The 110,004-nt window shown below is 68.2% G+C and carries 111 protein-coding genes, 1 tRNA gene and 1 riboswitch (2 of these 113 only partly in view); of the genes, 42 read left to right on the top strand and 70 right to left on the bottom strand.

The genetic code is table 11. The annotated features are described in order from the left end of the window. From hypE to K9D25_RS14505, 22 genes are all read right to left on the bottom strand, one after another. A protein-coding gene (hypE, locus tag K9D25_RS14610; RefSeq protein ID WP_244376339.1) for a hydrogenase expression/formation protein HypE crosses the window boundary here: on the bottom strand, positions 1-1,031 show its 5' portion. The gene continues 31 nt to the left of window position 1, outside the view; the window shows 1,031 of its 1,062 coding nt (coding positions 1-1,031); it begins with the start codon at positions 1,029-1,031; its stop codon lies off the left edge, out of view. Beyond that, a complete protein-coding gene (gene hypD / locus K9D25_RS14605) occupies positions 1,028-2,164 on the bottom strand; it encodes a hydrogenase formation protein HypD (protein WP_244376337.1) in 1,137 nt (378 codons plus the stop codon). Before hypD ends, hypE begins: the two co-directional genes overlap by 4 nt. A gap of 13 nt (positions 2,165-2,177) precedes the next feature. Further along, on the bottom strand, positions 2,178-2,492 hold the full coding sequence (gene hypC / locus K9D25_RS14600; protein ID WP_244376335.1) for a HypC/HybG/HupF family hydrogenase formation chaperone: 315 nt from the start codon (positions 2,490-2,492) through the stop codon (positions 2,178-2,180). 12 nt (positions 2,493-2,504) lie between these two features. After that, positions 2,505-3,977 carry a sigma-54-dependent transcriptional regulator gene (locus K9D25_RS14595; RefSeq protein ID WP_244376333.1) on the bottom strand — a complete coding sequence of 491 codons (1,473 nt, stop codon included), beginning with the start codon at positions 3,975-3,977 and terminating at the stop codon, positions 2,505-2,507. Next, the gene (gene hypB / locus K9D25_RS14590) at positions 3,974-4,891 is read right to left on the bottom strand and encodes a hydrogenase nickel incorporation protein HypB (RefSeq protein ID WP_244376331.1); all 918 of its coding nucleotides are present in this window, start codon (positions 4,889-4,891) and stop codon (positions 3,974-3,976) included. The genes K9D25_RS14595 and hypB overlap by 4 nt, the downstream gene beginning before the upstream one ends. After that, positions 4,891-5,232, bottom strand: coding sequence for a hydrogenase maturation nickel metallochaperone HypA (gene hypA / locus K9D25_RS14585; RefSeq protein WP_244376329.1), 342 nt, complete (start codon positions 5,230-5,232; stop codon positions 4,891-4,893). Before hypA ends, hypB begins: the two co-directional genes overlap by 1 nt. After that, the gene (locus K9D25_RS14580) at positions 5,225-6,202 is read right to left on the bottom strand and encodes a hypothetical protein (protein ID WP_244376327.1); all 978 of its coding nucleotides are present in this window, start codon (positions 6,200-6,202) and stop codon (positions 5,225-5,227) included. The genes hypA and K9D25_RS14580 overlap by 8 nt, the downstream gene beginning before the upstream one ends. After that, a complete protein-coding gene (hybE, locus tag K9D25_RS14575) occupies positions 6,199-7,092 on the bottom strand; it encodes a [NiFe]-hydrogenase assembly chaperone HybE (RefSeq protein ID WP_244376325.1) in 894 nt (297 codons plus the stop codon). The genes K9D25_RS14580 and hybE overlap by 4 nt, the downstream gene beginning before the upstream one ends. Before the next feature lie 10 nt (positions 7,093-7,102). Then, entirely contained in the window at positions 7,103-7,975 is an 873-nt protein-coding gene (locus K9D25_RS14570; RefSeq protein ID WP_244376323.1) for a hydrogenase expression/formation protein, read from the bottom strand. Positions 7,976-7,983: 8 nt separating this feature from the next. Further along, positions 7,984-8,382 carry a hydrogenase gene (locus tag K9D25_RS14565; RefSeq protein WP_244376321.1) on the bottom strand — a complete coding sequence of 133 codons (399 nt, stop codon included), beginning with the start codon at positions 8,380-8,382 and terminating at the stop codon, positions 7,984-7,986. Next, positions 8,379-8,708: a HypC/HybG/HupF family hydrogenase formation chaperone gene (locus tag K9D25_RS14560; RefSeq protein WP_244376319.1), complete on the bottom strand. Its 330-nt coding sequence runs from the start codon at positions 8,706-8,708 to the stop codon at positions 8,379-8,381. Before K9D25_RS14560 ends, K9D25_RS14565 begins: the two co-directional genes overlap by 4 nt. A 10-nt stretch (positions 8,709-8,718) precedes the next feature. Continuing rightward, on the bottom strand, positions 8,719-9,330 hold the full coding sequence (locus tag K9D25_RS14555; protein ID WP_244376317.1) for a HyaD/HybD family hydrogenase maturation endopeptidase: 612 nt from the start codon (positions 9,328-9,330) through the stop codon (positions 8,719-8,721). Positions 9,331-9,630: 300 nt separating this feature from the next. After that, positions 9,631-10,377, bottom strand: a complete 747-nt coding sequence (gene cybH / locus K9D25_RS14550; protein WP_244376315.1) for a Ni/Fe-hydrogenase, b-type cytochrome subunit — start codon at positions 10,375-10,377, stop codon at positions 9,631-9,633. A gap of 12 nt (positions 10,378-10,389) precedes the next feature. Next, positions 10,390-12,207 (bottom strand): nickel-dependent hydrogenase large subunit, encoded by a 1,818-nt coding sequence (locus K9D25_RS14545; protein ID WP_244376313.1) that lies wholly within the window; start codon positions 12,205-12,207, stop codon positions 10,390-10,392. Next, positions 12,204-13,319, bottom strand: a complete 1,116-nt coding sequence (locus K9D25_RS14540; protein WP_244376311.1) for a hydrogenase small subunit — start codon at positions 13,317-13,319, stop codon at positions 12,204-12,206. Before K9D25_RS14540 ends, K9D25_RS14545 begins: the two co-directional genes overlap by 4 nt. Before the next feature lie 173 nt (positions 13,320-13,492). Beyond that, positions 13,493-15,790: a carbamoyltransferase HypF gene (hypF, locus tag K9D25_RS14535; protein WP_244376309.1), complete on the bottom strand. Its 2,298-nt coding sequence runs from the start codon at positions 15,788-15,790 to the stop codon at positions 13,493-13,495. Positions 15,791-15,798: 8 nt separating this feature from the next. Continuing rightward, the gene (locus K9D25_RS14530; RefSeq protein ID WP_244376307.1) at positions 15,799-17,271 is read right to left on the bottom strand and encodes a nickel-dependent hydrogenase large subunit; all 1,473 of its coding nucleotides are present in this window, start codon (positions 17,269-17,271) and stop codon (positions 15,799-15,801) included. Next, positions 17,268-18,290 (bottom strand): HupU protein, encoded by a 1,023-nt coding sequence (locus K9D25_RS14525; RefSeq protein ID WP_244376305.1) that lies wholly within the window; start codon positions 18,288-18,290, stop codon positions 17,268-17,270. Before K9D25_RS14525 ends, K9D25_RS14530 begins: the two co-directional genes overlap by 4 nt. Positions 18,291-18,294: 4 nt before the next feature. Continuing rightward, positions 18,295-19,668, bottom strand: coding sequence for a sensor histidine kinase (locus K9D25_RS14520; protein ID WP_244376303.1), 1,374 nt, complete (start codon positions 19,666-19,668; stop codon positions 18,295-18,297). 106 nt (positions 19,669-19,774) lie between these two features. Continuing rightward, entirely contained in the window at positions 19,775-20,557 is a 783-nt protein-coding gene (locus tag K9D25_RS14515; RefSeq protein ID WP_244376301.1) for an ABC transporter ATP-binding protein, read from the bottom strand. Beyond that, positions 20,554-21,591, bottom strand: coding sequence for a FecCD family ABC transporter permease (locus tag K9D25_RS14510; protein ID WP_244376299.1), 1,038 nt, complete (start codon positions 21,589-21,591; stop codon positions 20,554-20,556). Before K9D25_RS14510 ends, K9D25_RS14515 begins: the two co-directional genes overlap by 4 nt. Continuing rightward, the gene (locus K9D25_RS14505; protein WP_244376297.1) at positions 21,588-22,634 is read right to left on the bottom strand and encodes an ABC transporter substrate-binding protein; all 1,047 of its coding nucleotides are present in this window, start codon (positions 22,632-22,634) and stop codon (positions 21,588-21,590) included. Before K9D25_RS14505 ends, K9D25_RS14510 begins: the two co-directional genes overlap by 4 nt. A 107-nt stretch (positions 22,635-22,741) precedes the next feature. Then, positions 22,742-22,962: riboswitch (cobalamin riboswitch) on the bottom strand. A 283-nt stretch (positions 22,963-23,245) separates the two neighbouring features. On the opposite strand from K9D25_RS14505, the gene K9D25_RS14500 reads away from it, so the two are divergent. The 3 genes from K9D25_RS14500 to K9D25_RS14490 all read left to right on the top strand — a co-directional run bounded on the left by K9D25_RS14500 (position 23,246) and on the right by K9D25_RS14490 (position 25,879). Then, a complete protein-coding gene (locus K9D25_RS14500; protein WP_244376295.1) occupies positions 23,246-24,952 on the top strand; it encodes a uracil-xanthine permease family protein in 1,707 nt (568 codons plus the stop codon). A gap of 145 nt (positions 24,953-25,097) precedes the next feature. Further along, the gene (locus K9D25_RS14495; RefSeq protein ID WP_244376293.1) at positions 25,098-25,430 is read left to right on the top strand and encodes an STAS domain-containing protein; all 333 of its coding nucleotides are present in this window, start codon (positions 25,098-25,100) and stop codon (positions 25,428-25,430) included. 32 nt (positions 25,431-25,462) lie between these two features. Continuing rightward, positions 25,463-25,879: an ATP-binding protein gene (locus K9D25_RS14490; RefSeq protein WP_244376291.1), complete on the top strand. Its 417-nt coding sequence runs from the start codon at positions 25,463-25,465 to the stop codon at positions 25,877-25,879. Here the strand turns inward: K9D25_RS14490 and K9D25_RS14485 are convergent. The 4 genes from K9D25_RS14485 to K9D25_RS14470 all read right to left on the bottom strand — a co-directional run bounded on the left by K9D25_RS14485 (position 25,876) and on the right by K9D25_RS14470 (position 31,473). Next, entirely contained in the window at positions 25,876-27,468 is a 1,593-nt protein-coding gene (locus tag K9D25_RS14485; RefSeq protein WP_244376289.1) for a Na+/Picotransporter, read from the bottom strand. The two genes, K9D25_RS14490 and K9D25_RS14485, sit on opposite strands and share 4 nt — an antisense overlap. A gap of 137 nt (positions 27,469-27,605) precedes the next feature. Next, positions 27,606-27,977: a response regulator gene (locus tag K9D25_RS14480; protein ID WP_244376287.1), complete on the bottom strand. Its 372-nt coding sequence runs from the start codon at positions 27,975-27,977 to the stop codon at positions 27,606-27,608. Positions 27,978-27,986: 9 nt separating this feature from the next. Further along, on the bottom strand, positions 27,987-30,278 hold the full coding sequence (locus K9D25_RS14475) for a response regulator (protein ID WP_244376285.1): 2,292 nt from the start codon (positions 30,276-30,278) through the stop codon (positions 27,987-27,989). Positions 30,279-30,294: 16 nt separating this feature from the next. Further along, on the bottom strand, positions 30,295-31,473 hold the full coding sequence (locus tag K9D25_RS14470) for a PP2C family protein-serine/threonine phosphatase (protein ID WP_244376283.1): 1,179 nt from the start codon (positions 31,471-31,473) through the stop codon (positions 30,295-30,297). Positions 31,474-31,820: 347 nt separating this feature from the next. Here K9D25_RS14470 and K9D25_RS14465 point away from each other — a divergent pair, with 347 nt between their 5' ends. After that, positions 31,821-32,015 (top strand): hypothetical protein, encoded by a 195-nt coding sequence (locus K9D25_RS14465; RefSeq protein WP_244376281.1) that lies wholly within the window; start codon positions 31,821-31,823, stop codon positions 32,013-32,015. A gap of 154 nt (positions 32,016-32,169) precedes the next feature. Here the strand turns inward: K9D25_RS14465 and thrS are convergent, their stop codons facing one another. Both thrS and yidD read right to left on the bottom strand, forming a co-directional pair. Then, the gene (gene thrS, locus K9D25_RS14460) at positions 32,170-34,131 is read right to left on the bottom strand and encodes a threonine--tRNA ligase (RefSeq protein ID WP_244376279.1); all 1,962 of its coding nucleotides are present in this window, start codon (positions 34,129-34,131) and stop codon (positions 32,170-32,172) included. Positions 34,132-34,183: 52 nt separating this feature from the next. Further along, positions 34,184-34,525: a membrane protein insertion efficiency factor YidD gene (gene yidD, locus K9D25_RS14455; RefSeq protein WP_432207883.1), complete on the bottom strand. Its 342-nt coding sequence runs from the start codon at positions 34,523-34,525 to the stop codon at positions 34,184-34,186. A 92-nt stretch (positions 34,526-34,617) separates the two neighbouring features. Between yidD and K9D25_RS14450 the strand changes: the two genes are divergently transcribed. Further along, the gene (locus K9D25_RS14450; RefSeq protein ID WP_244376277.1) at positions 34,618-35,043 is read left to right on the top strand and encodes a hypothetical protein; all 426 of its coding nucleotides are present in this window, start codon (positions 34,618-34,620) and stop codon (positions 35,041-35,043) included. Positions 35,044-35,052: 9 nt separating this feature from the next. On the opposite strand, the gene K9D25_RS14445 is transcribed toward K9D25_RS14450, so the two are convergent. Beyond that, on the bottom strand, positions 35,053-35,499 hold the full coding sequence (locus K9D25_RS14445) for an iron-sulfur cluster assembly scaffold protein (protein ID WP_244376275.1): 447 nt from the start codon (positions 35,497-35,499) through the stop codon (positions 35,053-35,055). 254 nt (positions 35,500-35,753) lie between these two features. On the opposite strand from K9D25_RS14445, the gene folE reads away from it, so the two are divergent. Beyond that, the gene (gene folE, locus K9D25_RS14440) at positions 35,754-36,392 is read left to right on the top strand and encodes a GTP cyclohydrolase I FolE (RefSeq protein ID WP_244376273.1); all 639 of its coding nucleotides are present in this window, start codon (positions 35,754-35,756) and stop codon (positions 36,390-36,392) included. Positions 36,393-36,417: 25 nt separating this feature from the next. Next, entirely contained in the window at positions 36,418-36,918 is a 501-nt protein-coding gene (hisI, locus tag K9D25_RS14435) for a phosphoribosyl-AMP cyclohydrolase (RefSeq protein WP_244376271.1), read from the top strand. Positions 36,919-37,055: 137 nt separating this feature from the next. On the opposite strand, the gene K9D25_RS14430 is transcribed toward hisI, so the two are convergent. Both K9D25_RS14430 and K9D25_RS14425 read right to left on the bottom strand, forming a co-directional pair. Next, positions 37,056-37,487 (bottom strand): CBS domain-containing protein, encoded by a 432-nt coding sequence (locus K9D25_RS14430; RefSeq protein WP_244376270.1) that lies wholly within the window; start codon positions 37,485-37,487, stop codon positions 37,056-37,058. A 155-nt stretch (positions 37,488-37,642) separates the two neighbouring features. After that, positions 37,643-38,440, bottom strand: coding sequence for a rhomboid family intramembrane serine protease (locus K9D25_RS14425; protein WP_432207882.1), 798 nt, complete (start codon positions 38,438-38,440; stop codon positions 37,643-37,645). 213 nt (positions 38,441-38,653) lie between these two features. On the opposite strand from K9D25_RS14425, the gene K9D25_RS14420 reads away from it, so the two are divergent. Next, positions 38,654-39,310, top strand: a complete 657-nt coding sequence (locus K9D25_RS14420; RefSeq protein ID WP_244376266.1) for a transglutaminase-like cysteine peptidase — start codon at positions 38,654-38,656, stop codon at positions 39,308-39,310. Here K9D25_RS14420 and K9D25_RS14415 read toward each other — a convergent pair. The 9 genes from K9D25_RS14415 to K9D25_RS14375 form a co-directional block, all read right to left on the bottom strand. After that, on the bottom strand, positions 39,307-39,843 hold the full coding sequence (locus K9D25_RS14415; RefSeq protein ID WP_244376264.1) for a GNAT family N-acetyltransferase: 537 nt from the start codon (positions 39,841-39,843) through the stop codon (positions 39,307-39,309). The genes K9D25_RS14420 and K9D25_RS14415 overlap by 4 nt on opposite strands. 26 nt (positions 39,844-39,869) lie before the next feature. Next, entirely contained in the window at positions 39,870-40,400 is a 531-nt protein-coding gene (locus K9D25_RS14410) for a gamma carbonic anhydrase family protein (RefSeq protein WP_244376262.1), read from the bottom strand. A 5-nt stretch (positions 40,401-40,405) separates the two neighbouring features. Beyond that, positions 40,406-40,618, bottom strand: coding sequence for a DUF3126 family protein (locus K9D25_RS14405; RefSeq protein WP_018391302.1), 213 nt, complete (start codon positions 40,616-40,618; stop codon positions 40,406-40,408). 113 nt (positions 40,619-40,731) lie between these two features. Next, positions 40,732-41,592: a serine O-acetyltransferase gene (gene cysE / locus K9D25_RS14400; protein ID WP_244376260.1), complete on the bottom strand. Its 861-nt coding sequence runs from the start codon at positions 41,590-41,592 to the stop codon at positions 40,732-40,734. A 347-nt stretch (positions 41,593-41,939) separates the two neighbouring features. Then, complete coding sequence (locus tag K9D25_RS14395; protein ID WP_244376258.1) at positions 41,940-42,233, bottom strand: addiction module antidote protein; 294 nt, start codon at positions 42,231-42,233, stop codon at positions 41,940-41,942. Positions 42,234-42,237: 4 nt separating this feature from the next. Then, positions 42,238-42,534, bottom strand: a complete 297-nt coding sequence (locus tag K9D25_RS14390; RefSeq protein ID WP_244376256.1) for a type II toxin-antitoxin system RelE/ParE family toxin — start codon at positions 42,532-42,534, stop codon at positions 42,238-42,240. 44 nt (positions 42,535-42,578) lie between these two features. Continuing rightward, the gene (locus K9D25_RS14385) at positions 42,579-43,331 is read right to left on the bottom strand and encodes an alpha/beta fold hydrolase (RefSeq protein ID WP_244376254.1); all 753 of its coding nucleotides are present in this window, start codon (positions 43,329-43,331) and stop codon (positions 42,579-42,581) included. Between the two features lie 70 nt (positions 43,332-43,401). Then, positions 43,402-43,770, bottom strand: coding sequence for a DUF4087 domain-containing protein (locus K9D25_RS14380; RefSeq protein ID WP_244376252.1), 369 nt, complete (start codon positions 43,768-43,770; stop codon positions 43,402-43,404). 20 nt (positions 43,771-43,790) lie between these two features. After that, positions 43,791-44,777: a hypothetical protein gene (locus tag K9D25_RS14375; RefSeq protein ID WP_244376250.1), complete on the bottom strand. Its 987-nt coding sequence runs from the start codon at positions 44,775-44,777 to the stop codon at positions 43,791-43,793. Positions 44,778-44,943: 166 nt separating this feature from the next. On the opposite strand from K9D25_RS14375, the gene K9D25_RS14370 reads away from it, so the two are divergent. The 3 genes from K9D25_RS14370 (at position 44,944) to K9D25_RS14360 (ending at position 47,436) form a co-directional block, all read left to right on the top strand. Continuing rightward, complete coding sequence (locus K9D25_RS14370) at positions 44,944-45,192, top strand: zinc-finger domain-containing protein (protein ID WP_244376248.1); 249 nt, start codon at positions 44,944-44,946, stop codon at positions 45,190-45,192. A gap of 9 nt (positions 45,193-45,201) precedes the next feature. Next, positions 45,202-46,380 carry an FAD-dependent monooxygenase gene (locus K9D25_RS14365; protein WP_244376246.1) on the top strand — a complete coding sequence of 393 codons (1,179 nt, stop codon included), beginning with the start codon at positions 45,202-45,204 and terminating at the stop codon, positions 46,378-46,380. A 108-nt stretch (positions 46,381-46,488) separates the two neighbouring features. Further along, positions 46,489-47,436 (top strand): DMT family transporter, encoded by a 948-nt coding sequence (locus K9D25_RS14360; RefSeq protein ID WP_244376244.1) that lies wholly within the window; start codon positions 46,489-46,491, stop codon positions 47,434-47,436. A gap of 115 nt (positions 47,437-47,551) precedes the next feature. On the opposite strand, the gene K9D25_RS14355 is transcribed toward K9D25_RS14360, so the two are convergent. Then, a complete protein-coding gene (locus K9D25_RS14355) occupies positions 47,552-48,580 on the bottom strand; it encodes an LLM class flavin-dependent oxidoreductase (RefSeq protein WP_244376242.1) in 1,029 nt (342 codons plus the stop codon). Between the two features lie 200 nt (positions 48,581-48,780). Here K9D25_RS14355 and putA point away from each other — a divergent pair, with 200 nt between their 5' ends. Then, positions 48,781-52,620 carry a trifunctional transcriptional regulator/proline dehydrogenase/L-glutamate gamma-semialdehyde dehydrogenase gene (gene putA / locus K9D25_RS14350; RefSeq protein ID WP_244376240.1) on the top strand — a complete coding sequence of 1,280 codons (3,840 nt, stop codon included), beginning with the start codon at positions 48,781-48,783 and terminating at the stop codon, positions 52,618-52,620. A 45-nt stretch (positions 52,621-52,665) separates the two neighbouring features. Here putA and K9D25_RS14345 read toward each other — a convergent pair whose 3' ends face one another. From K9D25_RS14345 to K9D25_RS14325, 5 genes are all read right to left on the bottom strand, one after another. After that, entirely contained in the window at positions 52,666-53,994 is a 1,329-nt protein-coding gene (locus K9D25_RS14345; RefSeq protein ID WP_244450881.1) for a glutamate decarboxylase, read from the bottom strand. A 183-nt stretch (positions 53,995-54,177) separates the two neighbouring features. After that, positions 54,178-55,494, bottom strand: coding sequence for a TolC family protein (locus K9D25_RS14340; RefSeq protein ID WP_244376238.1), 1,317 nt, complete (start codon positions 55,492-55,494; stop codon positions 54,178-54,180). Between the two features lie 225 nt (positions 55,495-55,719). Next, on the bottom strand, positions 55,720-57,582 hold the full coding sequence (locus K9D25_RS14335) for an FUSC family protein (RefSeq protein ID WP_244376236.1): 1,863 nt from the start codon (positions 57,580-57,582) through the stop codon (positions 55,720-55,722). Then, positions 57,566-58,615 carry a multidrug transporter subunit MdtN gene (mdtN, locus tag K9D25_RS14330; protein ID WP_244376234.1) on the bottom strand — a complete coding sequence of 350 codons (1,050 nt, stop codon included), beginning with the start codon at positions 58,613-58,615 and terminating at the stop codon, positions 57,566-57,568. Before mdtN ends, K9D25_RS14335 begins: the two co-directional genes overlap by 17 nt. Before the next feature lie 3 nt (positions 58,616-58,618). Next, the gene (locus K9D25_RS14325; RefSeq protein WP_244376232.1) at positions 58,619-58,864 is read right to left on the bottom strand and encodes a YtcA family lipoprotein; all 246 of its coding nucleotides are present in this window, start codon (positions 58,862-58,864) and stop codon (positions 58,619-58,621) included. 337 nt (positions 58,865-59,201) lie between these two features. Between K9D25_RS14325 and K9D25_RS14320 the strand changes: the two genes are divergently transcribed. Next, positions 59,202-60,314 (top strand): linear amide C-N hydrolase, encoded by a 1,113-nt coding sequence (locus tag K9D25_RS14320; protein ID WP_244376230.1) that lies wholly within the window; start codon positions 59,202-59,204, stop codon positions 60,312-60,314. 34 nt (positions 60,315-60,348) lie between these two features. Next, positions 60,349-61,209: a hypothetical protein gene (locus tag K9D25_RS14315; RefSeq protein WP_244376228.1), complete on the top strand. Its 861-nt coding sequence runs from the start codon at positions 60,349-60,351 to the stop codon at positions 61,207-61,209. Positions 61,210-61,212: 3 nt separating this feature from the next. Here the strand turns inward: K9D25_RS14315 and K9D25_RS14310 are convergent, their stop codons facing one another. Then, a complete protein-coding gene (locus K9D25_RS14310; protein WP_244376226.1) occupies positions 61,213-62,112 on the bottom strand; it encodes a helix-turn-helix transcriptional regulator in 900 nt (299 codons plus the stop codon). Positions 62,113-62,252: 140 nt separating this feature from the next. Between K9D25_RS14310 and K9D25_RS14305 the strand changes: the two genes are divergently transcribed. From K9D25_RS14305 to K9D25_RS14280, 6 genes are all read left to right on the top strand, one after another. Then, positions 62,253-63,392: an ABC transporter ATP-binding protein gene (locus K9D25_RS14305; RefSeq protein ID WP_244376224.1), complete on the top strand. Its 1,140-nt coding sequence runs from the start codon at positions 62,253-62,255 to the stop codon at positions 63,390-63,392. Then, entirely contained in the window at positions 63,373-64,536 is a 1,164-nt protein-coding gene (locus tag K9D25_RS14300; protein ID WP_244376222.1) for an ABC transporter substrate-binding protein, read from the top strand. The genes K9D25_RS14305 and K9D25_RS14300 overlap by 20 nt, the downstream gene beginning before the upstream one ends. 88 nt (positions 64,537-64,624) lie before the next feature. Next, on the top strand, positions 64,625-65,485 hold the full coding sequence (locus tag K9D25_RS14295; protein WP_244376220.1) for an ABC transporter permease: 861 nt from the start codon (positions 64,625-64,627) through the stop codon (positions 65,483-65,485). Further along, a complete protein-coding gene (locus K9D25_RS14290; protein ID WP_244450880.1) occupies positions 65,485-66,300 on the top strand; it encodes an ABC transporter permease in 816 nt (271 codons plus the stop codon). The genes K9D25_RS14295 and K9D25_RS14290 overlap by 1 nt, the downstream gene beginning before the upstream one ends. Before the next feature lie 7 nt (positions 66,301-66,307). Next, the gene (locus tag K9D25_RS14285; protein ID WP_244376218.1) at positions 66,308-67,069 is read left to right on the top strand and encodes an SDR family NAD(P)-dependent oxidoreductase; all 762 of its coding nucleotides are present in this window, start codon (positions 66,308-66,310) and stop codon (positions 67,067-67,069) included. 177 nt (positions 67,070-67,246) lie between these two features. Further along, the gene (locus K9D25_RS14280) at positions 67,247-67,723 is read left to right on the top strand and encodes a hypothetical protein (RefSeq protein ID WP_244376216.1); all 477 of its coding nucleotides are present in this window, start codon (positions 67,247-67,249) and stop codon (positions 67,721-67,723) included. Positions 67,724-67,785: 62 nt separating this feature from the next. Here K9D25_RS14280 and K9D25_RS14275 read toward each other — a convergent pair. From K9D25_RS14275 to K9D25_RS14250, 6 genes are all read right to left on the bottom strand, one after another. After that, a tRNA-Leu gene (locus K9D25_RS14275) sits at positions 67,786-67,871 on the bottom strand. Between the two features lie 42 nt (positions 67,872-67,913). Continuing rightward, entirely contained in the window at positions 67,914-69,608 is a 1,695-nt protein-coding gene (locus K9D25_RS14270; RefSeq protein WP_244376214.1) for a formate--tetrahydrofolate ligase, read from the bottom strand. Positions 69,609-69,662: 54 nt separating this feature from the next. Next, positions 69,663-70,073: a DoxX family protein gene (locus K9D25_RS14265; RefSeq protein ID WP_244376212.1), complete on the bottom strand. Its 411-nt coding sequence runs from the start codon at positions 70,071-70,073 to the stop codon at positions 69,663-69,665. Positions 70,074-70,187: 114 nt separating this feature from the next. Then, positions 70,188-70,586 carry a hypothetical protein gene (locus tag K9D25_RS14260; protein WP_244376210.1) on the bottom strand — a complete coding sequence of 133 codons (399 nt, stop codon included), beginning with the start codon at positions 70,584-70,586 and terminating at the stop codon, positions 70,188-70,190. Between the two features lie 9 nt (positions 70,587-70,595). Continuing rightward, the gene (gene gpt, locus K9D25_RS14255; RefSeq protein WP_244376208.1) at positions 70,596-71,102 is read right to left on the bottom strand and encodes a xanthine phosphoribosyltransferase; all 507 of its coding nucleotides are present in this window, start codon (positions 71,100-71,102) and stop codon (positions 70,596-70,598) included. A gap of 136 nt (positions 71,103-71,238) precedes the next feature. After that, positions 71,239-71,985: a competence/damage-inducible protein A gene (locus K9D25_RS14250; RefSeq protein WP_244376206.1), complete on the bottom strand. Its 747-nt coding sequence runs from the start codon at positions 71,983-71,985 to the stop codon at positions 71,239-71,241. Positions 71,986-72,199: 214 nt separating this feature from the next. Here K9D25_RS14250 and K9D25_RS14245 point away from each other — a divergent pair, with 214 nt between their 5' ends. From K9D25_RS14245 to K9D25_RS14220, 7 genes are all read left to right on the top strand, one after another. Next, the gene (locus K9D25_RS14245; RefSeq protein WP_244376204.1) at positions 72,200-73,621 is read left to right on the top strand and encodes a circularly permuted type 2 ATP-grasp protein; all 1,422 of its coding nucleotides are present in this window, start codon (positions 72,200-72,202) and stop codon (positions 73,619-73,621) included. A 128-nt stretch (positions 73,622-73,749) separates the two neighbouring features. Next, positions 73,750-74,373, top strand: a complete 624-nt coding sequence (locus tag K9D25_RS14240; protein WP_244376202.1) for a LysE family translocator — start codon at positions 73,750-73,752, stop codon at positions 74,371-74,373. Between the two features lie 12 nt (positions 74,374-74,385). Then, positions 74,386-75,330 carry an alpha-E domain-containing protein gene (locus K9D25_RS14235; protein ID WP_244376200.1) on the top strand — a complete coding sequence of 315 codons (945 nt, stop codon included), beginning with the start codon at positions 74,386-74,388 and terminating at the stop codon, positions 75,328-75,330. Between the two features lie 13 nt (positions 75,331-75,343). After that, positions 75,344-76,180, top strand: coding sequence for a transglutaminase family protein (locus K9D25_RS14230; protein ID WP_244376198.1), 837 nt, complete (start codon positions 75,344-75,346; stop codon positions 76,178-76,180). 117 nt (positions 76,181-76,297) lie between these two features. Further along, a complete protein-coding gene (locus K9D25_RS14225; protein ID WP_244376196.1) occupies positions 76,298-77,038 on the top strand; it encodes a proteasome-type protease in 741 nt (246 codons plus the stop codon). A 117-nt stretch (positions 77,039-77,155) separates the two neighbouring features. Next, complete coding sequence (locus tag K9D25_RS24945; protein WP_279613742.1) at positions 77,156-77,278, top strand: hypothetical protein; 123 nt, start codon at positions 77,156-77,158, stop codon at positions 77,276-77,278. Positions 77,279-77,314: 36 nt separating this feature from the next. Continuing rightward, positions 77,315-78,061, top strand: coding sequence for an SDR family oxidoreductase (locus K9D25_RS14220; protein WP_244376194.1), 747 nt, complete (start codon positions 77,315-77,317; stop codon positions 78,059-78,061). 18 nt (positions 78,062-78,079) lie between these two features. Here K9D25_RS14220 and K9D25_RS14215 read toward each other — a convergent pair whose 3' ends face one another. The 3 genes from K9D25_RS14215 to K9D25_RS14205 all read right to left on the bottom strand — a co-directional run bounded on the left by K9D25_RS14215 (position 78,080) and on the right by K9D25_RS14205 (position 80,585). Then, positions 78,080-79,423: a DUF2235 domain-containing protein gene (locus K9D25_RS14215; protein ID WP_244376192.1), complete on the bottom strand. Its 1,344-nt coding sequence runs from the start codon at positions 79,421-79,423 to the stop codon at positions 78,080-78,082. Positions 79,424-79,523: 100 nt separating this feature from the next. After that, the gene (locus tag K9D25_RS14210) at positions 79,524-80,126 is read right to left on the bottom strand and encodes an exopolysaccharide biosynthesis protein (protein ID WP_244376190.1); all 603 of its coding nucleotides are present in this window, start codon (positions 80,124-80,126) and stop codon (positions 79,524-79,526) included. Between the two features lie 123 nt (positions 80,127-80,249). After that, the gene (locus tag K9D25_RS14205) at positions 80,250-80,585 is read right to left on the bottom strand and encodes an usg protein (RefSeq protein ID WP_244376188.1); all 336 of its coding nucleotides are present in this window, start codon (positions 80,583-80,585) and stop codon (positions 80,250-80,252) included. A gap of 301 nt (positions 80,586-80,886) precedes the next feature. Here K9D25_RS14205 and groES point away from each other — a divergent pair, with 301 nt between their 5' ends. From groES to K9D25_RS14190, 3 genes are all read left to right on the top strand, one after another. Next, a complete protein-coding gene (groES, locus tag K9D25_RS14200; RefSeq protein ID WP_244376186.1) occupies positions 80,887-81,201 on the top strand; it encodes a co-chaperone GroES in 315 nt (104 codons plus the stop codon). 47 nt (positions 81,202-81,248) lie between these two features. Then, complete coding sequence (gene groL, locus K9D25_RS14195; RefSeq protein WP_244376184.1) at positions 81,249-82,895, top strand: chaperonin GroEL; 1,647 nt, start codon at positions 81,249-81,251, stop codon at positions 82,893-82,895. A gap of 382 nt (positions 82,896-83,277) precedes the next feature. Further along, positions 83,278-84,075, top strand: a complete 798-nt coding sequence (locus tag K9D25_RS14190) for an outer membrane protein (protein ID WP_244376182.1) — start codon at positions 83,278-83,280, stop codon at positions 84,073-84,075. 105 nt (positions 84,076-84,180) lie between these two features. Here the strand turns inward: K9D25_RS14190 and K9D25_RS14185 are convergent, their stop codons facing one another. The 4 genes from K9D25_RS14185 to K9D25_RS14170 are packed head-to-tail and all read right to left on the bottom strand — an operon-like array spanning position 84,181 to position 87,933. After that, positions 84,181-84,831 carry an ABC-type transport auxiliary lipoprotein family protein gene (locus tag K9D25_RS14185; RefSeq protein WP_244376180.1) on the bottom strand — a complete coding sequence of 217 codons (651 nt, stop codon included), beginning with the start codon at positions 84,829-84,831 and terminating at the stop codon, positions 84,181-84,183. Positions 84,832-84,891: 60 nt separating this feature from the next. Next, the gene (locus tag K9D25_RS14180) at positions 84,892-85,938 is read right to left on the bottom strand and encodes an MlaD family protein (protein ID WP_244376178.1); all 1,047 of its coding nucleotides are present in this window, start codon (positions 85,936-85,938) and stop codon (positions 84,892-84,894) included. 7 nt (positions 85,939-85,945) lie between these two features. Then, complete coding sequence (locus K9D25_RS14175) at positions 85,946-86,770, bottom strand: ABC transporter ATP-binding protein (RefSeq protein WP_244376176.1); 825 nt, start codon at positions 86,768-86,770, stop codon at positions 85,946-85,948. Between the two features lie 14 nt (positions 86,771-86,784). Then, a complete protein-coding gene (locus K9D25_RS14170) occupies positions 86,785-87,933 on the bottom strand; it encodes an ABC transporter permease (protein ID WP_244376174.1) in 1,149 nt (382 codons plus the stop codon). 233 nt (positions 87,934-88,166) lie between these two features. On the opposite strand from K9D25_RS14170, the gene dgcA reads away from it, so the two are divergent. Further along, positions 88,167-89,156: an N-acetyl-D-Glu racemase DgcA gene (gene dgcA / locus K9D25_RS14165; protein WP_244376172.1), complete on the top strand. Its 990-nt coding sequence runs from the start codon at positions 88,167-88,169 to the stop codon at positions 89,154-89,156. Here the strand turns inward: dgcA and K9D25_RS14160 are convergent. Beyond that, entirely contained in the window at positions 89,126-90,304 is a 1,179-nt protein-coding gene (locus tag K9D25_RS14160; protein ID WP_244376170.1) for an MFS transporter, read from the bottom strand. The genes dgcA and K9D25_RS14160 overlap by 31 nt on opposite strands. Positions 90,305-90,369: 65 nt before the next feature. Continuing rightward, on the bottom strand, positions 90,370-91,176 hold the full coding sequence (thiD, locus tag K9D25_RS14155; RefSeq protein ID WP_244376168.1) for a bifunctional hydroxymethylpyrimidine kinase/phosphomethylpyrimidine kinase: 807 nt from the start codon (positions 91,174-91,176) through the stop codon (positions 90,370-90,372). A gap of 312 nt (positions 91,177-91,488) precedes the next feature. Between thiD and K9D25_RS14150 the strand changes: the two genes are divergently transcribed. Beyond that, a complete protein-coding gene (locus tag K9D25_RS14150) occupies positions 91,489-91,725 on the top strand; it encodes an Lrp/AsnC ligand binding domain-containing protein (protein WP_018391378.1) in 237 nt (78 codons plus the stop codon). Between the two features lie 5 nt (positions 91,726-91,730). Here K9D25_RS14150 and K9D25_RS14145 read toward each other — a convergent pair whose 3' ends face one another. The 3 genes from K9D25_RS14145 to K9D25_RS14135 are packed head-to-tail and all read right to left on the bottom strand — an operon-like array spanning position 91,731 to position 93,860. Further along, the gene (locus K9D25_RS14145) at positions 91,731-92,657 is read right to left on the bottom strand and encodes a DMT family transporter (protein WP_244376166.1); all 927 of its coding nucleotides are present in this window, start codon (positions 92,655-92,657) and stop codon (positions 91,731-91,733) included. A gap of 58 nt (positions 92,658-92,715) precedes the next feature. Then, positions 92,716-93,423, bottom strand: a complete 708-nt coding sequence (locus K9D25_RS14140) for a cytochrome b/b6 domain-containing protein (protein WP_244376164.1) — start codon at positions 93,421-93,423, stop codon at positions 92,716-92,718. Beyond that, positions 93,420-93,860, bottom strand: coding sequence for a c-type cytochrome (locus tag K9D25_RS14135; protein WP_244376162.1), 441 nt, complete (start codon positions 93,858-93,860; stop codon positions 93,420-93,422). The genes K9D25_RS14140 and K9D25_RS14135 overlap by 4 nt, the downstream gene beginning before the upstream one ends. A gap of 224 nt (positions 93,861-94,084) precedes the next feature. Between K9D25_RS14135 and K9D25_RS14130 the strand changes: the two genes are divergently transcribed. From K9D25_RS14130 to K9D25_RS14115, 4 genes are all read left to right on the top strand, one after another. Then, a complete protein-coding gene (locus tag K9D25_RS14130; protein WP_244376160.1) occupies positions 94,085-94,900 on the top strand; it encodes a universal stress protein in 816 nt (271 codons plus the stop codon). A gap of 254 nt (positions 94,901-95,154) precedes the next feature. Next, positions 95,155-95,757 (top strand): LysE family translocator, encoded by a 603-nt coding sequence (locus K9D25_RS14125; protein WP_244376158.1) that lies wholly within the window; start codon positions 95,155-95,157, stop codon positions 95,755-95,757. Between the two features lie 81 nt (positions 95,758-95,838). Continuing rightward, the gene (locus K9D25_RS14120) at positions 95,839-96,696 is read left to right on the top strand and encodes a UDP-2,3-diacylglucosamine diphosphatase (protein WP_244376156.1); all 858 of its coding nucleotides are present in this window, start codon (positions 95,839-95,841) and stop codon (positions 96,694-96,696) included. After that, on the top strand, positions 96,696-97,751 hold the full coding sequence (locus K9D25_RS14115) for a glycosyltransferase family 4 protein (protein ID WP_279613741.1): 1,056 nt from the start codon (positions 96,696-96,698) through the stop codon (positions 97,749-97,751). Before K9D25_RS14120 ends, K9D25_RS14115 begins: the two co-directional genes overlap by 1 nt. A 3-nt stretch (positions 97,752-97,754) precedes the next feature. Here K9D25_RS14115 and K9D25_RS14110 read toward each other — a convergent pair whose 3' ends face one another. Next, entirely contained in the window at positions 97,755-98,744 is a 990-nt protein-coding gene (locus K9D25_RS14110) for a threonine ammonia-lyase (RefSeq protein ID WP_244376154.1), read from the bottom strand. A gap of 133 nt (positions 98,745-98,877) precedes the next feature. Between K9D25_RS14110 and K9D25_RS14105 the strand changes: the two genes are divergently transcribed. Further along, positions 98,878-99,498, top strand: a complete 621-nt coding sequence (locus K9D25_RS14105) for a helix-turn-helix domain-containing protein (protein WP_244376152.1) — start codon at positions 98,878-98,880, stop codon at positions 99,496-99,498. 189 nt (positions 99,499-99,687) lie between these two features. Here the strand turns inward: K9D25_RS14105 and K9D25_RS14100 are convergent, their stop codons facing one another. After that, the gene (locus tag K9D25_RS14100) at positions 99,688-101,904 is read right to left on the bottom strand and encodes an esterase-like activity of phytase family protein (protein ID WP_244376149.1); all 2,217 of its coding nucleotides are present in this window, start codon (positions 101,902-101,904) and stop codon (positions 99,688-99,690) included. A 349-nt stretch (positions 101,905-102,253) separates the two neighbouring features. On the opposite strand from K9D25_RS14100, the gene K9D25_RS14095 reads away from it, so the two are divergent. The 3 genes from K9D25_RS14095 (at position 102,254) to K9D25_RS14085 (ending at position 105,533) form a co-directional block, all read left to right on the top strand. Then, complete coding sequence (locus K9D25_RS14095) at positions 102,254-103,393, top strand: TRAP transporter substrate-binding protein (protein ID WP_244376147.1); 1,140 nt, start codon at positions 102,254-102,256, stop codon at positions 103,391-103,393. A gap of 182 nt (positions 103,394-103,575) precedes the next feature. After that, positions 103,576-104,205, top strand: a complete 630-nt coding sequence (locus tag K9D25_RS14090) for a TRAP transporter small permease subunit (protein ID WP_244376145.1) — start codon at positions 103,576-103,578, stop codon at positions 104,203-104,205. Then, entirely contained in the window at positions 104,205-105,533 is a 1,329-nt protein-coding gene (locus K9D25_RS14085; protein ID WP_244376143.1) for a TRAP transporter large permease, read from the top strand. The genes K9D25_RS14090 and K9D25_RS14085 overlap by 1 nt, the downstream gene beginning before the upstream one ends. A gap of 70 nt (positions 105,534-105,603) precedes the next feature. On the opposite strand, the gene K9D25_RS14080 is transcribed toward K9D25_RS14085, so the two are convergent. After that, the gene (locus K9D25_RS14080) at positions 105,604-107,079 is read right to left on the bottom strand and encodes an ATP-binding protein (protein WP_244376141.1); all 1,476 of its coding nucleotides are present in this window, start codon (positions 107,077-107,079) and stop codon (positions 105,604-105,606) included. A gap of 210 nt (positions 107,080-107,289) precedes the next feature. Between K9D25_RS14080 and K9D25_RS14075 the strand changes: the two genes are divergently transcribed. Together K9D25_RS14075 and bcsS are read left to right on the top strand one after the other, a co-directional pair. Then, positions 107,290-107,748 carry a DUF488 domain-containing protein gene (locus tag K9D25_RS14075; protein ID WP_244376139.1) on the top strand — a complete coding sequence of 153 codons (459 nt, stop codon included), beginning with the start codon at positions 107,290-107,292 and terminating at the stop codon, positions 107,746-107,748. Positions 107,749-107,890: 142 nt separating this feature from the next. After that, positions 107,891-108,649: a cellulose biosynthesis protein BcsS gene (bcsS, locus tag K9D25_RS14070; RefSeq protein ID WP_244376137.1), complete on the top strand. Its 759-nt coding sequence runs from the start codon at positions 107,891-107,893 to the stop codon at positions 108,647-108,649. A gap of 11 nt (positions 108,650-108,660) precedes the next feature. Here bcsS and K9D25_RS24940 read toward each other — a convergent pair whose 3' ends face one another. Continuing rightward, complete coding sequence (locus K9D25_RS24940; RefSeq protein ID WP_279613740.1) at positions 108,661-110,001, bottom strand: XdhC family protein; 1,341 nt, start codon at positions 109,999-110,001, stop codon at positions 108,661-108,663. Further along, a protein-coding gene (locus K9D25_RS14055; protein WP_244376135.1) for an XdhC family protein crosses the window boundary here: on the bottom strand, positions 110,001-110,004 show its final stretch. Its footprint extends 320 nt past the window's final position; the window shows 4 of its 324 coding nt (coding positions 321-324); its start codon lies off the right edge, out of view — the gene reads right to left on this strand; its stop codon occupies positions 110,001-110,003. The genes K9D25_RS24940 and K9D25_RS14055 overlap by 1 nt, the downstream gene beginning before the upstream one ends.

Genomic DNA, 110,004 nt, shown 5'->3' with positions numbered 1-110,004 from the left:
AGCATGTCGACAATGCGCTCACCGCCGAAGCGGGTCTCCATCACCACGCGGCCGGGCCGGGTGTCGGTGATGCGCCCGATGGCGGCGGCACCGCTCCCTAGCGGGTGCGCCCGCAGCGCCTGCAAGGCGGCGTCCTCCTGTTCGGGCGGCACCACGGCGACGATCTTCCCTTCATTGGCGAGGTAGAGCGGATCGAGCCCGAGAATCTCGCAAAATCCCTGCACATCCGGGCGAATGGGCGTGTCGCGCTCGCGCAGGCGCACGCCGACGCCGCTCGCCGCCGCCAGTTCATTGAGCACCGCAGCGACGCCGCCGCGCGTGGCATCGCGCATCATCCGCACGCCCGGCGCGGCATCGATGAGCCGGTCGATCAAATCGTGCAGCGCGGCGCAGTCGCTTGCGATGTCGCTTTCCAGCGCCAGATCGCCGCGCGCATTGAGGATCGCCGCGCCATGGTCGCCGAGCTGGCCATTCACCAGCACGACATCGCCGGGCCGGGCGCGCGCAATGCCGACCTCGACCCCGGTGCGCACCACGCCGATGCCCGTCGTGGTGATGAACAGCTTGTCGCAGGCGCCGCGCGCCACGACCTTGGTGTCGCCGGTGACGATCGGCACGCCCGCCGCGCCGGCGGTCTCGGCCATGGAGCGCGCCACCGCCCGCAGCGTGTCGAGCGCCAGCCCCTCCTCGATGATGACGGCGCAGGACAGAGCCACCGGCCGCGCGCCGCCGACCGCGAGATCGTTGATCGTGCCGCAGACCGCTAGCTTGCCGATATCCCCGCCGGGAAAGAACAGCGGGTCGACGACGAACCCGTCGGTGGTGAAGGCGAGCCGGTCACCCTGCGCCATCAACGCGGCGAGATCGAAGCGGGCCTGATCCTCCGGGGCGCCTTTCGTGCCCTTGAACGTCTCGATGAACACCTCGTCGATGAGGTCGCGCATCGCGCTGCCGCCGCCACCATGCGCCAGCGTGACCGCTTTCGGCAGGTTGCGCCGGGGCGTGGCAAGGACGGGAATGGGCGGGTTCATGCCGCGCCCTCCAGCTGCGGCGGGCGCAGCCCGCCATATTGGTAATAGGCCGCGCAGGCCCCCTCGGAGGAGACCATGAGCGCTCCCAGCGGCATGTCCGGCGTGCAGCCGGTGCCAAACACCGGGCAAGCCCAGGGCTTCATCTGCCCGGTCAACACCTCGCCGCAGCGGCAGGCGGCGGGATCGGCTACCTGCACCTCCTTCACCGCGAAGCGCCGTTCCGCGTCGAAGCCGGCATAGGCCTCGCGCAGCCGCACGCCGGAATGGGCGATGGAGCCGAGGCCGCGCCACTCGAAGGTCGGCCGCAGTTCATACACCTCCTCCACCGCGCCCATGGCACGAGGATTACCGGCATCCGGCACCACCCGCGCATACTGGTTCTCGATTGTCGCGCGCCCCTGCTCCAGCTGGCGCAGCACCATCAGCAGCGATTGCAGCAGGTCGATCGGCTCGAAGCCGGCGACCACCATCGGCTTGGCGAACTCCTCGGCGATGAAGCGGTAGGGCTCGGTGCCGATGACCATCGAGACGTGCCCCGGTCCGATGAAGCCGTCTATGCCGAGATCGGGCATTTCCAGCAGCGCCCGCAGCGTCGGGATGATGGTGATGTGGTTGCAGAAGAGCGAGAAATTCGTGATCCCCTCGCGCGCCGCCCGCAGCACGGTCAGCGCGGTGGACGGCATGGTGGTCTCGAAGCCGAGCCCGAAGAACACCACCTCGCGCTCCGGGTTGCGCCGGGCCAGCGCCAGAGCGTCCAGCGGCGAATAGACCATGCGCACATCGGCGCCGTCCGCCTTGGCGGCAAGCAGGCTCTTGCGTGAGCCCGGCACGCGCATGGCGTCGCCGAAGGTGGCGAAGATCACTTCCGGCCGTTCGGCGATGGCCACACAATCATCGACCCGCCCCATGGGCAGAACGCAGACCGGGCAGCCGGGGCCGTGGACGAATTCGATGATGTCGGGCAGCAGCCCTTCCAGCCCATAGCGGAAGATGGCGTGGGTGTGCCCGCCGCACACTTCCATGATGGCAAAGGGCCGGTCGCGCCCGCGCTCCAGGCGCGCCGCCAAGGTCTCGATCTCGCGGATCAGGCCGCGCGCCAGAGCGGGATCGCGAAATTCATCGACATAGCGCATCACGCAACTCCGCTCACGAGGCCCGCAGCGCGGGGGATGGATGGAAAGGCTCCACGCTGCCGGAGCGCATCGCCTCGATCTCGCCTTCCGCCTCGCCGATCTCGGTCAGCACCTTCAGCGTGGCGGCGGCCTCCTCTTCGTCGATCACGCTCATGGCGAAGCCGACATGCACCAGCACCCAGGCGCCGATCAGTTCCGCGAGCGGGCGGCCGGGCTCGGCGACGCAGACGACATCGACCGTGCGCCGCACGCCGGACACATCGACGCTGGCGAGCATGGCCTCTTCATCGACGATGGCGACGATGCGGCCGGGAATGCCGAGACACATGGCGTTTTCTCCTCAATGGCTGCGGCCGAACGTGCCGTCGCGGGCGATTCCGTAGCGGTCGAGCTTGGCCCGCAGGCCGACGCGGGACAGGCCGAGTTCTTCCGCCGCGCGGCTCTTGTTCCAGCGGCAGCGCAGCAGCGTTTCCATCAGGATCAGCGCTTCCATGCGCTCGATGCGGTCCTTGAGCGGGCCGGTATCCCTCACCGCGAGATCGGCCGCCGTCGCGTTGGCGCTGGAGGCCGCGGCCCCGCGCAGCACATGCGGCGACAGCAGGTCCGCCCCCAGCGGCCCGCCCCCGGCCAGCACCAGCATGCGGGTGAGCTCGTTCTGCAATTCCCGCACATTGCCCGGCCAGTCATAGGCCTCGATGCAGGCCAGCGCCTCCTCGGTGAAGCCCTGGGTGCGCTTGCCATGGGCGCTGGACAGGCTGTCGAGAATGCGCGGCGCCAGCACGCGCAGATCGCCCCGGCGCTCGCGCAGCGGCGGCAGGGTCAGCACCATGGCGGCAAGGCGGTAATACAGGTCCTCGCGGAAGCGGCCGGCCTTCACCTCGCCGGCAAGGTCGCGATGGGTGGCGGCGAGGATGCGCACATCCACCCGCCGCGTCTCATTGGAGCCGACCGGGCGGATTTCGCCTTCCTGCAGGAAGCGCAGCAGCTTGACCTGGAAGGCCGGCGACACGTCGCCGATCTCATCCAGCAGGATGGTGCCGCCATCGGCCTGGTCGAGAAGGCCGATGCGCGTGGCATAGGCTCCGGTGAAGGAGCCCTTCTTGTGGCCGAACAGCTCGGATTCCAGCAATTCGTCCGGGATCGCCCCGCAATTGACGGCGAAGAACGGCCGCTCGGAACGCAGGCTCGCATAGTGGATGGCGCGGGCCAGCAGTTCCTTGCCGGTGCCGGTCTCGCCCAGCACCAGCACCGGTATGTCGAAGGCGGCGACCTGCGCCGCGCGCCGGCAGACTTCGTTCAGCGGGCTGGCGGGGGTGCGCACCAGCGCGTCGAAATGGAAGTTGCGCAGCACCCGCTCATGCTGCTCGGCAAAGCGCACCTCGGCGGCGGGCGCGGCGAGCTTGAGTTCGAGCGACAGCCGGTCATGTTCGCGCTGGAGATGGTAGAGTCGCGCCGCCCCCTGCGCGGCCAGCAGAAGCTGGTCCGGGTGCCAGGGCTTGGTGATGAACTGGTAGATGCCGGCTTCGTTGATGGCGCCGATCATGTCCTGCGGGTCGGTGTAGCCGGTGACGATGATGCGCACCACATCCGGCCAGCGCCGGCGGACCTCGGTGAGCAAATCCACGCCCGAGCGGCCGGGCATGCGCTGGTCGCAGAAAACGACCTGCACCCACTCATTCTCCAGAATTTCCAGCGCGCGGGTGGCGTCCAGCGCCGTGAACACCTCGAACTCCTCGCCGAGCACGCGGGCGATCACCTCGACCGAACGCGGCTCGTCATCGACGATGAGGATGCCAGGGAGGGTCTGGCTCACGGCAGTGCCTCCGCCGCCATGCGCAGCGCCCGCGCCCTGCCCTCCGCTTCCACCGCCAGTTCGGCGAGACGCTGGCGCCGGAGGTCCCCCAGCCAGCCGAGCCACGCCGCGAGGCCACCGGGCGACTTGGCGTTCACATGCAGGATCGACGCGACCGGATTGATGCGCTGGATGTTGCGCTCGATGGCGTCGACATCGACATCGAGATGGGGCAGCAAATCGGTCTTGGTGAGCAGGACGAGATCGGCGGTCTGAAAGATATCCGGGTATTTCAGCGGCTTGTCCTCGCCCTCCGTCACCGAGAGCAGCGTCACGCGCTTGTCCTCGCCGAGATCGAAGGCGGCGGGGCAGACGAGATTGCCGACATTCTCGATAAACAGCAGCCCACCCGGCGGCAGCGGCAGTTCCTCCAGCGCGTGGCCGACCATATGCGCGTCGAGGTGGCAGCCCTTGCCGGTGTTGATCTGCACGGCGGGGGTGCCGGTGGCGCGGATGCGCTCGGCATCGTTCGCGGTCTGCTGGTCGCCCTCGATCACCGCCGCCGGCACCCGCGCGCCCAAAGCCCGGAGCGTCTCGACCAGCAGCGTGGTTTTCCCGGCCCCGGGTCCGGCGAGAAGATTGAGCGAGACGATGCCGCCCGCCTTCAGCCGCGCGCGATTTTCCGCGGCGAAAGCGTCGTTCTTGGCAAGAATGCCCCGCTCGATCTCCACCAGCCGGCTTTCCGGCGGGGCGGCCGGATGAGGCTCGTGGTGATGGTCGTGGCCATGGTCATGGTCATGACCGTGATGATGGTCATGCCCTTGGTGATGAGCGTGCCCGTGACCGTGATGGTGGCCATGCCCATGCCCACGTGCCTCGCCATGGGCGCCTGAAATGGTGACGTCGTCCGATCCGCAGCCGCAAGTCACGCACATCACACCACCTCCAGGTCCTTGATACGCATCTCAGTGCCGCCATTGGGCCGCAGCCTCTCGCCGCCACATTGGGGGCATGGGGAAAGCCGGTCGGCGAGCGCCACCGTATCGGAGCAGTCGAAGCACCAGGCGGTGCCGGGCTCGTCGAGAATGTCGAGCTGGGCCGCTTCCGCCAGCGAGCCGCGCATCACCACATCGAAGCCGAAGCGCAGCGCCTCGACCTCGACCCCGGCAAAGGGACCGACCACCAGCCGCACCTTAGTCACCCGGGCGAAGCCATGGGCGCGGGCGGCATCCTTCAGCGAATCCAGCAGGCTCTCGCACAGCGCCATCTCATGCATGGGCGACCTCCCTCTGCTCCATCCGCAGCGTCACCGGCACACAGGGATTGACGCAGGAGACGACAAGACGGGCCAGCATCGGCGTCTGCCCGCTCATCGGCAAGGCCGCGAGCATGCGCGACAGCAATCCGCCGGGCGCGAGATTCCACGCGCTGGGGGACAGCACGCAGTAATCGGCGACAAGGCCGCCGACGACACGCGCGCGATGCGCCAGCAGGCCGCGCGCGGCGCGGGCGAGGCCGAGGCCGGGAGGCGCAAGGAGCGGAGCCTCCGGCGCTCCGTCGAGACACGCGACAAGGTCCAGCAGCCGGGCCAGCAGGCGCAGGAACAGGCTCGCCCCTTCGCGTGCGTGCAGGTCACGCAGCAGCGGCGCGGCGCTCCAGGGGTCGGCGGCGGTGGTCTCGCGCAAACTTGTCGGTTCCCCGGCGTCCAGCGCGGCGGCGATGTCGGCCGCGTCGGGCATGGCGAGTTCCGCCCGGCCCCAGGCGGGGTCGAGCGTGGCGCGGAAATGCGCCAGCAGGCGGGCCGTCGGGCTGTGGCCGGCCGCCAGCCAGTGTTCCATCGCCTTTATCGAGCCGCCGGCTAGGTCGATATCGCCGCCCATCAGGGCATCGCGCAGCCGGCGCATCGAGTCCTCTGAGCCGTTCGCCAGCCCGGCCAGCGCCGCCCGGTCGGGAGCATGGCCCAACAATGACGGCCAGTCGCACAGCAGGGCGACCGCATGGTCGCGCGCCCGCTCCCGCCGGGCGGCGCGCGCGGCGTCCTCGTCTGCCGGCAGGCCGAGCGCCGCCCGCGCCGCCTGCGCATGGGCGCCGGCGCAAAGGTTGAAAAGGCGCGGCATCAGCGCCGCCACCTCTTCCGCGCGGCGGCCGATGGCCCAGCCTGTGCCGAGTCCCCCGCCGGTCGGCGTCAGGCGCCAGCGCGGCGCGCCCTCGGCGGTGTCGAGCGCTATGTCGAGCCCGCCGATCATGCGCCGGTGCCCTCCCCGGCGGCAGGGGCGGAGGCAAGGCCCGCACCGAAGATCAGCGCGCGGCGGGTCGGCACGGCGGGCGCTTTCGCGGCCTCAGCGGGGCTCGCCTCCTCGTCGGTCGCTTCCATGCCTGCGGCCCGCGCCGCCTCGGCATCGACGGCTTCCTGCCGCGCCCGGCGGATCTCGTCGGAGCGGTCGCCTTCCTCGCGATTGGCCGGGTCGAACAGGGCGGCGAGCGCGGCACGCGCCGTCTCGGTCGCCTGCAGCATGGAGGTGAAATCGAACATGGGCGAAAACAGCGAGCACGCCTTGTAAGGGCCGGTCTCCGGGCGGTTGGCGCCGACGAACTCATACTCGCCGGAGGGAAAGGCGATGATCTCCTTCGCTCCCGGCACCAGTGCCGACCAATCCTCATCCGGTCCCGGCACCAGCACGAGGTTCATGAACCAGGGCGTGACCAGCATGCCGAGCACGCGGGGGCCGTGCGGACGAAAGCCGATGGCCTTGACCTCCAGCGTCTCGTTCAGCAGCGGCACGCCGCGCATCTGGCCGACATGGATTTCCCGGAACGCCGCCTCCAGCCGCGCCGGCATCTCGGCCGCCAGCCCCGTGAGGCGGGAATCGGCGCTCGGCGACACGGTCGCCGGCGCGCGCACGGGCGCCTCCTCCTCGGTGTCGATCACCATGAACTGGTCGCGGGCGCCGTCGCATTTCGGGCAGCGCCATTCCTCCGGCAGTGCCGCGAAGGGCGTGCCGGCCGGCACCTGCCAATAATCGCAGCCCACGGAAGGGTCGTAGACATGCCAGCAGATCTTGCATTCCAGCACGGCATTCGGTGCCAGCCGGGCGGCGTCGCCGAGGAAGGAGCCTTCAAAGCGCTTGGTCAGCATCGAAGGGCTCCTAGCGGATCGCGGCGAGGATGTCGGCCAGCCGCTCGGCGGAGTCGGCGATGTCCTCCGGCGCCGCGCAGGCGACCTCGGGCACGTCGGTCACCTCGATCGTGTCGAGGATCAGCGTGTCCGCCGAATTGTAGTAGCGCACCCGCCAGACGCCCGCTGTGGCCGTGGCATCGATGCGGCAATTGCCATAGCCGCGCGAGAGGATGGTGATCCCTCCCCGCCCCAGCCCCGCTTCGATCAGGGCGAGGTCTTCCGGCGTATGGGGCAGCAGGCTGAGATTGATCACATGCGGCAGGCCGCCGGGGCGGCGCTCGCGGCTCTTGTGCACGATTTCGGTAAGAATGGCGGGGGCGTTGACCACGCCGCGACGCGGCCGCGCGACATAATCGAGGTCCACCGGCCAGTCGCGCGGAAAGGCCCGCACCAGCGCCCCGCGCGGGAAGGGCGCGATGTCGATGCGCTCGCGCGTGACCGGCGCCGCGCCGGGCGCGGTGGCGGTCGCCCGCAGCCGCCACACGCCGGCGCAACTGGCTTCCTGTATCTCGATGCGCTCGCCGGGCACCTCGACCACGATGGCGACCTCGCCCTCCCCCAGCGTCTCGTCGACCAGCGCCCGGTTCTCCGCATCCAGCGCATCGAGCGCGACGGTGGTGGAGCCGCTCAGTGTCCACTGCGCCAGCGCGGCGCGGATCGCCTCCAGCGTCGCCAGCGCGGGGGCAAAGCGGGCGGGGTCGTCGACTTCGGGCAGATGTGCCTCATAGATGCGCATGCCGGAGGGCATGGCGAGATAGGCGAGACCGTCGGCCTCCTCGCCCGGCTGGCTGCCGGCGCCGTAGCCGATGGGGGGAACCGTCGCGAAGGGAATGGACGACATGGCGGGCCTCAATGGCTGGCGGCGGGACGGGCGAGGACGGCGGAGAGGCGTTCGAGGAACTCGTCCCAGTCGCGCATGCGCGAGAGCGAGCCGAGCGGCCGCCCACCGCGCAGTACGACGATAGCCGGCAAAGCGATGCCGCCGAGCTGCTCGCGCAGTTGCTTCTCATAGGCCGGCCCGGCCACCGCGCCGCCCATGGTGGCGGAGGCACCGAGCGCGCCGACCAGTTCCGGCAGCACCACGGCGATATCGGGCGTCTCCATATGCGCCTTGCCGTGGGCGGGCAGGAACAGCAGGCTGTCGCCCGCCGGCAGCGCGGCGGCAGCCTCCTCCTCGCTGTCGAGATAGGGATAGCCGAGCGTGGTGGTCAGGCGTGCCACGAGCGGATGGAGCGTGTCGGGGGTCATGAAGTCGGCTCCGGGCGGGAAGCGGCGAAAGGGGCGAGATGGGCCGGCAGGGTCGGTTCGCGGCCGACGAGGTCGGCAAAGGCGTGGTCGATGGCGGCGGCATCGCCGCTCAGGGCAGCCGCGACGGCGTCCAGCGCCTGCGCGATCAGGTGCGCCTCCTCGGCGTCGAGCCGGCGGCGGCCGGTGCCGAGAAAGGTCAGAACATGGTCGCCCGGCCGCGCCTCCGGCAGCAGTGACACGTCGATGAGCTCAATCTCCTCGCCGCGCCGACACTGGGCCGCATGGCCGTCGACGCTGAGGATTTGCATGGGGATGCCGAGGCACATGGGGCGGCTCCTAGCGCCAGCCGGCAAGCACGCGCGCATCGCCGATGCGGCAGGCATCCTCGGCGGCCGGGCGGCCGGCCTCATAGGCCTCGCGGCTAATGGCGGGCGGGGTGAAGCCTTCCACTGAACGGCGCGGCGGCAAGTCCACGCCGAATTCGTCGGCGAGGAGGCCCAGCACCACGGCCAGCGCCGGCTCGACCTGCGCGGCGATGGCGGGGGTGAGCCCGCCGCCATAATCGTCCAGCCGCTCCGGCTGCACGCCGACCAGTCGCAGGCGCGAGGGGGCGCATCCACGCAGTTGCAGCAGCGCGAGCACTTCCTGGAAGCCGGTTTGGTGCAGACTCACCTTGCGGGCGCCCAGCACCGCCGGCACCTCATCGTCGCGCAGCTGCTTCAGCGTCGCCGGCGGCAGGCCATAGTCGATGGCGTCGACGATGATGACCGCGTCCGCCTCTTCCAGATAAGGCAGCAGGTAGAGACCCTGCGTGCCGCCATCGAGCGCGGTAACGTGTTCGGGCAGCTCGTAGCGCGCCTGCAATTCCTCGATGACGCGGACGCCGAAGCCCTCATCCGCCCACAAGATGTTGCCGATGCCGAGTATGAGAATGCGTTCGTCGGCCATGAGCGACGTCTCCCCGAAGCGACTTTTCCGTTCCCTAGGCGCGAGCGGTCTGATCGCCGCTCTTTTGAATATCTCTCAATTCAAACCGCGTGCCACTCGGCGACCCATCCATTAAGTCGTTGGCGATCTTATCGAAATCGGCGGAGCTATGGACGCAGGCAATTACAGACTGGAAGGGTTCCTTCCAATTTTCGCCAGAAACGGAAGTCTGTCATCCAGGTAAAAAGAAGGGCGCAGCCGAGGCCGCGCCCTCAAAGCCGGCCTGTCCCCGCAGGCCGTATTCCGGGAAGGACCGGAATCTCAGTCGGGATCGTCATCCTTGAAGGTGCGCACGCCCGAGACCATCGTCGAGACGATGGACTGGCGGGACATGATGTCCTCGCGGATCGCCGCATAGACGTGGATGATGATGAACAGCAGGATCGCCCACATGCCGAGACGGTGCCAGGTGTGCACGTCGAGGCTGCCGCCGAGCAGCGGGATGACCCAGCCGAACAGATGGTCCTGCCAGCTGCCCGGCCCCGCCCCCTCGGAATAGAGCGCGAAGCCGGTGACGATCATGAACACCGAGCCCACGCCGATGGCCCAGAACATGGCGAACTGCGCCAGCGGGTTGTGGCCGACATATTTCTTCGGCTTGGATTCGAGGAAGAAATACCACCGCGCCTCCTCAAACAGGCCGCGCCAATAGGCCCGGCTCCAGAACGGCAGAATGAACAGCTGCCGCGCGTGGTGATTGCCGACGAAGGCCCAGTAGATGCGGAACAGGAAGCCGACGGCGAAGATGTAGCCGGCGGAGAAGTGCAGGAAGCGGATCGTGCCCATCAGATAATGCTGGCTCGCCTCGCCCGACAGCGTCGGGAGCGGCTGGCCGATGAGATAGCCGGTCAGCGCGAGCACGCTGATCGCCGCCGCATTGGTCCAGTGCCACAGGCGCACCGGCGCCTCATAGACATAGACGGCACTCACCCGGCCGACCGGCTCGCCGTCGATGGTGGCAGGTACGGCGGGCGCGGCGTGGAGGGAAGCGGGGTCGATGCTGGTCATCGCCGCCTCCCCTCAGCGCACCGTGACCCGCGCCATCTCCGCCCCGTCGGGCGCGATGACGTGCGTCGAGCAGGCGAGGCACGGATCAAAGGAGTGGAGCGTGCGCAGGATTTCCACCGGCTCCTCCGGCCGCTCCATCGGCGTGTTCATCAGCGAGGCCTCGAAGGCGCCGATATTGCCCTTGGGGTCGCGCGGGCCGCCATTCCAGGTGGTCGGCACCACGCACTGGTAGTTCTCGATCCGCCCGTCCTTGATCTTGATCCAGTGGCCGAGCCCGCCGCGCGGCGCGGCCACCGTGCCGACGCCCTTGGCCTCCTTCGGCCAGGTCGCGGGGTCCCATTTCTCGACATTGGCGGTGGAGCTGTCGCCGGCCTTGATGTTGGCGATCAGGTGGTCGAAATCGTCCAGCATCATCTGCGCGCAGTAATGCGCCTCCAGCGCCCGCGCCAGCGTGCGGCCGATGGTGGTCGGCAGGGCCTGCTGCGGGGTGAAGCTGGTGCCGGCCAAAGCGTTGAAGCGGCCGAGCGAGTCGTCCACCTGCCCCTTCACATAGTCGACGCCATGGGCATAGGCGAGGATGTAGCGGGCGAGCGGACCGACCTCCACCGCATTGCCCTTCCAGCGCGGCGCCTTGATCCAGGAATATTTCGCGCTCTCGTCGATCTCGCGAATGTCGGTGCGCGTGCCCTTGGCGTTGGGGCCCAGCTCGTATTTCGGCGAGGTGACGCCGTCCCAGGGATGCAGACCCTTGTCGGCATTGCCGTCGCCATAGCTGTACCAGCTATGGGTGACGAACTCCTGCACCTGCTCGGGGTCGCGCGGGTCGATGGGGTGCACCTCGTCCCACTTGCCGTTGAGAATGACGCCGCCCGGCAGGCGGTCGGTCTCTTTGCGGCCCTGCACCGCTTCATAGTCGCCATAGTCCATAACGTTGAGGCCGGAGAGGCCGCCGCCATAAAGCCAGCCCTTGTAGAAGGAGGCGATGGCGATCACGTCGGGGACATAGACATTCTTGGAGAAGGCGAAGGCTTCCTGCAGCTTCAGCTTGACGAAGTTCAGCCGCTCCATGTTCAGCGGCGCGCCGGCGGCCATGTTGCCGTCCATGTTGATGGCGCAGGGCACGCCGCCCACCATGTAGTTCGGATGCGGATTCTTGCCGCCGAAAATGGTGTGGACCTTGACGATCTCCTTCTGGAAATCGAGCGCTTCCAGGTAATGCGTCACCGCCATCAGATCGGCCTCGGGCGGCAGCTTGTAGGCCGGGTTGTCCCAATAGCCGTTCTTGAAGATGCCGAGCTGGCCGCTTTCGACGAATTTCTTCAGCCGGTTCTGCACATCGCGGAAATAGCCGGGGCTGGAATTGGGATGGTCGGGGCCCACCATCTGCTGCAATTGCGAGGTCGCCTTCGGATCGGCCTTCAGCGCGTTGACCGGGTTGACCCAGTCCAAAGCGTGCAGGTGATAGAAGTGCACGACATGGTCGTGCCATTGCAGCACCTTGGCCATGATCTCGCGGATCAGGAAGGCGTTGTTGGGGATGCGGATGTCGAGCGCGTCCTCCACCGCGCGCACCGAGGTGAGCGCGTGGCAGCCGGTGCACACGCCGCAGATGCGCTCGACGAAGGCCCAGGCGTCGCGGGGGTCGCGCCCTTTCAGGATCACCTCCAGCCCGCGCCACATGGTGCCGGTGGAGACCGCGTTGCGGATGACATTGTTGGAATCGACATTCACCTCGCAGCGCATATGGCCTTCGATGCGGGTGACGGGATCGACGACGATGCGCTTGCCTGACGTGTCGAGGCTGAAGCCGTTGGGGGTCTGGATGGTCATGCCGCGTCTCCCGTGTGGCTGGAGCCGTTCGAACCGTTGCCGTGCTTGTGCTGGGCGCGCTTGAGCGCGCTCACCGCCGCATGCAGCGCCACCGCGCCGCCCACCGCCGCCGCCGCGCCGAGACCGACCCGGTCGGCGGTGGATTCGATGCCGAAGCCGACGCCGTGCAGGTCGGTGAGGCGCGCATACCAGGAGCCCTTGTCCCAGAAGCCGTCTTCCGAGCAGCCGATGCAGCCATGGCCGGCCTGGATCGGGAAGGAGGTGCCCTCGTTCCAGCGCACGGTGGAGCAGGCATTGTAGGTGGTCGGTCCCTTGCAGCCGACCTTGTAGAGGCAATAGCCCTTGCGCGCGCCCTCATCGTCGAAGGACTCGACGAACTGGCCGGCGTCGAAATGCGGCCGGCGGTAGCATTTGTCGTGGATACGCTGGGAGTAGAACATTTTCGGCCGCCCCTGCCGGTCGAGCTCGGGCATGCGGTCGAAGGTGAGCATGTAGGTGATGACGCCCGTCATCACCTCGGCGATGGGCGGGCAGCCCGGCACCTTGATGATCGGCTTGTCGGTGATGACCTCGTGCACCGGGGTGGCGCGGGTCGGGTTCGGGCGTGCCGCCTGCACGCAGCCATGCGAGGCGCAGGAGCCCCAGGAGATCACCGCCTTGGCGTCCTTCGCCACCATGCGCAGCTGGTCGAGGAAGGGCTTGCCGCCGATGATGCAGTACATGCCATCCTCGTTCAGCGGCGGGTTGCCTTCCACGGCGAGGATGTAGTTGCCCTTGTACTTCTCCATCACCTCCTGAAGGATCGCCTCGGCCTGATGCCCGGCGGAGGCCATCAGCGTGTCGTCATAGTCGAGCGAGATCATCGACAGCACGACATCCTTGGCGAGCGGATGCGCCGAGCGGATGAAGCTCTCCGAGCAGCAGGTGCATTCCAGCCCGTGCAGCCACAGCACCGGCGTGCGCGGCTTGGTCTCCATGGCATGGGCGATCTGCGGCACGAATTCCGGGCCGAGACCGAGCGCGGCGGCGGTCAGCGAACAATATTTGAGGAAGGATCGGCGGGTGATGCCCTGCCGTCGCATCACCTCGTAGAACGTCTCAAGCCCAGCCATGCGGCTCCCTCCGGTGTGCTTGTTGTCCGGCGCGTCGGCGCGCACCGATGCAAGGACAACAGCAACCCGCGTGCCAGCGCGCTTTATTGTTTTATTTCAATAGCTTAGATCGCATCGCCGCTACTGCGCCCCGGAAGCGGCGAGACCGCTTTGCCGGAGGAGCGGAAAGCGGCTTACCGCCCGCCGCGCGGCGCAGCTCCCAGCCGCGCGGCCGCGACCGCCGCCTGCCCGAGGGCGAGGCCGCCATCATTGGCCGGCACCTCGCCGGGCAGCAGCAGCGTTCGCCCGGAAGCCTCCAGCCGCGCCACCAGCATCTCCAGCAGCAGCGCGTTCTGGCAGACGCCACCGGACAGGGCGATGGCACCCGCTCCGTGCCGGTCGGCGAGGGAGAGGGCGAGGCCGGCAAAGCTCTCCGCCACCCCGGCATGCAACCGCCGGGCGATGGGGTCGGCCGGGCACCCCGCCGCCAGGTCGGCGCAGGCCGCCCGCCACATGGGGGCGGGGTCGATCTCCATGAGATCACCTATCGGCGCAAGGCCGAAGGGATAGGGCGGCACCTTTGCCGCCGCTTCCGCCACCGCCTGCAGCGCCATCGCCGCCTCGCCCTCGAAGCTGAGGCGTGGCGGCGCGAGGCCGAGCAGCGCGGCCATGGCGTCGAACAGGCGCCCGGCGGAACTCGCCAGCGGCGCGTTGAGGCCACGCGCGATCATGGCGCGCAGGGTCGCGACCGGAAGCCCCGCGAAGGGCGCATCCGGCACCGCCTCCGGCCCCAGCGCGGCATCGAGATGGGCGAGCAGCACGCGCCAGGGCTCGCGATTGGCGGCATCCCCGCCGGCGAGTGGGATCGGCTTCAGCCGCGCGAGCCGGCGGCTGTTGCGGTAGTCGCAGAGGAGGATTTCCGCGCCCCAGATGGTGCCGTCCTCGCCAAAACCGAGCCCGTCGAGCGCGAGGCCGATCACCGGCCCGCTTTCCAGAGGCCACCCCCGTTCCGCCATCACGGCGGCGATGTGGGCGTGGTGGTGCTGCACGGGCATCAGCGGCAGGCCGCGCGCCTCTGCCAGCGCGGCGCCGTAGCGGCTAGGCGGGTAATCCGGGTGCGTGTCGACGGCAATCGCCGCCGGGCGATGGTCGAACAGGGCGGAATAGTCGGCGATGGCCTGCTCGAAGGCGTCCTGTGTCGCCGGCTCGTCGAGATCGCCGAGATGATGCGACAGCAGCGCCTTGCCGCCGATGGCGAGGCAGATCGCGCTTTTCAGCGCGCCACCGAGCGCCAGCACCGGGGTTGCCTCCTCGAAGCCCGCCGGCAAAGCGCGCGGTGCCGGGGCCAGGCCGCGCCCGCGCCGCATCACCTGCGGCCGCCCGGCGGCGAACTGCACCACGCTGTCGTCGAGCCGCCGGGCGATGGGGCGGTCATGGGTGAGGAAACCGTCGACGATCCCGGCAAGCCCCACCCGCGCCGCGTCGTCGCGAAAGATCTGGGGTTCGCCGGAGCGGTTGGCGCTGGTCATCACCAGCGGGCGGGCCACCGCCTCCATCAGCCGGTGGTGCAGCGGCGTATAGGGCAGCATCACCCCGAGCCGGTTCGGCCCCGGCGCCACCGAGGCGGCGAGCGCGGTCTCCGGCCGCAGCCGCAGCAGGAGAATGGGCGCGGAAGGGTGGCTGAGCGCCGCGATTTCCGCGTCCCCGGCCACGCAGAACGCCCGCACCATGGCCGGATCGCGCAGCATCACCGCCAGCGGTTTCGTCGGGCGGTGCTTGCGGGCGCGCAGTTCAGCGACGGTGGCCTCGCTGGTCGCGTCGCAGGCGATGTGAAAGCCGCCGATCCCCTTGATGGCGAGGATTTTTCCCCCGCGCAGCCGCAGGGCAGCGGCCGCCACCGGGTCGCCGTCGACCACCTCCCCACCCTCCTCCAACCACAGCTTCGGCCCGCAGTCGGGGCAGGCGATGGGCTGAGCGTGGAAACGCCGGTCGGCCGGGTTGGCATATTCCGCCCGGCAGGCCGCGCATAGGGTGAAGCCGCGCATGGTGGTCGCCGCGCGGTCATAGGGCAGGCCCTCGACGATGGAGAAGCGCGGCCCGCAATCGGTGCAGTTGGTGAAGGCGTAGCGATGCCGGCGCGCGGCGGCGTCGGCGATCTCGGCGCGGCAGGCCGGGCAGGTCGCGATATCAGCGACGATGCCGACCGACACCGTGCCGGGCGCGCTGGCGGCAATGCTGAAGCCGCTGCCGGCGAAGGCAGCTGCCACCCGGCGCTCGACCGTCTCCACCCGGGCGAGCGGCGGTGCCTCGGCGGTGAGCGCGGCGGCGAAGGCGTCGAGAACCGGAGGCGGCCCGGAAGCGACGATAACCACCGCGTCGCCGCGATTGCTCACCTCGCCGTCGATCCCGAGGCGCTGCGCCAGCCGCCACACGAAGGGGCGGAAGCCGACGCCCTGCACGATGCCGCGGACGATGATCTCCTCGCTGGGCATGGCGCGGCTCAATGCACCGTGCAGACCATGCAGGGATCGAAGGAGCGGACGATGTGCTGAACCGCCACCGGCGTCGCCTCACCCTGGCGCACCGGCGCGCCGACCAGTGCCGCCTCCAGCGGCCCTGGCACGCCGGCGGCATCCCGTGGCGAGAAATTCCAGGTGGTGGGGGCGATGATCTGGTAGCCGGCGATGCGCCCGTTCTCCACCCGCAACCAGTGCCCGAGCGCGCCCCGCGCCGCCTCGGTGAGCCCCGCCGCCCGCCCATGGCTGGGCAGGCTCCCCTGCGCGCACCAGGGCGCGCCGGGGGTGAGTTCATGCACCCAACGCTCCATGGCGATGAGCGTGCGCGCCGTTTCCACCAGCCGCGCCACGACGCGGGCGAGCACGCTGCCGCCCTCGCTCTGCACGATATCGCGGATCAGCGGCTGGCCGTCCACCATCTGCCGGGCGACGGCGCCGGTCTCGAAGGGCAGGCCATGAAGGCGCGGCGCCTTGCACCAGCTATAGCCGGTCTCGTCCTCGGCATCCGGCAGGGTCGAGCCGTCGAAGGGGTGGTGCGGATGGGTGCGATGCTCCATCCGCGCATGCGTATGGTCTTCCGCGATGGCGCTCAGATCCACCGCGCCCGCGCCGTCCGGGGTGAAAATCCCGCGCGCGTAAAGCCGCCTCTCGGCGCCGGGATAGGCGCCATAGCTGAGATAGCGGTCATAGGCGCGGCCGAGCCGGCCGAGGTCGAGATCGGCGGCAATGTCGAGGAAGAGGCGGAAATCGCCTTCCGGGCCGGCGGCGCGCCAGAGGTCCAACTCCTCGCGGGTGGAAAGCTCGGCGACGCGCTCCAGCTTCGCCCCGAACAGCCCCTCCTCCAGCGCCCGCCGCACCGCGCCGAGCGTAGCTGCGAGACGCACCTTGTCGCGCACGTCCGCCCCGCGCGTCACCCCGCCGGGCTGGATCGCCAGCGTGTGCGGCCAGCGACCGGCGAGCAGCCCGAGCACATGCAGAAGCGTGGTCCGTGTCTCCAGTGCCTTGCGCACCGCGCTGCCCTGCGCCGCCTTGAAGCGCGCTTCGACGCGCGGGAACCACGGCCGCTCCGCATAGAGGGCGCGGGCAAAGTCCGGCATGAAGAACACATGGAAATGGGTGAGATGGTCGGCCACATTCTCGGTAGCGACGATGAGATTGGTCGCTACCCTTCCATTGTCGGTCGGCACCAGCCCCTGCACCCCGGCAAGCGCCAGCGCGGCGGCATGGGACTGCGACACCGAGCAGATGCCGCAGATGCGCGGCGCGATCACCAGCGCGTCGCGCGGGTCGCGGCCTTCCAATATGCGCTCGAAGCCCCGGAACAGCGGCGACGACACGAAGGCCGCCTCCACCCGCCCCTGCGACAATTCCAGCCGCACTTCGAGATCGCCCTCGACCCGGTTGAACGGGCCGACGACGAGCCGCGTCGTGCCCTCCGATGCACCATTGTCGCTCATCGGCGCTTGATGTCCCGCACGGCGGGCGAGCGCACCACATGGTCGCTGGTCGCGTTCAGCCGCAGCCGCTCCGGCGTCGCCGCCTTGGCGAGCGAGGACAGCGCCACGAACCACGCCTTCGGCATGTCGGTGGGCAGGCCGACCGGGAAACCGGCGATCTTCGGCGTCTCGACGAAGGCGTGCCCCGGCTCCTCGAATTCCGGCGCGGTGCAGTTGATGCAGGCATAGCCGCCGCGCGTGCACGAGCCCTCCCCATTCCACAGACGGGTGTTGCAATCGGCATGCGCCTGCGTGCCGAGGCAGCCGAGATGCTCCATCATGCAGCCGAGATCGGACATCTTCTCCGCGCTGGCCTTGTACTCGTAATATTCGTTGCGCGGGCAGCCATGATGCACGAGATGGTCGGCATAGAAGCGCGGGCGGCGATACACATCGAGATCGTCCGCCCCCAGCAGTCCCGCCGCCAGCAGCATCAGCGTTTCCGTCACCCAATTGGGATGGGTCGGGCAGCCAGCGACATTGATGACCGGCAGGCCGGAGCGGGAGCGGAAGGCGGCGCCGAGCGCCCCGCCTTCGCGGCGCCCGTCATATTGCAGGCCGCAGGCATCGGTGGGGTTGGCGCCGGCGGCGGTGACGCCGCCATAGGCGGCGCAGGTGCCGACCGCCACCACAGTCTCCGCCACCGCCGCCAGCCGCCGCACCCATTCGATGGTGGGAACGCCGGTGCCGGCGAGGATGTGGAAGCGCCCGGTATCCTTGGGGCCGCGCAGCATGGCGCCTTCCACACAGAGCGCGTCGAGCCGGAGCGTGCCGTCGAGCACCTGTTCGAACAGCGCCACCGCCTCCGCCCCGGTCTCCTCGGAAAGGGTCGGGTGCCAGAGGAAGCGGATATTGGCGCTCTCCAGCGTGGTAGCGAGGTCCGGCGCCTCCGCGCACAGCATCGACATGGTGCAGCCGCCGCAGCCGCCGGACTGGATCCACAGCACGTTGAACGGCGCGGGCTCGGGGGGAACGGGCATGGTCTCAATCTCCGTTCGCGGCGCTGGCCGCCGGAAGCGTCAGCGTCATCACCGCCCCGCCCTCGGGATGGTTGGCGGCTTCCAGTGTGCCGCCATGCTCCTGCACGATGCCATAGCTGATGGAAAGCCCGAGCCCGGTGCCCTTGCCCACCTCTTTGGTGGTGAAGAACGGATCGAAAATGCGCGAGGCGATGTCGGCGTCGATGCCCGGCCCGGTGTCGCGCAGCATGAGCGTGACCACGTCGCCCGCCCGGCCGGTGATGTCTAGCCGCTGCACGGGCTGGCCTTCCATGGCATCGAGCGCGTTCTGCACCAGATTCATCAGCACCTGATGGATATGGCCGGGATGGCCGACCACCATCAGGCCCTCATCCATGTCGAAGCGCGTTTCGATCGCCGGGCGCTGCGCCTTCGCCACCCATTCCAGTGCGGAGCGGACCAGCGGGGCGAGGTCGAACGCCTCCCAGGCCTCGCGCCGCTCGGAGGAGAAATGGCGCAGATCGGCGACGATGTCGCGCACCCGCTCGGCGCCTTCCAGCATGCCGTCGAGCGTGCCGGCGATATTGGCCAGCGTCGTGTCGATCTTAAGTTCGACCTGCAGCTTCGCCAGAGCCGGCCCGCTCACCCCGCGATGCACCGCGTCGAGATAGGTGGTGAGCCGGGCGCCGTAGCGCTTCAGCGTATGGGCATTGCCATAGACGAAGGAGATCGGGTTGTTCAGCTCATGCGCCACGCCGGCGACAAGACGGCCGAGCGAGGCCATCTTTTCCGAATGGACCAGCTGCTTCTGCGTCTGCTTCAGCCGCTCATGCGCGGCGGCAAGGTCGCTATAGGCCTGGCGCAACTCACCGATGGGCCGGCCGACCAGCACCATGCCGACCGCACGCCCGCGCGAGTCAAACCGCACCGCGCCATTGACCGACACCGGCAGCGGCCCCGCTGGCGTCGCGAACAGCAGTTCGCGGTCGCTGAGGCGCGCGCGCCGCTCGATGGTGGCGCGCAGATCGTCGAAGGTGGTCGGCGAGTCCGCCGCGATAAGGTCGCGCAGGTGCCGCCGCTCCAGATCGCCCGGCGGACGCTGGAAGGCGCGCTCGGCGGCGAGGTTCACCTGCTCGATGCGGCCGGAGGGGTCGCAGGCGATGAGCACGTCGGTCATCGACGACATCAGGCCGGCGATGAAGGTCTGCGCCTCCTCAAGCTCCGCGTTCTTCTGTTCCAGCGCGACCTGCTGGGCGACGAGCTCGGCATAGGTCTCGTCCATCTTGCGGATGACGGCGATCCAGGCATCGTCCGTCTGGCCGGCGAACGGGGCGAGCAGGTCCGCCCCCGGGAGAGGTGCCTGCGTATCCTTCGGCGAACCTTTCGGCGATTGCGACATGGCACCTTCAGCGTCGGTTTCGCGGCACAGTAGAATGCGCCTGCGAGGCCGGCAATGAAACCCTCATCCCCGCCGGCGCCGCTCGGCTCGGCTTGGCGCCGGCACCTCACAAAGGTTCGTCCGGCTCGTGATCGACGAGATAGTCGATCTGGCGGCGGCCATTGGCGCCGGGGCGGATAGCGACCTCCACCCCGAACACGTCGCGAATGAGGGTCGGGGTGAGAACTTGCTCCGGCGCGCCGGCCGCCACCAGCCGGCCGGTGGCGAGCACGCCGATGCGGTCGCAGAACAGCGAGGCGAGGTTGAGATCGTGCAGCGCCACGATGCAGGTTACGCCGAGCCGCCGCACCAGCCTGAGAATGGAGAGCTGGTGCTGGATGTCGAGATGGTTGGTCGGCTCGTCGAGAATGAGCTCGCGCGGCGCCTGCGCCAGCGCGCGGGCGATATGGACGCGCTGGCGCTCGCCGCCCGACAGCGTGTGCCAAAGCTGGTCGTGCCGCTCGGAAAGGCCGACCCGTTCGAGGGCCGCATCGACCGCCCGCTCGTCTTCCGCACTCCACGCGGCGAAGGCGGCGCGGTGCGGCGTTCGCCCCAGCCGCACCACGTCGCAGACGGTGAGCGCGATCTCGGTGGTTGCCTGCTGCTCGACAAAGGCGAGACGCCGGGCAAGGTCGCGCCGACCGACGCCGGCAATGTCCTGCCCGTCCAGCGTGACCACGCCGCTCGCCACCTTGCGCAGGCGGCAGAGCAGGCGCAGGAGGCTCGACTTGCCCGAGCCATTGGGGCCGATCAGGCCGAGCACACGGTTGGGCTCGACCTCCAGCGTCACGCCGTCGACGATCAGCTTCCCGCCCGCGCCCCAGCGCACATCATGGGTGGCGAGCGTCATGCGGGCCGCCTCGCGCGATAGAGGATGAAGGCGAAGGCCGGCGCGCCGACCAAAGCGGTGACGATGCCGATGGGCAGGATCTGCTGCGGCACCAATATGCGCGAAAGCACATCGGCGAGGATCATGAACACCGCGCCGATGACGAGGCAGGCCGGCAGCAGCCGGGCATGGCCGGGGCCGACGAGGAAGCGCGCCGCATGCGGGATCACCAGCCCGACAAAGCCGACCGTGCCGACAATCGCCACCATGGTGGCGGTGAGCAGCGCGGTGGTGGCCAGCAGCACCAGCCGCACCCGCGCCACAGGGATGCCGAGCGAGGCCGCCGCATCGGCGCCGAAGGCGAAGGCGTCCAGCGCCTTGGCGTGGACCATGCACACAAGGAAGCCGAACAGCGCCACCGGCGCGGCCACCGCGAGGTCCGACCAGCGCACGCCGCCGAAATTGCCGAGCAGCCAGAACATCACGCCCCGCGCCTGTTCGGCGCTCGCCATCGTCGTGACAATGGTGGCGGTCGCCGCGTTGAACAGCTGCGAGCCGGCGACGCCGGCGAGAATCACCCGGTCGCTGGCCCCGCCCGCCCCGGCGGCGAGCAGGCCGACCAGCACCAGCGCCGCCACCGAGCCGAGAAACGCCCCGCCGGACAGGCCGAGCGTCGCCCCGCCAAAGCCGAGGATCATCACACACACCGCGCCCGTGGAAGCGCCGGCGGAGACGCCGAGAATATAGGGTTCCGCCAGCGGGTTGCGCAGCAGCGCCTGCAGGATCGCGCCGGAAAGCGCCAGCGCGCCGCCGCACAAGGCCGCCATCAGCGCCCGGCTGAGCCGGTACTCGAAGATAACCCCCTGCTGGATGGCGCTGACAGGGTAGCCGAGATCGAACAGCCCGTTGCCGAGCGCGCGGAAGGCGACGCCAAGCGGAATCGGCATCTCGCCGACCGTCACCGCCAGCGCGATGGCGACGACGAGCGCGGCGAGGGAGAGGCCGGCGAGGGCAAACCGCGCCGGCCAGTTCGGCCCGATGGCGATGTGGCTCAATGGACCAGACCGAAGCCCTGCACCGCCGCTGCGATGGCCTCCAGGCCGTCCACCGTGTCGAGCCCCGGCCGTGTGGCCGCGACATCGACGATGACGATGCGCCCGTTCTTCACGGCGGAGAGCTGGCTCGCCACCGGGTCGGTCTTGAGGAAGGCGAGCTTGGCGTCGATATCGTCGGCGGGAAAGCGGCGGCGGTCCATCTTCACCAGCACCAGCACGTCGGGGTCGTTGGCGGCGATGGTTTCCCAGCCGACCAGCGGCCATTCCTCCTCGGTGGTGATGATGTTTCGGGCGCCGAGCTGTTCCATCACATAGGCCGGCACGCCGTTCTTTCCGGCAAGGAAGGCGTCGCCCTTGATCTCCTTGCTGGAGAACCACAGCGCCATGGACATATCCCGGCCCTTCAGCGCTGCGACCTTGCGTGCGGCGGCTTCCTCGCGCGCCTTCAGCCGGGCGACCAGTGCCTCGGCGCGGTCCGACACGTCGAAGATGGCGCCATATTCGCGGATGTTCCGGTAGAGCAGCTCGGTCGAATACATCTGCGTCCGCACCCCGTCGCCGGCGCCGCTATTGTCCTTGCCGACGCAGTCGGTGGGCGAAACATAGACCGGCACCTTCACCCCGTCGAAGCGCTCGCGCTTGGCGACGATGCCATTGGGCCCGATGTGCCACTCATACATCGCGACCACGAGGTCCGGCTCCTGCCCGACCACCGCCTCGAAGCTCGGATCATTGTCGGCGAGCCGCTTCACTCCTTCATTCACGGCCGCATAAGGCTTGGCCACGGGGCCGAACCACAGCGCGCTGGCCACCACGCGGTCGCCGAGGCCGAGCGCATAGAGGATTTCCGTCTGCGCCTGGCCGATGCTCACCACGCGCTTGGGCGCGTGGTCGATCACCACCTTGGAGCCGCAATTCTCAAGGGTGAGCGGATAGGTCGTGCCGGCAAGGGCCTGCGTCATGCCCGCGCCGGCGAGCAGGCCAAGCGCCACGGCGAGGCCATGGGCCGAGCGACGGAAAAGATGAGAGGTCGTGTTGAGCATTGTCACCGCTTCCTGAACAGGAAGACGGGAAGCGTAAAGGGCACCGCCCAGGCGGGAGCGATTCGCACGCCCGCCGGGAAGGCAACCTTCGGAGCACCCCGCCCGAAAGATTGTGTGCGATCAGGGCAGGTCTCCTGGCTCGCGGGTCGACGCTGGCTCCGCCCGGCCTTCCCAGCGCCCGGCCGAAACCGGAACGCCAGTGGACGATGGGCAGAGGGCTCGCCGCTTACAGTTGCGGGGGCAGCCTCGGCTTTGGCGCGGGGCGCCTCACCGAATTCCCTCTTAGCTTCGGGCGGGTGCCCGAAGAACCGTGATCGACCGCGACCGTAAACGCTTCGCCCCCGCCGTCAAGCGTGCCGGTTCGCCCGAGCCCTTCGCCCGGCTTGCGCCAGCGCAGAATGAATTTGATACATTGTATCACTTACGACGACAAGGCCCGCACCCGCCGGCACGCGCCGAAAGTTGGCGATGGTCGACCTTGCCCGGCCCTCGGCGAAATATCATAGTCGCACCAGCAGATTCCCCTGCCGTCGGCAGCGTCGGGCGGAAGCCTCGATCCCGCATCCGGACGGGCGCCGCCCTGGCCCCGCCATGTCTTCCAAGGGCCCGCAATGCCGCGCAAGCCGACAAACATCATCTACTCGGCCAATGAGAAGCCGCCCGTCGGCACGGTGCTCATCCTCGGGGTCCAGCACGCCACGCTCGCGCTGCTGTTCATCGTCTATCCGCTCGTCGCCGCCGCCGAGGCGGGGCTGTCCTTCGACGATACCCAGCTTTTCATCACCAGTTGCATCATCTTCATGGGGCTCGCCACGCTGCTGGAATGCCTGCCCAAGCCCGGCGCGGGCATGTTGCTGGTGCAGATTCCGAACATGGCGCACATGCCGCTGGCGGTGCAGTCGCTCGCCGCCGGCGGACCGGCGCTTTATGCCGGCATGAGCCTCGTCGCCGCCATCTCGCAGCTCACCCTGTCGCGATTCATGCGCGCGCTGAGGGCGGTGTTCCCGCCGGAAGTGTGCGGCGTCGCCGTCACCATGCTGGGCGTCGCCCTCGCCGATCCGGCGCTGCGGCGGGTGTTCGGCATCTCCGGCGAGATCACGCCCGATCTCGATCTGCGCTATGCCCTCGTCAGCTCGGTGACGCTCGTCATCATTGTCGGCCTCGCCATCTTCTCGCGCGGCATGCTGCGGCTGTTCGCGGTGGCGATCGGCGCGGCGATCGGCTGGATTCTGGCGGCCTATCTCGGCGTCGCGCCGGAGCCCAATGCCAGCTTCGCCACCCTGCCCTATATCGACCTGCCGCATCTGGGCTGGCCGGGCATCAGCTTCTTCTCCTGGGCGCTGATCCCGGCGGCGATCATCACCGGCGTGCTGTCCGCCGTGGACATGGTCGGCACCGTGGTGTCGATGCAGCGGATGGACGATGCCGACTGGCGCCGCGCCGATCTCGACCAGGCCGGCCGCGCCATTCAGGCCAACTGCCTCGGCGATATCGGCACCGCCATTACCGGCGGTTTCGCCAGCGCCTCCTCCTCGGCCGCCGTCGGCGTCGCCTTCGCCACGGGCACGACGGCGTGGCGGGTGGGTGCCGTTTCCGGCATCCTCATCATCCTCGCCGCCTTCTCGCCCCGCCTCATCGGCGTGCTGACCATCATCCCCTCCCCGGTCATCGGCGCCATCCTCATCTATGCCGCCGCCTTCCTCACCGTGGCGGGCATGGAACTCATCCTGTCCCGCCGCCTCAGCGACCGGCGCATCTTCACCGTCGGCCTCGCCATCCTCACCGGCCTCGCCGTGGCGATCCTGCCCGGGCTCGTCGGCCTCACCCCGGAATGGGCTCAGCCGATCCTCGAATCGCCGCTCTCCATCTCCACCGCCGTCGCCATCGTGCTGAACCTGGTCTTCCGCATCGGCATCCGCCAGGAAGCCTCGCGCGAGGTGACGACGGCCGACAACCCCTTCACCGTCGCCACCGAATTCCTCGAACATCAGGGCGACCTGTGGGGCGCGCGGCGCGACGTGATCTCCATGGCGATCCCCGTCGTGGCGGAAGGGGTGGAGATGCTGCTCGACACCGGAGTCGCCCCGGGCAAGCTGGAAGTGCGGGCGCATTTCGACGAGGAGAATTTCGACGTGGCGCTGCTCTATGAGGGCGAGCCGATCACCATTCCCGACCATCGCCCCTCGCCCGAGGACCTTCTGGGCGACGCCCACGCCGTCGCCCGCTTCGTCGGCTACATGCTGAGCAAGCGGGCCGACAGGCTGGTGCTCGGCACGGACGGCAGCCGGCAGAAACTGACCCTGCGCTTCGAGCACTGACCGCATCGCCGGCGACCCAGCCCGGCGCTTGCACGGTTTTGGCTTTGTCGATAATCCTCTTGCATCCTCGCGCGGACGGGCTGGCAGGCGCTGGGCCGCGCGGCCTCCCCGATGCCGCCGCCCTCCCGAATTCTGGAGCCGAGCCTTGATACATATCGACCGCATCGTCGAGGGCACCGTCGTCGTCACTGCCGTCAAGGGGCGGCTCGACAGCAGTTCCTCGCCCAAGCTGGAAGAGTTCCTCGTCGACGCCGCGCCGAGCGGAACGGTGCTGCTCGACTTCGCCGAGCTCACCTATATCAGCTCGGCGGGCCTGCGCGTCGTGCTCAAGGCGACCAAGATGCTGCGCGGCGCCGGTGGCACGCTCGCCGTGTGCAGCCTCATCCCGCAGGTGCACGAAGTGTTCGACGTGAGCGGCTTCTCCTCGCTGATCCCGATCCATCCCAGCCGCGAGGCGGCGCTCGCCTCCCTCGGCTGACCACACCACCGGCACGCGCGGCGGAGCGGGCGATGACCGACATGCGGCTCGATCTACGCCTGCCCAACAACCTGGGCGAGCTCGATGCGCTGAGCACACGGATCGAAGGCTTCATGGAAGAAGCCGGGGTTCCGCCGACCCCGGCCTATCGGCTGCAGCTCGCCGTGGATGAGTTCTTCAACAACGCGGTCGATTACGGCTATCCCGACGGCCGCGCGGGCGAAATTGTCATCGAGGTGAGCCGCACCGGCGACCGCCTCGACCTCGTCTTCAGCGACGATGGCGACCCGTTCGACCCCTTCGCCGCGCCGCCTCCCGATCTCGACGGCACGCTGGAGGAGCGGCGCATCGGCGGGCTTGGTGTGCATCTGGTGCGCACCTTCGCCGACAGCTTCGCCTATGCGCGCGAGAAGGGGCGCAATGTGAAGCGCCTCACCTTCGCGCTTTAACCCACGCTGCGGGCGCGGCGCACCTGCGTCATCCCGTTGACCAGACGGCGCGCCAGCCAGACGATGCGCTCGAACAGTACCGTCATGCGGAACAGCGCGTTCTGCTCCGCGGCCGCTAGATCGCTTTGCGAGGAGAGGCGCTGGCGCAGCTCCTCCATCAGCCGGTCGCGATGGCCGAGCAGGGCGAGCACCACTTCCGGCTCCTCCGCCCCGAGGCTCTCGGCATGGTCGGCGACGGCGCCGAGCAGCAGATGCAGCGCCTCATTCAGCCGCTGCGCGGTCGGCACATGGCGGACAGCGGCAGCCTCCTGCGCATAATCGGCCAGCGCTTCATGCAGGGCGCCGGCATTGTTGGCGGCATCGTCCAGCAGCAGCGCCACCGCCACCTGGTCGCGGGCGAGCTGCGCGTCGAGCAGCGAGGCGAGATAGGCGCGGATCGCCTCGGTGAGGCTGGCGCCAGCGGTGCGCAGCACCGTGGCAGAGGGCGCGGAGGCATCACCCTCCTCGCGCACATGTTCGATCATCTGCGGCAGGCGGGCGCTCAGCCGCGCCACTTCGCGCGTGGCGAGGTCCAGCGCCGCCTCGGTGTCGCTCAGCGCCTCGCGCAGCAGGAAGGCGGGCTGGGAGAGCGTTTCCACCGCGTTCATCGGCAGCAGCCGCGCCAGGATACGGCGGGTCGGCGCTTCGAGCAGCGCGGAGGCGATCGCCCCGCCGATCTGCGCCGCCAGGAACAGCAGCGCCAGCACGGCGCCGATATCGCCCTCGGCCGGCAGAAGCCCCGCAACGGCTTCTGGACGTAGCGCCGCGAAAACGGCGAGCCCGGCCAGAAGCAGCGAGCCGGCACCCTTCTGCACCACCTGCAGCGCGAAGACGACGCGGCCGGGCCGCGTCTCGCCGGGGATCAGCACGGCATTGTTGATCATCCCCGCTGCGTTGGCGCCGGCGATCAGCGGCAGCGCCGTGCCGAAATCCAGCAGCCCGCCCCCGACCGCCGCCACGGCGAGCGCCGCCGCCACCGAGGAGGACTGCGCCGCCATGGAGAAGCCGGCGCCGATCGCTGCCAGCAGCCAGGGATTTTCGACCGCCGCTTCCCACCAGGGGTGGCCCAGCAGGGCTTCGCGCATCGGGCCGACGGCAACGGAGACGAGATGCATGCCGAACAGCAGCAGCCCCGCGCCGAGCGCCGCGTCGAGCGCGTTGCGCATGCGGTCGCCGCGCACCAGCCGGAAATAGGTGATGAAGCCCACCACGCCGATGACGAGGCCGGCAGCGGTCGAGGTATCCACGGCGACGATCAGCGGCAGCAACGAGGTGCCGACATTGGCCCAGCTCGGCGCCAGCAGCGCCGGCCCGTCGGTGAGCACGCCGCCGCGCACGAAGGACACGACGATCCACGACACGGCGGTGGAACTCTGGGTGATCATCCCCGCCAGCGTGCCGCTGATCGCGGCGCTGAAATTGCCGCGCAGGGCCCGTGCGAAGGCGGCGCGGGTGCGCCGGCCGACCAGCGGCACCAGATTGGCGGACAGCCCGCGCACCCCGATGAAGAACAGCCCCAGCCCGCTGAACAGAAGCGCGATGGTCGCCATGGCCTACCTTGTCGTCCGTTGATTATTGGATGGGCGCACGAAGAGCATTTCTTTCGCCGCCAAGTGACGGCAGGAATGCAAGGCGCAGGCCGTTATGAAAGCTTCGCATGACAGAACGGTGACGACACCGATCCCCCTCAGCCCGGCAGGCCGAGCCGGCTGCGGATCTTCTCCAGCAGGCGCGGCAGTTCCACCGGCTTAGTGTCGAAGTCGTCGCAGCCCGCCGCCATGGCCTGCTCGCGGTCCGACGCCATGGCGTGGGCGGTGAGGGCGATGACCGGAATGGAGGCCGTCTCGGGATGCGCCTTCACCTGCCGCGTCGCCTCCCAGCCGTCGAGCACCGGCAGGCTCATATCCATCAGGATCAGCGCCGGCTTCTCGGCAAGGGCGATGTCCACCCCCTCCTGGCCGTTGACCGCGATCAACACTTCGAAGCCATTGCGGGCGAGACGCCGCGAGAGCATGTCGCGGTTCATCTCATTGTCCTCGACGAGGAGAATCTTCGTCATCGCACCCTCTCAATGGCCGTGGCTGGCGATCGTGCCGAGCGCCGCGCCGAGCGAGCCGATCGGCTGCGCGCCCTTGTTCAGGATCAGCAGCGTGTTGCGGGCCAGGAACTCGCGCTCATCCTCGGTGAGTTCCTTGGCCGTGAGCACGACGATGGGCAGTTCGCCATAGGCCGGCTCGGCCCGCACATGGGTGAGGAAGGCGAAGCCGTCCATCCTGGGCATCATCAGGTCGAGCAGCACGAGCGCGGGAAGCGGGTGCGCGCGGAGCCATTCCAGCGCCTCTTCGCCATTGGCGGCCTCGGCCACCGGCAGGCCGGCGCCCTCGATGGTGGTCCGCATGATCGCGCGCACCTCGGCGTCGTCATCGACCACCAGCACCACGCCGTCCTCATTGCCGGGGGCGAATTTATGCACCAGCGCGACCAGCCGCTGCCGGTCGATCGGCTTGGTCATGTATTCCGAGGCGCCGAGCGAATAGCCGAGATTCCGGTCGTCGACGATGGTGAGCATGATGACCGGGATATGCGCCAGCGCCGGCTCCGATTTCATGATGCCGAGCACCGACCAGCCGTCGATCTTCGGCATCATCACGTCGAGCGTGACGATATCGGGAGGCTCCTTGCGCATGATGTTGAGCGCCTCCACCCCGTCGCGGGCGTGGCGCAGCACATAGCCTTCCTTGCCGAGCGTGGCGGTGAGCACGTCATGCACCGCCGGGTCGTCATCGACCACCAGCACGGTGATCGCTCCCGGCGTCGTCGGCGCGCCGGGATCGACGATCTCGTCCTCATCGCCGAGCGCGCCCACCAGATGCGCCTCGACCGGCAGCTCGATGGTGAAGGTCGAACCCTTGCCCGGCTCGCTCGCCACCGCGATGGTGCCGCCGAGCATGGCCGCGAAGTGCTTGGTGATGGTGAGCCCGAGCCCGGTGCCGCCAAAATTGCGCGTGGTGGAGGAATCCGCCTGGGTGAAGGCCTGGAACAGCCGGCCCATCTGCTCCTCGCTCATGCCGATGCCGCTGTCGCGGACATCGAAACGCACCGCCTCGCTGCCATCGGGCATGCGGTCGCGGGCGATGGCCAGCGTCACCGTGCCCTCCTTGGTGAATTTGGCGGCGTTGCTGAGCAGGTTGATAAGGCTCTGCTTGAGCTTGGTGACATCGGTGCGCAGCGAGCCGATATCCACGGGGCAGTCGATGACGAAGCTATTGCCGTTCTTCTGCATCATCGGCCCGACAATGGTCTTCACCTCCTCGACCATGCGGGTCAGGAACACCTGTTCCAGATAGACATCCATGCGCCCGGCCTCGATCTTGGAGAGATCGAGAATGTCGTTGATCAGGCCGAGCAGATGCTTGCCCGCCGCCTGGATCTTGTCGAGATCGGCGACCATGGCGCTGTCGCCGGCATCGGCGGCGTCCTCGGAGAGGATTTCGCTGTAGCCGATAATGGCGTTGAGCGGCGTGCGCAGTTCGTGGCTCATATTGGCCAGAAACGCCGATTTGACCTGGCTGGCGGATTCCGCCGCCTCCTTGGCCTCGCGCAGCTGCTGTTCCATGCGCACCCGGTCGCTGATATCGACGAAGGTGGCGATCACCGCCGGCTTGCCGCGGAAGTCCAGCCGCTCATGCGAAACCATCGTGGAGATGGTGGAGCCGTCCGCATGCGGCAGGTTGAATTCCTGCCGCTCGCTGGTCGGCGTGGCGAGGATGTCCTCCAGCTCCCGCCCCCGCGCCGGATCGGCGAACAGTTCGCGCAAGGGGAGCCCGACCAGCGTCTCGGCCTCGCGGCCGATCAGCCGGCCGAGGCAGCCATTGCAATGGCGCACCACGCGCTCGGCCACGTCCATGATGACGAGCCCGATCGGCGCCGCCGCGTCGATGGCGCGCAGCTGCTCCTCATCCTCGCGCAGCTTCATTTCCGCCAGCTTGCGCTCGGTGATGTCGGTATAGATGGCAATGAAGCCGCCGCCCGGCACGGGATCGCGCCGCACCTCCAGAATGGTGCCGTCGGGGCGGGTACGCTCGAAGCGGTGCGGCGTTTCCAGCTGCGCGAGGCGCTGGGCGAGCGCGACCTCTATGTCCACATCCCCGAACTCGCCGCGCGCGCCGAGATAGCGGATATAGTCGGAAAAGGTGTGCTCGGTGCCGAGGAATTCCTCCGGCATGTTGAGATAATCGACGAACAGCTGATTCCAGGTCACCAGCCGGTGCTTGGCGTCGTACATGGCGACACCTTGCGCCATGTTCTCCAGCGTCGCGCGCAAGAGCGTCGCTTCGCTTACCCACTCGTCCTCGGTCATCCCGTCCCTTGCCCCCTCAACTAGTTGCCGGCGCATCCAGCGTCAGCAGCAGCGCCGCCATATCGTCAAAGGCCGGCAGCCCGGCCTCGAAGGCCCGCACCGCCGCCGCCAGGCGCGGCAGTGGCGCCGCCTCCTCGCCGAGCGCGGCGAGGAAAGCGCCCACCCGCTCCTCGCCATAGAGGTCGCCGGCATGGTCATGCGCCTCGGTCAGCCCGTCCGTCACCACCATCAGCCGCTCCCCCGCGCCGAGCGGCACGGTGGCGGCGCTATAGGGGAACTCCTCCATCACGCCGAGTGCCGGCCCGCCGGCGGCGGTCAGCCGGCTGACCGTGCCGTCGCAACCTCGCAGATAGGGCGGCACATGACCGGCCCGCACATAGGTCAACATGCCCGCCGATACGTCGACCACCGCCAGCAGCAGCGTCACGAACATGCAGGAAACATTGCCCCGCGCCAGCGCGTCGTTCACCAGCCCCGCCGCCCGCGCCGGATCGGCGAAGAGTTCGGCCGCGTCCGGCCGTGTGCCGAGCGAACGGAACATGGAATGGGTGCGCGCCATCATCAGTGCCGCGCCGGCCCCCTTGTCGGAGACATCGCCGATGATCGCCACGATCCGGTCGTCGCCAACGGGGAAATAGTCGACGAGATCGCCGCCCACCTCCTTGGCCGGCTCCAGCAGCACGTCGATGGTGAGGTTCCGCCCGGCAAAGACGCCAGCGAAGGGCGGCGGCACCAGAGCCAGCTGCAGGGTGCGCGCTTCGATGAGTTCGGCCTGCTTGCGCTTCAGCTCGTCGCGGGTGCGGTCGCGCAGCGCCTTCTTTTCCAGCGTGGCGAGCACGCGGGCGCGCAGCAGTGTCGGATTGAAAGGCTTGAAGATGAAATCGTCGGCGCCCAGCTCGATGCAGCGCACCACAGGCTCGATCTCGTTGAGGGCGGAGACGACGATGACCGGCAGATCGTTGATCCGCCCGTCGGCGCGCAGCCGGTCGAGCACGCCGAAGCCGTCCAGCTCCGGCATCATGATGTCGAGCAGAACGAGGTCGTAGGGCTTCTGGTCGATAGCGGCGAGCGCCTCGATGCCGTTGGCGGCCTCGTCGATATGGGAAAAGCCGAGCCGCTTCAGGCGGCGCAGCAGCAGGTCGCGGTTCTCGGCAACATCGTCGACCACCAGAATCGCCGCGTTCTGGTCCGTCATGATCCCGCTTCCACCGACTGCTTCTCGACTGCGCCCGGATGCGGGCCCGCGGACTATCCACACAATGACAGGGCTTAGCAACGCCGCCGAAGCTTCCGCCCGGCAACAAAAGCTGCATGTTCCCAGCCTCACGTAGCGGCACCCGTATTGGGGTATGGCAGCAAGGCGGTGCGCCTGCGAACGGCGTGCAGGATGCCGTGGCGCGGGACGCTTTCACACCCTAGATAGGGATGAGGGAGGCGCCACAGACAGCGATGAAGATATTCCGAGCGGGCGTTCTCACAGCGGCACTGGCGCTTTTGGCCGGTCCCGCTCTGGCCCAGGTCACCTCACAGCCGAGCCCCTACATGCCCCAGCGACGCGATTCGGTCCGGCCCAACAGTCAGAACCTCATGCAGGGCCCGTCCTATTGGACGCCGCAGCAGCGCCGGCTCAACGTGCCCGGCGCCACCGCCAATCCCAGCCTGCGGCGCGACACCGAGCCCTACCCGCCCCCGCCGCTGCCACCGCCGGTGCGGCCGGCGGAAACGCCGGACAAGTAAACGGACGGCGGGGCGACTCGTGCCCGCCGTCCGTCATGCTGAAGCGCCGTCATCCCGGCCGAGCCCAGCGAGAGCCGGGATCGCTCTCCATCTCGTCGCCATCCCGGATCGGCCTGCGGCCGTCCGGGATGACGGCTCTCGAAGGCGCCAGCCCTCAGTCCCGCTCCAGGTCCGGCGGGCTCGCTTCGGCCACCAGGCTCGCCAGCGCCTCGTCGAGAGTCAGCGTGGTCTGGTTCGGCGAGCCGAGCCGGCGGATGGAGACGGTGCGCTCGGCGGCTTCCTTGCGCCCGACGACCACCAGCGCTGGAACCTTGGCCAGCGAGTGCTCGCGCACCTTGTAGTTGATCTTCTCATTGCGCAGGTCGAGCTCGACCCGCAGCCCCTTCTTCTTCGCCGCCGCGACGATCTCGCGGGCATAGTCGTCGCCCTCGGAGGTGATGGTCGCCACCACCGCCTGCACCGGCGCCAGCCAGAGCGGGAAATGGCCGGCATGGTGCTCGATGAGGATGCCGGTGAAGCGCTCCATCGAGCCGCAAATGGCGCGGTGGATCATGACCGGCGTCTTCTTCGAGCCATCGGCATCGACATAGAACGCGCCGAAGCGCTCCGGCAGGTTGAAATCGACCTGCGTCGTGCCGCACTGCCATTCGCGGCCGATCGCGTCGCGCAGCGTGTACTCGAATTTCGGGCCGTAGAACGCGCCCTCGCCCGGCAGGATGCCGGTCTTGATCTTGCCGCCGGACTCCGCCTCGATCTGGGTGAGCACGCGGCCCATCACCTCTTCGGCGTGGTCCCACACCGCGTCCGAGCCGACGCGCTTTTCCGGCCGGGTGGAGAGCTTGACCACGATCTCCTCGAAGCCGAAATCGGCATAGGTGGAGAGGATCAGTTCGTTGATCTTCAGGCACTCCGCCGCCATCTGCTCCTCGGTGCAGAAGATGTGGGCGTCGTCCTGGGTGAAGCCGCGCACGCGCATCAGCCCGTGCAGGGCGCCCGACGGCTCGTAGCGGTGCACGGCGCCGAATTCGGCGAGGCGCATGGGCAGGTCGCGATAGCTCTTCAGCCCGTGCTTGAAGATCTGCACATGGCCGGGGCAGTTCATCGGCTTGAGCGCGTAGACGCGGTCATTATCCTCGGTGTCGCCGGCCGGCTGCACCTTGAACATGTTGTCCTTGTACCAGCCCCAATGGCCGGAGGTCTCCCACAGCGACTTGTCGAGCACCTGCGGCGCGTTGACCTCGCTATAGTCGGCGGCGAGGCGGCGACGCATATAGGAGACGAGGTTCTGGAACAGGTTCCAGCCCTTCGGGTGCCAGAATACGACGCCCGGCCCCTCCTCCTGGAAGTGGAACAGGTCCATCTCCCGGCCGAGGCGGCGGTGGTCGCGCTTCTCCGCTTCCTCCAGCTGGAGGATATAGGCGTCGAGTTCTTCCTTGGTCCGCCACGCCGTGCCGTAGATGCGGGTCAGCATCGGGTTGTTGGCGTCGCCGCGCCAATAGGCACCGGCCACCTTCATCAGCTTGAAGGCGTCGCCCACCTTGCCGACGCTCGGCATGTGCGGGCCGCGGCAGAGGTCGAACCACTCGCCCTGCTTGTAGATCTTGATCGTCTGGTCGGCGGGGATGGCGTCCACCAGTTCGACCTTGAACGCCTCGCCCTTCTCCTTGAACACGGCCTTGGTCGTCTCGCGGTCCCACACTTCCTTGGTGAAGGGCGCGTCGCGGGCGATGATCTCGCGCATCTTCTTCTCGATGGCGGCGAAATCGTCCGGGGTGAAGGGCTCGTTGCGGAAGAAGTCGTAATAGAAGCCGTTCTCGATCACCGGGCCGATGGTCACCTGCGTGCCCGGCCACAGCGCCTGCACCGCCTCGGCCAGCACATGGGCGGCATCGTGGCGGATGAGTTCCAGCGCTTCCGGGCTCTCGCGGGTGACGAGTTCGAACCTGGCATCCGCAGAAATGGGGTCGGAAAGGTCGGTCAGCACCCCGTCGAGCTTCATCGCCAGCGATTTCTTGGCCAGCGACTTGGCGATGGAGGCGGCGACCTCGGTGCCGGTGGTGCCGGAGGCATAGGCTCGGACGGCGCCATCGGGAAAGGTGAGGTGGATATCGGACATGGTATCGGCTCCTGCCCACTCCTGCGAACCACGCAGGTAGGCTCTTCTGAGGTCACGTATCGCGCGCGCCCGGCGGCTGCGGGGTCCGCGCGTAGCGCCACGGCATATACCACGCGCCCTCACGCGGCAATTCGGCCGGCACCGGCTCGAAGCCCGATCCACCCCAGGGATGGCAGCGACAGATGCGCCCCGCCGCCATCCAACCGCCCGCCCAGGCGCCATGGCGGTCGATCGCCTCCTCGGCGAATTCCGAGCAGGTGGGGAGATAGCGGCACTGCCGGCCCATGAAGGCGGAGAAGCTGTAGCGGTAGACGAGGATCGGCGCCCGCAGCATCAGCCGCGGCAGCCGCGCCGCCAAGGCTGCGACACTCGCCTGCGACTTCGGCGCCGTCATCGCCCGCCCCTAACCGGGAACCGGCGGGACTCCGCCGCGTTGCCCCCGTGACACGCCGGCGCGCAGGCCGGTCGGCAGCCCGGGAGCAGATGATGACGGACACCCGATTCTGGACGATGGCGGCGCTGGCAGCCGGCCTTACCCTGGCCGCCCCCGCCTTCGCGCAGCAGCCGCCGGCGGAGACGCATGTGCCCCCCGGCCCGGCCGGCGGCACGCAGCCGGAGCCGTCTGCTGCCAATTCGCCGGAGGTGGACCCGGACATGCAGCGCGTCGCCGCCTGCAAGGCCGATGCGCTGGCGAAGCTGAAGCAGCGCTCGCCCTCGATCGAGGACATCTATATCGACGTGGACGGCCTCACCATCGCCGAATCCGAGAGCACGCTCGGCACCACCGCCGTCAAGGGCGTGATCATGGGCGAGGCCTATATCCAACGCGACCGCTCCGACACCGCCAACCGCTTCCTCTGCCTCACCGGCCCGAAGGACGAGGTGCTGTTCACCTTCTTCACCGAGCGCTGAGCCGCGGCCCTACTCCGCCGCCTGCGCCGCGCGCGCCGCGATCTGGTCGAGCGCGTCGACAACCGCGTCGAAGGTGAGCAGCGTTGAGGCGTGGCGCGCCTTGTAGTCGCGCACCGGCGCCAGCACCTTCAGCTCTGCCCAGCGGCCTTCCGGCGGCGCGCCGTTCTCTTTCAGCATCCGCCGCATCGCCTCGCGCACGGCGCGCAGCTCGTCCGGCGTGGAGCCGACGATGAGCGCGCCCATGACGGAGGACGAGGCCTGCCCAAGCGCGCAGGCGCGCACCTCATGGGCGAAGTCGGCCACCACGCCGTCACGCAGCGCGAGATCGACGGTGACGGTGGAACCGCAAAGCTTGGAATGCGCCGTTGCCGTCGCATCAGGCGCCGCGAGGCGTCCCAGCCGTGGTATATCGGCGGCGAGTTCCAGTATCCGGCGGTTATAGACGTCGTTCAGCATAAGGCTCGATCCCTGCACGACGGGCGGTGATCCCCGCACAGGCCGCGTCCGCCCGATTGCGGCCAGCCCTGCGTGGCTTATATAGGAGCGGTCGCCCCCCTGCGAAAGCAGCGGACGCGATCTGTCTTTCGGCAGGCGCGCCAGGCGGCTATGGTCGGTATGATGCTGATCCGTGGCGGGTATTGGCACGTAGGACGGATTTGACCGAAGCAGTCGGGCTGCGGATCATAATGCGTCGTCGAACGGAGTTCGTCATGGATGCCGTGCTTGAAACACTGATGCGCAGCGCCCAGAGCGAGAAGGAGGCGTCCACCGAGCGCCGCCCCTCCCGTGAGGAGGCCGAGGCCGCCGTACGCACCCTCATCGCCTGGGCCGGCGACGACCCGACCCGCGAGGGCCTGCTCGACACCCCCAAGCGCGTGGTGCGCGCCTATGAGGAACTCTACAGCGGCTACCGTGTCGGGCCGGAGGCCATTCTCGACCGCACCTTCGGCGAGATCGGCAATTTCGACGACATGGTGATGGTGCGCGATATCGAGTTCCATTCGCACTGCGAGCACCACATGGTGCCTTTCGTCGGCAAGGCGCATATCGCCTATTTCCCGGTGGAGCGTGTGGTGGGCCTCTCCAAGATCGCGCGCATCGTCGATATCTACGCGCGCCGCCTGCAGACGCAGGAGCACCTGACCTCGCAGATCATCACCGCGATGGACGAGATCCTGAAGCCGCGCGGCGTCGCCGTGCTGGTCGAGGCCGAGCATATGTGCATGGCCATGCGCGGCGTGCGCAAACAGGGCGCATCCACCGTCACCACCCAGTTCACCGGCGTTTTCCGCGACGATCCGCAGGAGCAGGTTCGCTTCATGAGCCTGCTGCGCGGCCTGCGTCCGTAGGGGCGTCGCCTCCGCACAGGCTTCGATGACCGAGATTTCCTTCGCCCCCCGCGGCAGCAAGGCCGAGATCGAGGAGGGCGAACGCCTCTCCCCGAAATTCGACGCCGATGGCCTGCTCACCGCCGTGACCGTCGATGCCGATGACGGCACCGTGCTCATGGTCGCGCATATGAACGCGCAGGCGCTGGCCCTGACCATCGAGACCGGCGTGGCGCATTATTTCAGCCGCTCGCGCGGGCGGCTGTGGAAGAAGGGTGAGGAAAGCGGCCACCTCCAGCAGTTGGTCGAGTTGCGGGTCGATTGCGACCAGGACGCGGTGGTCCTGCGCGTGCGCATGCCCCCGCTCGGCCCCGGCGTGCCCGGCGCGGCCTGTCACACCGGGCATCGCTCCTGCTTCTTCCGCTCCGTGCCGCTGGGCGCGGCGCCGACGCCCGAATTGACGCTCGCCGTCAATGATGACGGCCCGCTGTTCGACCCGGCCAAGGTCTATGGGCTGACGAAGAAGACCGACACGCCGCGCTTCTAGCGGCGCCAGCTTCCGGCCGTTTGCTTCGCCGTCATCCCGGCCGGCGGCGAAGGCGCAAAGCCGGGACCGCTCCCCGTGTGCACGCGATCCCGGACCGACCTGCGGCCGTCCGGGATGACGCAGTTACACAGCTGCGATCACGCCGAGAGGATGTATTCCCGCATGGCGTGGCTCTCGCGCTCCATTTCGGCCAGGCGGTGCTTGACCACGTCGCCGATGGAGATGATGCCGATCAGCTTGCCACCCTGCACCACCGGCAGATGGCGGAAGCGGCCGGCGGTCATGTGCTCCATGATCTGGTGAACCGTCTCATTGCCCTCACAGGTGACGACGCGCGAAGTCATCACCGAGCCGACCGTGTCGTCGAGCCGGCCGGGCCCGTCGAGGCCGATCACGCGCACCACGTCGCGCTCCGAAAGAATGCCGACGACCCGCCGCTCGGGGTCCGTCACCACGATGGCGCCGATGCGCTTGGCCGCCAGAAGCTCCGTCGCCTCGCGCAGCGTCGCCTCGGGGGCGATCGTCTGAACATCGAAGCCCTTTTCCTCAAGAATCGTCCGAACCGTCATGCAAGCCTCCTTCCCGGAATGCGGGACGGCTGGAACGCGCTCCATTCACCGCCCGCCTTGTTCGGCTTCTTCCCCACATCGGGGCGAGCCATGGCGGAATGATCCGCCTTAACCTTCCGGCAGGCAAGGGGCGCGGCCGCAAACAGTTCGGCGACTTAGAAGCGGGAGGTGCGGGAATAGCTGTCGCTGCCGGGACGGCGGCGGATGGGGTCGAACAGCGGGAACGCCAGCAAACCGGCGAGGAAGCCGCCCATATGCGCCTGCCAGGCGATGCTGCCATCGACCAGTCCGGCGGGTTCGCCGAGGCCGAAGGCGAGGTTGATGACGAACCACACGGCAACGAAGCCGATCACCCGCCGGTCGCGCATCACGTCCATCAGCGGCGGCGCCGGCGCATGGACGGCCTGCTCCGCGACGCCCGGCCGCCACACCTGCCCGCCATCGGCGAACATGAAGCGCAGCGCCGCCGCCATGAAGCCGGACACCGCCGCCGAAGCGCCGATCATCGGCACCAGTTCGCCCTCATGGGTGACGAGATGCAGCCCCGCCCCCGCCGCCGCCGTGAAGGCGAAGAACAGCAGGAAGCGCAGCACGCCGAAACGCCGCGCCACCGGCGTGCCGAAGGCCAGCATCCAGAGGAGATTCAGCCCGACATGGGCCCAGCCGCCATGCAGGAAGGCATAGGTGATGAAGGTCCACGCATCCGCCGCCGCGCCGCCCGGCAGCACACCCTCGGCGAGAACGGAGGGATCGTAACGGGCGGGAATGAAGGCGAAGAGCGCCAGAATCTCGATGCCCGTCTCCACATCCACCCAGTCGCGCACCAGCTGGATGAGCAGCATCGCCGCCGCCAGCACGGTAATCACCGGCGGCACGTTGAGAAGCGGTTCGCGTCTGTGGGCGGCAAGGCGGGGCGGTTCAAGCACACCGTTCACATAGGCGTCCCGCCGCATGGCGGCAAGGTCGCACCGCGCCGCACCGGGCCGAAACCCGTTTCCGCCGGCTTAAGCGGCGTGATGAACAGTTTGCCTATTGCTTTGGTTAACGCCAATAAAAAACCTATTAACGTTCTCTATCCGTCGTAGTGATGAATCGTCGCCATCGCTTAGACGCGTATAAAATCCTTCGCGCTAAGCTCTCATCCAGTGACAGGGATGAGGTACGCGATGAAAAAGAGGCTCGAACGGGCCCTTCTCGCGGCGGGTCAGGCGGTTGTTGCGGCTGCCTTTGCGGCGGTGCTGACGCCCGCCGAGCCCGCACAGGCGGAGAAGACGGTGGCGATGCTCTCCAGCTTCGCCGCCAACATGGCGCCCGGCGCGCAGACCAGCGTGCCGATGGGCTATTTCCAGTTCTGCACCGAGCACCCCGCCGATTGCGGCTCGGCCGGCAGCACCGGCGGCAAGGTGGCGTTGACGGAGGCCAATTTCGCCCAGCTGCGCAAGGTCAATGACGAGATCAATGGCCGCATCCAGCCGCTGACCGATCTCGAACATTACGGCGAGATCGAACGCTGGACCTATCCGGACGACGGCTTCGGCGATTGCGAGGATTATGTCCTGCTCAAGCGCCGCACGCTGGTCGAACTCGGCTGGCCGGCGGACACGCTGCTGGTCACCGTGGTCCGCGACCACAAGGGCGACGGCCACGCGGTTCTCACCGTGGTGACGGATCGCGGCGACCTCGTGCTCGACAATCAGGAAGCGGCGATCCTGCTCTGGCACGAAACCGGCTATCGCTTCGTCAAGCGCCAGGCGCAGCAGAACACCGACAGCTGGGTCTCGCTCGGCGACGTGCTGGCGCCGCTTTCGGTCGGCCGCAACTAGCCGGCCGCCTCCCACTCCCGGCGCAGTAGGGCGTATTGCATTGTGTTCTCATAGACGGGCTTGCCGCGCTCATCCTGCCGGAAGGAGATGAACTCCCGGAACAGCCCTTCCGCGCGCATGCCGAGCCGTTCGCACAAGCGTCGCGAGGAGGAATTGTCCTCCTCGACATAGGCATAGAGCCGCCGCGCCTGTTTCACCGTGAACAGATAGTCGAACAGCGCCCGCGCCGCCTCGGTAGCGAAGCCAGCCCCGGAGAACGCCGCATTGAAGTTCCAGCCGACGGAATAATTGTCGGGCGGCTCCGGCATGGCGAACACGTCGCCGATCACCCGGCCGGTCGCGGCCAGACAGACGGCGATATGCTCGTCATTGCCAGCGCGCTCCGTCGCCTCGGCCTCGGCGGCCGCGAGATCGTCCAGCTTGAGCGAGAGAAAGCAGCTGGCGCCCGGTTCGCGCAGATAGGCCAGCAGGTCCGGCGCATCCTCGGCGCGGAAGTTCCGCAGGATCAGACGTTCGGTGCGGATCGCGTCCATAGGGCGTCCCCGATCGCGAAGCGCTCTCAATCCACCCGCTTCAGCCCTTCGGCGAAGCGCCGCCAGTTGCGCACATAATGCGCGGCGGTGCCGTGGATGCGCTTCTCCATCGCCTCGTCGAGGCTGCGGATCACCTTGCCCGGCGCCCCGACGATGAGCGAATTGTCGGGATATTCCTTGCCCTCGGTGATGAGCGCGCCCGCGCCCACCAGACAGTTGCGGCCGATCTTCGCGCCGTTGAGGATCGTCGCCCCCATGCCGATCAGGCTGTTGGCGCAGATCGTGCAGCCATGCAGCATCGCCTTGTGGCCGATGGTGCAGTCTTCACCGATGGTCATGGGGAAGCCGGGATCGGTGTGCAGCACGCACAGTTCCTGAATGTTCACCCGGGCGCCGAGCGTGATCGGCTCATTGTCGCCGCGAATGACCGAGCCGAACCACACGCTCGCCTCGTCGCCCACCACGATATTGCCGATCAGTTCGGCGGTGGGGGCGATCCAGTAGCGGCCGAGCGCCGGGAGTTCCGGCGCCACACCGTCGAGCGCGTAGACCGGCATCGCCCTCAGTCCTCGAGATCGGTGTCGAGAATGGCCATCTGGAAATTATAGGAAAGCTCGCCGTCTTCCTTGTCCTCGAACAGGACGCCGATGAACTCGTCGCCGAGATAGACCTCGGCCGAATCCTTCTTCTTCGGACGCGCGACGACGCGCAGCTGGGTGTTGGTGAACAGGCGCCGCATATAGGTCTGGACGCGTTCCAGGTCCTTCTTTTCCAAGTCCGTGCTCCCAAGGGGGTTGATCGGGCGGCAGGCTTGCCACGCCGCGACGGCCGGCGCAACCGCACCGGCACAATCGCCTGTTCACACCGGCGCGCGGAGAGCCCCGTGCCTCAGATCGCCTCGCCGAGAAAGGTCGGCATATCGGCAAAATGGTCGAACATCTGGTCCATGCTGCGCGAGGGCTCGGCACAGCCGGCCTCTCCCACCACCTTCGCCGGCACACCCGCCACGGTGGTGCGGGCCGGAACGGGCTTCAGCACCACCGACCCGGCGGCGACGCGGGCGCAATGGCCCACTTCGATATTGCCGAGCACCTTGGCACCCGCCCCCAGCAGCACGCCGTGGCGGATCTTCGGGTGCCGATCACCATGCTCCTTGCCCGTGCCGCCCAGCGTCACGCCCTGCAGCACCGAGACATTGTCCTCGATCACCGCGGTCTCGCCCACGACGATGCCGGTGGCATGGTCGAAGAAGATGCCGCGACCGAACGGTGCCGCCGGGTTGATGTCGACCTGGTTCACGGCCGAAGAGCGGCTCTGCAGATAGAGCGCGAAATCGGTGCGGCCGTTCTTCCACAGCCAATGCGCCAGACGGTGGGTCTGGATGGCGTGGAAGCCCTTGTAATAGAGCAAGGGCTGGATCGCCCGGTCGGTCGCCGGGTCGCGGTCGAGCACGGCGACGATGTCGGCGCGGATGGCGACGCCAAGCCCCGGATCGTCCGACGCCGCTTCCTCAAAGGCCTGGCGGATGATGTCCGCCGGCACGTCGCCATGGTCGAGCCGCTGGGCGATGCGGTGCGCCACCGCCCGCTCCAGCGAGGTGTGGTAGAGCACGGTGGAATAAACGAAGCTGGCAAGCGCCGGCTCGCGCTGGGTGATGGTCTCGGCTTCCGCGCGGATGCGCGCCCAGACCGGATCGACCTTGTCGAGCGCGCGCGGCGCTTCGGCGCGCTGAAGAGTGTTCACAGCCATTTTTCTACCCTCGCCGTTCGCCTTTGCGGCGTCGGCCAGATGTCCCGAGTTGGACCCGAGCCTAGCACAACGGCCCGCCCCGGCCTACGCTGGGGGGATTGCAGGATTGCATTGTCGCGTTCCGGTGCCAGGAGGGGCCACGGCAAGGCCGACGCGGCGCGGAATCGAAATATCAGCTTTCCCGCCCAAGCGATTCCGCCGACTCTGTTATTCCGCATGACGGGCGGCCCCACTCCCGCGCCCGCACCGGGACGGGCACAACGGCGCGAACCCCGGGGCGGAATCGGAATGTGAGCGTTGCCCGGCAAACCGCTTACCCGACTCTGCTTTTTGGCCGGCGGACCGACTCAGGCCGCGCTTTTGGGCGCTACCGTGAGCGTGAGCCCGAGCGCGCGCACGACACCGAGCAGCGTGGAGAGACGCGGATCCCCGTCCGCGCTCAGCGCCTTGTAAAGCGCCTCGCGCGTCACCCCGGCATCCCGGGCGATCTTGGTCATGCCCTTGGAGCGAGCGATGTCGCCGAGGCCGGCAGCGATCAGTGCAGGATCGCCGTCCTCGAAGATCGCTTCGAGATAGGCCGCTATGCTCTCCGGCGTGTCGAGGTGGTCCGCGGCATGCCATGGGGTCGTTTCGAGTGCCATCTCCTCACTCCTTCCATTCACGGGCGAGCGCTTTGGCCGCCGGGATATCCTTGTCTTGCGAGTGCTTGTCGCCGCCGCAGAGCAGGATCGCCAACACGCCTCCCCGTTGCACGAAATAGACTCGATAGCCGGGGCCGTAATCGATGCGAAGCTCACTGACACCCTCGCCGACCGGCTTCGCATCGCCCGGATTGCCGAGGGAAAGACGGCGAATGCGGGCAAGTATCCGTGCTGCGGCTGCCTCATCCCGCAGCCGCGTAAACCATCGCACAAACTCAGCCGTCTGCCGCACCTCGACCATGGGCGTGAACTATAGTTCACAGATCCCGCGCTGTAAACGCGCGTTCACACCCGCTCGTTCAGGAACGCCAGCACCGCTTCCTTGAACACCTTGTCGCCCACCGCGCGCATGTGGTCGCGGTCGGGAATGTCGACCGCGCGCGCGCCTGATATCAGCGCCGCAAGCGGGGCGGCGGCACCGGACACCTCGTCGCGGGTACCGACCGCGATCAGCGTCGGCACGGAGATCCGCATCACCTCCTCGCGGCTCAGCGTGCGGCGGGAGCCGACGATGCAGGCGGCCAGCGCCTCGCGGTCGCTCTTGGTCTGGTCGGCGAAGGCGCGGAACATGCGGCCCATCGGGTCGGTCACGTCGTCCAGGCTGGGGGCGCGCAGCGCGTCGGCGATGGTGATGGGCAGGCCGGCACCAGCGATGAGGTGAATGCCGATGCCGCCCAGCACCAGCGCGCGCACCCGCTCCGGCGCGGTCAGCGCGGCACAGGCGCTGATGCGCCCGCCCATGGAGTAGCCCATCAGATCGACCTGGGGGAGGCCGAGATGGTCGATCAGCGCCAGCACATCGCGCGCCATCAGCCAGGGATCATACAATTCGGGCTGGTAGAGCTTGGCGGAGGCGCCATGGCCGCGATTGTCGAGCGCGATCACCCGCCGCCCCGCCCCGGTGAGGGTCGAGACCCAGCCCGGCCCGACCCAGTTGATCTCCTTGGTCGAGCCGAAGCCGTGCACCAGCACGATCGGCGCGCCCTCCCCCTCGTCGAGATAGGCGAATTCGATACCGTCATGGGAGAAGGTCGGCATGGCGCGCTCCGTTCAGGGAGCGGGCACGCTAATGAGCCGAAGCGGCGCTGCCAACCCACACACCGAAGCGCTAGCCCGGCTTCTTCAGCGCCTTGTCGTTGCGGCAGCGCGACAGCGGCAGGATCGTGCCGGAATAGATGCGGGTGATGTTCATCTCCGCCTTGTCGGTATCGACGCTGAGGCAGGCGCAGCCATAGCCATATCCGTTCGGCTGCAGTTTCACATATTGCTTGGAGTCGAATTCCGGGGCGTTGTCGAAGCCTTCCGCCTCCAGCCCGCCCTGCGAACGCATCCACCAGTCGCCGTCGCGGTCGGTGAGATACCAGTTGCCCGGCGTCGGGTTCACATACCAGCCGCAGCGGTTTTCCGCCGCGCCGGCCGGAAGGGCGACAAGCACGAGCGCGGCGAGCGAACTCAGCGTCAGCAGGGAACGGCGCATCGGGACCTCCTCGGCGAGCCTCACGCCGGCAGGGGCTGCGGCCGGCGTCGCTTTTTCTTCCACATCGGACGCAGCATCGCCACCACCATCGCATTGAACGAGGCGATGAGGCCGAGCACGTTGAGCGCGGCGGCAATGATCCAATAGGCGAGCTTGGCCATCGCCTCGGTGAGGAACAGCGCCCCGCGCCCCAGCGTCTTCACCACCGCCAGCGTCTTGCCGCCCTTGGCCTGTGCCAGCGCGCTCAGCCGCGCCGCACCGGCGGCATCGTCGACATGGCGCAGCCCGGCGAAGGTGGCGCGCGTGCCGGCCTTGGACCCCGCCGTCCCGAGATCGCCCACCAGCGCGGCGAGTTGCGCCTTCGAGCCGCCGCGCACCGCTGCCGCGATATTCCCGGCGAAGCGCCCGCCGACGACGCCCGCGCGCCGCGCGCCCTTCAGCACCGAGAGCCCGGCCCGGAAGGTCAGCGGCGCGCCGAAAGCGGCATAGGTTGCCCCGGTCGCCACGACGCCGATGCCGGCGAGGTTGACCATGAACTGGTCCACCGGCTCGCCGCGCGCCCAGTTCGCCGCCTCGCGGCCGAGATCGCGCACATCGCCCCACACGGTGAGGTCGCCGGCGGCGGCACCCGCGAGCCCGGCCATATCCTCGCCCTGCCCGGTGAGGAAACCATAGCCGAAGCTCCCCGCCCCGCGCGCAAAGCTCGCGCCCGGCGCGTTGGCGAGGGCGACGCGGCTCCGACGCTCCGCCGTCACCGGCACGCCGCGCTCCTGCGCGAGCTCGACAAAGCTCGCCGCCAGCTCGCCGTCGCCTTCCGCCAGCGCGGCGTCGATTTCTTCCGCCACCCGCGCCTCGGTCAGCACGCCGGTGAGCTGCAGATCGGCGAGCCGGGCCGCATCATCCTGCGCGCTCACCAGCGCAAGGGCATGCCGTCCCGCCGGCACCACCCAATGGGCGGCACCTGCGAAGGCGAGCAGGAAGCCGAAGGCGGCGAAGAAACGGTACATGGCAGCGATATGGGGAGGGCGCGGCGCGATGTCACGTTTCTGCCCGGCCATTATGGCGAAGCGATGGGGGCGGCGTGCACAGGCGCGGCATCCGGCCCCTTGGACCCGGGCGCGCCAGCGGCTATGGTCGCGCCGATTTCAACGCGAGCGCGGACAGGCGGACATCATGGCGGGCCACGTCGTTCCCCATTTCCACAATTCGGCCGGCGTGGCGAAGATCGCCATCGGCGCCAAGGAATTCATGTGCGTGGGCGCGCTGCCGCCCTACGATCACCCGCATGTGTTCCTCGACATGGGGTCGGATGCTGAGATCATCTGCCCCTATTGCTCGACCCTCTACACCTTTGATTCCCACCTGCACGGCACCGAATCGAACCCGCCGGGCGCGCTGTTCGAGATTCCGGCCGCCGCCTGAGCGCGGCTCTTGCCCACCCGTTCGATTGCGATTGCCGGCGCCGGCATAGGCGGCCTCACCGCCGCCCTTGCGCTGGCGCAGGCCGGCTGTGCCGTCACGCTCGTTGAGCGGGCGGAGGTTCTGGAGGAAGCCGGTGCCGGCGTGCAGCTCGCCGCCAATGCCACGCGCTGCCTGAGGGCGCTCGGCGTCTATGAGCGCGTCGCCGAACACGCGGTGATCCCCACCGCCTTCGCCGTGCTGGACGGGCGGGCCGGCACACGGCTCGCCGGCGGGCCGATGGGCGCGCAGGCCGAGGCCCGGTTCGGCGGCCCCTTCCTCGTCATTCACCGTGCCGATTTGCAGGCCGCCCTGCTCGCCGCCGTGCGCGAGGTGCCGGCCATCACGCTCAAGCTCGGCCATGCGCTGGAAAGCTTCACGCCCGAGGCTGGAGGCGTCAGCTTGAACCTGCGCCAAGCCGGCGGCACGGAAACCCTGCGCGCCGACGCGCTGATCGGCGCCGATGGGCTGCGCTCCGTCGTCCGGCGGACGCTCCAGCCGCAAGCGGCGCCCTGCTTCCGCCACCGCGCCGCCTGGCGCGCCACCGTGCCGGCGGAAACGCTGCCCGCCGCCCTCACCGATCCCGTCACGCGGCTATGGATCGGCCCCGGCGCCCATCTGGTCACCTACCCCGTCAAGGCCGGCCGGGCGATCAATCTGGTCGCCGTCACCCCCGACGAGCGCGAGGCACATGGCTGGAGCGAGGCCGCCGACCGCGACGAGCTTCTGGCGCATTATCGCGGCTGGTGCGCGCCAGCCCGCGCCATGCTCGACGCGCCGGAGCGCTGGCTGCGCTGGGCGCTGTTCGATCTCGACCCGCTCACCGACTGGGGCGACGGCCCGGTGACGCTGCTGGGCGACGCCGCCCACGCCATGCCGCCCTTCCTCGCCCAGGGCGCGGCGCAGGCGATCGAGGACGCGGTGGTGCTCGCCCGCGAGCTTGAGGGAGCGGACGACATTCCCGCCGCGCTGCGCCGCTACGAGGCCGCGCGCCAGCCCCGCACCGCCCGCGTGCAGCGCGCCGCGCGCGGCATGGACCGCATCTATCATCTCAAGGGCCCGGCCCGCCTCGCCCGGGATCTGGTCATGCGCGTTCAGCCGGAAAGCGCGGTGCTGGAACGCTACCGCTGGATCTATGACTGGCGAGCGTGAGCCCGCACGGGCAGTGATCGACTTTTCTCATGGCCATCATGAAAACATCTCGTTTTCCGATCGAAGCCGCGCCGCCTAATTTCTCCGCGATCCATGTGGAGACCACGCATGCCCCCCGCCTCGAAGGCGAACCCGTCCGTCGCCGTCCCGGCCGCACCGGCGACGTTTCTGCCGCTGCCGCTGCCGGTGGCGCTGTTCTGCGTGCTGTGGTCCTCGGCCTTTGCCGGCGCCAAGATGGCGCTGGCCGATTGTCCGCCGCTGATCCTGCTCGCGGTGCGGCTGCTGCTGGCGGGCTCGCTGATGCTGGCGCTCGCGCCGCTGTGGGACAGTGGGGCGCGCCGCAAGGGCCTGCCGCCGATCCGGCGGCGGGATATCGTCGCGCTCATCGGCATCGGCGTGCTCAATAATGCGGTCTATCTCGGCCTCAACTGGACGGCGCTCACCTTCACCTCCTCCGCCTACACCGCCGTGCTGACGAGTTGCCTGCCGCTGCTGGTGGCGCTCGGCGCCGGGCCGCTGCTGGGCGAGAAGATGAGCCCGGCGAAATGGGCGGGCATCGCGCTGGGGCTGATCGGCGTCGTCATCGTGCTGCGCTCGCGCCTTGCCGGCGCGCATGAAACGCTGGCCGGCACGCTGCTCATCGCCGGCGGGGTCAGCGCGCTCGCCGCCGGCACGCTGGCGTTTAAATATCTCGCGCCGCGTGGCGGCATCTGGAGCGGCAATGCCGTGCAGTGTCTCGCCGGCGGGCTGGCGCTGATCCCGGTCGCGCTCGCCACCGAGAGCACCCACGACATTCACCTCACCGCCAATCTCATCGGCGGCCTCGCCTTTCTGGTGATCGGCGTCTCCATCGGCGGCTATGGCCTGTGGTTCTACCTGCTCACCCGCGCCTCGGCGACGGCGGCCTCAAGCCTGCACTTTCTCATGCCGCCGCTCGGCCTGTTCTTCGGCTGGCTGCTGCTGGGCGAGGCCGTGCCGCCGCTCGATTTCCTCGGCATCGTTCCCATCGCGCTCGGCATCTGGCTGGTGACGCGGCCGGCGCGCGCGGTGGTGTAGCTGCTTCACAGCTCTTCCCCACTGCAGCGCAGAGGCGGGATCGTCAGCCAGCAGCGGCACGCGATCCCGGAGCGGCCTGCGGCCGTCCGGGATGACATTGTTGCAGCAACGCCGTTCAGGCCGCCGCCGACACCGCCTGCAGCGCCTTCACCAGCGTGTAGGAGCGCTTTTTCGCCGCCATGTCGGGAATGGCGGTGGTGATCATCAGTTCGTCCGCCTGCGTGGTGTCGAGGAAGCGCTCCAGCCCTTCCGCCACCTTCTCCGGCCCGCCGACGAGCACCTTGTCGCGGTTGCGGCGGATGAACACGCGATCCGCCTCGCTATAGGGATAGGCGGCGGCCTCCTCGGCAGTGGGAATGGGCCCGTAATGGCCGCGCGCGCGGCGCAGATGGGCGAGATCGACGCTGCCGGCGAGGTATTCCGCCTCCTCGTCGGTCGGCGCGCACACGACAGCCAGAGCGAGGATGGCATGCGGCGCCGCCAGCCGCTCCGAGGGCTGGAAGCCGGCGCGGTAGCTCAGCATGGCGTCCAGCACATCATGCTGGGCGAAGTGATGGGCAAAGGCGTAGCCCACGCCGATCTGCGCCGAGAGCCGCGCGCTGTAACCGGAGGAGCCGAGCAACCAGATCGGCGGCAGCTTCACATCCCCCGGCATCACCTGGATGTCGCGGTAAGGATGGTCCGCCGGCCACTGCCCCGTGTCCCACAGCATCAGCTCTTTCAGCCGGTCGAGGAAATCGTCGCCGGGATCGACATCCTGCCGCCGCCGCAGCGCGTGGGAAGTGAGATGATCGGTACCCGGCGCCCGGCCGAGGCCGAGATCAACCCGGCCGGGATAAAGCGCTTCCAGCACCTTGAAGCGCTCCGCCACCATCAGCGGGGCGTGGTTGGGCAGCATCACCCCGCCGGAACCGACACGGATGCGCTCGGTCGCCGCTAGGATTTGCCCCGCCATCACATCGGGCGCGCCCGACGCGACCGAGGCGAGGTTGTGATGCTCGGCGACCCAGAAGCGGGTGAAGCCGAGGCCATCGACATGGCGCGCCAGTTCCAGCGTGCCACGCAGCGCCTCCGGCCCGCTGGAGCCGGAAGCGACGAAGGAGAGGTCGAGGACGGAAAGGGGGGTGTGGGTGAGACGGGTCATGGCGATGAGGTGGGGATCGGCCGCCCGCCTGCCAAGGAGTATCCTCGATGTGACCGGGACGGATCGCCGCGCGGTTCGACACGTCCCGTTCCTGGCAAGGAGAGACGCCTCGGTCGCCCGACCCGTAAGCTTTTGAGTTGCACCTTTTGGCGCCTTTGGTTACACCTCACGATCATACCAGATGAATTTGGGGAACCGCGATGTCCACCACGACGATCGGCGTCAAGATCGATGAGGACCTGCGCGCCCGGCTAAGGGCCGCTGCCGAGCGGGAGGGTTGCACCCCGCACGCTCTGGTCAAGGGCGCGCTCACCGCCGCCATCGAGCGCACGGAGCGCGGGCTGGAAGCGGTTCCGCAGGTCGATGCCGCGCCGGAGCCCGTCCCCACCCTCGGTGGCGTGTCGGGGGACAGCCCCTTCCTCCCCTTCGCCCGCGGCATCCGGCCCCAGAGCGTGCTGCGCGCCCGCGTCACTTCCGCCTATCGCGTGCCGGAGACCGAGGCGGTGCCGGTTCTCATCGGCCCCGCCACCTTGCCGGCGCCGAAAGCCGACGCCGCCCGCGCCCGCGCCCGGCAGCTGGTGGAAGCGCTCCGCGCCAAGGGCCAGAAGGGCCCGGTCGAAGGGCTGATCCACGAATATTCGCTCTCCAGCCAAGAAGGCGTCGCGCTGATGTGCCTCGCCGAGGCGCTGCTGCGCATTCCCGACCGCGCCACCCGCGACGCGCTGATCCGCGACAAGATCGGCCATGGCGACTGGCAGGCGCATGTCGGCCACAGCCCCTCGCTGTTCGTCAACGCCGCGACCTGGGGGCTGGTGCTCACCGGCAAGCTGACCTCCACGACGAGTGAGGCTGGTCTCACTGGCGCTCTCACTAGACTCATCGGTCGCGGCGGCGAGCCGCTGATCCGGCGCGGCGTCGATGTCGCCATGCGCATGATGGGCGAGCAGTTTGTGACCGGCCAGACTATCTCCGAGGCGCTGGCCAATTCCCGCCGCATGGAGGCGAAAGGATTCCGTTACTCCTTTGATATGCTTGGTGAAGCCGCGACCACGGAAGCGGACGCCCAGCGCTATTACACCGATTACGAACAGGCGATCCACGCCATCGGCAAGGCCTCGGCCGGGCGGGGCATCTATGAGGGGCCGGGCATCTCGATCAAGCTGTCCGCGCTGCACCCGCGCTACAGCCGCGCGCAATATTCGCGCGTTATCAATGAGTTGCTGCCCCGCGTCGCCGCGCTCGCCAAGCTGGCGCGCCATTACGACATCGGGCTGAACATCGACGCCGAGGAAGCCGACCGGCTGGAAATCTCGCTCGACCTGCTTGAATCACTTTGTTTCGATGAGGCGCTAAGCGGCTGGAATGGCATTGGTTTTGTCATTCAGGCTTATCAAAAGCGCTGCCCTTATGTGGTCGATTTCCTCATCGACCTCGCCCGCCGCTCCGGCCACCGGCTGATGATCCGGCTGGTGAAGGGCGCCTATTGGGACAGCGAGATCAAGCGCGCCCAGGTGGACGGGCTGGAAGGTTTTCCGGTCTACACGCGCAAGATCCACACCGACGTGGCCTACCTCGCCTGCGCCCGCAAGCTGCTGGCAGCGCCGGACGCGGTGTTCCCGCAATTCGCCACCCATAACGCCCAGACGCTGGCCACCGTCATGGAGATGGCGGGGGCTAACTACTATGCGGGGCAATATGAATTTCAGTGTCTGCACGGCATGGGCGAGCCGCTTTACGAGGAGGTGGTCGGCCGCGAAAAGCTGGGCCGCCCCTGCCGGATCTACGCGCCCGTCGGCACCCACGAGACGCTGCTGGCCTATCTCGTCCGCCGCTTGCTGGAGAACGGGGCCAACACGTCCTTCGTCAATCGCATCGCCGATCCCGCTGTGCCGGTCGACGAACTGATCGAAAGCCCGGTCGATGCCGCCCTGCGCATTGAGCCCGTGGGCGCCCCCCATCCCGGCATCGCCGCGCCGGCCGATCTGTTCGGCGCGGAACGGCGCAATTCGGCCGGACTGGACCTTTCCAACGAGCAGCGCCTCGCCTCCCTCGCCGCCGCCCTGCTCGCGGGCAGCGCCGCGCCGGTGGCGGCAAAGCCTTTGCTGGCGGGTCCTCTCACCATCGACGGCCCGACCCGCCCGGTGCTCAACCCCGCCGATCATCGCGACACGGTCGGCACGGTGGAAGAGACCGCGCCGGAAATGGTCAGCCGCGCAATGGCCTATGCCAATGCGGCGGCGCCGATCTGGCAGTCCACCCCGCCGGACGAGCGCGCGGCCTGCCTGTTCCGCGCCGCCGAGCTGATGGAAGCGCGCCTGCCCGCCCTCATCGGCCTCATCATCCGCGAGGCCGGAAAGTCCTACCCGAACGCCGTGGGCGAAGTGCGCGAAGCCGTTGATTTCCTTCGCTATTACGGCGCTCAGGTACGGGAGGGCTATTCCGGCGACACCCATCGGCCGCTCGGGCCGGTGGTGTGCATCAGCCCGTGGAACTTCCCGCTCGCCATCTTCACCGGCCAGATCAGCGCGGCGCTCGCGGCCGGCAATGTGGTGGTGGCCAAGCCGGCCGAGGAGACCCCGCTCATCGCCTTCACGGCGGTCGACATCCTGCGCGAGGCGGGCGTGCCCGAGGGCGCGCTGCAGCTCGTCCCCGGCGATGGCAAGGTCGGCGCGGCGCTCGTTGCCGATAGCCGCACGCGCGGGGTGATGTTCACCGGCTCCACCGAGGTCGCGCGGCTGATCCAGCGCCAGCTCGCCACCCGGCTCAGCCCGGATGGCAGCGTCATTCCGCTGATCGCCGAGACCGGCGGGCAGAACGCGATGATCGTCGATTCCTCGGCGCTGGCGGAGCAGGTGGTGGCCGATGTGCTGTCCTCCGCCTTTGACTCCGCCGGCCAGCGCTGTTCGGCGCTGCGCGTGCTCTGCCTGCAGGAAGATGTGGCCGACCGCATGCTCGCCATGCTGCGCGGCGCGCTCAAGGAGCTCAGCGTTGGCAATCCGGTGAATCTTGCGACGGATATCGGTCCGGTCATCTCGGCGGAAGCAAAGGCCGGGATCGAGGCCCATATCGAACGCCTGCGCAAGGCCGGTTGCCGGGTGGAGCAGTTTCCGCTCGGCGAGGAGGCGGCGCACGGCACCTTCGTCCCGCCGACGCTGATCGAGATCGGCGAGATCGGAGACCTCAGCCGGGAAGTGTTCGGCCCGGTCCTTCATGTCGTGCGCTATGCCCGTGACGGGCTGGACCGGCTCATCGACGCCATCAACGCCACCGGCTATGGCCTCACCTTCGGCCTGCACACCCGCATCGATGAGACGATCGCCCATGTCGGCGCGCGGATTGAGGTCGGCAATGTCTATGTGAACCGCAACATCATCGGCGCCGTCGTCGGCGTGCAGCCCTTTGGCGGGCATGGGCTGTCCGGCACCGGCCCGAAGGCGGGCGGGCCGCTCTATCTCGGGCGCCTGCTCGCGCGCCGCCCGGCCGCTCTGCTGCCGGCACGCGAGGCCCCGTCCCCCGCCCGGCTCTGGGTGGACTTCCAGTGGGATACCGGCATTCGCACCATGTGCGGGGCGGTGCTCGACGCCACGCCCTTCGGCCATATGGCCGAGCTGCCCGGCCCGGTGGGCGAACGCAATGTCTATGCGCTTTCGCCACGCGGCACCGTGCTGTGCCTGGCGGCCACCGAGCGGGGCCTCGCCGTACAGATCGCCTCCGCCCTTGCCACAGGCAATCGCGTGTTGCTGGAAGGCTCGCAAATGCCGGCGCTTCCCAGCGGCCTGGAAGATTGGGTGCGGCTCACCGACAGCTATGACGGCGCGGCGTTCGATGCCGTGCTGTTCGAGGGCGATGGCGACGCCCTGCGCCGTCTGAACGAAGCCATCGCCGCCCGCGAGGGGCCGATCGTGTTGGTCCATGGGCTGGCGCCGGACGACATCGCGCGCGGCGAGGTCTATCCGCTCGACCTGCTGATGCTGGAACGTTCCACCAGCACCAACACGGCTGCCGCTGGCGGCAATGCCAGCCTGATGACGCTGGGCTGACGCGGCAGGAAGGCCCGGGCGCAGCGACGCGCCCGGGCGTCACACTCAGTTGTGGTTGAAGCCTGCCGCCTCGTCATCGGTCAGCGGGTGGGTGACCGGATGCTTGGCGAAGAAGTCGAGCGCCCGGCGGAAATCGTCGAGCAGAAGGCTGGCGAGATCGCGGCTGACCCCGTGGCGCACCAGAATGCGCTGGATGACGAGATCCTGCCGGTTCGCCGGCATGGAATAGGCCGGGACCTGCCAGCCGCGCGAGCGCAGCCGGTCCGCGAGGTCGTAAAGGGTGTAGCCGCCGAACCCCTTGTCGTCCTTCAGTTTCCAGCACAGCGCCGGAATGCCGGTGTGCCGATTGCCGTCGAAGAGAATCTCGAAGGGCCCGAGCGCAGCGATCTCGCGCGCGAGATATTCGGCGGTGTCGTAGCAGGCGTTCTGGATTTTGGCGTAGCCCTCGCGGCCCAGCCGGACGAAGTTGTAATATTGGGCGACGACCTGCCCGCCGGGACGGGAAAAGTTCAGCGCGAAAGTGGGCATGTCGCCGCCGAGATAATTCACGTCGAAGACGAGTTCCGGCGGCAGGTCGGCCGCCTCGCGCCAGATCACCCAGCCCACGCCCAGCGGGGCGAGCCCAAATTTGTGGCCCGACGTGTTGATCGACTTCACCCGCGGCAGGCGGAAATCCCAGGGAAGTTCCGGTGCGCAGAAGGGCGCGAGGAAGCCGCCGGAGGCACCGTCGACATGGATGGGGATATCGAGGCCCGTCTCGGCCTGCAACCGGTCCAGCGCGTCGCTCACCGCCTTCACCGGCTCATACTGGCAGGTGAACGTCACGCCCAGCGTCGGCACCACGCCGATGGTGTTCTCATCGACCCGCGCAATCACCTCCTCCGGCGTCATGATCAGCCGGTCGCCTTCGAGCGGAATCTCGCGCAGTTCGACATCGAAATAGCGGGCGAATTTGTGCCAGCAAATCTGCACCGGCCCGCAGATCAGGTTGGGCCGGTCCGTGGGCTTGCCCTCCTTGGCGCGGCGCTTGCGCCATTGCCACTTGAGCGCGAGCCCGCCCAGCATCGCCGCTTCCGACGAGCCAACGGTGGAACAGCCAAGCGTGGTGAGGGGATCGGGCGCGTTCCAGAGGTCGGCCAGCATGCGCACGCAGCGCGCCTCGATTTCGGCCGTCTGCGGGTACTCGTCCTTGTCGATCATGTTCTTGTCGATCGACAATTCCATGAGATCGCGGATCTCGTCATCCACCCAGGTCTGACAGAAGGTGGCGAGGTTCTGGCGCGAATTGCCGTCCAGCATCAGTTCGTCGCGCACCGCCGCAAACACATGGCGCGGCTCCCTCTGGACGACCGGGAAACCGGATTTCGGCAGCATTCCCAGCAGGTCGGGCGAGGAATAGATATCGTCGAGGAGATCGTCGCGCAGAGCGGTGCTGGACTTTTCGGGCGTCAAGGCTGGCGTCCTTTTCGGGCTGGTGAAGCCGCTGGAGTAAGCGACATGGGGGCGCCGAAGGCAAGCGAGTGGCGCCGCCTTAGCCGACGCCTCCCTTTCGGTGCCTCAGCGGGCGTCGAGTGCGGCGGGCACCTCGCGCGAGGCCATCGCGCCGAGCACGAAGGCGAGATTGCCCGCAGCGACCAGTGAGGCCGCATGGGCGTCGGACTGCGCCAGCCGGGCGGTGAGCAGCCCGCTTTCGGCGGTGGTGGCGGCGGTGATATCGCCGACGCCGCTCTCATAGGCGCCGAGCGCCGCGTCATACGTTACCGCCGCAGCTTCGGCGAGCGCCGTTGCCGCACGGTAGGAGGCCAGCGCCGAGCGCAGCGTATCGGCGGCGATGACGATCTCGCGGGCGGCCGCGTCGCGGGTCGCCTCGAACGTCGCCTCGCTGGTGGAGGCCAATGCTTCCGCCTTCTTCAGCTGCGCTGCCCGTAGCCCGCCATCGTAGAGCGGCATCGTCACCCCCAGCAGCACGCCGGTGGTCGAGGCCTGCTGGCCGATGGTCGGCAGGCCGGTGGCGCTGAAGCTCGCCCCTCCACCCGCTGCGACCGCGCCGAGGAACACTTTGGGCATGAACTCCGCCTCCGCGGCACCGAGGGCGGAGCGGGTCGCCTTCATCGCGGAGAACGACGCCAGCACATCCGGTCGGCGGGCGAGCGCTGCCTTGATCATCTCTTCCGTCGGCGTCCCCACCGAGGCTGGCAGCGCCCGCCGGCCGGGTTCGCGGACGGTGATGCGGGTGAGCGGGGACACGCCCATCGCGCCCATCAGCAGTTGGTAGGCATCGCGCTCAGCGCCTTGCGCCTGCACGAGGCCGAACTGCGCCTGCGCCACCAGCTGCCGTCCTTGCGCCACCTCCACCGTCGTGCCGCGCCCCTGATCGTTCCGCGCCTGCGCCGCCGCCGAGATCTTGCGGGCATTGGCCGCATTCTGCTCGGCAATCCGTACGCGGCTGCGCGCCGCGCCATAGAGGAAATAGGCGCGCGTCACATCGTGGATGATCTTCTGATGCGTGCCGTTGAACAGGATATTAGCGGCGGTCGCGTTGTGGCGGGCGGCCTTATGCAACGCGTCGCGCTGGCCGAAATCGAATACAAGCCATTGCAGCGCCACCTGCGGCGACACGCCCTCAACCCGGCTCGACACCTGGTTCACGCTGCCCACCGTGACCGGCAGCGTCGACGACACGTCCTGCCAGCCGCCGATGACATTGGCCGAGATGAAGGGCAGATAGGTGGCTTCCACCATGCCCGTACTCAACGCCGCCTGCCGCGCCTGCTGCCAGGCGATGCGGGTCTGCGGATTCTGCATCTGGGCGATGTCGATAAGTTCGGGCAGCCCATAGGCGCGGCGCGGATCGATGCCCGGGGTAGGCTGCATCTGGGCGACGTCCGGCTCGGCCGGGACGCTGAACACCTTGGCCGACGCTTCCGCCGCACCGCTCGCGCCAGTGGAAGCAGCGGCGCCCTCCGGCGTCCAGGGCTGCGCGGGGTCCTGGGGCGCCGTTTTCAGAGCGCTCGTCGCGCAGCCCGCAAGAAAAAGGCCCGCTACAACAACGACTAAGGGCAGCAATGCGTGGTGGCGAAGACGATGCGCGGCCATGCCCTACCCCGCCGCCAGTGTGGCAATGCGTTCGGCCCGATGGGCGAGCGCGTCCGCGGGCTCGGCAGGCTTGGCGACGGGCTCCCCCTGCCCGGCCTCTTGCCGGCCGAGCCGTTCCGCCGCCTCGGCAAAGCGCTGCGCGGTGTCGGTCGGCACGTCAGGGGCGAAGATCAGCGCCGGCAGCACCGCGCCGGCCTCCTCCGCCAGCCGGTGAAGACGCCGTTCGGTGGTCGCGGACGGGCGCAGGCGTGCCGGCTCGAAGGGCAAAAGCGCCAGCACTTCCCGCGACTTGGCGAGTTCGGTCTCCACGGTCGCCGCCTCCGCCACCGCCTGGCGGCGGGCGACGGGATCGAGCGTCGCCAGCCGCGCCAGTGCGGCCAGCGCCCGGGCGAGCCTTTCGCGCACATCGACCACCGCGCTTTTCGGCCATATCTGCGTGAAGACGAGATAAACCACGAGATTGCCTAGCAAAATTCCGACGACGCGGTCGCGGGCGGCGTCCATGTCGGTGCTGGGACCGAAGCCGTTGAGGATGGTGAGAAGGAAGGCGAGGCCAATCTGCACGCCGCCATAGGAGATGCGCTCGCTGCCCGACGACACCCAGGCGGCGACCAGAACGCCGGCGAACACCAGCCCCATCAACCCGCCAACCGATTGAAGATGCGGGATAATATACAGGATCGACGCGAGCCCCAAAGCTGCGCCGACAAGGCAGCCGGCGATGCGGAGCGCCAGCTTGTGCACCGTCTCGCCGGTCGTGCCGAGGGCGGCGACGTAGCAGGTGACCATAGCGGTGTGGATGCCCTGCCAGTCGATCAGCGAATAGATGAGATAGCAGGCGATCGCCGCCGCGGTGGTCTTCAGCGCGTAGCGTTGATGGTCGCTATTGGTGAAGGCATCGGGTGCGAGAAAGGGCGGCTTTGAGGCAACCAACCCCTTGACATCCTTGTCTTTTCCGAGGTCGTCCAGTGCCTGTGCGATGGCGGCGCGCGGCCCCTCGCCCTCGCTGGCGGCGGCGTCCGGATCGGGCCGGCGACCGGCGCGGAGCGCCTCGGCTGCCGCGCGACAACGCTGCGCCAGCCCGCTCTCCACGGTGCCGGGCGGCAGCGCGGCCACCGCCAGCAACAGGCGATAAGTCGTTGCAGCGGAAGCAGAAAGTCGGTCGAGGGCGCGCGTCGGCGCGGTGTGGAACAGGCGCGCCAGCATGATTTGCTTGGCGTCGGCCTCCAGCCCCTCCGCCAGCGCCGCATTGAGCGCCCGCCGCCCCTGGCCGGCGAGAGCCTGCGCCGCCGCCTCAAGCCGTTCCACCAGCGTCTGGCGCAGCAGGCGATGCGGCGACGTGCCGAGCACCAAGGAGAAAAGCGCCAGCAATACCATGGGCATAACCGCCATCTGCCAGGCATAGAGCAGGCCGCGCGTGACGATTTCCCCGGCCGGCACCTGGTCGACCAGGGTCAGCACGAAGGCGATGACGAGGGCGATGATGGCGCCGATCTCGCCCAATTGGGACGCTGAGCTGAGGTAGAGAAAGGCGAAGGAGGTGGCGGCGATGACCACGATCCGCAGCAGCGGCAGCTCCGCCGTCCACTGGATGATCGGTGCGATGAGGAGGACGATGAGGCTTACGAGGACGATGAGACCGAGCGCCTGCCCGACATTTTCCGCCCCGTTGGGCTTGGTGAGGAAAATGATGAGGTAGCAGCTGATCGCCGCCTCGGGCACCTTGTACAGCATCGCCGTGCCGCAGACGAGCGCACAGAGCAGTGCGATCCGCCAGGTCATGGCGAAGCGGCCGGGCGTCGGCTGGAGGTCGGCCCAGACCTCGCGCAGCAGACCGCCGCCGGGCGCTTCAGCAGTCCGTGTCATGGTGCACGGTCGCGGTGGCGGAGGCGCCGATGCGCATGAGATCGGCGGCAGGGTCGAGCAGGCGGATGCGCACCGGGAAACGCTGCGCCACCCGCACCCAGTCGAGGCTCTTGGGCACGATCGGCATCTTGCGCGGCAGAGTGATCTGCTCGGTCGACTGCACGCCCCAGCCAATACCCTCCACCCGGCCGCGCATCTTCACCGCGCGGTTGGCGAGGGTGTAGACCGTGGCGCAATTGCCGACGCGTATGCCGGCCAGCTCGGTCTCGACAAAGGCGGCGGAGGCGTACCAGGCGCCGGTGTCGATCAGCACGAAGACCGACTGGCCCGGCAGCACATATTCGCCCACCGCCGTCTCCAGCCCCACCACCTTGCCATCGAACGGGGCGACGACCTTGGTGTCGGTCAGAGCGCGCTCGGCGATGGCCAGGGCCGCGCGCCGGGCTTCCACCAGCGCCACCGCCGCCGCCGTGTCGCTGACCAGCGCGAGGGCCGCCGCTTCCTGTTGCAGCGCCTGTTTCAGGCTCACCTCGGCGTCGCGCTTGGCAGTGGCGGCGTCGTCCACCTGCTGGGCGCTGACATAACCCTTGGGCCGCAGTGCCTCCAGCCGGGCGAGGGTCTGGGTGGCGAGGGCGAGATTCTGCCGCGCCCGCGTCACCTGTTCCTGCGCGATCACCGCATTGGCGCGCTCGGCGGTCACCGCGCGCTGCTTGTCAGCCAGCCCCGCCTCGGCGAGGGCGAGGTCGGCCCGCGCCTGCGCCACCTGCAATTCATAGGTGGCGGGGTCGAGCGCGAACAGAAGCTCGCCCTTGGCCACCGCCTGGTTCTCGCGCACCGCGATGGTGGCGATGCGGCCGGGCACGGAGGCGGCGATGGCGGTGACATCCGCCGTCAGCTCCGCGTCCTGCGACAGCGGGTTCATCTCGGCATCGCGCAGATAGTGCCAGCCGAGCAGAACCGCCCCGGCGAGGGCAAGAAGGCTCACCAGCACGCCGAGGCTGCGGCGGGGGGCGGGGTGCGTGTGCTCCTCCACCGTCTAGCGCCCGAAGCCGAGAAGCGAGACGGCAAAGCCGATGGCGGCGGCGATGCAGATATAGACCGGCAGGCGGATGGGCAGCGCGTCGTCGATGCCGGCGCGGATGAAGACCAGCCGCACCAGAACCGCGCCGAGAATGCCGATGAAGGCGCAGAGCAGCCAGGACGGGAAATAGGCGCCGAACAGCGGGATGGCCGGCGCGCCCGCCGAGAGGCAACCGGCGAGGGGCAGGCTAGCAAAGCTCACGGCCCCGGCGCGCAGCAGCGCACCAGCCTGGCGGCGGGGCAAAAACCGGCCCGCAGCAGCTGTGGCGGAACACCAAAAGGCCAACGTCGCTCTCCGGCAGAGCCCCCGAGTCGGAGACGTCGGGTAAAGGGGTAGCAAGCCCTTGCCGCTAGGGCAAATTTCGGTTGTCGCGACGCGGCGGGCGCCGCGCGGGCTTTCGCCACCGGCTGAATCATGCCACCAACCGGGGGGGCGGCTGAATACCCGCCGCGCCGCAACAGACCCGCCGCCCGTCGGCGGCGCGACAGGAGAGACGCGGCGGGGCGCCGCCCCTCGCCCGAACCGGAGGACGCACCTTATGTGCACATCGCTCGGCTATCGCGACGCGGACGGCAGGGCCTATTTCGGCCGCACGCTCGAACTCACGCTCGATCTGCCCTACCAGATGGCGTATTTCCCCGCCGGTTTCGCTACAAGCTCGCAGGTGGACGGTCACGCGCCGGTGGAGTACCGGGCGCGCCACGCCATGCTCGCGGTCACCATGCCGGGGCGCGTCCCCACCGCCGAGGCGCCCATCGGCCTTGCCGATCTCAAGGTGCTGGAAGGGCTGAACGACCAGGGGCTGACCTTCAGCCTGCTGTCCTACCCCACCGCCGGCGGCAAGCAGCGCGGCGTGGAGATGACGCAGGCCGTGCTCTCCGCCTCCGATCTCGGCAGCTGGTGCCTCGGCCAGTTCGCGACGGTGGCGCAGGTGAAGGAAGCGGTGGCGGCGCAGCCGATCCTGCTGGTGCCGCTGGCGATCCTCGGCGGGGTGGAATCCCCCTTCCATTATGTGGTGCACGACGCGACCGGCGCGGCGTTGGTGATCGAGTTCGACCGCGGCGAGATGAAGCTCTATGACAACCCCGTGGGGGTGATGACCAACGGGCCGCGTTTCGACTGGCACCTCACCAATCTCGACAATTACAGCTTCCTCTCCAATGTCGATAAGTCGGCGGGGCGCTTTGGCGCTTACAAGGCGGTGCAGCCGGATTCCGGCATCGCCACGGCGGGCCTTCCTTCCTCCAACACCTCGGTTGGGCGGTTCGTCCGGGCCGCCTATTATGCCGAGTTCACCGAAAAGGCGGCGACGCCGGACCTCGCGGTGCGCACGCTCGCCCATATCCTCAACACGTTCGACCGGCCACGCGGGGCGAGTATCGACTATCCCGGCCAAGGCGGCGGGCATATGGAAGTGGCGGGGCTCGACCAGCCGCAGGGCCAGAGCTACGTCACCGAATATACCTGCTGGACCAGCCTCTCGGACCTCGACCGCAAGCTGTTCTTCCTGCGCGACTACCGCAGCCTCAACTTCACCCGTTTCGACCTCGGCGCGCTCGCCGACCTCACCGCGCCGCGCGTGATGCCGCTGGAACGGCTCGCCGAAGCCGCCGACGCCACCGCCGCGCTGAAGGCGGCGCCAGGGGCGTGAGCGAGAAAAGCCGCGCACAGGAGGAGCCGGGCCGATGAAGGGCGTGCATGTTCACCCCTCCGGCCTGCGCATCCGCGTCGGCGGGCCGTGGCCCTTCATCACACGCCGCAGCTATGCACTCGCCGGGCGGCGCATCGTCTGGCAGGCGCGCCAGCACCGCAAGGGACTGGCGCGGGCGGCGCGGGCGCTGGAGAACGCGCCGGTCCCGTTCTGGCAGACGCAGGGCTACAATTGGTGGACGGGCGCGCTGTTCGCGCTCGGCTCTCTGCTTTTCCTCACCGGCAGCCTGCTCAGCCTGCTGCCCGAGGGGGTGGCGCCGGCGGCAACGCCGATCAACATCGTGTTCTTCATGGGGTCGCTCCCGTTTACACTGGCGGGCTATCTCCAGCACTTCCAGGCCGCCAATCAGAGCGCCTTCACGCTCGACCCGAACGACGCCGCCGCGCCGCGCCATATCGCGCTGATCGGCTGGCACCCGCACAGCGCGGGGTGGCTCAGCACCTTCTGCCAGTTCGTCGGCACGGTGGCGTTCAATTTCAACACCTTCGATCCGCTGGTGGCGGGCGCCGACTGGGCGACGCAAGACCTCGCCGTCTGGCTGCCGGGCATGATCGGCTCGGTGCTGTTCCTCGTCTCGGGCTATCTCGCCTTTGTCGAAACCGCGCACCGCTACTGGAGCTGGCAACCGCGCCAGCTCGACTGGCAGATCGTGTTCATCAATCTGCTCGGCTGTGTCGCCTTCATGGCCGCCTCGACGCTGGCCTATGTGCCGCGCGGCGGCGAGGCGGCATGGATACAAGACCTTGCCAATGCGCTGCTCGGCCTCGGCGCGCTTGGCTTCTTTCTCGGCGCGGCGCTGATGATGCGCGAGAGCGCGGCGGCGGCGAAGGGCTGAGCCTTACGGCTTGCGCCGCATGATGGCGACGAAATGCGCGAACAGGCCCGCCTGCGAGTTGATGTTGAGCTTGCGGTAGATGTTGCGGCGGTGAACCTTGGCCGTGCCGGCGGAGATCGACAGCAGCCGGGCGATGGAATCGGCCGAATGGCCCTGAAGGATGAGATCGACCACCTCGCCCTCGCGCTCGGTGAGCGACAGGTCCTGCCAGATCTTGCCGCGGTCCAGTTCGCGCGGCGCCCTGCCCTCGCCGCGCCCGCCGCGGCCGCCGGCCTCCTCGCCGATCAATTCCGCGCCCCAGCGCAGCCGGCACAGGCTGAGCACCACCGGCGCTAGTTCGCGCAGCAGCCGCACCTGCGCCGCGCCGAAGACGCCGGAGGCGGCCTTGCGCATCAGCGACACCACCACGCTCGCGCCATTGGCCAGCGGCACGAAGAAACCGACCTCCTCCGCCAGCACGGTCTGGCTGTAATAGGAGCGGTAATATTCGCTGGCATAGAAGCGATCCGGCGCCAGTTCGCGCATGCGGCGGAAACCCTCGATCCGCTCTATGGCGGCGTGGTAAAAGGGATCGAGCAGATAGGGGCCGACCTGGTAGAGCGTCACATAGACATGGCTCTCCTGCCGGTTGAAGGTTTCGAACAGCAGCGGCGGGCGCGCCGTGCCGCGATAGCCGAAGGCCACGCAATGGTCGAAGGGCACATGCGCCCGCAGCCAGGCGATGAGCGCGTGACCGAACGGGTCGTCACCCGGCCCGGTGCGGACATTGGCGCTGCGCTCATGCGCGGCCGCGATGGCCTCGGCCAGAAGCCGCGCCGCCAGAGCGCGCTCGCTTTCCTCCTGCCGCCCGTCGCCGCCCCCGGTGGCGGCGGGGGTCACGGCGACCTTGCCCGTGCTCACCATCTATACCCCCTGTGACTGATAAATAGGCCCTTTCTACCACTGCAAAGGTATATCCCCTGAAACGCGCCGGTATTAGCATTTTAACGAATAAGGATCCGGCCGCCACTCTGTAAGGCGACCGGAAGCTGCGGAGAAAGCCGGTGGCTTCTGAGACCCTCGACATCGAGTTTCGCGGCGTCAGCAAGCGCTATGGCGATGTCACCGCCGTCCACCCCACTGATTTCGCCGTGCCGAAGGGCGCGTTCATCGCCCTGCTCGGCCCTTCCGGCTGCGGCAAGACCACCTGCCTGCGGATGATCGGCGGCTTCGAGCAGCCGAGCACCGGCCAGGTACTGATCGGCGGCGCCGACATGGCGGAGGTGCCGCCCTATCGCCGGCCGGTGAACATGGTGTTTCAGCACTATGCGCTGTTCCCGCATTTCGATGTCAGCGCCAATGTCGCCTATGGCCTGCGGCAGGTGCGCCCGCGCCTGTCCTCCTCCGAGATCGCCCGGCGCACGGCGGATGCGCTCGCCATGGTGCAGCTCGCCGGCTTCGGCAGGCGCAAGGTCCACGAGCTTTCCGGCGGCCAGCAGCAGCGCGTGGCGCTGGCGCGGGCGCTGGTGAACCGGCCTTCCGTACTGTTGCTCGACGAGCCGCTCGCCGCGCTCGACAAGAAGCTGCGCACCGACATGCAGATCGAGTTGCAGAATCTGCAGCGCGAACTCGGCATCACCTTTGTCCTCGTCACCCACGACCAGGAAGAGGCGCTGTCCATGAGCGACGTGGTGTGCGTGATGAATGGCGGGCGCATCGTCCAGCTCGGCGCGCCGGACGAGATTTACGACCGCCCGGCCGACCGCTTCGTCGCCGCCTTTGTCGGCAAGACCAATTTCCTCGACGGCACGGTGGTGGCGAATGGCGGCGGCGCCGCCCGCATCCGCCTCGCCAACGGCATGGAGATCGGCGCCCGGCTCACCGGCGGCGGCGCCCCCGGCGCGGCGGTGTCGGTGAGCCTGCGCCCCGAGGCGCTGCGCCTCGGCGCCGCGACGGGCGAGACCGGGCTCGGCGGCATCATCCGCAACCGGATCTTCCTCGGCTCCACCGCCGAATACGCCATCGAGGTGCCGGGCCTCGGCACGCTGCTCGCCACCGCCGACCATGACGCGGCCCGCAGCGATCTGCTGCAACCCGGCGACAGCGTCGCCATCAGCTTCAACCCCGGCGCGCCGCTGGCGTTTCCGGCGGCGGACAACAAGACCACCCAGAGGGAAACCAGCCATGTCGAAGTCCTATCGTGACGGCCTGCCGCTCTCGGCGCGGGAATTCATCGATCAGCTGCTGCGCTTCCGCCGCGGCTCCATCAGCCGCCGGCACTTTCTCGGCGTGACCGGCCTCGGCGCCGCCACCGCGGTGCTCGCCGGCGAATTCGGCCTCAAGCCGATGCCGGCCTTCGCGGCCGGTGAACTCGGCGACCGCATGTCGATCGCCACCTGGCCGAACTACCACGACCCGCAGACCTTCGTCGATTTCACCACCAAGACCGGCGTTGCGGTCGAGGTGAACGTGTTCGGCTCGAATGAAGAAATGCTGGCCAAGCTGCAGGCCGGCGGCTCGGGCTGGTCGCTGTTCGTGCCGACCAACTACACGATCTCGACCTATCGCCAGCTCGACCTGATCGACCCGCTCGACCTCGCCAAGCTGCCCAATTACGACGCCGCCGCGCAGAACAAGCGCTTCACCGCCGAGGGCGAGGTGGCCGGCGTGCTCTGCGCGGTGCCGAAGAACTGGGGCACCACCGGCTTCGCGGTGAACACCAAGAAGCTCACCGCGCCGATGGACAGCTGGAAGAGCTTCTTCGATGTCGCCATGACCACCGGCAGCGGCCGCTCCATGGTGCATGACTATCAGCTCACCACCATCGGCAACGCGCTGAAATATTACGGCTATTCCTTCAACTCGCTGAAGCCGGACGAGCTGGCCAAGGCCGAGGAGCTGCTGCTCAAGGTGAAGCCGCACCTCTTCGCCATTTCCAGCGACTACCAGCCCGCCATGCGCAGCGGCGATGCCTGGCTGACTATGTGCTGGACCAATGACGGCGCCCAGCTGCACCGCGACATCCCCGAGATCAACTATGTGCTCGGCAAGGAAGGCGGGGAGATCTGGACCGACTTCTACGCCATCCCGAAGGACGCGCCGAACAAGCCGGCCGCCTATGCGCTGCTGAACCACCTGATGGACCCCAAGGTGGCGGTGAAGGAGCACATCGCCAATGGCGCGCCCTCCACCGATGCGCGCGTCAACGCCCTGCTGCCCAAGGATCTGCTCGACAACCCGATCCTCTACCCCGCCGCCGATCTGCTCGCCCCGCTGGAATTCGGCGCGGCGGCGACGCTGACCGACCCGAACCGTGCCGAGCTGATGGCGCGCTTCAAATCCGCCTGAGCCGGCGCCGGCCGGGGGCGCACGCTCCCGGCCCCGCTTCGGGAGCGCTTCCCGCGCTCTCGCCCCCCTCCCCGTGAAGTGGACCGCCATGTCGAGCGCCGCCCGCAAGCGATTGGTCACGGCCCTGCTGCTCGCCCCGGCGGCGGTGTGGCTGTTCCTGTTCCTGGTGCTGCCCTTCGCCGCCATCGTCGTGTTCAGCCTCGGCGAGCGGGCGCCGGCGGGCGGCTACGCCCCGGCCTTGACACTGGCGCAATATGCCAATCTGCCGGCGCGGGCGACGGCGTTCTGGAACACGCTGGTGCTGGCCCCGGCCGGCGCGCTGGCCTGCCTGCTCATCGCCTATCCCGTCGCCTATTATCTCGCGCTGAAGGTGCTGCCCCAGCGCCGGCTGCTGCTGGTGGCGCTGATCGTCATCCCGTTCTGGACCAGCCTCCTGATCCGCACCTATGCCTGGATGTATATTCTCGGCGCGCGCGGCATTCCCGCCTTTCTGGAATTGGTCGGCCTGCCGGAGATGCGCTTCATCAACACGCCCGGCGCGGTGCTGCTCGGCATCGTCTATGGCTATCTGCCGCTGATGATCCTGCCGATCTATATCAGCCTGGAACGGCTCGACCGCCGGCTGCTGGAAGCCTCGGCCGATCTCGGCGCGACGCCGTTCTCCACCTTCTTCAGCGTCACCCTGCGGCTCTCGCTGCCCGGCATGATGACCGGCTTCTCGCTGGTGCTTATCCTGCTGCTGGGCGAGTACCTGATCCCCACCCTGCTCGGCGGCGGCAAGGTGTTCTTCATCGGCAATGCGCTGGTGGACCTGTTCCTGCAATCGCGCAACTGGCCGTTCGGCTCGGCCATCGCCGTGGCGTTGGTCGCCATCGCCGTGGTGCTGCTGCTGGCCGCCAACCGCCTCACCGCCCGGCTCTCCGGCGCCCGACAGGTCGATCTCCTATGATGCGCGCCTTCGTCACCGCCGTTTACGGCTTTCTCTATCTGCCCATCGCGCTGGTGGTGCTGTTCTCCTTCAATGCGGGGCGGCATGCGAGCGAGTTCACCGGCTTTTCCTTCCAGTGGTACGGGCGGGCGCTCTCCAACACCTTCCTGATGGAAGCGCTGACCAACAGCCTGATCGTGGCGACGACCAGCGCGGGGCTTGCCTCGCTGTGCGGCACCGCCGCCGCCATCGGGCTCGGCCGCGCCGGGCCGCGCACCCGCGCCGTGTTCGACGCGCTGTTCGGCGCCGCCATCGTCGTGCCGGGCGTGGTGATCGGCATCGCCACGCTGGTGGCGCTGGTGCAGCTGTTCGGCCTCGTCAATCCGGTGCTCGCGGCGCTGTGGCCGGGCGATGCCCCGCCGCGCCTGTCGCTCGGCTATGGCTCGATCATCGCCGCGCATGGGCTGTTCTCCACTGCGCTGGTCACCATGATCGTGCGGGCGCGGCTCGGCGCGCTGGGGCGCGACATGGTGGAAGCCTCCAGCGACCTCTATGCCGGGCCCTTCACCACCTTCCGCTGCATCGTGCTGCCGCAGATCCTGCCCGCCATCCTCGCCGGCTTCCTGCTGGCCTTCACCTTCTCCTTCGACGATTTCATCGTCGCCTTCTTCGTCGCGGGCTCGCAGACCACGCTGCCGATCTATGTCTTCGCCTCCATCCGGCGCGGCGTCACGCCGGAGATCAACGCCATCGGCGCGCTGGTGCTGGCGGCGTCCATCGTCCTCGTCATCGCGGCGCAGCTTCTGCTGCGCCGGCGGCAGCCGGCTTCCTCGTAGGTACATCATGATTCTCAAGGACAAGATCGCCATCGTCACCGGCGCCGGCTCTGGGATCGGCCGTGCCGGGGCGCTCGCCATGGCGCGCGAGGGCGCGCATGTCATCGTCGCCGACCGCGACGGGGCTTCAGGTGAGGCGACCGTGGCGGCCATCCAAGCGGCGGGCGGTCGGGCCGAGGCGGTGCGTACCGATGTCGATGTCGACGCCGACATTGAGGCGCTGGTGGGCGGCGCGCTGGCGCGTCACGGACGCCTCGACATCCTGCACAGCCATGCCGGCGTGCAGGTGGGCGGGCCGCTGACCGAGGTGGCGCCGGATGGCATGGACCGCTCCTGGCGGATCAATGTCCGCGCCTCCTATCTCGCCGCCCGCCTCGCCATGCCGGCGATGATGGCGCAGGGCGGCGGGGTGATCCTGATCACCGCCTCCAATTCCGGCGTGTTCTACGACCGCGAGATGATCGCCTACACCACCTCCAAGCACGCGGTCATCGCCATGGCCCGGCAGATGGCGATCGACTATGCCCGGCACAATGTGCGGGTGAACGCGCTGTGCCCGGGCTGGGTCGACACCCCGTTCAACGAGCCCTTCATCGCCCAGATGGGCGGGCGCGCCGCCATCGAGGCCTATGTGCGCGAGAAAATTCCCATGGGCCGCTGGGCCAGCGCGGAGGAAATCGCCGAGGCCATCCTGTTCCTCGTCTCCGACCGATCCTCCTTCATGACCGGCCAGGCGCTGGTGGTGGATGGCGGCGAGAGCATCGGCTAGGAGCGTAGCCGGCTCATGAGGGGCGTCCGGCGGGCTTGAAGCGCCGCCCGGCGCGTGTGGGGGCGGCCGCAAGCGATCCATCCAAAAATCGGCTTTGACGGTGCGGCCGCGCGATTGGTACCGGGGTGGCGGAGCCAACCAGTTCCCTAGCGGTATCGACAGCCAAGGACGCCCCTCATGACACGTCTATCCCTGCTGGCGGGCCTCGCCGGCGCGCTGCTGCTGAGCGGTGCGGCGCAGGCGCGCGACAGCTTCAGCATCATCCAGGACAAGCCGGAACTCACCCATATCGACCTTGGCAAGGAAGGCGCCTCGCATGGCGACATGCTGGCGTTCGAAGCCGCCTTCACCACCGCTGACGGCAAGAAGGGCACGATGAACGGGCTCATCACCACGGTGGACGTACCCGACGGGGCCGGCGACAAGTTCTTCGACCGCCTCGCCGACATCGTGCTCGACTTCGGCAATGCCGATACGCTCGTCATCGCCGGCCGCTCGGTCTATGCGGTGGGTGCCGGCGAGATGGTGGTGGACGCGCCGCAGGTGCGCGCCATTGTCGGCGGCACCGGCCGGTTTATCGGCAAGCGCGGGCAGATGACCACCACCCGCCGCGATGCCGGCCATTACGAGCACAAGATCGAGCTGGTGGACTGACGCCGACAACCGGTGGCCATCCGCGAAGGGGCGGCCACCCATGCGCGCCTGCGACAAAGGGCTGGTGCGGGCGGCCGGGCTCGAACCGGCACTCTCAGAGAGAAACGGATTTTAAGTCCGTTGCGTCTACCTGTTTCGCCACGCCCGCAAGGCTCTCGGCGGTGGCGATCCGCCGCTTTCGGTGGGGTCTTCAGAACACCCCGCCGATGAAGCCGGTCTCGTCGACGAAGATGTCTTCCGCCGCCGGGCGCGAGGGCAGGCCGGGCATGGTCATCACGTCGCCGCACAGCGCCACCACGAAGCCGGCGCCGGCCGAGAGCCGCACGTCGCGCACCGGCAGCACGAAGCCTTCCGGCGCGCCGCGCTTGGCCGGGTCGGCGGAGAAGCTGTACTGCGTCTTGGCCATGCAGATCGGCAGGTCGCCATAGCCCTGCGCCTCGAACTCGGCAAGCTTGCGCAAGGCGGCGGGCTCGATCGCCACCGAACCGGCGCGGTAGATGCGGGTGGCGATGGTCTCGATCTTCTGCACCAGCGGCAGGCTGCTCTCATAAAGCGGACGGAAGGCGGAGGGGGCCTCGGCGAGCGCCGCCACCTCCTCGGCGAGACCGAGCGCGCCGGCCGAGCCCTCGGCCCAGTGCGAACACAGATGCACGCGCGCGCCCACCGCCGCGCAGGCGGCCTTGATGGCGTCGATTTCGGCCGGCGTGTCGCTGGTGAAGCGGTTGATCGCCACCACCGCCGGCAGGCCGAACGCCTTCATGTTCTCAATATGCCGCACGAGATTGGAGGTGCCGGCGGAAACCGCCGCGACATTCTCGGGACCCAGGTCCTTCTGCGCCACACCGCCATGCATCTTCAGCGCCCGCACCGTGGCGACGATGACGACGACGGAGGGCGCCAGCCCCGCCTGGCGGCACTTGATGTCGAGGAACTTCTCCGCGCCGAGATCGGCGCCGAAGCCGGCTTCGGTGACGACATAATCGGCGAGGCCGAGCGCGGTGCGCGTTGCCATCACCGAATTGCAGCCATGGGCGATATTGGCGAAGGGGCCGCCATGCACCACCGCCGGAGTCGCCTCCAGCGTCTGCACGAGGTTGGGCTGGAAGGCGTCGCGCAGCAGCGCGGTCATCGCGCCGGTGACCTTGAGCTGGCCGGCGGTGATCGGCTGGCGGGCGCGGTTCTGCGCCACCACCATGCGGCCGAGCCGCTCTTCCAGGTCTTCCAGCGAGCGGGCGAGACAGAAGATCGCCATCACCTCGCTGGCCACGGTGATGTCGAAGCCGTCCTCGCGCGAGAAGCCGTTGCCCGGCCCGCCGAGCCCGACGACGACACTGCGCAGGGCGCGGTCGTTGAGGTCGACCACGCGCCGCCAGTTGATGCGGCGGGTGTCGATGTCGAGCGCGTTGCCCCAGTAGATGTGGTTGTCGATGGCGGCGGCGAGCAGATTGTGCGCGGCGCTGATGGCGTGGAAATCGCCGGTGAAATGCAGGTTGATGTCCTGCATCGGCACGATCTGCGCATGGCCGCCGCCGGTCGCCCCACCTTTGGAGCCGAACACCGGGCCGAGGCTCGGCTCGCGCAGCGCGATGGCGACGTTCTTGCCGGCGCGGGCCAGCGCATCGCCGAGGCCGATCGTGGTCGTGGTCTTGCCCTCCCCCGCCGGGGTCGGGTTGATGGCGGTGACGAGGATCAGCTTGCCATCCGCCTTGGCTTCGGCGGCGCGGGCGAAGCCGAGCGCGATCTTCGCCTTGTCATGGCCGTAGCGGTAGAGATCGGCGGCCGGCACGCCGAGCCGGGCGCCGATCTCCTCGATGGGACGCGGCGTCACGGAGGCGGCGATCGCCGCGTCGCTGGTGGGGTCGATGGTGCGCGCCGCGGTATTCATGAAGGCTCCCGTTACACTTTGCGCCGGCCACGTGCCGCCGGTCGCCTTTCGCCGTCAGGCCGCGCGCATGCGCTCGGCCAGAATGGCGACCAACAGCATGCCGCCGAGCACCGAGAGATGCTCGACCGCGACATAGAATTCGAACTGCGCCATTGGCCCTTCCATGCGCCAGAAATGGTGCGCGATGGGGATGGTGAGCAGGGTGAAGATGCCGAGCGCGCCGGCCCCGAGCCAGGTGGCCCGGTTGAGCAGGATCAGCACGCCGCCGATGAGCTGGGTGAGGATGGTGCCCACCGCGAAAAGCCACGGTGGGTTGAGCCCGAAATGGGCCATCTCGGCCTCGGCGCCGGCGAAATCGGTGATCTTGGAGATGGCGCTGCCGAGAAACATGAAGACAAGCAGGAGACGCGCGACAAAGGCCGTGATCGGCGAAAGCAGGATGCCGGAGATGAGCGTGGGTGTCATCGGTAGGGACCCTTAAGCGGCACATTTTGCCGCACCCCGGCATAGCGCAAGGGAAGCCGGGAAGGGAAGCCGAAAGGCGAGGCGCACGCGCGCGCCCCGCCGACCGGCAAGCCCTCAGGACGGGCGGCCCGCCTTGTCGTCCGCGCCCTCGCCGTCCTCCTCGCCTTCCTCGTCGTCCTCTTCCCCTTCGGCTTCCTGCGCGGCCTTGGCTTCGGCGATGAATTCGGCGGCGTATTTCTTGGCGTCGCGCACGCTGTCGCCCAGTTCGCGGGCATAGCGGTCGAGATCGAGCCGCAGCCCGCCGACCGAGGGCTTCTCGGTCTCCGAGGCATAGGCGACCATGCGCAGGGACAGGCCGATATCGGAGGCCAGCACCGCCATGAAGCTGTCGCTCAGATCGTGCTCGTCGGCATATTCCATCAGCATGTCGTACAGCGCCGCGCGGTGCTGATCGAAGGCGGCATCATAGCCATCATCGGCGTCGTTCTCGGGCTCGTCGTAGCTGTCGGCCATGTCTTGTCCTCACGCCACCCCGTCGCGGATCGGCGGCTGGAAGCTCAGCCCCATATCCCACGGGAAATAGATCCACGTATCCTGGCTCACCTCGGTGATGAAGGTGTCGATCAGCGGGCGCCCCAGCGGCTTGGCATAGACGGTGGCGAAATGCGCCGCGGGCAGCATCTCGCGCACCACCCGCGCCGTCTTGCCGGTATCGACGAGATCGTCGATCACCAGCAGCCCCCGGCCGCCCTCGCCCGCCGCCGCCGTCACCACATCGGCAATGGGCTTCAGCACCTGCATCTCGCCCTGCTTGGTGTAGTCGTGATAGCTGGCGATGCACACGGTCTCGATCAGTCGCACGCCGAGTTCCCGCGCCACGATCGCCGCCGGCACCAGCCCGCCACGGGTGATGCAGACAATGCCCTCGAACGGCCCCGCGCCGGCCAGCCGCCAGGCGAGCGCGCGCGCGTCGCGGTGGAACTGATCCCAGGACACCGGAAAGGCCTTGTTCTGGCGGTCGTCGGTCATCAGGAAAGGCCCCGGCAGGTCGGTTCGATAAGGCTCAACAGGCGTCAGCGGCGATCATTAGCGGCAGTGCCGCCCCTTCTCCAGTGCCGCAGCGCGGAAATTCCGGCCTTCGCACGGGAAAATCGGACCGGAAGGTTCACGCCCGGCGCGGCAGCGCCGCGACCATGGCCTCGACCTGCGCCACCGCCGCCGCCAGCTTCGCGGCATCGCGGCTGCGCAGCACGAGATTGGTGTTCGGGCGGCCATCCTCGCCCATGAAGGGGTAGCTGCCGATGCTCACGTCCGGGTTGGCCTTGGCGATTTCGCCCAGCGGCCCGCCGACATCACCCTCGCGCGCGTCGGCCCGCACCGTTTCCGAGAGCATGCGCACCCCGGTCTTCAGCTTCGGTGCCACCTGGTCGAGCATGGCCTGCATGATGGTGGGCACGCCGGCCATGACGATCACATTGCCGATCCAGAAGCCGGGCGCCTTGGAGACCGGGTTCTCCACCAGCTCGGCGCCATCCGGGATGCGCGCCATGCGCAGCCGCGCCTCGTTGAGGTCTTCCGGCTTGATATACTCCAGCAGCATGGCGCGGGCGCGCGGGTCGATATCGATGCCGACACCGAACGCCTTGGCGACGCAATCGGCGGTGATGTCGTCATGCGTCGGGCCGATGCCGCCGGTCGTGAACACGTAGCTGTAGCGCGCGCGCAGCGCGTTCACGGCGGCGACGATCTCCTCCTCGACATCAGGCACCACCCGCACCTCGCGCACATCGACGCCGATGGCGGTGAGATATTCGGCGATGTAGCCGATGTTGCGGTCCTTGGTGCGGCCCGAAAGGATCTCGTCGCCAATGACGAGAACCGCCGCCGTCACCTGCTCTGCCGAAGCCGTCATCCGATTCCCCTCCCTCACCGACGCCGCCGAAGCTGCCATCTGCCGCCCGCCGCCGCAATTCACCGCAGTTTTCGCCGCAACCGGCGGCAGACTGCCTTCCGATTGGGCAATTGGTGCGCAAACTCGCAATTATCGCCGAGAGGCACGCGCCTCCCCTTCCGCTGGCACGAGCTTTGTAGCTAACTTGGCGGAGTTGGGGAGTACATTTGCACCAATGAGCGTGGCCTTCGACGAAATGACCAACGCGGACGGTTCGATCCGGGCCGCCTACACCGCCCTCTCGCGCTGGTTGAGCGATGTCCCGCCCGACGTGCTGGACATGCGCCGCAAGGAGGCGGAGTTCATATTCCGCCGCATCGGCATCACCTTCGCCGTCTATGGCGACAGCGATGCGCAGGAGCGGCTGATCCCCTTCGACATCATCCCGCGCATCCTCACCGGCACCGAATGGCGCCGGCTGTCGCGCGGGCTGGAACAGCGCGTCAAGGCGCTGAACCTCTACCTCAAGGACATCTATTCCCGCCGCGAGATCCTGAAAGCCGGCGTGGTGCCGGAAGACCTCGTCTACCAGAATCCCGCCTTCCGCCCGGAGATGAACGGCCAGAAGGTGCCGCACGATCTCTATGTCCACATCGCCGGCATCGACGTGGTGCGGGTGGACGCGGAAACCTTCTATGTGCTGGAAGACAATGCCCGCACGCCCTCCGGGGTCTCCTACATGCTGGAGAACCGCGAGATCATGATGCGGCTGTTCCCGGAGCTGTTCGCGGACAACCGCGTCGCGCCGGTGGAGAACTACACCGACGAATTGCTGGCGACGCTGAAATCGCTGGCGCCGGCAAGTTCCAGCAGCGACCCCGCCGTGGTGGTGCTCACCCCCGGCATCTACAATTCCGCCTATTACGAGCACTCCTTCCTCGCCGACAAGCTGGGCGTGGAACTGGTGGAGGGCCGCGACCTCTTCGTGCGCAACGATGTCGTCTATATGCGCACCACCGAAGGCCCGCGCCGGGTGGATGTGATCTACCGCCGGCTCGACGACGATTTCCTCGACCCCCTCGCCTTCCGGCCGGACAGCGCGCTCGGCGTGCCGGGGCTGATGAGCGCCTACAATGCCGGCAACGTCACGCTGACCAATGCGGTCGGCACCGGCGTCGCCGACGACAAGGCGGTCTACAGCTACATGCCGGACATCATCCGCTTCTATCTCGGCGAGGAACCGCTGCTGAAGAACGTGCCGACCTGGCGCTGCCGCGAGGCGGACCATCTGAAATACGTGCTCGATCATCTGAGCGAGCTGGTGGTGAAGGAAGTCCACGGCTCCGGCGGCTACGGCATGCTCATCGGCCCGCGCGCCGACAAGGCGCAGATCGAATTGTTCCGCGCCAAGCTGAAGCAGGACCCGACCAATTTCATCGCCCAGCCGACGCTGGCCCTGTCGACCTGCCCGACCTTCGTCGAGGAAGGCATCGCGCCGCGCCATGTCGATCTGCGCCCCTTCGTGCTGACCGGCGCCGACAAGGTGCGCATCGTGCCGGGCGGGCTCACCCGCGTGGCGCTGGAGGCGGGCTCGCTGGTGGTCAATTCCAGCCAGGGCGGCGGAACCAAGGACACCTGGGTTTTGGAGGAGAGCTGAGCGGGCTGCGATCTGACCGTCATCCCGGACGGCCGAAGGCCGATCGGGGATCGTCCGTGGACTAGGTGAGCGATCCCGGCTCTTCGCTGCGCGGCGGCCGGGATGACGCTGGGGGGAGCGTGTAACAGATGCCGATCGAAACATGGCTGGCCTTCGTCGCCGCCTCGGCGGTCCTGCTGGTGATACCCGGACCGACCATCCTGCTTGTCGTCTCCTATGCGCTCGGCCAGGGGCGGAAGGTCGCCTTCCCCGTGGCGCTCGGCGTGGCGCTGGGCGACTTCACCGCCATGACGCTGTCCATGCTCGGCCTCGGCGCGCTGCTCGCCACCTCGGCGACGCTGTTCACCGTGCTGAAATGGATCGGCGCCTTCTATCTCATCTGGCTCGGCATCAAGCTCTGGCGGGCCGGCGGCACGGCGAGCTTCGGTGAGGCGCGCCCGGCGGGCTCCGCCTTCGGCATGATGGCGCATGCCTGGGTGGTCACGGCGCTGAACCCCAAGAGCATCACCTTCTTCGTGGCCTTCCTGCCGCAATTCCTCGATCCGGGCCGGGATTTCCTGACCCAGCTGGCGATCTTCGAGGCGACCTTCCTCACCCTCGCCGCCGCCAATGCCTTCGGCTACGCGCTGCTCGCCGGCCGCCTGCGCGGCGCGGTGCAGAACACGCGCCTGGTCGCCCTTTTCAACCGGGTCGGCGGTTCGCTGCTGATCGCGGCGGGCGTCGCCACGCTCGCCTGGCGCAACGCCAAATAGAACGCGGGTCCCATGCTTTCTCGTACTGCCGACAATCTCTACTGGCTGGCCCGCTACATGGAGCGGGCGGACTGCCTCGCCCGCATCCTCGACGTGACCCAGCGCCTCGCCCAGTTGCCGGCGGCCTATGGCGGCTCCACCAATGAGTGGCGCTCCGCCTTGCTCACCGCCGGATGCGCCGAGCAGTACAAGGCGGTGCATGGCGACGAGGTGACGGAACAGAACGTCATCAACTTCCTCGCCTTCGCGCCGGAAAACCCGTCCTCGATCCGCAACTGTTTCGAGATCGCCCGCACCAATGCCCGCTCGGTGCGTACCGCGCTGACCATGGAGATGTGGGAGACCATCAACTCCTCCTGGCTGGAGCTGAAGCGCTATTCCACCAAGAACATGACGCGCGAGGAGCTGGCGCGCTTCATGTCCTTCGTCAAGGAAACCTCGCTGCGCTTCGACGGCGCCGCGTACCGCACCATGCTGCGCAACGACGCCTTCTGGTTCTCGCGCGTGGGCATGTATGTCGAGCGCGCGGACAACACCGCCCGCATTCTCGACGTGAAATATCACGTGCTGCTGCCGGATTCCGAGCACATTGGCGGGCCGCTCGACTATTTCCAGTGGGCCTCCATCCTGCGCTCGGTGTCGGCGCTGACCTCGTTCCACTGGGTGTATCGCGAGAGCGTCAAGCCCTGGCTGGTGGCGGACCTTCTGATCCTCAACGCGCAGATGCCGCGCTCGCTCACCAGTTGCTACCAGAACATCACGCGCTATCTCGACGATATCGCCAATTATTACGGGCGGCAGGGCAGCTCGCAGCGGCTGGCGCGCTCGACCCTCACCCGGCTCGGCAACAGCCGCATGGAGGATATCTTCCAGACCGGACTGCACGAATACATCGACAGCTTCGTGACCGAGAACAACCGCCTCGGCTCCCTCGTCAACGAGCAGTACCTGCTCTGATCCGGCCTGCGTCATGCGTATCCATGTCAACCACGCGACCACCTATTCCTACGATCCGCCGGCCAATGGCGCGATCCAGACCCTGCGCCTGACGCCGCGCAACCATGACGGCCAGTATGTCGTCGCCTGGCGCATCGACGTGTCCGAGGGCTGCCAGCTGCGCGCCCATCAGGACGCCTTCGGCAACCTCACCCACACTTTCGCGCTCGACGGCCCGATCAGCGAGCTGCGAGTGCTCGTGGAGGGCGAGGTGGAGACGCAGGACACGGCCGGGGTCATTCGCGGCATCAGCGAGCGCTTTCCGCCCTCGCTGTTCCTGCGCAGCACCGACCTCACTCTGCCCGACACGGAGCTGTCCGCCTTCGCCGAGAGTGCCGGCAAGGGCGAGGGCGACCGCATCGCCCGGCTGCACGCGCTGATGGAGGCGATCAGCGAGGCGATGGAATTCGACGCCGACCCGACCCATGCCTCCACCACCGCCGCCACCGCCTTCAAGCAGAAGCGCGGCGTGTGCCAGGATTTCGCCCATGTCTTCACCGCCTGCGCCCGCCATATCGGCGTGCCGGCGCGCTATGTCACCGGCTATCTCGTCGGCGACGGTGCCGTGGCCGAGCAGCGCGCCGGCCATCAGGCCGGGCATGCCTGGTCGGAAGCCTATGTGGACGGGCTCGGCTGGGTCGGCTTCGACCCGGTGCTGAGCCAGTGCCCGACCGACGCCTATGTGCGCCTCGCCGTGGGGCTGGATTATCTCGGCGCCGCGCCCGTGCGCGGCAACCGCTATGGCGGCGGCGACGAGCATCTCACCGTCGCCCTCAAAGTGGACCAGTCCAGCCGGCAGGTTCAGGGCTAGTTCGGCCGAGAGCCGTGGGAACATCGCCGCCGAGGTTGCCCGGCGGGAAAGCGGCCCGGTATAAGGGCCCGGGGCAGCGCCGCTTCAGCGCCGGCGCGGATGGGGGAAGTGCCTTTCATGACCTATTGTTGCGGCATTCTGGTGCGTGACGGCCTCGTCATGATCGCCGATACGAGGACCAATGCCGGCCTCGACAATGTCTCGACCTTCCGCAAGCTCCACGTGTTCGAGGAGCCCGGGCGGCATGTGCTGGCGCTGTCGACCGCCGGCAATCTCTCGATCTCGCAGGCGGTGATCAGCACGCTGCAGGAGGGGCTGGAGAACCCGGAGACGGGGGCGAAGGAGACGCTGTCCACCTGCACCAGCATGTTCCGCGCGACGCAGCTGGTGGGCCGGGCGGTGCGCCATGTGTATGAGCTCTATGGCGCGGCGCTGAAGGAAGCGGATCTGCGCTTCGACGTGTCGTTCCTGTTCGGCGGTCAGGTGAATGGCGGGCGGATGCGGCTGTTCATGATCTATGCCGCCGGCAATTTCATCGAATGCACCAGCGACACGCCCTTCCTGCAGATCGGTGAGCACAAATATGGCAAGCCGGTGCTGGACCGCTCCATCACCTTTGAAACCGACCTCTACGACGCGCTGAAATCCGGCCTGATCTCCATGGATTCCACCATGCGCTCGAATCTCGGCGTCGGCATGCCGATCGACATTCTGGTCGCGCGGCGGGACGGCGCGCAGGCCGAGCTCAATTACCGGATCGAGCCGGGCGAGCCCTATTTCCACGATCTGCGCGAGCGCTGGTCGGCGGCGCTGCGGGCGGCGCACACCTCGATCCCCCGCCCGCCCTATGGGCGCTAAGCGGGGCCCTCATGCGAAAAGGGCCGCCCGCGTGTCTCGCGTGCAGCCCCTTTCACGGTTATGCCACAAGATGAGGCATGTAACCGTTCTCGTCACCGTCAGGTGAGGAGATAAAGAATGATGATGATCGGAATCGGAATACCGATAAGCCACATAAGAATCGCGGGCATCGCACTGTCCTCCGGCGTTGGTGACGTGGTGTTCGCCTTGACAACGCCGGAATTGCTTCAGGGTTCCTGACCCGAGATCGCGCCGCGCCACAATTGGGAGGATCACATGAACGCCGACCGCATCGCCCTCGTCACCGGCGCCGGCACCGGCATCGGCAAGGCCGCCGCGCTCGCCCTCGGCGAGGCCGGCTTCACCGTGGTGCTCGCCGGCCGGCGCGCCGCGCCGCTGGAGTCGGTGGCGGAAGCCATGGAGGGCCGGGGCCATCCCATCACCGCCGATGTCTCCGACCCCGCCTCGGTGGCCGCGCTGTTCGAGGCGGTGGCGGCGCGCTTCGGCCGGCTCGACGTGCTGTTCAACAATGCCGGCGGCTGGTCGCCTGCCACGCCGATCGAGGACGTGCCGCTGGCCGACTGGCAGCATGTGGTGAATGTGAACCTCACCGGCGTGTTCCTGTGCATCCAGCACGCCATGCGGCTGATGAAGTCACAGGACCCCAAGGGCGGGCGCATCATCAATAATGGCTCGATCTCGGCCCACGCCCCGCGCCCGCTGACCGGCCCCTACACCGCCACCAAGCACGCGGTGACCGGCCTGACCAAGCAGGTGGCGCTGGAAGGCCGCGCCCACAACATCGCCTGCGGCCAGATCGACATCGGCAATGCCGACACCGACATGGCGGTGAAGATGAAGACCGGCATCCTGCAGGCCAATGGCCAGATCATGGTCGAACCGACCTTCGACCCCGCCCATGCCGGCCGCGCCGTGGCGCATATGGCCAGCCTGCCGCTCGACGCGAACATCCTCACCATGACCATCATGGCCAGCAGCGCGCCCTTTGTCGGGCGGGGGTGAGGCGCGCTAGGGCGCGCTCTACGGCGGCGGCGGCGGGGGGGCCCAGTTCGCTCGTGCCGTCGCCAGAGCCGGGCGATGATCCGGCGGCAACGCGCTCTCAAGCGTGGCGAAGGCGGACGGGTCGTTCAGCCAGTCGAGCGGGCCATGCCCGCCCATGAAGCCGAGATCCACCGCGGGATGATCCAGCGCCACATGCGCCGGCGCGAAGAACTGTTCGAGCGCGAAGGCCAGATTGCGCGGCCGATAGGCCTTCCCCTCAGCATTTTTGCCCCCTGTCAGCCTCTCCAGCGCCGACAGATGCACATATTCCCCTAGCGGCTTGGCATGCGGGGGAAGCGCGGCCAGCGTGTAGCCCGTGTCTGGCGGTCGCTGCTGGGCGATCACCCGCAGCGACGGCTTCCAATTGCTGCGTATCGACCGCAAGCCATGGCGGGATTCATGAATCGCAATCGGCGCAGTGCCCGACGGGGCCGTCCGGTGGCCGGGTCGAAAGGTGAGCGAGGCCTGCACGGCATTGGCATTGAGCCGGTCGATACGGTTGAGCATCCAGTCCAGCGTCACCGCGCCGACGCCGCCCTCGCCATAGCCGCCGCCGATGTCGGAATGGACGCCGGGAAACCAGACCTGTTCGACGGTGGTGTAGTTGGCGTGCTGCGGCACCTGCCAGAGCGAGGGCGGGAAGAAGCGCCGCATCTCGTCGATCGCCAGCGCATGTAGGGAATGATCGATGATCGACGACAGCGTCGTGTCGTGAAACTGGTACTTGCTTCGGCGGCCGGTGAGCCAATCGGCGGCATCGAGCGGGATCCCCAGCGAACCGACCGTATCGAACACCCCCAGCACCCGGATGCGCAGATCGCGGTGGCACAGCTCAGCGAGCCGAAGACCGTCCTTGGGATAGCGGTCCTTGGTGTCGGTGCGGTAATGCAGCCAAGTTGCCTCCTCATTCTCACGCGTGCAGTTGTCCCGCAGCAGAAGTCCGGCAGCGCCGATATATCCGGCGACGCTGCGCGCGGTGAAGGCGCCGCGCGAAAAGCCGAAAATGTAGATTTCGTCGCCGCTCTCGTAGAACTGCGAGAGAAAGCGATAGGCCTGACGCACATTGACATCGAGCCCCCGCCCCATGCCGCCACCGATATATTTGTCGAGGCCGCCCTGTGTGCCGACACCTTCATCATAATAGATGCGCTGCTCGACCCCATCGACGATGCCGGGCTGCAACATGTCGCGCAGCCGGACAATGTTGGTGATCTCTTCGGTGTCGGCCGTGTTCCATGTACCGTCCAGGCAGAGGATCAGCCGCTTGCGTGCTGGGGCCGGCAGAGGCCCCGCTCCCGTCCCAAGGCGAAGGTCCGTTGCCATGCGTGCCCCCCGACATCGCGTGCGATAGAAGAGGTACTTTAAGATGCAACTGGCAAAATGCAACCGGACGTTATGAGCCCGAACGGCTGCCGCGCAGGGATCAGAACACCGCCAGCGCGCCCTGGAACAGCAGCCAGCTGAGCAGGCCCATCACGCCGAAACTGACCAGCGTCGCCACCACGCCGGCGAGAATGAACACGCCGTCGCGCTCCACGAGGCCGAGGCCGAGAATCACCACGGCGATGCCGGGCGGCAGGTTGCCGAAGATGGGGATCGGCAGCAGCAGCAGCAGGCCGAGCACCACCACCAACCCGCCGAGCACGAAGCGCGCCGAGGGCGAGGAGAAATAGGGCAAGCGCGGGCGCGAATAGCTCTCGAAGCGGCGGATCAGCTTCAGCGAGCCATTGACGATCTTCTCCAGCAGCGCGCGGGAAATGGTGCGGTTGGCGAGCCAGCGCGGCAGCCACAGCTCGTCGCGCCCCAGCAGCATCTGCCCGCCGACAAGGCAGAGCAGAATGCCGCACAGCACCGGCAGGCCCGGCGGCATGGGCAGGCAGTTCGGCAGGCCGAGCAGCAGGATGGACAGGCCGAAGGCGCGGTTGCGCAGCGCGTGCACGATCTCGCCCACGCCGATGCGCTCCGCCGAATGGGCGGTGACGATCGCCGAGAGCAATTCCGACGTGCGGGGAGAACGATGATCCACCAGCGTGACCAGCTGCCTGACTTTCCTCGGGCGCCGGGCCGGCCCCCTCTTCCGCGCTCATAGCACGTCGCGCGCGGCAAGAAGAGGGCAGGCACGCTCAAAAGAAGGGCAGGTCGCCCGGCCTCAGTTCAGCCGGAACTCGCTGTCCACCCGCCGCAGCTCGGCTGGCCCGATGAGCCGCGCATGCGCCACGCGCACGGAGTGCAGCGGGCCCTCCAGCTCGCGCGCCCAGAAATCCAGGAAGCGCTTCAGCTCGGGGAAATGCGGGCAGAGGTCGTAATGCTGCCAGAGAAAGCTCTGCAGAATGCCGGGATGGTCGGGCATGCGGTACAGGATATGGGCGGTGGTGAGACCGTAGCCCTCCAGCTGACGGCGGAAATCCGCCGAGACATGCCCCCCTGCCCCCTCCGTCGCGGCCGGCGACGCAACACCACGCGACGAACCTTCATGATCGGTCATGCGGAACCTCCTTTCGTGACGAGAGGGAAGTGTGCCGCCGGCACGACGGCGCGGCAAGGTTAAAAATCGCAATAAACGTTCAAAATCAATGCATTAGCAGCATATGCGACGGAGTGCTGACAGCGCCGACCGGCCCGCATTGGCACTCTCTTTCCGAGACTGCCAATTTTTTGCCGCCCGCACCTTGCGCCCCCTTTCCCCGGCGCCTAGATGTCGCACGGCACCGCGCGATACCCCATGCCGTCCGGGCTGGCGGGCGCGGTGGCAGGATCAAACGATCGTTCACGATTGGAGAGAGCCGATGAAGTTCCGTCCCCTGCATGACCGCGTGGTGGTCAAGCGTATCGAAGCGGAAGAGAAGACCGCGGGCGGCATCATCATTCCCGATACGGCCAAGGAAAAGCCCTCGCAGGGCGAAGTCGTCGCCGCCGGCCCCGGGGCCCGCGACGAGGCCGGCAAGCTGGTCCCCCTCGATGTGAAGGCGGGCGACCGCGTGCTGTTCGGCAAGTGGTCGGGCACCGAGGTCAAGATCGACGGCGTCGACTACCTCATCATGAAGGAGTCCGACATCCTTGGCGTGCTCGAAGGCGTCGCCGCTTCCAAGAAGGCCGCCTGAGCCAGCCTCTTCCCGCTGCTCGCAACGCATCACCGGAGTAAAGATTCATGTCCGCCAAAGAAGTTAAGTTCGCTGGCGACGCGCGCGAGAAGATGCTGCGCGGCGTCGACATCCTCGCCAACGCCGTCAAGGTCACGCTCGGTCCCAAGGGCCGCAACGTCGTGATCGAGAAGAGCTTCGGCGCTCCCCGCATCACCAAGGACGGCGTCACCGTCGCCAAGGAGATCGAGCTCGAAGACAAGTTCGAGAACATGGGCGCGCAGATGGTGCGCGAAGTGGCCTCGAAGTCCAACGACCTCGCCGGCGACGGCACCACCACGGCCACCGTGCTGGCCCAGGCCATCGTGAAGGAAGGCGCCAAGTCGGTCGCCGCCGGTATGAACCCGATGGACCTCAAGCGCGGCATCGACCTCGCGGTCGAGGCGATCGTCGCCGACATCAAGAAGAACGCCCGCAAGGTGACCTCGAACGCCGAGATCGCCCAGGTCGGCACCATCTCCGCCAATGGCGACGCCGAGATCGGCAAGTACCTCGCCGAGGCGATGGAGAAGGTCGGCAATGAGGGTGTGATCACCGTCGAGGAAGCCAAGACCGCCGAGACCGAGCTCGACGTGGTCGAAGGCATGCAGTTCGACCGTGGCTATCTCTCCCCCTACTTCATCACCAATGCCGAGAAGATGCGGGTCGAGTTCGAGGACCCCTACATCCTCATCCACGAGAAGAAGCTCTCGGGCCTGCAGGAACTGCTGCCGGTGCTCGAAGCGGTGGTGCAGACCTCCAAGCCGCTGCTGATCATCGCCGAGGACATCGAGGGCGAGGCGCTCGCCACGCTCGTCGTCAACAAGCTGCGTGGCGGCCTGAAGGTCGCGGCGGTGAAGGCTCCCGGCTTCGGTGATCGCCGCAAGGCCATGCTGCAGGACATCGCGATCCTGACCGGCGGCACCGCCATCTCCGACGATCTCGGCATCAAGCTCGACACCGTGACGCTCGCCATGCTCGGCCGCGCCAAGAAGGTCGTGCTCGAGAAGGAGAACACCACCATCGTCGACGGCAATGGTGCCAAGAAGGACATCGAGGACCGCGTCGCGCAGATCAAGGCGCAGATCGAGGAAACCACCTCGGACTACGACCGCGAGAAGCTGCAGGAGCGCCTCGCCAAGCTCGCCGGCGGCGTCGCGGTGATCCGCGTCGGCGGCGCGACCGAAGTCGAAGTGAAGGAAAAGAAGGACCGCGTTGACGACGCGCTGCACGCGACCCGCGCGGCCGTGGAAGAAGGCGTGGTGCCGGGCGGCGGCGTGGCCCTCCTGCGCGCGCTCAAGGCGCTGGACGGCGTCGTCACCGCCAATGCGGACCAGAAGACCGGCGTCGACATCGTCCGCAAGGCGGTGCAGTACCCGGCGCGCCAGATCGCCAGCAATGCCGGCGAAGACGGCTCGCTGATCGTCGGCCGCATCCTGGAGAAGAGCGACTACGCCTTCGGCTTCAACGCCCAGACCGGCGAATATGTCGACATGTACAAGGCCGGCGTCATCGATCCGGCCAAGGTGCTGCGCTCGGCGATCCAGAACGCGGCCTCGGTGGCCTCGCTGCTGATCACCACCGAAGCGATGATCGCCGACATTCCGAAGAAGGGCGGCGCGGCCCCCGCCATGCCCGGCGGCGGCATGGGCGGCATGGGCGGCATGGACTTCTGAGGAAGTCCATACGCCCCTGCTTTTCGCTGAGTGCCTGAGCCGGGCAAGCCCGGCTCAGGTGGCGGCATGGACTTCCTCGGGGGTCCATACGCCCCTGCTTTTCGCTGAGTATCTGAGCCGGGCAAGCCCGGCTCAGGTGGCGGCATGGACTTCCTCGGGGTCCATTCTCTCTCGACTTACGAAAGGGCGCGGCGCAAGCCGCGCCTTTTTTCGTCCGTCGGAGGCCTGGGAGGGCCAATCCTGGCCGGGAATGGTACCAAGCAACCATGAGTGTCGCATTTCCGACACACCACCCGGAACAACGCGCGGGGTATTCACCCACGGCCGAACCTATTGCCGGCAATGTCATTATCCCGGCAGTTCGTTCACCCTGGAGAACCCCATGAACCGCTCGCTGCTTCTCGGCGCGGCCGCCCTGCTGGCCACCGGCACCGCCAGCTTCGCCGCCGACCTGCCCTACCCCGTCAAGGCTGAGCCCGTGCAGGTGTTCGTGCCGGCCTTCTCCTGGACCGGCTTCTATCTCGGCGGCAATGCCGGCTATGGCTGGGGCGATTCCAAGGCGACCGATGTCCTGTTCTTCGACAGCCTCGGCGGCGTCTATACGCCGGGCGGCCTCTATGCCGGCAACGACGTGAAGTTCGGCAACATGGATGGCTGGGTCGCCGGCGGCCAGATCGGCTACAACTATCAGTTCACCAACAATGTGGTGGTCGGCATTGAGGCCGATTTCCAGTGGACCGGCGCCGAGGACAGCCGCTCCTTCTACGCCACGGTGGACGGCCCCTACTACCAGACGAGCGCCGAGCTGGAATGGTTCGGCACCGTGCGCGCACGCCTCGGCTACGCCTTCGACCGCCTGCTGGTCTACGGCACCGGCGGCTTCGCCTATGGCAAGGTGAGCGGCTCGACCACGGTGATGGGGCTCAACGGCGCCGGCGCGCCGGACTTCACCACCGCTGCGTCAGGCTCCTATGACAAGGTGAACACCGGCTGGACACTGGGTGCCGGCCTCGAATACGCCCTCACCGACAACTGGATCCTGCGCGGCGAATATCTCTATGTCGACCTCGGGGACACCAACGTGACCACCTATCTCGCCGGCGCCCCGGGCAGCTATGTCAGCGCCAAGGCGGACCTGACCAGCAACATCGTCCGCGCCGCGATCAGCTACAAGTTCTGATCCACACGGTCGATTGTCCGATGAATGAAAAAGCCCGGCGCAAGCCGGGCTTTTTTGCATCTAGGGCGAGGGTTGGGGGCCAGCGCCAGCGGGGGCCGCGCCGGCTCAGAACCGGCTGGACGCCCAGCGCACCAGCTCGACGAACACCTGGTCCGAGGCCTGATCGAGCGCCGCCGTCGCGTCCGGCCCGCTGGTCGAGGCCGCCGGCGCGCGGGCGGTGAACACCTGTGCGGCGACGATGCGGCCCGAACTGGCGCCGACGATCTTGACCGACACCTCGACCACCGCCACCGGCCCGCCATCATAGGTGCGGATGCCGAAGGCGCGCAGATCCGACAGCAGGGTGTAGTCGGCGTTCAGGCCGTCACCGGCCCGGCCGACCGAACGGGCGCGGTTGCCGTTCTCGAAGGATTCGATCAGCCGCGCCTGGAACAGCGCCGGCAGCCGGTCGCTCCACTGCGCCTGGTCGAGATAGGTAATCTGCCCAGGCTGCGGCTCGACCACGATCCGCTCGGTGTCGAGCACGGCCAGCGCGGTGGGCGGGCCGACCACCAGCAGGCCGGTGCCACGACGCGGGGCGTTGAAATCGGCGGGGGCGCTGAGATCGAAGGTCGGCACCGCCTTGTCGCCGCCGGACAGCAGCGTGCCGCAGCCGCCGAGCGACAGCGCCAGCATCAGCAGTCCGACCGTGCCGGCAACCCGGCCCGGCCGCATCCCGCGCCCGGCGGTGCGGGCGCCCATCTCGTCACAACTCACGCGAACGCCCCTGCCCCCGTCCTCGGCTTTCCGAATTCCCATCATCTGGCGCCCCATCGCCTAGCGCCCATTGTAGCTGGGTACGTTCGACCCGCCAAAGATGAACTGGCGCGGATTGCGCTCGAAATTCCGGAACACACGCTCGATTTCGCCCAGCGTGCGCCGTCCGTCCACCGCCAGCGCCTCGTATTGCCGCAGGCCGGGCCCGGTGAACTTGTTGAGATTGGCGGAAAGCTCGGCGGTGCGGGTGTCGAGATTGGCGGCGAGCTTGCGCACTTCGGCGGCCGCGCCGGAAATCTCGTTGAACATGCCCTTGCCTTCCTCGCTCGTGGTCATCGCGTTCACATTGTCGAGGATCACGTTGACCTTGTCGGCCATGGTGCCGAGCTGGGCGGTGAAGGCGCTGATATCGTTGACGGTATTACCGAGCTTCTCCGGGTCGACGGAAACCACCAGCTTGTCGAGATTCTCAGCCAGCGAGGAGATGCGCTTCGCCGCGCCGCCCATTTCCTTGAGGAAGGTGTCGATATTGCCGGAGTTCTCGCCGAGGGCGGTGGTGAACTTGTCGACATTGTCGATAACAGAGGAAATCTTGGCGTCGTTGGCCTTGACGAGATCGTCGACGCGGATGGCGATGTCGTTGACGCGGCCGAGCACCTCGCGGGCCGTGCGCATCAGGTCCTGCACCGCCGAGGTGTCGGCGTCGATCCGCGGCAACTGCCCTTCCGCCGGCGCGGGCAGCGGCGTCGCCTGGGTGGAGCCGCCGACGAGGCCGACCGAGGCGAGGCCGGTGAGCAATTGCGAATCCAGCGTGGCGCGGGTGTCGGACTTGATCGGCGTGTCCGGCTGCACCGCGATGCGGGCGATCACCTTGCGCGGATCCTGCGCGTCGAGGCGCAGCGCCGTCACTTCACCGACGGGAATGCCGTTGAAGGTGACGGCCGAACCGGTCTGCAGCCCGCTCACCACACCGCTGAACACCACATCATAGGAGGTGCGCGGCCCGCGGCTGGCCGAGCCGGTGAACCACCAGACAAAGGCGAACCCCGCCGCGACGACGGCCAGGGTGAACAGCCCGATGATCGTGTAATTGGCGCGTGTCTCCATGATCTCCTCAGCGCGCCCCCTCAGAACCGAAGCCGGCGGCGCGCGCCCGCTTTCCGTGGAAATAAGCCGAAACCCAGGGGTGCTTCGACGCCAGCATGGTGTCGATCGGCCCCACCGCCACGACCTTGCCGTCGGCGAGGGCCGCGATGCGGTCGCAGACCGTGTGCAGGCTGTCGAGATCGTGGGTTACCATGAATACGGTCAGCCCCAAAGTCTGCTGCAGCGTGGCGATCAGTTCGTCGAACTCGCCAGCGCCGATCGGGTCGAGGCCCGAGGTTGGCTCGTCGAGGAACAGGATTTCCGGGTCGAGCGCCAGCGCCCGCGCCAGCGCCGCGCGCTTGATCATGCCGCCGGAAAGCTCGGAAGGCGCCTTTTCCGCCGCATCGGCGGTCAGGCCGACCATTTCGAGCTTAGCGATGGTGAGCTCGTCCATCAGCCCCTGCGACAGATCGAGATATTCGCGCATCGGAAACTGAATGTTCTGCCGCACGCTCAGCGAGGAGAACAGCGCCCCCTGCTGAAACAGCACGCCCCAGCGCTGCTCCAGCGCGCGGCGGCCCTCGAAGGTCAGGCCGTCGAGATCCTGCCCGAACACCGCCACCGTGCCGGCGCGCTTGGGCACCAGGCCGAGAATGGTGCGGGTGAGCACCGACTTGCCGCCGCCGGACGCGCCGACGAAGCCGAGAATCTCCCCGCGCATCACATCGAGCGACAGTCCCTTGAGAATGGTGCGCTCGCCAAAGCCGACCACGAGGTCGCGGACATGGATGATCGGCTCGCCCGGCGCCACTTCGGGGATCGCGCCATTGGAAGCCTGGGTTGCGCTGTCCATCTGCATCGCCGCCCTCACATGTCGATCGCGGCGAAGAACATGGCGAACAGCCCGTCCACCACGATCACCAGGAAGATGGCCTTCACGACGGAGGCGGTGGTGTGGGCGCCGAGCGACTCGGCGCTGCCGCCTACCCGCATGCCCTCCATGCAGGCGATGAGGCCGATGATCGCCGCCATGAACGGCGCCTTGATCATGCCGACCTCGAACGTGTTCAGCGCGATGGCCTCCTGCAGCCGGGTGATGAAGATTTCCGGCGAGATGCCGCCATAGAGCCAGACCACCAGCCCGCCGCCGAACAGCGCGCACATATTGCCGATGAAGGTGAGCAGCGGCACGGCGATGATGAGCGCGATCAAACGCGGCAGCACCAGCACCTCATTGGGATCGAACCCCATGACCCGCAGCGCGTCGACCTCCTCGCGCATGCGCATGGAGCCGAGTTCGGCGGTGAAGGCGCTGCCGGAACGGCCGGCGACCATGATCGAAACGATCAGCACGCCGAGTTCACGCAGGGTGAGAATGCCCACCATGTCGACGACATAGGTGGTGGCGCCGAATTTGCGGAAATGGAAGATGCCCTGCTGGGCGATGATGCAGCCGATGAGGAAGGTGATCAGCGCCACGATCGGCACCGCGCGCAGCCCCGTCCGCTCCAGATGATAGATCATCGAGGTGAAACGGAAGCTGAGCGGGCGCACCAGCACCCGCAGCAGCGCCGCCACCACCGCGCCGATGAAGGAGAGCAGCGCCAGCCCGTCCTCGGCCGTCGACGCCATCGTCTTGCCGATGAGCTGGATACCGCCGAGAATCGGGTTCACCTTCCGCCGGCGCGGCGGATGGGCGTGGCTGCCCTTGATGATGTCGTCGAGCAGCGGGCGGAAGCGGCGTTCCAGCCCGACGATCTGGAACCGGATGTTCGCCTTGTCGAGCGCCTGCAGCAGCCGGTCGAGCACCACGGCGCCGAGCGTGTCGAGGCTGCGCACGCCGGAAAGGTCGATGCGCGCGGTTTCGCTGGCGCCGGAAGCCACCTCGGCGAGGGCGGCATCCACGGAGCCTTCCAGCGCACGGCCCTGCCCGGCCACCCAGCGGCCATTGCCCACGAACACGAGTTCGCGGCCATTGCGGGCGGTGGCCAGAAGCGGCGCTTCAGCAGCTCCCAAGATGACCCTCCCTGCGGACACGACCACGCCACGGCCGCGACGCCGCCACCAGAACTCGCTCCGCGTTTCTAGCGGGGGGTGCCGCAGCCGTCGAGAGAGCCGGCGGCGATTCGGGATTAATGACGGCAGCGCGACGACTTAATCGCGTCGGGTGTGCTTTCGCGGCGACGCCCGGCGGGGCGCGCCCGACCTTATCATGGGCGGTGCGATTCTCCCTCCGGACGGCTTCCGCCATGACCGATCTTCTCATCACCGCCGAGCGTTTTCCCATACGCGGCACCTTCACCATCGCCCGCGGCTCCAAGACCGAGGCCGCCGTCGTCACCGTCGAGCTGCGCGACGGGGCCCATGTCGGGCGGGGCGAATGCGTACCCTATGCCCGATATGGCGAGAGCGTGGAGGGGGTCGTCGCCCAGCTCGCGGCGCTGAAAACGCTGGTCGCGGAGGGGCTGCGGCGCGAGGACCTGATGAGCGTCCTGCCGCCCGGCGCGGCGCGCAACGCCATTGACTGCGCGATGTGGGACCTCGACGCCAAGCGGGCGCGGATGCGCGCCTTCGAGATGGCCGGACTGCCGGCGCCGCAGCCGGTGGTCACCGCCTACACGCTCAGCCTCGACACGCCGGAAGCGATGGCGCAGGCGGCGCGCGCGGCCATCGAGGAAGCGGGGCACGAACTGCTCAAGCTGAAGCTCGGCGCCGAGGGCGATGTCGCCCGCCTCAACGCCATCCGCGCGGCGGTGCCGCAGGCGCGGCTGATCGTCGATGCCAATGAGGGCTGGACGGGCGACAGCCTGGAGGCCCATCTCGCCGCCTGCGCAAAGGTCGGGGTCGAACTGGTGGAACAGCCCCTGCCTGCCGCCGACGATGCCCGTCTCGCCGCCATCGCCCGCCCGGTGCCTGTCTGCGCCGATGAAAGCGCGCACGGGCTGGAAAGCCTCGACGCGCTCGCCGGGCGCTATGACGCGCTCAACATCAAGCTGGACAAGACCGGCGGGCTGACCGAGGCGCTGCTGCTCGCCCGCGCCGCGCAGACGGCCGGGCTCGACATCATGGTCGGCTGCATGGTCGGCACCTCGCTTGCCATGGCGCCGGCGCTGCTGCTGGCGCCGCTGGCGCGCTTCGTCGATCTCGACGGCCCGCTGCTGCTGGCGGCCGACCGCACCCCGGCGCTGCGCTATGAGGGCAGCCGCGTCTATCCGCCCGAACCCGCGCTGTGGGGCTGACGCAGCCGTCCGGCGACGAGCGCGAGCCCGGTTCCCGCCAGCGCCAGCCCGCTTGAGGCGAAGAACGCGCCGGGGCCGAAAGCCTGCCAGAGCGGGCCGGCGGCGAGCGTCGCGCCGGCCATGGCGATCGCCGTTGCCCAGGCCGCCAGCGCCTGCACGCTCGCCCCGCGCCCGGGCGGGGCATGGCGGGCGACGAGTTCCACCGCGCCGAGATAGGTGCAGCCGAAGGTGAAGGCGTGCAGCGGCTGCAAGAGGAGGAGGAGCAGCAGCGGCGGGTCCGTCGCCATGACGGCGAAGCGCAGCACCCCGGCCAGCCCGCCGATCAGCAGCAGTCTTTCCGGCCCCAGCCGGCGCGTCACGCGCGTGCCGTAGTGGAACAGCACCACCTCCGCCAGCACGCCGAGCGACCAGAGCAGGCCGATGAGCGTGCTGGACAGCCCCTTGCCCTGCCACATCAGCGAGGCGAAGGCGTAGAGCACGGCGTGCGAGCCCTGCACCAGCGCCGCCGCCGCCATGCCGACGAACAGCACCGGCGCGAGACCGGCGAGGGCAAAGCCGCTCGGCCGCGCCGTCTCATGCGGTGCCGGGCGCACCTCGCGCAGGGTCGCCGCCGCCAGCGCCGCCGCAATGCTCGCCCCGGCGATCAGCCAGATCACCGTGTCCGGCGGCACCGCGACGAGAAACGCCCCGCCGAGCAGGCCGCCGGCCAGCAAATTGCCGCCGATGAAGGCCGCCGAGCCCCACAATCGCACCCTTCCATAATCGATGAGCCCTTCGCGCCGGCGCGCCACCGCATAGGCGTCAAGCACCGGCAGGCTCGGCTGCCAGAACACGGCGGCGAGGCCGAGCCCGATGAGGATGAAGGTCGCGCTGGGGGCGAAAGCGATGCCGGCGAAGCACAGGGCGGTGGCGGCGGCATAGACGATGAGCGTCGCGCGCGGGCGCCCGCTGCGGTCCGCCAGCAGGCCGCCCAGCGGCATGGTGACGAGGCGCACCACCTGCGGCACGGCGAGCGCCAGCGCGATCATCGCCGCGTCGAAGCCCCGCCCCTCCAGCCAGACCGGAAAGAACGGCATGAACACGCCGATGCCGAAGAACAGCCCGGCATAGACGGCGGCGATGGCGTGGCGGGGGGCGATGAGGGGCACGGGGGGCGGCTCGCGGAGGCGTCGCCCGGCTTAGCAGGCCGCGCGCCGCCGCACCATCGGCGTGCTCACCACCAGGCGTGGAAGTGGTGCACCGGCCCGTGGCCCTGGCCGATGGCGAGTTCTTCCGAGCGGGCCAGCGCCTTGGTCAGATAGTCCTTCGCCGCCGCCACCGCCTCGCGCAGGCCGAGCCCCTTGGCGAGGCCGGCGGCGATGGCGGACGACAGCGTGCAGCCGGTGCCATGGGTGTTGCGGGTGACGATGCGCGGCGCGGTGAACTCCACGAAGCCGTCCGAATCGAGCAGCACGTCGATGCTGTCCGGCCCCTCGCCATGCCCGCCCTTGATCAGCACGGCGCGCGGGCCCATCGCCAGCAGCAGCTGCGCCTGTGCGCGCACGCTGGCGAGGTCTTCCGCCGGAGCCGCCTCCAGCAGCGCGGCGGCTTCCGGCAGGTTCGGCGTGATCAGCAGCGCCTGCGGCAGCAATTCCCGGCGCAGCGTGTCGATGGCTTCCGGCACCAGCAGCCGGTCGCCGGAGGCGGCGATCATCACGGGATCGAGCACCACCGCCGACACGCCGTGCCGCACGAGGCCCGACGCCACTTCGGTGATCGCCTCGGGGCGCGAGAGCATGCCGATTTTCACCGCATCGACCGCGAGATCGGACAATACGGCGTCGATCTGCGCGGCGATGAAGGCGGGCGGCACGTCGTGAATGCCGGTGACGCCGCGCGTGTTCTGCGCGGTCAGCGCGGTGATGACGCTGGCGCCATAGACGCCGAGCGCGGAAAAGGTCTTGAGATCGGCCTGGATGCCGGCGCCGCCGCCGCTGTCCGAGCCCGCCATCGTCACCGCAATCGGTGTGGAGCCTGCCATGCTACGCCTCCCCTCGCCGTGCGGGGTGGAAGCGTCGCGACGGGAGACCGGCCCCCGGCACGCGCGATCCGTTCCCTCCGCCGGCATGACCCGGATCAGGTTCGTGGGTTGGCGACGCGCCTTTCAGCCCGTCTTCGCCTCTCAGCCCGGAGCGCCTGCGCGCCTTGGGCACCCCAACGTGATCGTCTGCCGCGAGATAGGCGAGGACGCGCGCGTGCGCAAGACGTGGTCGCGCCACGGGACGGCGGGGGTTGCGCCGTGGTCCGCCTTCTGTTTCCTATCGGCCTCCCCGCGTTCAGCCGGAAGACCGCCATGGTTCCCTTCTTCATGCAGATCAAATGTCAGCTCGGCCGCGCCTATGAGGTGGCGAACGCCATCGCCGACGCCGAGATCGCCTCGGAGATCTATTCGACCGCCGGCGAGTTCGACCTGCTAGTGAAGTTCTACGTGCCCGAGGGCACCGATATCGGCCATTTCGTCAATGAGAAGGTGCAGCTGTTCCCGGGCATCCAGGACACACGCACGCTGATCACCTTCAAGGCGTTCTGAACGCTTCAGGGCGCCGGCGCGGCGGGCGGGGTCGAGGCCGCTTCGTCCTGCGTCCGGTCGATGCCGAGCTGGCGCTCGCGCCAGATGACGAACAGGCCGGCGCCGATGACGATGGCGCCGCCGAGCAGAACCAGGAACGGCGGCACCTCGGCGAAGAGGATGAAGCCGAGCAGCAGCGACCACAGCATGGCGGAATAGGCGAAGGGCGCCACCACCGAGGCCGGCGCGTAGCGGTAGCTCTCGGTCAGCAGAATCTGCCCGACCCCGCCGATAAAACCGATGGTCAGCAGCAGAGCCCCTTCCCGCCCGCTCGGCAGCACCCAGCCCCAGCCGGCGGTGGCGAGGCCCGCCAGCGCGGCCAGCGCCTGAAAATAGAACACGATCGAGGCGGTGGTCTCCGTCTGGGTGAGCCGGCGCACCTGCACCATCGCCCCCGCGGTGAACGCCGCCGCCATGAGCGCGAACAGCGCGCCGAACAGATGGCCGGGCGTGTCGAACGAGCCCTGCATGTGCGGCCACAGCATCACCACCACCCCGCCCAGCCCCACCACCACCGCCGCCCAGCGATAGGCCTGCACCCGCTCGCGCAGCAGCAGCGCCGCCAGCATGACGGTGAGCAGCGGCGCGGCGAAGCCGATGGCGGTGGCGTCCGCCAGCGGGATGCGCGCCAGCGCGGCGAAGCTCAGCCCCATGGCGCAGACGCCGATGGTGCCGCGCGCGATGTGGCCGAGCGGGTTGGCCGTGCGCACCGCCGCCCCGATCTCCCGCCGCCAGGCCAGCAGGGCGAGCAGCGGAAACAGCGCGAAGAACGAGCGCGAGAAGACGATCTCGCCCGTCGGAACATGATCCGAGACGATGCGGACGAGGGCCGACATGATGGTGAAGAGGAACGTCGCGCCGACCTGCAGCGCGATGCCCTTGAGCGCGTTCATGGGGTCGCCATGGAGCATGGTTGCCGGCGCCCCGCAAGCGCGCCGAAAGGCTTAAACATCAGGGGAAGGGGTGCCCTCCCGCCAGCGCGATACCGCCGAAGACCACGACCACCGCCAGCACAAGGCAGGCGAGCGCCCGCCAGATCCCTCCCGGCGTCGCCGGTGCCCGATCGGCATAGGCGGCGGACGGCTTGGTACCCGTGATCATGGCGCGGATCAGATTGTCGCGGCCGAACAGCGAATAGGCGATGTTGGTCGCCACATGCAGGCCGATCAGCGCCAGCAGATAGGGATAGAGCCGCTGGTGCCAGACCGAGGCGGCGCGGATGGTCTCCTCGCTCGCCACGGGCGTCATCGGGCCATAGACGATGATGTCATCGCTGGTGAACAGGCCGGTGAGGGCCTGCGCCGCCACCAGACCCAGCAACGCCATCACCACCCAGCCGCCGAGCGGGTTATGGCCGAGAAAATGCTGCGGCCGGCCCTTGAGCAGGCAGGTGACATAGCGCAGCGCCGCGCGCGGGCCGCGCAGAAAGCCGGCAAAGCGCGCCGTCGAGCCGCCGACCACCCCCCAGAAAAGCCGGAACACCAGCACGACGAGAATGGCAAGACCGTTCCACTGGTGCCAGACCAGCCCGGCGTCGCCGTAATAGCGGCTGACAAAGGCGAGCCCGACCAGCGCGGCCAGGCTCCATTTCGCCAGCCGCGTCGGCAGGTCCCACGCCAGCAGCGCCTGCGCGGGAGAGGAGAGCGGCGCGCCGGTCAATTCTTCTGCCGGTAGCTGTCGTGGCAGGCGCCGCAATTGCGGATCACGCCGGGGAAATTGGCCTTGAAGCTGGCCTCATCCGTGATCGCCGCGCGCGCCGCGGCGGCGTCGCTGCCGAGCTTGGCGAAGCGGGCATCGAAATCCGCCTTGTTGGTCCAGATCGCCGGCAGCGCGTCACTGCCCGGCCCGGAGCCTTCCGGGAACAGCGCCGGCAGTTCCTTGGCGTTCTTCACATAGAGATCGAGCGCCGCCTGCACCTGGGCGAGATCGAACGGGACGCTGCCGCGCAGCATGCCGCCGACCGGCTTTGTGGCATCGCCAAACTGCTTCAGCAGCGCCTGGCGCTCCTTGACGACATCGGCCTGGGCGACCGCCAGCGTGGCGGCAAAGGCGGTGATCATGCCGGCTGCGAGCGCAACCGTCAGTCGGCGAACCATGAAATGCTCCCTCATTCACGCGCCGGGAAGGCGCGCGCGCCGGCCGACCTTATTGGCCGGCGGTAAGATGGCAATCGGCGCAGAAGCCTGTTCGCGCGCTCGTGATGGGACAGCCTCGGCAGGATGAAGGGCTAATGCCTGTTGCGGATCGTGGTTTCCCGCATTTTCATTCTGCACGAATGACCCTACGTCAAAAGGCACAGCCGTCAGGAGAGAGAAACGCCATGTCCATCCGTACCATCCTGCTGCACGCCGCCCCCGATTCGGGCTTCAATGACCGTCTGGCCTTCGCCATCGGCCTCGCCCGCCAGACCGGCGGTCAGCTGCGGGCGGTCTACACGCTCTATCCCGCTGGCGTTCCCCGCGTCGGACGGGCGCTGTCCATCTATGTGAACGAGCTGGTGCGCGAGGCGAAGGAGAAGGAAGCGACCCTCAAGGCACAGTTCGAAGGCGCCGTCGCGGAAGCCGGCGTCACCGGCGTCTGGCACACGGTGGAAGGCGAGGTCACCACCGCCCTGCGCGATGAAATCACCTTCTCCGATGTCACCATCGTCAGCGAGACCCGCTATGGCACGGTGGACGACGAACTCGCCGCCACCCTGCCCGAGCATCTCGCCCTCGCCTGCAACGGCCCCGTCATCGTGGTGCCGACCGGCAAGAAGGTGCCGGGCCGGCTCGGCAAGGTGCTGGTGGCGTGGAAGCCCTCGCGCGAGGCCGGCCATGCCGTGCGTTTCGCCCTGCCGATCCTCGCTCTGGCGGACGAGGTGGAAGTGCTGACCGTGGAGGAGGCGAAGACCGATGTCGCCGCCTCGGGCGCCAAGCTTGCCGCCTATCTCGCCACCCATGGCGTCAATGCCAAGCACCGCCATGTCGCGGAAGGCTCCGCCACGACGATCATCCCGCAGGAGACGCAGAAATTCGGCGCCGACCTACTGGTGATGGGCATCTACAGCCGCTCGCGCCTTGCGGAAATGATCCTCGGCGGCGTCACCGCCTCGCTGCTGGTCGATCCGCCCGCGCCGCTGTTCGTCGCGCATTGAGCCGCCGGGCCGCGTGCCCGGCCGCTGCCTCTTCGCCGCCGGCTCTGGGAGGGGCCGGCGGTTTCGTTTGTGCTGGCGGCCTTTCCGGGTTGCGGCGAGCGGGTGGACGGCCTAGATCATTCACCGTTCATGGAAACGGTGAATGATCTAGTTCTTTGTTTTATCGCGTTTTCTTCACGCGAACCGGTATCCACTTCGCTCGAAAACGCTCTAGCTCTGGCCCGCCGTTCCGGCCCACCGCCCGAGGAATGCCCGTGCCGCTGTCCTCCCAGCTTCTGCCGCTGTTCCTGTTCGCGCTCGCCGGCGCGCTCACCCCCGGGCCGAACAACATGATTTCGGCCGGCTCCGGCGCCGCCTTCGGCTTTCGCCGCACCTTGCCACAAATCTGGGGCGTCACGGTCGGTTTCGCGGTCATGGTGGTGGCGATCGGCCTCGGTCTCGGCACGCTGTTCCTCGCCATCCCCTATATGCACCAGACGCTGAAGATCGTCGGCGCGCTCTACCTGCTCTACCTCGCCTGGAAGATCGCCCATGCCGGCGGGCCGGGCGGCGGCGCCGAGGTGGAAAAGCCGATGACGCTGCTGCAATCGGCACTGTTCCAGTGGGTGAACCCGAAGGCGTGGACCATCGCGCTTTCCATCGTGCCGGCCTTCACCACGGTGGGCGGCGACGATCTGTTCGCCGAAGTGGCGATGATCGCGCTCGTCTCCGGCCTCGTCACCTTTCCCAGCCTGTGCCTGTGGGCCGGCTTCGGCGCGATGCTCGCCCGTCTGCTGTCGACCCCGCGCCAGCAGCGGCTGGTGAACTACGCGATGGCGGCGCTGGTGGCGGCAAGCGTGGTGATGCTGTTCCTCTGACGCTTCTTTGATCGGCCGGGCGCCCGGTGCAGCGCAGCATCGTCATAAAAGCGTGATGCGAGTCGGGCTTATGCTTTCCCCATGGAGACATTGCCCAGCCCATTTGCGGGCCTGATCGAGGGGGCTTCCGAGGTGAACGACGCACCCGAGGCACGCCGCTACCGCAGCCTGTTCCTGTCCGATGTCCATCTCGGCACCAAGGGTTGCCAGTCCGATCTGCTGCTCGACTTCCTGCGCTATCACGATGCCGACACCATCTATCTCGTCGGCGACATCGTCGATGGCTGGCGGCTGCGCGCCGGCTGGTACTGGCCGCAGAGCCATAATGACGTGGTGCAGAAGCTGCTGCGCAAGAGCCGCAAGGGCACCCGCATGGTCTATCTGCCGGGGAACCACGATGAATTCCTCCGCGATTACTACGGCAATCATTTCGGCGGCATCGAAGTGGTCGAAACGGCGATCCACGAAGCCGCCAATGGCAAGCGCTACCTCGTCATCCATGGCGACGTGTTCGACGTGGTGGTGCGCCACGCCCGCTGGCTCGCCTTCCTCGGCGACGGCGCCTACACCGCCGCGCTCGGCCTCAACACCTATCTCAACTGGGCCCGCCGCAAATTCGGCTTTCCCTATTGGTCTCTGAGCCAGTGGGCCAAGCTGAAGGTGAAGAACGCGGTCAATTTCATCGGCCGCTTCGAGGAAGCGGTCGCCACCGAGGCCCGCCGCCACAAGGTGGACGGGGTGGTGTGCGGCCACATCCACCACGCGGTCATTCACGACAGCTTCGGCGTCGAGTACATTAATTGCGGCGACTGGGTGGAAAGCTGCACGGCGATCGTCGAACATGCCGACGGGCGCTTCGAGCTGATCGACTGGGCGCGCCAGACACGGGCGCGGGTGAAGGCGCCGCTGCTGCTCGAACGGCCGAAGGTCGCCGCCTGATGCACATTCTCGTCGCCACCGATGCCTGGCTGCCGCAGGTCAACGGCGTCGTCCGCTCGCTGCAGAACACGGCGCGCGAAGCCGAGAAACTCGGCGCCCGCATCGATTTCCTCACCCCCGCCGATTTCCGCACCGTGCCGATGCCGACCTACCCGGAAATCCGGCTGGCGCTGGCGACGCCGGGCCGGGTGCGCCGGCGGATGGACGAGATCGGCGCCGATTACGTTCACATCGCCACCGAGGGGCCGATCGGCATCATGGCGCGCCGCGCCTGCCTCTCGCGCGGGCAGAGCTTCACCACCAGCTACCACACGCGCTTTCCCGAATATCTCTCCGCCCGCGCGCCGGTGCCGGAAGTGCTGTCCTATGCCTGGCTGCGCCGCTTCCACAATGCCGGCGCCGGCATCATGGTCTCCACCCCGACGCTGGAAGCAGAGCTGCGCGGGCGCGGCTTCCATAACATCCTGCGCTGGTCGCGCGGCGTCGATGCCGAGCTGTTCCGCCCGCGCCCGGAAGCGGAAATGGACGCGCTCGTCGCCGCCCTGCCCCGCCCGATCTTTCTCTCGGTCGGCCGGGTGGCGGTGGAGAAGAACATCTCCGCCTTCCTCGATCTCGACCTGCCCGGCTCCAAGGTGGTGGTCGGCGACGGCCCCGCCCGCGCCGAGCTTCAGACGCGGCATCCCGGCGTGCATTTCCTCGGCCTCCGGGAAGGCGAGGCGCTCGCCCGCATCTATGCGGCGGCGGATGTGTTCGTGTTCCCCAGCCTCACCGACACCTTCGGCATCGTGCTGCTGGAAGCGCTGGCGAGCGGGCTGCCGGTCGCGGCCTTCCCGGTCACCGGGCCTCAGGATGTGATCGGCGAGGCGGGGGCCGCCGTCGGCGTGCTGAGCGACGACCTCAGGCAGGCGGCGCTGACCGCGCTCACCCTCGACCGCACGGCGGCGCGGGACTACGCGCTGCGCTTTTCCTGGCGCGCCTGCACCGAGCAGTTCCTGCACAACATCGAATCCGCCCATGCCCGCGCCCATGCCACGGCGCGCGCGGCGGCGGGGTGAACCTCAGGCTGCCGCGAGGCAGCGGGCGAAGGTGTCGGCGTCGACATTGCCGCCCGACAGCACCAGCACGGCGAGCTTGTCCTTGAGGTCCACGCGGCCCGCCAGCACGGCGGCGAGCGTCACCGCCCCGCCCGGCTCGACCACGATCTTGAGTTCCTCGAAGGCGAAGGCCACCGCGCGCGCCACTTCCTCATCGGTGGCGGAAACGCCGACACCGACGAGCCGCGAGGAAATCTCGAAGGTGAGCTGTCCCGGCGTCGCCGCCATCAGCGCGTCACAGATCGAGCCGGTGGCCTGGTTGTTGCGCTCGCGCCCGCCGGAGCGGAAGGAGCGGGCATGATCGTCGAAGCCGGCCGGCTCGGCCGTCATCACCTGCACCTCGGGAAAATGGTGCTTCACCGCCAGAGCGATGCCGGAGACCAGCCCGCCGCCGGAGGCGTTGGCCATCACCAGATCGGGCGTCAGGCCGCGCGCAAGAAGATCCTCGGCGATCTCCAGCCCCACCGTGCCCTGCCCGGCGATGATGTGGAAATCATCATAGGGCGGAACGAACACCGCCCCGCGCGCCCGCGCGATCTCGCCGGCGATGGCGTCGCGGTCGTCGACGCCACGGTCATATTCCACCACCTCGCCGCCAAAGGCGATGGTGCGCGCCTTCTTCATCGCCGGCGCGTCCTTCGGCATGACGATGACCGAGGCCATGCCCATCAGCGTCGCCGCTGCTGCCACGCCCTGCGCGTGATTGCCGGAGGAGCAGGCGACCACGCCGCCGGCGCGCTCATCGGCCGGGATGCGCGAGATGCGGTTATAGGCGCCGCGGAACTTGAACGAGCCGGTGCGCTGCAGCGGCTCGGGCTTCAGGAACACCCGCCCGCCGGTGATCTCGTCGAGCCGGGCGCAGGAGAGGAGCGGCGTGCGCACCGCGACGCCGGCGAGGCGTTCGGCGGCCGAGGTCACGTCGTCATAGGTGGGAAGGGCGTTGCTCTGCATCATGGGGTGAGCTTAATCCCGCGACGGCGCGCGCGCATGTGCTTTCCGACCCCCGGGCTCAGCTTTTTCGCGCCGGCTTGCGCGGGTGGGCCCGGGCGACCTAAATACATGTCTCATAAGCCAAACGGGAGCCGGCATGTCGGGCCGAACGCGCAGCCTCGATCGGGGCGACATGGATGCCGGGGCGCAGGCGATCACCGGCCAGCTCGGCCGCACCATCCAGCGCCTGCGCAAGGCCTATAATCTCTCGCTGTCCGAGCTTTCCGAACAGTCCGGCGTCGCCAAATCGATCATCAGCCAGATCGAGCGCAACGAGACCAACCCGACGCTCGCCACCGTCTGGCGGCTGTCGCAGGCGCTCGACATGTCGATCGACCGCTTCATGGCGGCGACCGATGACGAGCCCTTCGTCGAGCACCTCACCCGCGCCGACACGCCGATCCTGGTGTCGGAGGACGGCAAGTGCCGCCTCACCATCACCGGCTGGATCAAGACGGTGGAATGGCTGCAATGGTTCGACTTCGTCGCCGGGCCGGGCGGCGAGCTGATCTCCGACGGCCACCAGCGCGGCTCGGTCGAGTGCCTGTCGGTGCTCTCAGGCGAATTGCAGGTGGAGTGCGGCGACGTGATCGAGACAGCCCGCGCCGGCGAGACGCTGCGCTATCGCTGCGACCGCCGCCACGTCATCCGCAACCTCACCACCGAGCCCGCCCACGCCACCATGGTCTGCCTGCTCAAGGCCGCCGTGCTGGATTGAGGGGCGGACAGGCTCCGAAACGAAAACGGGCGCCCGAAGGCACCCGTCTCTGACCTTTACAGACCCTTTATCCCTCATGGCCGGGCTTGACCCGGCCACCCGGAGGACCGGGATCACCGGCGCAGAGCCGGGTCCCCGGGTCACGCCCCGGGGATGAGGGGTGGAGAAGCGGAGCGCGAGCCCCTTGCCTCAGTTCATCTTGCCGAGCGACATGAACTGCGTCTCGCCGGAGGTGCCGTCGACGCCGTCATTGTCGGTGACGATGAAGGCGTTGCCGGCGGCGTCGATGGCGAAGCTCTCAACCTTGTCGAGCACATAGCCATGCGTCGCCTTGAGCAGCGGCAGCAGGTCCTTGACTTCGCTCTTCACCAGAACCGGCGGCGTGACCTCGCTGCCGAGCGGCGCCGGCTTCACGTCCTTCAGCGAGACATAGGCCAGCTTCTTGATCACGGCGTCGTTGCCGATCTGGTTGTCGCGCTCGATGACAATGAGGCCGTCCTTGTAGGGCGAGACCTCGGACAGGCCGACCCAGCCCTTGGCGGCCTTGTCGAGCGGGTAGCGCACGACGCCCCAGCTCTTGTCGGCCGGCTTGTAAGCGAGGAGCTTGGTGAAGCCCTTCGGGTCGTCCTTCCACTCGCGCTGCACCGCGATCCACACCGTCTCGTCCGCGCCGGTGCCGACCACCGCCACGCCCTCGAAGCCGAAGCGGCCGGCCTGCGCCGCCACCGCCTCGGGGAGCGCGATCTCTTCGGCGATGGCGCCATCCGCGCCGACGCGCAGCAGCAGGTTCTGCGTCGGCTTCTCCTTCTTCTCCGGATTGCCTTCGGAGGCCACCCAGAAGCCGCCTTCGGGACGCACCGCGATGCCTTCGAGGTCGAGCCCCTTGGCCGGCTCACCGTCCCTGGTCACAACCGTGGCGGCAGTGATCTTCGCCGGCGTCGCTGTGGCGTCGATGGTCAGGATGCGCGCCTGCGCATAGGCGCTGTCGGTCACCGCATAGAGCTTGCCAGCGTCCTTGGCGTCCGCCGCGAAGCCGGACAGCGCCGACCACCAGATCGGCAGGCCGTCGGGCCCGTCGACCGAGAGCAGCGTGGGATAGGCCGCCGTCGCGCCGGGCTGGCGCTGATAGACGGTGACCACGGAGCCGATGCCGCCATCCTTGCGGTTGTCGGTTTCGGCGGCGGTGACGAACAGGTCGCGCTTGGGCAGCGCCATCAGCCCTTCCGGGCCGACACCGCCGGGCAGCACCTGCAGGAATTCCGGCGCCGCGCCGGGGCCCTTGTCGCGATAGACGAAGACCAGCGAGCCGCGCTCGGAGGCGACGAAGATCAGACGGTCATCGCCGAAGGTGGCGACTTCCGCGCCCTCCATCTCGATGCCCTTCTTGTTGCGCTTCTCGGGATAATGGCCGAGGCGCACCGCCATGTGCTCGGGCGCGGTGCCGCTCTCGAACAGCAGCTTGCCGGTCTTGTCGAAGATGGAGAAACCGCGCGTGCCGCCCTTCCAGTCGCCCTCATTGGCGATGACGAAGCGGTTATCGTCGATCCACTGCACGGTGTCAGGCTCGCGCGGCACCGCCTTCATCGAGCCGGAAAGGTCGATCACCCCGTCCTTCTTGGTGTCGATCTTGTCGAGATCCACCGTGCCGGCGGAGAAATGCGAGAGGATCTTGCCGGTGGGCAGGTCCACCACGACGATGTGGTTGTTCTCCTGCAGCGTGACCACGACCTCGTTGCGGGAATTGATGTCGACATATTCCGGCTCCGGGTCCTCGGGCGCGATCGCCGCGAGGCCGGTGAGGTCGATCACCTTCTTGGAAGCATCGACCACGCGGCCGTCCTTCACCTCGAAAGTGGTGAGATTGCCGGCCGGGAGCTGCGGCAGCGCGCCGTCATTCACCTCTTCGTCGCGCTCATTCTCGATGGCGATGGCGAGATAGCTTCCATCCGGGCTCTTGATGATCGAATCCGGCTGTCCGCCGAGGTCGATCTTGTCCTCCACCTTGCGGGTGGCAAGGTCCACCACCGCGAGATGGCCGGAGGGCTTGTCCTTCGAAACGGAGGTGTTGACGCCGACATAGGCCTTGGAGCCGATCACGACCGTGGTGGTGGGCTCGCCGTCGAGCGCGACCACGCCGGCCGCCTTCGGTGCCGCCGGATCGGTGATGTCGATGAAGCCGATACGCTCGCCGGGGCTGTCGCTGTAGATCAGCGTGTTGCCGTCTTCGGTATAGGTGATGATCTCGGCCGCCGTCGGCTTGGCGGGATCGGCACCGGCCGGGAGGTTTTCCACCACGTTGAAGGTGGAAATGCGGTTGAACGGCGCGTCCGCCGCCCGCACGGGGGCGCTCAGGGCGACGAGGGTGAGCACGGCGACGGAAGCAGTGGCGAGAAGCATCGGGCGCATGGGGGTCTCCGATCGGATGCGGGCGGAACCGGCCCGCGCTGCTGCGGTTCAACGGCCTCACCATGACAAAGGCATGACGACAGCGGCCTCTGCGCCGGAAGGACCGCGGATAGCCTCCGCTGCGGCACCCGGCCTCCCCTTCCGCAGCGGCGTGGTGCGGCCGGACGTGCGACCTCTGCGTCACCGACCAAGCATTCGACTTTCGGACGAAAGGATTACAGTAAAAATCGTCAATTAGGGCTTGCACTCGCTCTTTCGGCATCGTCTCCTTGGGGCATCGGGACAAGGCGCCGAAGCGCCGCCCGGCGGGGGACTACCCGCAAGGAAACGCTAGAGGAGGAACCGCCCCATGACCGAAACGTCAGGGAAGACCACGGACGCGCGTCCGGATGTTCGCACCAGCCGTCGCCGCTTCATCGCCACCGCCGCAGCGGCGGCCGCCGGCGCCACCGTCGCCGCCCCGGCGGTTCATGCGCAGGCCCCGATCAAGCTGAAATTCCAGTCGACTTGGCCGAACAAGGACATCTTCCACGAATTCGCCGGCGACTATGTCAAACGCGTCAACGCCATGACCGGCGGGCGCGTGGAGCTGGAAATTCTTCCCGCCGGCTCGGTGGTCCCGGCTTTCCAAATGCTGGACGCGGTATCCTCGGGCATTCTCGACGGCGGCCACGGCGTCGCCGCCTATTGGTACGGCAAGAGCAAGGCGTTCTCGCTGTTCGGCACCGCCCCCGCCTTCGGCTGGGACGCGGACGAACTGCTCGGCTGGATCCGCTTCGGCGGCGGCCAGGAGCTTTACGACGATCTCGTACAGAACACGCTGAAGCTGAACGTGATCGGCATGCTGAGCGGGCCGATGCCGAGCCAGCCGCTCGGCTGGTTCAAGAAGGAAATCACCGGCCCGGACGACATGAAGGGCATGAAGTACCGCACCGTCGGCCTCGGCGCCGACCTGTTCAAGGAGTTCGGCGCGGCGGTGACGATCGTGCCCGGCGGCGAAATCGTGCCGGCCATCGACCGCGGCCTGCTCGACGGCGCCGAGTTCAACAACCCGTCCTCCGACCTCGTGCTCGGCTTCCCTGACGTGGCCAAGGTCTACATGCTCGGCAGCTATCACCAGGCGCTCGAATGCTTCGAGATCCTGTTCAACAAGACCAAGTTCGAGAGCCTGCCGAAGGATGTGCAGGAAATCCTGCGCGGCGCCTCCGATGCCACCTCCTCCACCATGATGTGGAAGGCGCAGGACCGCTATTCCAAGGACCTCGCCGCCATCAAGGCGCGCGGCGTCAAGGTGCTGCAGACGCCCAAATCCGTGCTGGAAGCCCAGCTCAAGGCTTGGGACGTGGTGATCGCCAACCTTTCCGCCGATCCGGTGTTCAAGAAGGTGGTCGAAAGCCAGAAGGAATGGGCCAAGCGCATCGTCGGATTCCGGCTGGAATATGAGCCGGACAACAAGTTCGCCTACGACCACTTCTTCAAGCCGGCCTGATCCCGGGTTCGCGTGCGCCCCTCTCCGGCAACGGAGAGGGGCTTTTGGTTTCGGTAGGCACCGGTTTCCGGCCTCGCCGCGCATACCTGCGCGCCGCGGCAGGCAGGTGCCGATGCGCGAGCCATTCTCCCTATCCGGACACCGCGCGGCCCTGACGACGTGCCACCAAGAGGCCCCTTCCCATGCAATCCATCCTTCTCGGCGTCGACCGGCTGAATGCCTTCATCGGCAAGCTGTTCGCCTGGTGCATCGTCATCCTGATGGTGGCGATCTGCTACGAAGTGTTCTGCCGCTACGTGCTGCGCGACCCCACCACCTGGGCCTATGATGTCAGCCTGATGCTGTATGGCGCCCTGTTCATGATGGCCGGCGCCTACACGCTCTCGCGCAACGGCCATGTGCGCGGCGACTTCATCTACCGCAAATGGACACCGCGCACGCAGGCAAAGAGCGATCTGGTGCTCTACTTCCTGTTCTACTTCCCCGGCATCCTGGCGCTGATCTATTCCGGCTGGGGCTATTTCTACCTGTCCTACCTGCTGAACGAGCACTCCTCCTTCAGCCCCGAGGGCCCGGTCATCTGGCCGTTCAAGGCGCTGATCCCCATCACCGGCGTGATGATGCTGCTGCAGGGCATGGTCGAGGTCGTGCGCTGCTGGATCTGCATCCGCGACGGGGAATGGCCGCAGCGCCTGCACGATGTGGAGGAACTCGAAAAGGTCATTCTCGATGAGGCGGCCGCCAAGGCCGAGGCCGAAGAACAATTGCTCAACACCGTCGAGCGCGACTCCACCACGCGGGGGACCCTGTGATGTTTCTTTCCGATCCCGCGCTCGGCATCTTGATGCTGGTCGTCTTCCTCATCCTGCTGATGCTCGGCTTCCCCATCGCCTTCACCCTGATGGCGCTCGGCGTGGCCTTTGGCTACCTCTCCATCGGCGACGGCATCTTCCAGCTCTTCGTGCAGCGCACCTATTCGGTGATGGCCAACGACGTGCTGATCTCGATCCCGCTGTTTCTGTTCATGGGCTATGTGATCGAGCGGGCGAACATTCTCGACCGGCTGTTCCGCGCCATCCAGCTCGCCGCCGGCTGGATTCCCGGATCGCTGGCCGTGGCGACGCTCATCACCTGCGCCCTGTTCGCGACCGCGACCGGCATTGTCGGCGCCGTGGTGACGCTGATGGGCCTGCTCGCCTTCCCGGCCATGCTGCGCGCCGGCTACGACACCAAGATCGCCTCGGGCGTCGTCTGCGCCGGCGGCTGCCTCGGCATCCTGATCCCGCCTAGCGTCATGCTGATTCTGTACGGCGCGACGGCGGGCGTGTCGGTGGTGAAGCTCTACGCCGCCGCTTTCCTGCCGGGCATCGCGCTGGCCGGCATGTATATGGCCTATGTCATCATCCGCGCCATGATCAACCCGTCGCTGGCGCCGAAACTGCCGCCGGAGGAACGCAACGTTCCCATGGGAACGGTGATCTGGGCGCTGCTGACCTCGTTCTTCCCGCTGGTGCTGCTCATCGTCTCGGTGCTCGGCTGCATCATCCTCGGCCTCGCCACCCCGTCGGAAGCGGCGGCGATCGGCGCGGCGGGCGCCATCCTGCTCGCGCTGGCCTATCGCACCTTCAGCCTTGAGAAGCTGAAGGATTCGGTGTTCCTCACCGCCCGCGCCTCGGCCATGGTGTGCTGGCTGTTCGTGGGTTCGGCGGTATTCTCGGCCGTGTTCGCCCTGCTGGGCGGGCAGCGCGTGGTCGAAGAGTTCATCATGGGGCTGGATATCGGGCCGATCGGCTTCCTGATCCTGACCCAGGTCATCATCTTCGTGCTCGGCTGGCCGCTGGAATGGACGGAGATCATCGTCATCTTCCTGCCCATCTTCCTGCCGCTGCTCGACCATTTCGGCATCGACCCGATCTTTTTCGGGGTGCTGGTGGCGCTGAACCTGCAGACTTCGTTCCTCTCGCCACCCGTCGCCATGGCGCCGTTCTACCTGAAAGGTGTGGCACCCAAGCATGTGTCGATCGACGAGATCTTCTCCGGGGTGATGCCGTTCATCCTCATCGTGGTCTTCGCGATGGTGCTGCTCTACACCTTCCCCGGCTTCGCGCTCTGGCTGCCGAACTATCTCTATGGCGGCTGACGGTCGCGACCCGCAAAAGCAAACGGGCCCGGTGACGGGCCCGTTTTCATGTCTGCCGGTGTGATATTTCTCAGGCCGCCGGCGCGCGCGGGTCGCCCGGCGCGGTCTTCCAGCCGAGCGCGGGGAAGCGCACCACGCGGCGGCCGCGGAAATCGGCCTCGCAGACGAGATGGCCGCGCTCTTCCATATAGGTCAGCAGCCAGCGCCCGCGCGAGGGCGAGCGGCTGCCATAGGCCTTGGCCAGCGCCTCGTCCGCCGGCGAGGGCGCGCCCTCCATGCCGGCCCGCGCCAGCAGCAGGAACACGCCCTGCATCTCCTCCGGCAGACCCGCCGCCTGGTCGACCGCGCGCGCCCAGCCCTCATCGCCACCACGGGATTCGAGCCCGGCGCGGGCAATGGCCAGCCGGCGGGTGAATTCGGCAAGGTCCGGCACCTTCGAACCGACGCGGCGCACCCGGCAATGCACGAGAAAATCCGGGTAGAGCGCGGCGGCGGAGCGGAACGGCGCTTCGGGATCGGAGACGAACTGGCGGATGATTTCCTCCACCAGCGCCTCGCGCTCCGCCTCGAAGGCGGCGGCGACTTCCGGGTCGACCGGCGCGGCTTCGGGCGGCGGCGCGTCTTCCAGCGTCTCCAGAATGGCCTCGGTGGCGCGCGGCTCCGTCCGGGCGGGCGGCGCGGGCAAGGGCTCGGTGCCGAGATCGTCGAAGATCAGGTCCTGGATTTCCGCCGTGCCGAGTTCCGGCGGCGGCAGCAGCGAGGGGCGCCCGTTGCGGCTCGCCGTCTCGACATGGCCGATCTTCACCGCTACCGGGCGACGCGCCAGCGCCGGGCCAAGGGCGACGAAGGAGCCGGTGTTGAGATCGCGGAAACTCTCCGCCTGCCGCTTCTCCATGCCAAGCAGATCGGCGGCGCGCGCCATGTCGATGTCGAGGAAGGTGCGGCCCATGAGGAAGTTCGAGGCTTCCGCCGCCACGTTCTTCGCCAGCTTGGCGAGGCGCTGCGTGGCGATGACGCCGGCGAGCCCGCGCTTGCGGCCACGGCACATGAGGTTGGTCATGGCCGAGAGCGAGATGCGCCGCGCCTCGTCGGAAATCTCGCCGCCGCCCGAGGGCGCGAAGAGCTGCGCTTCGTCCACCACGACGAGCATCGGGAACCAGAATTCGCGGTCGGCGTCGAACAGGCCGTTGAGGAAGGCGGCGGCCGAGCGCATCTGCGCGTCAGCATCCAGCCCTTCGAGATTGAACACCACCGAGGCCCGGTGCTTGCGGATGCGGGCGGCGATGCGCTGGATTTCGCCGGCGGTGCGCTCGGCGTCGATCACCACATGGCCGAAGCGCTCGGCGAGCCCGACGAAATCGCCTTCCGGATCGATGATCGCCTGCTGCACATGGCCGGCGCTCTGTTCGAGCAGACGGCGGAGCAGATGCGATTTGCCCGAGCCGGAATTGCCCTGCACCAGAAGGCGCGTGGACAGGAGCTCTTCCAGATCGAGCCGAACCGGCTGTCCGGCGTTGCTGCTTCCAAGCTCGATACCGATCTTCATCTGCGGTGACGCATCCCTGCACCGGCCCCGCGCGAGGCCGCATGGTTCGATTGCCCGCCCCCCAGCCGGCCGATCCGGCGGGAAGCCGCTCCGGCTGCCGCGCCCGGCCCTGCCTTTAGCACGTGGCAAGGGCCAGCGCCGACAGCCGCCAAGAACTCCACAGATTCGGCCCGGCTCGACAAGCCCCGTGCTTCGCGCCACTCTGCCGCCATGTCGTCCCCGCCCTTCTTCACCATCGGCTATGAACAGGTCTCCTCCGCCGCCGTGCTCGACACGCTCAGCGGCGCCGGGGTGGACCTGCTGGTCGATGTGCGCGCCGTCGCCGCCTCGCGCCGCGCCGGCTTTTCCAAGAGCCACCTCGCCGCCGGCGTGAGCGAGCGCGGCATCGGCTATCTGCATCTGCGCGGCCTCGGCACCCCGGCGGAAGGCCGGCAGGCGGCGCGCAGCGGGCAATTCAGTGAGCTGCGCCGCATCTACGACGCCCATCTCGCCACCCCCACCGCGCAGGAGCAGCTCGACGAGCTGACCGCGCTGGTGAAGGCCGGGCGGCGGGTGTGCGTGCTGTGCTTCGAGCGGCATCCCGAGCATTGCCACCGGCAGATGGTGGCCGATCTCATCTGCGAGCGGGTCGGCGTCAGCGTCGAGCACCTGATGGCGCCGCCGGTCTGAACCGCCCCTGACACTGCGACAAAATGCGGCATACCGGGGCGTGTACCGGCACCACGCCTCACCCTTCGGTTGATTGAGGCTGGTCGCGGCGGGTGCTCGGATAAGGCGTACTTCCTGAAGCCCCACAACCGTGAGCGCGGCGATGTCCTCTTCGCCGGCGCGTTTATTCGCGCCTCTCCTCGCGGCGACCGTCGCTGCCGCGTGCCCGGCTCCCGGCGCGGCGGCCGAGGAGGGGGCGGAGGCGTCGCTGCGGCGGCGGCTCTATTTCTACACCGGCGTCGATATCGCCCGCGACAGCGGCTATGGCTGGGGCGGCATGGCTTGGGCGCCCTTTGCTGACATGGACCGGGAGGGACTGCGGCTGCGCACCCAGACCGGCGGCGGGCGCTATGACTACCGCACGCAAGGCGTGCCAGGCGGCTGGAACAGCGTCGACAAGACCGATGGCGAGGTGCTGCTAGGCTGGCAGTTCCTGCGCGGCCCGCACGCCCTTGCGCTCTATGCCGGGGTCAATGTCATCGACAACCAGCTCGACACGCCCGATCCCGGCAATCGCGACGCGGGGACGCATTGGGGTGGAAAGGCCGTCGTCGAATGGTTCTACCGCCTCGATGAGCGCTGGACGCTCACCGCCTCGCTCAGCGGCTCCACGGCGGATGGCAGCGTCAGCGGGCGGGCGACCGCCGGCTGGCGGGCCCTCGCCTGGCTCGATCTCGGCGTCGAGGCCGGCGCCACTTCCGACTGGCCGGACGAGAGCGCCCGGCTCGGCCTGTTCCTCGCCTCTCCGCTCCAGAGCGGTGCGTTCCGTCATTGGGAAGTGCGTGCCGCCACCGGCTGGCTGTGGAGTGGCGACAGCGACGACAGCCCCTATGGCACGCTGTCCCTGTTCATCCCGTTCTGAGCCGCGCCGGCTCAGGCGTCCTCCGCCCGCATCGCCTCCAGCGCGGCCGCGGCATCGACATCGCTCGCGGCGGCGGCGATCTCATGGATTTCCAGCGCCTCAAGGTCCTCTCTCGTGTCGACATCGACAAAGGCCCCCTCCCCCTCCACCGGCAGCTCGACGACGAAATCGGGATTGTCGGCGAGGATGCGGCGGGCGCCGACATCGCCCTCCAGCGTCATCAGCGCCGGGAACAGCGCCCGCGCCAGCGCCACCGGGTTGCCATGCCGCGCCCCGGCCACCGGCACCGCCGCCAGCCGCCCGCGCGCCGGATCGAGCGCATCGGCGAGCCGGTCGATAAGCGCCGGCTCGACCTTCGGCATGTCGCCGAGCATCACCACCACGCGCTCCGTCTCCTTCGGCAGAGCGGCGACGCCCACACGCAACGAGGTGGAAAGCCCGCGCGCGAAGTCGGGATTGGGGGCGAAGGTCACGTCCAGCCCGTCGAGCGCCTTCCGCACCAAAGCGTCTTCGTGGCCGGTAACGACGATCACCGGCCGCGCGCGGGCGGCGAGCGCCGCCTCCACCGCGCGGCGCACCAGCGGCACGCCGCCGAGCGGCAGGGTCAGCTTGTGCGCCCCCGGCAGGCGCGTGCCCTGCCCGGCGGCGAGCACCAGAGCGGCCGGTGGGCGGGCCGGGCGGCGGCGCAGTTCACCGACCAATTGGGCGAGGACGGAGACGGCGATTTCCGCCGGGGTGGCGGCGCCGATATCGAGGCCGATCGGCGCGCGGATGCGCTCCAGCGCCGCGCGCGGCACGCCACGCTCCGCCAGCCGCGCCAGTCGCCCGGCATGCGACTTGCGCGAGCCGAGCGCGCCGACATAGAAGCAGCCGGCGCTGAGCGCCGCTTCCAGCGCGGGGTCGTCGATCTTCGGGTCATGCGCCAGCGCCGCCACGGCGGTGAACGGATCGAGCGGCCGCTCGGCCAGCGCGTCCTGCGGCCAGTGCGCCCGCACATCGACACCGGGAAAGCGCTCGGGCGTCGCGAAGGCGGTGCGCGGGTCCATGATCGTCACCGCGAAGCCCACCGCCGCCGCCATCGGCGCCAGCGCCTGCGCGATATGCACCGCGCCGGTGATGACGAGGCGCGGTGCGGGAAGCTGGACGGTGAGGAACAGCCGCCGGCCCTGCGCCTCCACCTTGCCGCTACGCCCACTGCGCAGCGCCTCGGCGAGATGCGGCGCCAGCGGATCGGCACCGGCGTCGCCGGCACGCACCAGGCGCTGGGCGCCGCCATCGAGATCGGTGACCAGCACGGCGGCGCGACGTGCGGCGCGTTCGGCATTCAGTTCATCGAGCAAAGCGAGGTCCATCAG

The organism is Ancylobacter polymorphus (assembly GCF_022836935.1).
In the GTDB taxonomy this organism is placed as follows: Bacteria; Pseudomonadota; Alphaproteobacteria; order Rhizobiales; family Xanthobacteraceae; genus Ancylobacter; species Ancylobacter polymorphus_A.
Note: the sequence above shows the minus strand (reverse complement) of the source record. Positions and strands in the feature narration are given on the sequence as shown.

What these genes read in the sequence shown, in the direction of transcription:
- K9D25_RS14485 (WP_244376289.1), bottom strand. Translation starts at nt 27,468, where the DNA reads ATGGCGACCATCGCGCTTCTGTTCAGCGGGCTGGGGCTGTTCTTCATC.
- K9D25_RS14075 (WP_244376139.1), top strand. Translation starts at nt 107,290, where the DNA reads ATGTCGTCCCCGCCCTTCTTCACCATCGGCTATGAACAGGTCTCCTCC.
- K9D25_RS14340 (WP_244376238.1), bottom strand. Translation starts at nt 55,494, where the DNA reads ATGCAGCCTACCCCGGGCATCGATCCGCGCCGCGCCTATGGGCTGCCC.
- hisI (WP_244376271.1), top strand. Translation starts at nt 36,418, where the DNA reads ATGACCGAGATTTCCTTCGCCCCCCGCGGCAGCAAGGCCGAGATCGAG.
- yidD (WP_432207883.1), bottom strand. Translation starts at nt 34,525, where the DNA reads ATGACGGCGCCGAAGTCGCAGGCGAGTGTCGCAGCCTTGGCGGCGCGG.
- K9D25_RS14445 (WP_244376275.1), bottom strand. Translation starts at nt 35,499, where the DNA reads ATGCTGAACGACGTCTATAACCGCCGGATACTGGAACTCGCCGCCGAT.
- K9D25_RS14180 (WP_244376178.1), bottom strand. Translation starts at nt 85,938, where the DNA reads ATGGAGACACGCGCCAATTACACGATCATCGGGCTGTTCACCCTGGCC.
- K9D25_RS14545 (WP_244376313.1), bottom strand. Translation starts at nt 12,207, where the DNA reads ATGACCATCCAGACCCCCAACGGCTTCAGCCTCGACACGTCAGGCAAG.
- K9D25_RS14145 (WP_244376166.1), bottom strand. Translation starts at nt 92,657, where the DNA reads ATGAACGCGCTCAAGGGCATCGCGCTGCAGGTCGGCGCGACGTTCCTC.
- K9D25_RS14465 (WP_244376281.1), top strand. Translation starts at nt 31,821, where the DNA reads ATGCCCCAGCGACGCGATTCGGTCCGGCCCAACAGTCAGAACCTCATG.
- K9D25_RS14240 (WP_244376202.1), top strand. Translation starts at nt 73,750, where the DNA reads ATGCCGATCGAAACATGGCTGGCCTTCGTCGCCGCCTCGGCGGTCCTG.
- K9D25_RS14470 (WP_244376283.1), bottom strand. Translation starts at nt 31,473, where the DNA reads ATGACGGACCAGAACGCGGCGATTCTGGTGGTCGACGATGTTGCCGAG.
- hypA (WP_244376329.1), bottom strand. Translation starts at nt 5,232, where the DNA reads ATGCATGAGATGGCGCTGTGCGAGAGCCTGCTGGATTCGCTGAAGGAT.
- K9D25_RS14105 (WP_244376152.1), top strand. Translation starts at nt 98,878, where the DNA reads ATGTCGGGCCGAACGCGCAGCCTCGATCGGGGCGACATGGATGCCGGG.
- K9D25_RS14390 (WP_244376256.1), bottom strand. Translation starts at nt 42,534, where the DNA reads ATGGTCGAGGTGCGGCAGACGGCTGAGTTTGTGCGATGGTTTACGCGG.
- K9D25_RS14100 (WP_244376149.1), bottom strand. Translation starts at nt 101,904, where the DNA reads ATGCGCCCGATGCTTCTCGCCACTGCTTCCGTCGCCGTGCTCACCCTC.
- K9D25_RS14220 (WP_244376194.1), top strand. Translation starts at nt 77,315, where the DNA reads ATGAACGCCGACCGCATCGCCCTCGTCACCGGCGCCGGCACCGGCATC.
- K9D25_RS14230 (WP_244376198.1), top strand. Translation starts at nt 75,344, where the DNA reads ATGCGTATCCATGTCAACCACGCGACCACCTATTCCTACGATCCGCCG.
- K9D25_RS14450 (WP_244376277.1), top strand. Translation starts at nt 34,618, where the DNA reads ATGACGGACACCCGATTCTGGACGATGGCGGCGCTGGCAGCCGGCCTT.
- K9D25_RS14475 (WP_244376285.1), bottom strand. Translation starts at nt 30,278, where the DNA reads ATGACCGAGGACGAGTGGGTAAGCGAAGCGACGCTCTTGCGCGCGACG.
- thiD (WP_244376168.1), bottom strand. Translation starts at nt 91,176, where the DNA reads ATGGCAGGCTCCACACCGATTGCGGTGACGATGGCGGGCTCGGACAGC.
- folE (WP_244376273.1), top strand. Translation starts at nt 35,754, where the DNA reads ATGGATGCCGTGCTTGAAACACTGATGCGCAGCGCCCAGAGCGAGAAG.
- K9D25_RS14410 (WP_244376262.1), bottom strand. Translation starts at nt 40,400, where the DNA reads ATGCCGGTCTACGCGCTCGACGGTGTGGCGCCGGAACTCCCGGCGCTC.
- K9D25_RS14265 (WP_244376212.1), bottom strand. Translation starts at nt 70,073, where the DNA reads ATGACACCCACGCTCATCTCCGGCATCCTGCTTTCGCCGATCACGGCC.
- K9D25_RS14425 (WP_432207882.1), bottom strand. Translation starts at nt 38,440, where the DNA reads ATGCGGCGGGACGCCTATGTGAACGGTGTGCTTGAACCGCCCCGCCTT.
- K9D25_RS14345 (WP_244450881.1), bottom strand. Translation starts at nt 53,994, where the DNA reads ATGCTGCCGAAATCCGGTTTCCCGGTCGTCCAGAGGGAGCCGCGCCAT.
- hybE (WP_244376325.1), bottom strand. Translation starts at nt 7,092, where the DNA reads ATGCTGACCAAGCGCTTTGAAGGCTCCTTCCTCGGCGACGCCGCCCGG.
- thrS (WP_244376279.1), bottom strand. Translation starts at nt 34,131, where the DNA reads ATGTCCGATATCCACCTCACCTTTCCCGATGGCGCCGTCCGAGCCTAT.
- cysE (WP_244376260.1), bottom strand. Translation starts at nt 41,592, where the DNA reads ATGGCTGTGAACACTCTTCAGCGCGCCGAAGCGCCGCGCGCGCTCGAC.
- K9D25_RS14360 (WP_244376244.1), top strand. Translation starts at nt 46,489, where the DNA reads ATGCCCCCCGCCTCGAAGGCGAACCCGTCCGTCGCCGTCCCGGCCGCA.
- K9D25_RS14385 (WP_244376254.1), bottom strand. Translation starts at nt 43,331, where the DNA reads ATGCCGACCTTCTCCCATGACGGTATCGAATTCGCCTATCTCGACGAG.
- K9D25_RS14530 (WP_244376307.1), bottom strand. Translation starts at nt 17,271, where the DNA reads ATGAGCGACAATGGTGCATCGGAGGGCACGACGCGGCTCGTCGTCGGC.
- K9D25_RS14090 (WP_244376145.1), top strand. Translation starts at nt 103,576, where the DNA reads ATGCAATCCATCCTTCTCGGCGTCGACCGGCTGAATGCCTTCATCGGC.
- K9D25_RS14520 (WP_244376303.1), bottom strand. Translation starts at nt 19,668, where the DNA reads ATGTCGCAATCGCCGAAAGGTTCGCCGAAGGATACGCAGGCACCTCTC.
- dgcA (WP_244376172.1), top strand. Translation starts at nt 88,167, where the DNA reads ATGACCGATCTTCTCATCACCGCCGAGCGTTTTCCCATACGCGGCACC.
- K9D25_RS14540 (WP_244376311.1), bottom strand. Translation starts at nt 13,319, where the DNA reads ATGGCTGGGCTTGAGACGTTCTACGAGGTGATGCGACGGCAGGGCATC.
- K9D25_RS14080 (WP_244376141.1), bottom strand. Translation starts at nt 107,079, where the DNA reads ATGAAGATCGGTATCGAGCTTGGAAGCAGCAACGCCGGACAGCCGGTT.
- K9D25_RS24945 (WP_279613742.1), top strand. Translation starts at nt 77,156, where the DNA reads ATGATGATGATCGGAATCGGAATACCGATAAGCCACATAAGAATCGCG.
- K9D25_RS14270 (WP_244376214.1), bottom strand. Translation starts at nt 69,608, where the DNA reads ATGAATACCGCGGCGCGCACCATCGACCCCACCAGCGACGCGGCGATC.
- K9D25_RS14395 (WP_244376258.1), bottom strand. Translation starts at nt 42,233, where the DNA reads ATGGCACTCGAAACGACCCCATGGCATGCCGCGGACCACCTCGACACG.
- K9D25_RS14555 (WP_244376317.1), bottom strand. Translation starts at nt 9,330, where the DNA reads ATGGCCGACGAACGCATTCTCATACTCGGCATCGGCAACATCTTGTGG.
- K9D25_RS14335 (WP_244376236.1), bottom strand. Translation starts at nt 57,582, where the DNA reads ATGACACGGACTGCTGAAGCGCCCGGCGGCGGTCTGCTGCGCGAGGTC.
- hypF (WP_244376309.1), bottom strand. Translation starts at nt 15,790, where the DNA reads ATGCCCAGCGAGGAGATCATCGTCCGCGGCATCGTGCAGGGCGTCGGC.
- K9D25_RS14565 (WP_244376321.1), bottom strand. Translation starts at nt 8,382, where the DNA reads ATGACCCCCGACACGCTCCATCCGCTCGTGGCACGCCTGACCACCACG.
- K9D25_RS14110 (WP_244376154.1), bottom strand. Translation starts at nt 98,744, where the DNA reads ATGATGCAGAGCAACGCCCTTCCCACCTATGACGACGTGACCTCGGCC.
- K9D25_RS14310 (WP_244376226.1), bottom strand. Translation starts at nt 62,112, where the DNA reads ATGGTGAGCACGGGCAAGGTCGCCGTGACCCCCGCCGCCACCGGGGGC.
- K9D25_RS14130 (WP_244376160.1), top strand. Translation starts at nt 94,085, where the DNA reads ATGTCCATCCGTACCATCCTGCTGCACGCCGCCCCCGATTCGGGCTTC.
- K9D25_RS14315 (WP_244376228.1), top strand. Translation starts at nt 60,349, where the DNA reads ATGAAGGGCGTGCATGTTCACCCCTCCGGCCTGCGCATCCGCGTCGGC.
- K9D25_RS14285 (WP_244376218.1), top strand. Translation starts at nt 66,308, where the DNA reads ATGATTCTCAAGGACAAGATCGCCATCGTCACCGGCGCCGGCTCTGGG.
- K9D25_RS14380 (WP_244376252.1), bottom strand. Translation starts at nt 43,770, where the DNA reads ATGCGCCGTTCCCTGCTGACGCTGAGTTCGCTCGCCGCGCTCGTGCTT.
- K9D25_RS24940 (WP_279613740.1), bottom strand. Translation starts at nt 110,001, where the DNA reads ATGGACCTCGCTTTGCTCGATGAACTGAATGCCGAACGCGCCGCACGT.
- K9D25_RS14505 (WP_244376297.1), bottom strand. Translation starts at nt 22,634, where the DNA reads ATGCTCAACACGACCTCTCATCTTTTCCGTCGCTCGGCCCATGGCCTC.
- K9D25_RS14580 (WP_244376327.1), bottom strand. Translation starts at nt 6,202, where the DNA reads ATGATCGGCGGGCTCGACATAGCGCTCGACACCGCCGAGGGCGCGCCG.
- K9D25_RS14120 (WP_244376156.1), top strand. Translation starts at nt 95,839, where the DNA reads ATGGAGACATTGCCCAGCCCATTTGCGGGCCTGATCGAGGGGGCTTCC.
- K9D25_RS14525 (WP_244376305.1), bottom strand. Translation starts at nt 18,290, where the DNA reads ATGCCCGTTCCCCCCGAGCCCGCGCCGTTCAACGTGCTGTGGATCCAG.
- K9D25_RS14370 (WP_244376248.1), top strand. Translation starts at nt 44,944, where the DNA reads ATGGCGGGCCACGTCGTTCCCCATTTCCACAATTCGGCCGGCGTGGCG.
- K9D25_RS14190 (WP_244376182.1), top strand. Translation starts at nt 83,278, where the DNA reads ATGAACCGCTCGCTGCTTCTCGGCGCGGCCGCCCTGCTGGCCACCGGC.
- K9D25_RS14205 (WP_244376188.1), bottom strand. Translation starts at nt 80,585, where the DNA reads ATGACCGATCATGAAGGTTCGTCGCGTGGTGTTGCGTCGCCGGCCGCG.
- K9D25_RS14415 (WP_244376264.1), bottom strand. Translation starts at nt 39,843, where the DNA reads ATGGACGCGATCCGCACCGAACGTCTGATCCTGCGGAACTTCCGCGCC.
- K9D25_RS14215 (WP_244376192.1), bottom strand. Translation starts at nt 79,423, where the DNA reads ATGGCAACGGACCTTCGCCTTGGGACGGGAGCGGGGCCTCTGCCGGCC.
- K9D25_RS14375 (WP_244376250.1), bottom strand. Translation starts at nt 44,777, where the DNA reads ATGTACCGTTTCTTCGCCGCCTTCGGCTTCCTGCTCGCCTTCGCAGGT.
- K9D25_RS14095 (WP_244376147.1), top strand. Translation starts at nt 102,254, where the DNA reads ATGACCGAAACGTCAGGGAAGACCACGGACGCGCGTCCGGATGTTCGC.
- K9D25_RS14245 (WP_244376204.1), top strand. Translation starts at nt 72,200, where the DNA reads ATGAGCGTGGCCTTCGACGAAATGACCAACGCGGACGGTTCGATCCGG.
- K9D25_RS14280 (WP_244376216.1), top strand. Translation starts at nt 67,247, where the DNA reads ATGACACGTCTATCCCTGCTGGCGGGCCTCGCCGGCGCGCTGCTGCTG.
- K9D25_RS14420 (WP_244376266.1), top strand. Translation starts at nt 38,654, where the DNA reads ATGAAAAAGAGGCTCGAACGGGCCCTTCTCGCGGCGGGTCAGGCGGTT.
- K9D25_RS14295 (WP_244376220.1), top strand. Translation starts at nt 64,625, where the DNA reads ATGTCGAGCGCCGCCCGCAAGCGATTGGTCACGGCCCTGCTGCTCGCC.
- K9D25_RS14260 (WP_244376210.1), bottom strand. Translation starts at nt 70,586, where the DNA reads ATGGCCGACAGCTACGACGAGCCCGAGAACGACGCCGATGATGGCTAT.
- K9D25_RS14135 (WP_244376162.1), bottom strand. Translation starts at nt 93,860, where the DNA reads ATGGTTCGCCGACTGACGGTTGCGCTCGCAGCCGGCATGATCACCGCC.
- K9D25_RS14480 (WP_244376287.1), bottom strand. Translation starts at nt 27,977, where the DNA reads ATGACGAAGATTCTCCTCGTCGAGGACAATGAGATGAACCGCGACATG.
- K9D25_RS14235 (WP_244376200.1), top strand. Translation starts at nt 74,386, where the DNA reads ATGCTTTCTCGTACTGCCGACAATCTCTACTGGCTGGCCCGCTACATG.
- K9D25_RS14175 (WP_244376176.1), bottom strand. Translation starts at nt 86,770, where the DNA reads ATGGACAGCGCAACCCAGGCTTCCAATGGCGCGATCCCCGAAGTGGCG.
- K9D25_RS14225 (WP_244376196.1), top strand. Translation starts at nt 76,298, where the DNA reads ATGACCTATTGTTGCGGCATTCTGGTGCGTGACGGCCTCGTCATGATC.
- K9D25_RS14515 (WP_244376301.1), bottom strand. Translation starts at nt 20,557, where the DNA reads ATGACGCTCGCCACCCATGATGTGCGCTGGGGCGCGGGCGGGAAGCTG.
- bcsS (WP_244376137.1), top strand. Translation starts at nt 107,891, where the DNA reads ATGTCCTCTTCGCCGGCGCGTTTATTCGCGCCTCTCCTCGCGGCGACC.
- K9D25_RS14560 (WP_244376319.1), bottom strand. Translation starts at nt 8,708, where the DNA reads ATGTGCCTCGGCATCCCCATGCAAATCCTCAGCGTCGACGGCCATGCG.
- K9D25_RS14490 (WP_244376291.1), top strand. Translation starts at nt 25,463, where the DNA reads ATGACCGACATGCGGCTCGATCTACGCCTGCCCAACAACCTGGGCGAG.
- cybH (WP_244376315.1), bottom strand. Translation starts at nt 10,377, where the DNA reads ATGACCAGCATCGACCCCGCTTCCCTCCACGCCGCGCCCGCCGTACCT.
- K9D25_RS14500 (WP_244376295.1), top strand. Translation starts at nt 23,246, where the DNA reads ATGCCGCGCAAGCCGACAAACATCATCTACTCGGCCAATGAGAAGCCG.
- K9D25_RS14290 (WP_244450880.1), top strand. Translation starts at nt 65,485, where the DNA reads ATGCGCGCCTTCGTCACCGCCGTTTACGGCTTTCTCTATCTGCCCATC.
- groES (WP_244376186.1), top strand. Translation starts at nt 80,887, where the DNA reads ATGAAGTTCCGTCCCCTGCATGACCGCGTGGTGGTCAAGCGTATCGAA.
- hypB (WP_244376331.1), bottom strand. Translation starts at nt 4,891, where the DNA reads ATGTGCGTGACTTGCGGCTGCGGATCGGACGACGTCACCATTTCAGGC.
- hypD (WP_244376337.1), bottom strand. Translation starts at nt 2,164, where the DNA reads ATGCGCTATGTCGATGAATTTCGCGATCCCGCTCTGGCGCGCGGCCTG.
- K9D25_RS14320 (WP_244376230.1), top strand. Translation starts at nt 59,202, where the DNA reads ATGTGCACATCGCTCGGCTATCGCGACGCGGACGGCAGGGCCTATTTC.
- K9D25_RS14115 (WP_279613741.1), top strand. Translation starts at nt 96,696, where the DNA reads ATGCACATTCTCGTCGCCACCGATGCCTGGCTGCCGCAGGTCAACGGC.
- K9D25_RS14300 (WP_244376222.1), top strand. Translation starts at nt 63,373, where the DNA reads ATGTCGAAGTCCTATCGTGACGGCCTGCCGCTCTCGGCGCGGGAATTC.
- groL (WP_244376184.1), top strand. Translation starts at nt 81,249, where the DNA reads ATGTCCGCCAAAGAAGTTAAGTTCGCTGGCGACGCGCGCGAGAAGATG.
- gpt (WP_244376208.1), bottom strand. Translation starts at nt 71,102, where the DNA reads ATGACCGACGACCGCCAGAACAAGGCCTTTCCGGTGTCCTGGGATCAG.
- hypC (WP_244376335.1), bottom strand. Translation starts at nt 2,492, where the DNA reads ATGTGTCTCGGCATTCCCGGCCGCATCGTCGCCATCGTCGATGAAGAG.
- putA (WP_244376240.1), top strand. Translation starts at nt 48,781, where the DNA reads ATGTCCACCACGACGATCGGCGTCAAGATCGATGAGGACCTGCGCGCC.
- K9D25_RS14430 (WP_244376270.1), bottom strand. Translation starts at nt 37,487, where the DNA reads ATGACGGTTCGGACGATTCTTGAGGAAAAGGGCTTCGATGTTCAGACG.
- K9D25_RS14355 (WP_244376242.1), bottom strand. Translation starts at nt 48,580, where the DNA reads ATGACCCGTCTCACCCACACCCCCCTTTCCGTCCTCGACCTCTCCTTC.
- K9D25_RS14570 (WP_244376323.1), bottom strand. Translation starts at nt 7,975, where the DNA reads ATGTCGTCCATTCCCTTCGCGACGGTTCCCCCCATCGGCTACGGCGCC.
- K9D25_RS14150 (WP_018391378.1), top strand. Translation starts at nt 91,489, where the DNA reads ATGGTTCCCTTCTTCATGCAGATCAAATGTCAGCTCGGCCGCGCCTAT.
- K9D25_RS14250 (WP_244376206.1), bottom strand. Translation starts at nt 71,985, where the DNA reads ATGACGGCTTCGGCAGAGCAGGTGACGGCGGCGGTTCTCGTCATTGGC.
- K9D25_RS14085 (WP_244376143.1), top strand. Translation starts at nt 104,205, where the DNA reads ATGTTTCTTTCCGATCCCGCGCTCGGCATCTTGATGCTGGTCGTCTTC.